Source organism: Streptococcus equinus, from assembly GCF_900104225.1.
Taxonomy (GTDB): Bacteria; Bacillota; Bacilli; order Lactobacillales; family Streptococcaceae; genus Streptococcus; species Streptococcus equinus_D.
In genome coordinates this window covers 57672-173014 of sequence record NZ_FNJK01000001.1, presented here as the reverse complement: position 1 = coordinate 173014, position 115343 = coordinate 57672, and the positions used below count along the sequence as shown (strand labels likewise).

113 protein-coding genes (2 of these 113 cut by a window edge) are annotated in these 115343 nt (G+C 36.6%); 37 read left to right on the top strand and 76 right to left on the bottom strand.

The features are described from left to right. The 4 genes from BLP98_RS00855 to BLP98_RS00840 form a co-directional block, all read left to right on the top strand. Positions 1-1234, top strand: the 3' portion of a protein-coding gene (locus BLP98_RS00855) for an HD domain-containing protein (RefSeq protein ID WP_074481470.1). Its footprint begins 68 nt before the window's first position; 1234 of the gene's 1302 nt are visible here — the last part of the coding sequence; its start codon lies off the left edge, out of view; its stop codon occupies positions 1232-1234. 170 nt (positions 1235-1404) lie between these two features. Further along, positions 1405-2214: a sugar-phosphatase gene (gene yidA, locus BLP98_RS00850; protein ID WP_074481469.1), complete on the top strand. Its 810-nt coding sequence runs from the start codon at positions 1405-1407 to the stop codon at positions 2212-2214. Then, entirely contained in the window at positions 2214-3428 is a 1215-nt protein-coding gene (locus tag BLP98_RS00845) for an aminoacyltransferase (protein ID WP_074481468.1), read from the top strand. The genes yidA and BLP98_RS00845 overlap by 1 nt, the downstream gene beginning before the upstream one ends. Then, entirely contained in the window at positions 3428-4663 is a 1236-nt protein-coding gene (locus BLP98_RS00840) for an aminoacyltransferase (RefSeq protein ID WP_074481467.1), read from the top strand. Before BLP98_RS00845 ends, BLP98_RS00840 begins: the two co-directional genes overlap by 1 nt. Positions 4664-4765: 102 nt before the next feature. Here BLP98_RS00840 and tpiA read toward each other — a convergent pair whose 3' ends face one another. The 6 genes from tpiA to ppc all read right to left on the bottom strand — a co-directional run bounded on the left by tpiA (position 4766) and on the right by ppc (position 12871). Beyond that, the gene (gene tpiA / locus BLP98_RS00835) at positions 4766-5524 is read right to left on the bottom strand and encodes a triose-phosphate isomerase (protein WP_009854602.1); all 759 of its coding nucleotides are present in this window, start codon (positions 5522-5524) and stop codon (positions 4766-4768) included. Positions 5525-5713: 189 nt separating this feature from the next. After that, the gene (gene tuf, locus BLP98_RS00830) at positions 5714-6910 is read right to left on the bottom strand and encodes an elongation factor Tu (protein ID WP_074481466.1); all 1197 of its coding nucleotides are present in this window, start codon (positions 6908-6910) and stop codon (positions 5714-5716) included. 128 nt (positions 6911-7038) lie between these two features. Further along, positions 7039-8013, bottom strand: coding sequence for an anti sigma factor C-terminal domain-containing protein (locus BLP98_RS00825; RefSeq protein ID WP_074481465.1), 975 nt, complete (start codon positions 8011-8013; stop codon positions 7039-7041). After that, positions 7997-8506: an RNA polymerase sigma factor gene (locus BLP98_RS00820; protein ID WP_074481464.1), complete on the bottom strand. Its 510-nt coding sequence runs from the start codon at positions 8504-8506 to the stop codon at positions 7997-7999. The genes BLP98_RS00825 and BLP98_RS00820 overlap by 17 nt, the downstream gene beginning before the upstream one ends. A gap of 144 nt (positions 8507-8650) precedes the next feature. Further along, complete coding sequence (ftsW, locus tag BLP98_RS00815; protein WP_074481463.1) at positions 8651-9934, bottom strand: cell division peptidoglycan polymerase FtsW; 1284 nt, start codon at positions 9932-9934, stop codon at positions 8651-8653. A 114-nt stretch (positions 9935-10048) separates the two neighbouring features. Beyond that, positions 10049-12871 carry a phosphoenolpyruvate carboxylase gene (ppc, locus tag BLP98_RS00810; protein ID WP_074481462.1) on the bottom strand — a complete coding sequence of 941 codons (2823 nt, stop codon included), beginning with the start codon at positions 12869-12871 and terminating at the stop codon, positions 10049-10051. A gap of 313 nt (positions 12872-13184) precedes the next feature. On the opposite strand from ppc, the gene pepF reads away from it, so the two are divergent. The 6 genes from pepF (at position 13185) to BLP98_RS00780 (ending at position 18729) form a co-directional block, all read left to right on the top strand. Further along, the gene (gene pepF, locus BLP98_RS00805) at positions 13185-14984 is read left to right on the top strand and encodes an oligoendopeptidase F (RefSeq protein ID WP_074481461.1); all 1800 of its coding nucleotides are present in this window, start codon (positions 13185-13187) and stop codon (positions 14982-14984) included. After that, positions 14977-15456 (top strand): glutathione peroxidase, encoded by a 480-nt coding sequence (locus tag BLP98_RS00800; RefSeq protein ID WP_074481460.1) that lies wholly within the window; start codon positions 14977-14979, stop codon positions 15454-15456. The genes pepF and BLP98_RS00800 overlap by 8 nt, the downstream gene beginning before the upstream one ends. A 148-nt stretch (positions 15457-15604) precedes the next feature. Continuing rightward, positions 15605-16459 carry a glycoside hydrolase family 25 protein gene (locus BLP98_RS00795; protein ID WP_039696541.1) on the top strand — a complete coding sequence of 285 codons (855 nt, stop codon included), beginning with the start codon at positions 15605-15607 and terminating at the stop codon, positions 16457-16459. A gap of 67 nt (positions 16460-16526) precedes the next feature. After that, positions 16527-17516 carry a peptidoglycan recognition protein family protein gene (locus BLP98_RS00790; protein ID WP_074481459.1) on the top strand — a complete coding sequence of 330 codons (990 nt, stop codon included), beginning with the start codon at positions 16527-16529 and terminating at the stop codon, positions 17514-17516. A gap of 79 nt (positions 17517-17595) precedes the next feature. Beyond that, complete coding sequence (locus BLP98_RS00785) at positions 17596-18081, top strand: aminoacyl-tRNA deacylase (protein WP_074481458.1); 486 nt, start codon at positions 17596-17598, stop codon at positions 18079-18081. Positions 18082-18105: 24 nt separating this feature from the next. Next, positions 18106-18729: a histidine phosphatase family protein gene (locus tag BLP98_RS00780; RefSeq protein WP_039696539.1), complete on the top strand. Its 624-nt coding sequence runs from the start codon at positions 18106-18108 to the stop codon at positions 18727-18729. Positions 18730-18768: 39 nt separating this feature from the next. On the opposite strand, the gene BLP98_RS00775 is transcribed toward BLP98_RS00780, so the two are convergent. Continuing rightward, positions 18769-19680 carry an HAD family hydrolase gene (locus tag BLP98_RS00775; protein ID WP_074481457.1) on the bottom strand — a complete coding sequence of 304 codons (912 nt, stop codon included), beginning with the start codon at positions 19678-19680 and terminating at the stop codon, positions 18769-18771. A 191-nt stretch (positions 19681-19871) separates the two neighbouring features. Between BLP98_RS00775 and lysS the strand changes: the two genes are divergently transcribed. Both lysS and BLP98_RS00765 read left to right on the top strand, forming a co-directional pair. Next, on the top strand, positions 19872-21362 hold the full coding sequence (gene lysS, locus BLP98_RS00770; protein ID WP_074481456.1) for a lysine--tRNA ligase: 1491 nt from the start codon (positions 19872-19874) through the stop codon (positions 21360-21362). A gap of 91 nt (positions 21363-21453) precedes the next feature. Continuing rightward, positions 21454-23241: an AIPR family protein gene (locus BLP98_RS00765; RefSeq protein ID WP_074481455.1), complete on the top strand. Its 1788-nt coding sequence runs from the start codon at positions 21454-21456 to the stop codon at positions 23239-23241. 218 nt (positions 23242-23459) lie between these two features. Here the strand turns inward: BLP98_RS00765 and BLP98_RS00760 are convergent, their stop codons facing one another. Continuing rightward, positions 23460-24800 (bottom strand): hypothetical protein, encoded by a 1341-nt coding sequence (locus tag BLP98_RS00760; protein ID WP_074481454.1) that lies wholly within the window; start codon positions 24798-24800, stop codon positions 23460-23462. Between the two features lie 174 nt (positions 24801-24974). Continuing rightward, positions 24975-26744, bottom strand: coding sequence for an MFS transporter (locus tag BLP98_RS00755; protein ID WP_074481453.1), 1770 nt, complete (start codon positions 26742-26744; stop codon positions 24975-24977). Positions 26745-26901: 157 nt separating this feature from the next. Here BLP98_RS00755 and BLP98_RS00750 point away from each other — a divergent pair, with 157 nt between their 5' ends. After that, entirely contained in the window at positions 26902-27441 is a 540-nt protein-coding gene (locus BLP98_RS00750) for a TetR/AcrR family transcriptional regulator (protein ID WP_074481452.1), read from the top strand. A 120-nt stretch (positions 27442-27561) separates the two neighbouring features. Further along, positions 27562-28755, top strand: coding sequence for an MFS transporter (locus BLP98_RS00745; RefSeq protein WP_074481451.1), 1194 nt, complete (start codon positions 27562-27564; stop codon positions 28753-28755). Between the two features lie 63 nt (positions 28756-28818). On the opposite strand, the gene BLP98_RS00740 is transcribed toward BLP98_RS00745, so the two are convergent. Continuing rightward, positions 28819-29571 carry an HAD family hydrolase gene (locus tag BLP98_RS00740; RefSeq protein WP_074481450.1) on the bottom strand — a complete coding sequence of 251 codons (753 nt, stop codon included), beginning with the start codon at positions 29569-29571 and terminating at the stop codon, positions 28819-28821. Positions 29572-29699: 128 nt separating this feature from the next. Then, positions 29700-29912, bottom strand: coding sequence for a YdbC family protein (locus tag BLP98_RS00735; protein ID WP_014335080.1), 213 nt, complete (start codon positions 29910-29912; stop codon positions 29700-29702). Positions 29913-30023: 111 nt separating this feature from the next. Here BLP98_RS00735 and BLP98_RS00730 point away from each other — a divergent pair, with 111 nt between their 5' ends. After that, the gene (locus BLP98_RS00730; RefSeq protein ID WP_074481797.1) at positions 30024-30353 is read left to right on the top strand and encodes a hypothetical protein; all 330 of its coding nucleotides are present in this window, start codon (positions 30024-30026) and stop codon (positions 30351-30353) included. 56 nt (positions 30354-30409) lie between these two features. Here the strand turns inward: BLP98_RS00730 and BLP98_RS00725 are convergent, their stop codons facing one another. Continuing rightward, positions 30410-31699: a peptidase U32 family protein gene (locus BLP98_RS00725; protein WP_074481449.1), complete on the bottom strand. Its 1290-nt coding sequence runs from the start codon at positions 31697-31699 to the stop codon at positions 30410-30412. A gap of 135 nt (positions 31700-31834) precedes the next feature. Then, positions 31835-32761, bottom strand: coding sequence for a peptidase U32 family protein (locus BLP98_RS00720; protein WP_074481448.1), 927 nt, complete (start codon positions 32759-32761; stop codon positions 31835-31837). Positions 32762-33034: 273 nt separating this feature from the next. Here BLP98_RS00720 and BLP98_RS00715 point away from each other — a divergent pair, with 273 nt between their 5' ends. Next, the gene (locus tag BLP98_RS00715; protein ID WP_014335084.1) at positions 33035-33325 is read left to right on the top strand and encodes a DUF3270 domain-containing protein; all 291 of its coding nucleotides are present in this window, start codon (positions 33035-33037) and stop codon (positions 33323-33325) included. 67 nt (positions 33326-33392) lie between these two features. Here the strand turns inward: BLP98_RS00715 and BLP98_RS00710 are convergent, their stop codons facing one another. The 7 genes from BLP98_RS00710 to BLP98_RS00680 all read right to left on the bottom strand — a co-directional run bounded on the left by BLP98_RS00710 (position 33393) and on the right by BLP98_RS00680 (position 39292). Beyond that, positions 33393-33887: a YtxH domain-containing protein gene (locus tag BLP98_RS00710; protein ID WP_074481447.1), complete on the bottom strand. Its 495-nt coding sequence runs from the start codon at positions 33885-33887 to the stop codon at positions 33393-33395. Then, positions 33880-34299 carry a DUF948 domain-containing protein gene (locus tag BLP98_RS00705; RefSeq protein WP_074481446.1) on the bottom strand — a complete coding sequence of 140 codons (420 nt, stop codon included), beginning with the start codon at positions 34297-34299 and terminating at the stop codon, positions 33880-33882. The genes BLP98_RS00710 and BLP98_RS00705 overlap by 8 nt, the downstream gene beginning before the upstream one ends. Positions 34300-34322: 23 nt before the next feature. Continuing rightward, the gene (gene lgt / locus BLP98_RS00700) at positions 34323-35105 is read right to left on the bottom strand and encodes a prolipoprotein diacylglyceryl transferase (RefSeq protein ID WP_074481445.1); all 783 of its coding nucleotides are present in this window, start codon (positions 35103-35105) and stop codon (positions 34323-34325) included. Beyond that, positions 35105-36034, bottom strand: coding sequence for an HPr(Ser) kinase/phosphatase (hprK, locus tag BLP98_RS00695; RefSeq protein ID WP_327084531.1), 930 nt, complete (start codon positions 36032-36034; stop codon positions 35105-35107). Before hprK ends, lgt begins: the two co-directional genes overlap by 1 nt. A gap of 320 nt (positions 36035-36354) precedes the next feature. Beyond that, the gene (locus BLP98_RS00690) at positions 36355-36633 is read right to left on the bottom strand and encodes a PspC domain-containing protein (RefSeq protein WP_074481443.1); all 279 of its coding nucleotides are present in this window, start codon (positions 36631-36633) and stop codon (positions 36355-36357) included. Between the two features lie 63 nt (positions 36634-36696). After that, positions 36697-37173, bottom strand: a complete 477-nt coding sequence (locus tag BLP98_RS00685; RefSeq protein WP_074481442.1) for a SprT family protein — start codon at positions 37171-37173, stop codon at positions 36697-36699. Beyond that, positions 37160-39292 carry a Tex family protein gene (locus BLP98_RS00680; protein ID WP_074481441.1) on the bottom strand — a complete coding sequence of 711 codons (2133 nt, stop codon included), beginning with the start codon at positions 39290-39292 and terminating at the stop codon, positions 37160-37162. Before BLP98_RS00680 ends, BLP98_RS00685 begins: the two co-directional genes overlap by 14 nt. A gap of 186 nt (positions 39293-39478) precedes the next feature. Between BLP98_RS00680 and BLP98_RS00675 the strand changes: the two genes are divergently transcribed. Genes BLP98_RS00675 through BLP98_RS00665 form a run of 3 tightly spaced genes read left to right on the top strand, consistent with a single transcriptional unit; the run spans position 39479 to position 41333 of the window. Beyond that, entirely contained in the window at positions 39479-39613 is a 135-nt protein-coding gene (locus BLP98_RS00675) for an SPJ_0845 family protein (RefSeq protein ID WP_074481440.1), read from the top strand. Between the two features lie 5 nt (positions 39614-39618). Continuing rightward, entirely contained in the window at positions 39619-40524 is a 906-nt protein-coding gene (locus BLP98_RS00670; RefSeq protein WP_074481439.1) for a permease, read from the top strand. Beyond that, positions 40521-41333, top strand: a complete 813-nt coding sequence (locus BLP98_RS00665) for a TIGR03943 family putative permease subunit (RefSeq protein ID WP_074481438.1) — start codon at positions 40521-40523, stop codon at positions 41331-41333. Before BLP98_RS00670 ends, BLP98_RS00665 begins: the two co-directional genes overlap by 4 nt. A 212-nt stretch (positions 41334-41545) precedes the next feature. Here BLP98_RS00665 and ftsY read toward each other — a convergent pair whose 3' ends face one another. The 3 genes from ftsY to BLP98_RS00645 are packed head-to-tail and all read right to left on the bottom strand — an operon-like array spanning position 41546 to position 44506. Further along, positions 41546-42847, bottom strand: a complete 1302-nt coding sequence (ftsY, locus tag BLP98_RS00655; protein ID WP_074481436.1) for a signal recognition particle-docking protein FtsY — start codon at positions 42845-42847, stop codon at positions 41546-41548. A 40-nt stretch (positions 42848-42887) separates the two neighbouring features. Continuing rightward, positions 42888-43709, bottom strand: a complete 822-nt coding sequence (locus BLP98_RS00650; RefSeq protein WP_074481435.1) for a Cof-type HAD-IIB family hydrolase — start codon at positions 43707-43709, stop codon at positions 42888-42890. Next, on the bottom strand, positions 43709-44506 hold the full coding sequence (locus tag BLP98_RS00645) for a Cof-type HAD-IIB family hydrolase (protein WP_074481434.1): 798 nt from the start codon (positions 44504-44506) through the stop codon (positions 43709-43711). Before BLP98_RS00645 ends, BLP98_RS00650 begins: the two co-directional genes overlap by 1 nt. Positions 44507-44694: 188 nt before the next feature. On the opposite strand from BLP98_RS00645, the gene BLP98_RS00640 reads away from it, so the two are divergent. Then, positions 44695-45528 carry a DUF6287 domain-containing protein gene (locus BLP98_RS00640; RefSeq protein WP_074481433.1) on the top strand — a complete coding sequence of 278 codons (834 nt, stop codon included), beginning with the start codon at positions 44695-44697 and terminating at the stop codon, positions 45526-45528. 64 nt (positions 45529-45592) lie between these two features. Here the strand turns inward: BLP98_RS00640 and BLP98_RS00635 are convergent, their stop codons facing one another. From BLP98_RS00635 to yycF, 6 genes are all read right to left on the bottom strand, one after another. Further along, positions 45593-46003, bottom strand: a complete 411-nt coding sequence (locus tag BLP98_RS00635) for an NUDIX hydrolase (protein ID WP_074481432.1) — start codon at positions 46001-46003, stop codon at positions 45593-45595. 15 nt (positions 46004-46018) lie between these two features. Continuing rightward, the gene (gene smc, locus BLP98_RS00630) at positions 46019-49558 is read right to left on the bottom strand and encodes a chromosome segregation protein SMC (protein ID WP_074481431.1); all 3540 of its coding nucleotides are present in this window, start codon (positions 49556-49558) and stop codon (positions 46019-46021) included. 153 nt (positions 49559-49711) lie between these two features. Next, complete coding sequence (rnc, locus tag BLP98_RS00625) at positions 49712-50398, bottom strand: ribonuclease III (RefSeq protein ID WP_074481430.1); 687 nt, start codon at positions 50396-50398, stop codon at positions 49712-49714. Between the two features lie 265 nt (positions 50399-50663). After that, entirely contained in the window at positions 50664-51473 is an 810-nt protein-coding gene (locus BLP98_RS00620; RefSeq protein ID WP_074481429.1) for an MBL fold metallo-hydrolase, read from the bottom strand. Further along, complete coding sequence (gene vicK, locus BLP98_RS00615) at positions 51474-52826, bottom strand: cell wall metabolism sensor histidine kinase VicK (protein WP_074481428.1); 1353 nt, start codon at positions 52824-52826, stop codon at positions 51474-51476. It abuts the gene before it with no gap. Next, entirely contained in the window at positions 52819-53529 is a 711-nt protein-coding gene (yycF, locus tag BLP98_RS00610; protein ID WP_074481427.1) for a response regulator YycF, read from the bottom strand. The genes vicK and yycF overlap by 8 nt, the downstream gene beginning before the upstream one ends. A 302-nt stretch (positions 53530-53831) precedes the next feature. Between yycF and BLP98_RS00605 the strand changes: the two genes are divergently transcribed. Further along, on the top strand, positions 53832-55430 hold the full coding sequence (locus tag BLP98_RS00605; protein ID WP_074481426.1) for an IS1/IS1595 family N-terminal zinc-binding domain-containing protein: 1599 nt from the start codon (positions 53832-53834) through the stop codon (positions 55428-55430). Here the strand turns inward: BLP98_RS00605 and BLP98_RS00600 are convergent, their stop codons facing one another. The 5 genes from BLP98_RS00600 to BLP98_RS00585 all read right to left on the bottom strand — a co-directional run bounded on the left by BLP98_RS00600 (position 55431) and on the right by BLP98_RS00585 (position 58288). Beyond that, entirely contained in the window at positions 55431-56213 is a 783-nt protein-coding gene (locus BLP98_RS00600; RefSeq protein WP_074481425.1) for a protein NO VEIN domain-containing protein, read from the bottom strand. It abuts the gene before it with no gap. Beyond that, a complete protein-coding gene (locus BLP98_RS00595) occupies positions 56214-57299 on the bottom strand; it encodes a DNA adenine methylase (protein WP_074481424.1) in 1086 nt (361 codons plus the stop codon). Between the two features lie 16 nt (positions 57300-57315). Beyond that, entirely contained in the window at positions 57316-57591 is a 276-nt protein-coding gene (locus BLP98_RS00590) for a helix-turn-helix domain-containing protein (RefSeq protein WP_074481423.1), read from the bottom strand. An 84-nt stretch (positions 57592-57675) separates the two neighbouring features. After that, positions 57676-57852 carry a hypothetical protein gene (locus BLP98_RS09375; protein ID WP_159427422.1) on the bottom strand — a complete coding sequence of 59 codons (177 nt, stop codon included), beginning with the start codon at positions 57850-57852 and terminating at the stop codon, positions 57676-57678. Further along, positions 57845-58288, bottom strand: a complete 444-nt coding sequence (locus tag BLP98_RS00585; RefSeq protein WP_074481422.1) for a GNAT family N-acetyltransferase — start codon at positions 58286-58288, stop codon at positions 57845-57847. Before BLP98_RS00585 ends, BLP98_RS09375 begins: the two co-directional genes overlap by 8 nt. A 442-nt stretch (positions 58289-58730) precedes the next feature. Between BLP98_RS00585 and BLP98_RS00580 the strand changes: the two genes are divergently transcribed. From BLP98_RS00580 to BLP98_RS00565, 4 genes are read left to right on the top strand one after another with little or no spacing between them, the layout of a single operon-like run. Then, complete coding sequence (locus tag BLP98_RS00580; protein WP_074481421.1) at positions 58731-59495, top strand: amino acid ABC transporter ATP-binding protein; 765 nt, start codon at positions 58731-58733, stop codon at positions 59493-59495. A gap of 10 nt (positions 59496-59505) precedes the next feature. Next, positions 59506-60318, top strand: a complete 813-nt coding sequence (locus BLP98_RS00575) for a transporter substrate-binding domain-containing protein (protein WP_074481420.1) — start codon at positions 59506-59508, stop codon at positions 60316-60318. Positions 60319-60333: 15 nt separating this feature from the next. Next, positions 60334-61041, top strand: coding sequence for an amino acid ABC transporter permease (locus tag BLP98_RS00570; RefSeq protein ID WP_074481419.1), 708 nt, complete (start codon positions 60334-60336; stop codon positions 61039-61041). Between the two features lie 12 nt (positions 61042-61053). After that, positions 61054-61701, top strand: a complete 648-nt coding sequence (locus BLP98_RS00565; protein ID WP_074481418.1) for an amino acid ABC transporter permease — start codon at positions 61054-61056, stop codon at positions 61699-61701. A 32-nt stretch (positions 61702-61733) separates the two neighbouring features. Here BLP98_RS00565 and BLP98_RS00560 read toward each other — a convergent pair whose 3' ends face one another. The 4 genes from BLP98_RS00560 to BLP98_RS00545 form a co-directional block, all read right to left on the bottom strand. Beyond that, the gene (locus BLP98_RS00560; protein WP_074481417.1) at positions 61734-62342 is read right to left on the bottom strand and encodes a TVP38/TMEM64 family protein; all 609 of its coding nucleotides are present in this window, start codon (positions 62340-62342) and stop codon (positions 61734-61736) included. A gap of 212 nt (positions 62343-62554) precedes the next feature. After that, on the bottom strand, positions 62555-62857 hold the full coding sequence (locus BLP98_RS00555) for a hypothetical protein (RefSeq protein WP_074481416.1): 303 nt from the start codon (positions 62855-62857) through the stop codon (positions 62555-62557). A gap of 193 nt (positions 62858-63050) precedes the next feature. Beyond that, positions 63051-64559 carry a sensor histidine kinase gene (locus tag BLP98_RS00550; protein WP_074481415.1) on the bottom strand — a complete coding sequence of 503 codons (1509 nt, stop codon included), beginning with the start codon at positions 64557-64559 and terminating at the stop codon, positions 63051-63053. After that, complete coding sequence (locus tag BLP98_RS00545; RefSeq protein WP_074481414.1) at positions 64504-65196, bottom strand: response regulator transcription factor; 693 nt, start codon at positions 65194-65196, stop codon at positions 64504-64506. The genes BLP98_RS00550 and BLP98_RS00545 overlap by 56 nt, the downstream gene beginning before the upstream one ends. A 184-nt stretch (positions 65197-65380) precedes the next feature. Between BLP98_RS00545 and BLP98_RS00540 the strand changes: the two genes are divergently transcribed. Beyond that, on the top strand, positions 65381-67747 hold the full coding sequence (locus BLP98_RS00540) for an HAD-IC family P-type ATPase (RefSeq protein WP_081341147.1): 2367 nt from the start codon (positions 65381-65383) through the stop codon (positions 67745-67747). 9 nt (positions 67748-67756) lie between these two features. Here the strand turns inward: BLP98_RS00540 and BLP98_RS00535 are convergent, their stop codons facing one another. Continuing rightward, positions 67757-68632 (bottom strand): DUF3114 domain-containing protein, encoded by an 876-nt coding sequence (locus BLP98_RS00535; RefSeq protein WP_074481412.1) that lies wholly within the window; start codon positions 68630-68632, stop codon positions 67757-67759. Positions 68633-68713: 81 nt separating this feature from the next. Between BLP98_RS00535 and BLP98_RS00530 the strand changes: the two genes are divergently transcribed. Both BLP98_RS00530 and BLP98_RS00525 read left to right on the top strand, forming a co-directional pair. Further along, positions 68714-69232, top strand: a complete 519-nt coding sequence (locus tag BLP98_RS00530; RefSeq protein WP_074481411.1) for a TetR/AcrR family transcriptional regulator — start codon at positions 68714-68716, stop codon at positions 69230-69232. Positions 69233-69346: 114 nt separating this feature from the next. After that, on the top strand, positions 69347-71116 hold the full coding sequence (locus BLP98_RS00525) for an oleate hydratase (RefSeq protein WP_074481410.1): 1770 nt from the start codon (positions 69347-69349) through the stop codon (positions 71114-71116). A gap of 85 nt (positions 71117-71201) precedes the next feature. Here BLP98_RS00525 and BLP98_RS00520 read toward each other — a convergent pair whose 3' ends face one another. From BLP98_RS00520 to ccpA, 5 genes are all read right to left on the bottom strand, one after another. Further along, positions 71202-73097: a right-handed parallel beta-helix repeat-containing protein gene (locus BLP98_RS00520; protein WP_074481409.1), complete on the bottom strand. Its 1896-nt coding sequence runs from the start codon at positions 73095-73097 to the stop codon at positions 71202-71204. Positions 73098-73251: 154 nt separating this feature from the next. Next, positions 73252-75198, bottom strand: a complete 1947-nt coding sequence (gene thrS, locus BLP98_RS00515; protein WP_074481408.1) for a threonine--tRNA ligase — start codon at positions 75196-75198, stop codon at positions 73252-73254. A 352-nt stretch (positions 75199-75550) separates the two neighbouring features. Next, positions 75551-76885, bottom strand: coding sequence for a glycosyltransferase family 4 protein (locus tag BLP98_RS00510; RefSeq protein WP_074481407.1), 1335 nt, complete (start codon positions 76883-76885; stop codon positions 75551-75553). 1 nt (position 76886) lies between these two features. Further along, on the bottom strand, positions 76887-77885 hold the full coding sequence (locus BLP98_RS00505) for an LTA glycolipid anchor biosynthesis glycosyltransferase, IagA/BgsA family (RefSeq protein WP_074481406.1): 999 nt from the start codon (positions 77883-77885) through the stop codon (positions 76887-76889). A 92-nt stretch (positions 77886-77977) separates the two neighbouring features. Continuing rightward, the gene (ccpA, locus tag BLP98_RS00500; RefSeq protein WP_074481405.1) at positions 77978-78982 is read right to left on the bottom strand and encodes a catabolite control protein A; all 1005 of its coding nucleotides are present in this window, start codon (positions 78980-78982) and stop codon (positions 77978-77980) included. Between the two features lie 340 nt (positions 78983-79322). On the opposite strand from ccpA, the gene BLP98_RS00495 reads away from it, so the two are divergent. Then, positions 79323-80408 (top strand): M24 family metallopeptidase, encoded by a 1086-nt coding sequence (locus tag BLP98_RS00495; protein WP_074481404.1) that lies wholly within the window; start codon positions 79323-79325, stop codon positions 80406-80408. 95 nt (positions 80409-80503) lie between these two features. On the opposite strand, the gene BLP98_RS00490 is transcribed toward BLP98_RS00495, so the two are convergent. After that, positions 80504-81388, bottom strand: a complete 885-nt coding sequence (locus BLP98_RS00490; RefSeq protein WP_074481403.1) for a LysR family transcriptional regulator — start codon at positions 81386-81388, stop codon at positions 80504-80506. A 168-nt stretch (positions 81389-81556) separates the two neighbouring features. On the opposite strand from BLP98_RS00490, the gene BLP98_RS00485 reads away from it, so the two are divergent. The 4 genes from BLP98_RS00485 to BLP98_RS00470 all read left to right on the top strand — a co-directional run bounded on the left by BLP98_RS00485 (position 81557) and on the right by BLP98_RS00470 (position 84260). Next, positions 81557-82285, top strand: a complete 729-nt coding sequence (locus BLP98_RS00485) for a DUF554 domain-containing protein (protein WP_074481402.1) — start codon at positions 81557-81559, stop codon at positions 82283-82285. 184 nt (positions 82286-82469) lie between these two features. Beyond that, on the top strand, positions 82470-82910 hold the full coding sequence (locus tag BLP98_RS00480; RefSeq protein ID WP_074481401.1) for a MarR family winged helix-turn-helix transcriptional regulator: 441 nt from the start codon (positions 82470-82472) through the stop codon (positions 82908-82910). A 143-nt stretch (positions 82911-83053) separates the two neighbouring features. Further along, complete coding sequence (locus BLP98_RS00475; protein ID WP_074481400.1) at positions 83054-83482, top strand: MarR family winged helix-turn-helix transcriptional regulator; 429 nt, start codon at positions 83054-83056, stop codon at positions 83480-83482. A 100-nt stretch (positions 83483-83582) separates the two neighbouring features. Beyond that, positions 83583-84260, top strand: a complete 678-nt coding sequence (locus BLP98_RS00470; protein WP_074481399.1) for an NAD(P)H-dependent oxidoreductase — start codon at positions 83583-83585, stop codon at positions 84258-84260. A 37-nt stretch (positions 84261-84297) separates the two neighbouring features. Here BLP98_RS00470 and BLP98_RS00465 read toward each other — a convergent pair whose 3' ends face one another. Both BLP98_RS00465 and BLP98_RS00460 read right to left on the bottom strand, forming a co-directional pair. Next, a complete protein-coding gene (locus tag BLP98_RS00465) occupies positions 84298-85644 on the bottom strand; it encodes a dihydrolipoyl dehydrogenase family protein (protein ID WP_074481398.1) in 1347 nt (448 codons plus the stop codon). 11 nt (positions 85645-85655) lie between these two features. After that, positions 85656-86105 carry a ferritin-like domain-containing protein gene (locus BLP98_RS00460; RefSeq protein WP_074481397.1) on the bottom strand — a complete coding sequence of 150 codons (450 nt, stop codon included), beginning with the start codon at positions 86103-86105 and terminating at the stop codon, positions 85656-85658. Positions 86106-86238: 133 nt separating this feature from the next. Between BLP98_RS00460 and BLP98_RS00455 the strand changes: the two genes are divergently transcribed. Continuing rightward, positions 86239-86679, top strand: coding sequence for a MarR family winged helix-turn-helix transcriptional regulator (locus tag BLP98_RS00455; RefSeq protein ID WP_074481396.1), 441 nt, complete (start codon positions 86239-86241; stop codon positions 86677-86679). A gap of 37 nt (positions 86680-86716) precedes the next feature. Here BLP98_RS00455 and smpB read toward each other — a convergent pair whose 3' ends face one another. The 21 genes from smpB to rplK form a co-directional block, all read right to left on the bottom strand. Next, complete coding sequence (gene smpB / locus BLP98_RS00450) at positions 86717-87184, bottom strand: SsrA-binding protein SmpB (RefSeq protein ID WP_006532795.1); 468 nt, start codon at positions 87182-87184, stop codon at positions 86717-86719. Between the two features lie 49 nt (positions 87185-87233). Continuing rightward, positions 87234-89579 (bottom strand): ribonuclease R, encoded by a 2346-nt coding sequence (rnr, locus tag BLP98_RS00445; protein ID WP_074481395.1) that lies wholly within the window; start codon positions 89577-89579, stop codon positions 87234-87236. Positions 89580-89821: 242 nt separating this feature from the next. Then, on the bottom strand, positions 89822-90058 hold the full coding sequence (gene secG / locus BLP98_RS00440; protein WP_004232859.1) for a preprotein translocase subunit SecG: 237 nt from the start codon (positions 90056-90058) through the stop codon (positions 89822-89824). A 118-nt stretch (positions 90059-90176) separates the two neighbouring features. Continuing rightward, positions 90177-90323, bottom strand: coding sequence for a 50S ribosomal protein L33 (gene rpmG, locus BLP98_RS00435; RefSeq protein ID WP_074450694.1), 147 nt, complete (start codon positions 90321-90323; stop codon positions 90177-90179). Beyond that, entirely contained in the window at positions 90320-91489 is a 1170-nt protein-coding gene (locus tag BLP98_RS00430) for a multidrug efflux MFS transporter (protein ID WP_074481394.1), read from the bottom strand. The genes rpmG and BLP98_RS00430 overlap by 4 nt, the downstream gene beginning before the upstream one ends. A gap of 172 nt (positions 91490-91661) precedes the next feature. Further along, on the bottom strand, positions 91662-92249 hold the full coding sequence (gene coaE, locus BLP98_RS00425; RefSeq protein ID WP_074481796.1) for a dephospho-CoA kinase: 588 nt from the start codon (positions 92247-92249) through the stop codon (positions 91662-91664). Continuing rightward, the gene (mutM, locus tag BLP98_RS00420; protein ID WP_074481393.1) at positions 92246-93067 is read right to left on the bottom strand and encodes a DNA-formamidopyrimidine glycosylase; all 822 of its coding nucleotides are present in this window, start codon (positions 93065-93067) and stop codon (positions 92246-92248) included. The genes coaE and mutM overlap by 4 nt, the downstream gene beginning before the upstream one ends. Before the next feature lie 236 nt (positions 93068-93303). Then, positions 93304-94200, bottom strand: coding sequence for a GTPase Era (era, locus tag BLP98_RS00415; protein ID WP_024343708.1), 897 nt, complete (start codon positions 94198-94200; stop codon positions 93304-93306). A gap of 57 nt (positions 94201-94257) precedes the next feature. Beyond that, the gene (locus tag BLP98_RS00410) at positions 94258-94668 is read right to left on the bottom strand and encodes a diacylglycerol kinase family protein (RefSeq protein ID WP_074481392.1); all 411 of its coding nucleotides are present in this window, start codon (positions 94666-94668) and stop codon (positions 94258-94260) included. Then, on the bottom strand, positions 94649-95146 hold the full coding sequence (gene ybeY, locus BLP98_RS00405) for an rRNA maturation RNase YbeY (protein WP_039696488.1): 498 nt from the start codon (positions 95144-95146) through the stop codon (positions 94649-94651). Before ybeY ends, BLP98_RS00410 begins: the two co-directional genes overlap by 20 nt. A gap of 184 nt (positions 95147-95330) precedes the next feature. Then, positions 95331-97559, bottom strand: coding sequence for a starch-binding protein (locus tag BLP98_RS00400; protein WP_074481391.1), 2229 nt, complete (start codon positions 97557-97559; stop codon positions 95331-95333). A 293-nt stretch (positions 97560-97852) separates the two neighbouring features. Further along, complete coding sequence (locus tag BLP98_RS00395; protein ID WP_074481390.1) at positions 97853-98398, bottom strand: GNAT family N-acetyltransferase; 546 nt, start codon at positions 98396-98398, stop codon at positions 97853-97855. 45 nt (positions 98399-98443) lie between these two features. Then, on the bottom strand, positions 98444-98668 hold the full coding sequence (locus tag BLP98_RS00390) for a hypothetical protein (RefSeq protein ID WP_074481389.1): 225 nt from the start codon (positions 98666-98668) through the stop codon (positions 98444-98446). 209 nt (positions 98669-98877) lie between these two features. Further along, positions 98878-99945, bottom strand: coding sequence for a PhoH family protein (locus tag BLP98_RS00385; RefSeq protein ID WP_074481388.1), 1068 nt, complete (start codon positions 99943-99945; stop codon positions 98878-98880). A 98-nt stretch (positions 99946-100043) separates the two neighbouring features. Continuing rightward, positions 100044-100259, bottom strand: a complete 216-nt coding sequence (locus tag BLP98_RS00380; protein ID WP_074481387.1) for a YozE family protein — start codon at positions 100257-100259, stop codon at positions 100044-100046. Then, complete coding sequence (gene msrA / locus BLP98_RS00375) at positions 100256-100765, bottom strand: peptide-methionine (S)-S-oxide reductase MsrA (protein ID WP_074481386.1); 510 nt, start codon at positions 100763-100765, stop codon at positions 100256-100258. Before msrA ends, BLP98_RS00380 begins: the two co-directional genes overlap by 4 nt. A gap of 200 nt (positions 100766-100965) precedes the next feature. After that, positions 100966-101832 (bottom strand): CvfB family protein, encoded by an 867-nt coding sequence (locus tag BLP98_RS00370; RefSeq protein WP_074481385.1) that lies wholly within the window; start codon positions 101830-101832, stop codon positions 100966-100968. Between the two features lie 95 nt (positions 101833-101927). Next, positions 101928-102485, bottom strand: a complete 558-nt coding sequence (gene frr, locus BLP98_RS00365; RefSeq protein ID WP_074481384.1) for a ribosome recycling factor — start codon at positions 102483-102485, stop codon at positions 101928-101930. A gap of 53 nt (positions 102486-102538) precedes the next feature. Then, complete coding sequence (gene pyrH / locus BLP98_RS00360; protein WP_074481383.1) at positions 102539-103276, bottom strand: UMP kinase; 738 nt, start codon at positions 103274-103276, stop codon at positions 102539-102541. Positions 103277-103480: 204 nt separating this feature from the next. Further along, positions 103481-104170: a 50S ribosomal protein L1 gene (gene rplA, locus BLP98_RS00355; protein WP_004232886.1), complete on the bottom strand. Its 690-nt coding sequence runs from the start codon at positions 104168-104170 to the stop codon at positions 103481-103483. Between the two features lie 155 nt (positions 104171-104325). Next, positions 104326-104751 (bottom strand): 50S ribosomal protein L11, encoded by a 426-nt coding sequence (rplK, locus tag BLP98_RS00350; RefSeq protein WP_020917264.1) that lies wholly within the window; start codon positions 104749-104751, stop codon positions 104326-104328. A gap of 556 nt (positions 104752-105307) precedes the next feature. Between rplK and BLP98_RS00345 the strand changes: the two genes are divergently transcribed. Next, on the top strand, positions 105308-105661 hold the full coding sequence (locus BLP98_RS00345) for a DUF3397 domain-containing protein (RefSeq protein ID WP_074481382.1): 354 nt from the start codon (positions 105308-105310) through the stop codon (positions 105659-105661). Positions 105662-105695: 34 nt separating this feature from the next. Here the strand turns inward: BLP98_RS00345 and BLP98_RS00340 are convergent, their stop codons facing one another. Beyond that, positions 105696-108101 (bottom strand): DNA translocase FtsK, encoded by a 2406-nt coding sequence (locus BLP98_RS00340; RefSeq protein WP_081341146.1) that lies wholly within the window; start codon positions 108099-108101, stop codon positions 105696-105698. Between the two features lie 142 nt (positions 108102-108243). Here BLP98_RS00340 and BLP98_RS00335 point away from each other — a divergent pair, with 142 nt between their 5' ends. Further along, complete coding sequence (locus BLP98_RS00335; protein ID WP_074481380.1) at positions 108244-109068, top strand: peptidylprolyl isomerase; 825 nt, start codon at positions 108244-108246, stop codon at positions 109066-109068. A 137-nt stretch (positions 109069-109205) separates the two neighbouring features. Then, positions 109206-109856 carry a metal-dependent transcriptional regulator gene (locus BLP98_RS00330; protein WP_074481379.1) on the top strand — a complete coding sequence of 217 codons (651 nt, stop codon included), beginning with the start codon at positions 109206-109208 and terminating at the stop codon, positions 109854-109856. 43 nt (positions 109857-109899) lie between these two features. Here the strand turns inward: BLP98_RS00330 and BLP98_RS00325 are convergent, their stop codons facing one another. The 7 genes from BLP98_RS00325 to BLP98_RS00295 all read right to left on the bottom strand — a co-directional run. Then, a complete protein-coding gene (locus BLP98_RS00325) occupies positions 109900-110592 on the bottom strand; it encodes a 5'-methylthioadenosine/adenosylhomocysteine nucleosidase (RefSeq protein WP_074481378.1) in 693 nt (230 codons plus the stop codon). A gap of 53 nt (positions 110593-110645) precedes the next feature. Then, on the bottom strand, positions 110646-110987 hold the full coding sequence (gene macP, locus BLP98_RS00320) for a cell wall synthase accessory phosphoprotein MacP (protein WP_074481377.1): 342 nt from the start codon (positions 110985-110987) through the stop codon (positions 110646-110648). 3 nt (positions 110988-110990) lie between these two features. After that, positions 110991-111539, bottom strand: coding sequence for an NUDIX hydrolase (locus tag BLP98_RS00315; RefSeq protein ID WP_074481376.1), 549 nt, complete (start codon positions 111537-111539; stop codon positions 110991-110993). A gap of 189 nt (positions 111540-111728) precedes the next feature. Further along, positions 111729-113114 carry a bifunctional UDP-N-acetylglucosamine diphosphorylase/glucosamine-1-phosphate N-acetyltransferase GlmU gene (gene glmU / locus BLP98_RS00310; protein WP_074481375.1) on the bottom strand — a complete coding sequence of 462 codons (1386 nt, stop codon included), beginning with the start codon at positions 113112-113114 and terminating at the stop codon, positions 111729-111731. 122 nt (positions 113115-113236) lie between these two features. Beyond that, entirely contained in the window at positions 113237-114199 is a 963-nt protein-coding gene (locus BLP98_RS00305; RefSeq protein WP_074481374.1) for a Gfo/Idh/MocA family protein, read from the bottom strand. 82 nt (positions 114200-114281) lie between these two features. Beyond that, the gene (locus BLP98_RS00300; protein ID WP_074481373.1) at positions 114282-114725 is read right to left on the bottom strand and encodes an ASCH domain-containing protein; all 444 of its coding nucleotides are present in this window, start codon (positions 114723-114725) and stop codon (positions 114282-114284) included. A 97-nt stretch (positions 114726-114822) separates the two neighbouring features. Then, on the bottom strand, positions 114823-115343 hold the 3' portion of the coding sequence (locus BLP98_RS00295) for a 3-oxoacyl-ACP reductase (protein ID WP_074481372.1). Its footprint extends 178 nt past the window's final position; only the last 521 of its 699 coding nucleotides appear in the window; the start codon falls outside the window, past its right edge — the gene reads right to left on this strand; its stop codon occupies positions 114823-114825.

Below are 115343 nucleotides of genomic sequence, written 5' to 3'. Positions count from 1 at the left end.
CCTTATTAATAGTAAAGAATTTCAACGCCTACGTCGCGTCAAGCAAGTCTCGACAACTGTATTTACCTTCCATGGTGCAGAGCACAGTCGTTTTTCACACTGCTTAGGTGTTTATGAGATTGCTAGACGAGTTACTGAGATTTTTGATGCTAAATTTCCAGATATCTGGGATTCAAATGAAAATCTCTTAACCATGGTAGCAGCCCTCTTACACGATGTGGGGCATGGTGCTTATTCACACACTTTTGAAAAGCTTTTCGATACTGACCACGAAGCTATTACTCAAGAAATTATCACTAGTCCTGACACGGAAGTTAATGCGATTTTACGCCGAGTATCCCCAGTTTTTCCTGAAAAAGTGGCAAGTGTCATCAACCACACTTACCACAACAAGCAAGTGGTGCAACTCATCTCTAGCCAGATTGACTGCGACCGAATGGATTATCTTTTACGTGACTCTTACTATAGTGGCGCTAACTACGGTCAATTTGATTTAACACGTATTCTACGAGTTATTCGACCAACAAAAGATGGTATTGTTTTTGAATACAATGGCATGCACGCTGTTGAAGATTATATTGTCAGCCGATTTCAAATGTACATGCAAGTCTACTTCCATCCAGCTAGCCGAGCAATGGAAGTTCTTCTACAAAATCTTTTAAAACGTGCTAAATATCTTTATCAGATTGATAACCGTTTCTTTGAAAGAACATCACCAAACCTCATGCCATTTTTAGCTAATCATGCCAACTTGCATGATTATCTTTCACTAGATGATGGTGTAATGAACACTTATTTCCAGGCATGGATGACTGCTGAAGATGACATTTTAGCTGATTTAGCCAGCCGTTTTGTTAACCGAAAGGTCTTTAAATCCGTAACTTTCGAAGAAGCATCGCGCCAAGAATTGAGCCACTTAGTCGACTTAGTCAAATCCGTTGGCTTTGAGCCAGAGTATTACACTGGTATTCATGTTAATTTTGATCTTCCTTACGATATTTATCGCCCAGAAAAGAAAGAACCTCGCACTGAGATTAACATGATTCAAAAAGATGGTTCAGTTGTTGAATTATCAACTATCTCACCGATTGTCAAAACTTTAACAGGCACCATTTATGGAGATAGACGTTTTTATTTTCCAAAAGAAATGCTCAGTGATGATGACTTATTTGCACACACCAAAAAGGAATTTATGAGCTATATCGCAAACGATCATTTTATATTTCATGATTAAGAAGACAAGGATAAACTCCGAGACATTTTGTCAAAGGTTTTTCCTTGTCTTTTACATTTTTTAAAATGAAAACGGTACCTATTAGAATTCCTTGTGTCCCCCATGACAAATAGGCCACTTTTTAGTAAGATATATAGGTAGAGATTCTTTAGGAGGGGTAAACTAACCTTATGTCTATTAAATTAGTCGCTGTCGACATCGACGGCACACTTTTAACCAACGACCGTAAAGTCACGCCTGAGGTTTTTGAAGCTGTTCAAGAAGCTAAAAAACAAGGTGTTAAGGTCATTATCGCAACTGGACGTCCAATTCCTGGTGTTCAGCCACTTCTTAACGAATTAAACCTAAGAGAAGAAGGCGATTATGTCATTACCTTCAATGGTGGGCTAGTCCAAGATACGTCAACTGGTGAAAATATTATCACTGAAACCATGACCTATGAAGACTATCTTGATATTGAGTTCCTTAGCCGTAAATTAGATGTTCACATGCACGCTATCACGAAAAAAGGAATTTTCACTGCTAACCGCAACATTGGAAAATACACGGTTCATGAATCAAGTTTGGTTAACATGCCAATTTTTTACCGCACTCCAGAAGAAATGGGCGATAAAGAAATTATTAAAATGATGTTCATCGATGAACCTGAAATCCTCGATGCAGCCATCGAAAAAATTCCACAAGAGTTCTTCGATAAATACACTATCGTTAAATCAACACCATTTTATCTAGAATTCATGAATAAAAACGCAAGTAAAGGAAATGCCATCAAACACCTTGCTGAAAAAATGGGGCTTACTCCTGACCAAACTATGGCAATCGGTGATGCCGAAAATGACCGTGCCATGCTAGAAGCGGTTGGAAACCCAGTTGTTATGGAAAATGGTACACCAGAACTTAAAGAAATCGCTAAATATATTACAAAATCAAACGAAGAAAGTGGCGTTGCACACGCCCTTAGAGAGTGGGTCTTAAAATAATGTATAGCTATAAAATCGGTATCTCAGCTGAAGAACACGATAATTTTGCAAAATCAAGCAATCAAACAAACCTTTTACAATCATCAAATTGGGAAAAAGTTAAAGACAATTGGGACAACGAACGTATTGGTTTTTACAAGGATGACCAATTAGTTGCTTCTGCTTCTATCCTAATCAAAGCATTGCCACTTGGCTTCACTATGCTTTACATCCCACGTGGACCAATTATGGATTACAGTAACAAAGAACTCGTTGCATTTGTCATCAAATCACTTAAAAAATACGGTAAAACAAAACACGCTCTTTTTATCAAAATGGACCCAGCTTTGTTGCTTAAACAATACAAAATCGGTGAAGAAGTTGATGAAAATAAAGACACACTTCTTGCTATCGACAACTTAAAAGCTGCTGGCTGTGAATGGACTGGACGCACAACAACTATTGCTGAAAGCATCCAACCTCGTTTCCAAGCCAATGTCTACACACAAGAAGACATGACATCAACTTTCCCTAAACACACAAAACGTTTGATGAAAGACGCCGTTCACCGTGGTGTTATCACTACGCGTGGTACAATCGATGACGTCAAAGCTTTTGCTGATGTCGTTGCCCTTACAGAAAACCGCAAAGGTGTTGCTCTTCGTAACGAAGATTACTTCCGTAAAATGATGGAAATTTATGGTGATGATGCTTACCTACACTTGGCAAAAGTTAACTTACCAAAACGTTTGGCTGAATACAAAGAACAATTGGCTCAAATCGAGAAAGACTTGTCTGAAACAGCTGAACACCAAAAGAAACGTTTGACAAAACTCACTCAACAAAAAAATTCTGTTACAAAATACATCAAAGAGTTTGAAGAATTCGTTGAAAAATACCCTGATGAATTAATCATTGCTGGTATCTTATCAGTGTCATTCGGTAACGTTATGGAAATGCTTTACGCTGGTATGAACGATGAATTCAAAAAATTCTATCCTCAATACTCACTTTATCCAAAAGTATTTGAAGATGCTTACGCTGATGGCATCATCTGGGCAAATATGGGTGGTGTTGAAGGAACACTCGATGACGGTTTGACTAAATTCAAATCAAACTTCAATCCAACAATTGAAGAATTCATCGGTGAATTTAACATTCCAGTAAATGGTTTGCTTTACAAACTATCAAACTTGGCTTATAACATTCGCAAACAAAGGAGAAATAGCCATTAATGTCTCTTGAGATTATCGATAAAAAAGTTTTTGAGACTTTTTGCAATACCGTCAACTACAAATCATTCATGCAATCTGTCGAAATGGCAGATTTGCTTGAAAAACGTGGCTATCAAGTCACTTTTCTTGGTTTAAAAGAAGCTGATGAACTCCAAGTTGCTGGTGTCCTTTACAGTATACCAGTAGCTGGCGGGCTTCATATGGAGATTAACTCCGGGCCTGCTTCTCGCAATCAATCTTACCTAAAAGACTTTTACCAAGGCCTTCAAAGCTACGCCAAAGAAAATGGTGCCATCGAATTATTGGTTAAACCATTTGATACCTATCAACACTTTGACACCAACGGTGAACCAACTGATGATGAAAGAACCAACTTGATTGAAGATTTCACATCACTTGGCTACCAACACGACGGGCTTTTGACTGGTTACCCTGGAGGAGAACCTGATTGGCATTACGTCAAAGATTTGACTGATTTGGATGAAAAATCTTTACTAAAATCATTTAGCAAAAAAGGTCGTCCACTTGTTAAGAAAGCTAAAACATTTGGAATTACTCTTCGAAAACTTGATCGTAGCGAACTTCCACTCTTCAAAGAAATCACTTCTGCAACTTCTAACCGCAGAGATTATGTCGATAAATCACTAGACTACTATCAAGATTTCTATGATTGCTTTGGAGATGCTTGTGAATTTATGGTAGCAAGCCTTAATTTCCAAGATTACCTCAAACATCTTGAAAGTGACCAAGCTAAACTCGAAAAACGAATCGAGAAACTTCGCACAGCTATTGAAAATAATAATGCTTCTGAAAAGAAACAAAATCAGTTGCGTGAATTATCAAGCCAATCAGCAACCTTTGATACACGTATTACAGAAGCCAAAACATTCATTGAAAAATACGGCTCACAAAACGTTATCTTAGCGGGTAGCCTCTTCGTTTATACCAAACAAGAAGCTGTCTATCTCTTTTCTGGTTCATACCCTGAGTTCAATAAATTCTATGCACCAGCCCTTCTTCAGGAATACGTCATGTTAGAAGCTATTAAACGTGGTATTACCACTTATAACCTCTTAGGTATTACAGGAGAATTCGACGGTTCTGACGGCGTTCTACGCTTTAAACAAAACTATAACGGCTATATTACTCGTAAGATGGGAACATTCCGTTATTACCCACACCCACTCAAATACAAACTTATCCATAATCTCAAAAAAATTCTTAGACGTTATTAAAAGACAAAGGCTTGGAACATAGGTTCTAAGCCTTTTTAGTACAAAAAAACTACCTGTCCTAAGACAAGTAGTTTTTAATATGACTTCAATGATTCTTCTTGATTATTTTACAAAGTCAAGAAGAGCAAGGAAGCTTTCTGGTTGAAGTGATGCACCACCAACAAGGGCACCATCAACGTCTGGGCAAGCCATGTAAGCTGCAACGTTTTCAGGTTTAACTGAACCACCGTATTGAACGCGAACTTTATCAGCTACTGCTTGACCGAAGTCAGCTGCAACTGTGTCACGAACTACTTTACACATTTTTTGTGCGTCATCTTGGCTAGCTGATTTACCAGTACCGATAGCCCAGATTGGTTCGTATGCAATAACGAGTGAAGAAACTTGTTCTTCTGACAATCCAGCAAGTGCAGCAGAAACTTGTCCACCTACGAATTCAGCAGCTTTACCAGCTTCATAAGTTTCAAGAGTTTCACCACAGCAGATGATTGGAAGCATACCGTTAGCAAAGATTGCTTTAGCTTTTTTGTTGATATCTTCGTCAGTTTCGTGGAAGTATTCACGACGTTCTGAGTGACCGATTACAACGTAGTCAGTTCCCATTTCAGACAATACTTTAGGGCTGTTTTCACCAGTGAAAGCACCAGCGTTTTCAAAGTAGCAGTTTTCAGCAGCAACTTTAAGGTTAGAACCTTTAGCTGCAGCAAGAACTGTTGAAAGGTCAAGTGCAGGAGCTGCGATACCAGCTTCAACAAGTTCTGATGAAGGCAATTTAGAAGCTACTGCTTCAACGAATGCTTTAGCTTCTTCTGGATTTTTGTTCATTTTCCAGTTACCAGCGATAAATGGTTTACGTGACATTTCACATACCTCTTCTATTTTTATTTACCCACTTATTTTATCATATTTTCAGCATCTTTTAAAGGTTCGAGGGGATTTTTACACATAATCATGAAAGAAATTGCAAAAAAAGAGCCCCTTACGGGACTCTTTCCACAATTACTATCTGACTAATAATTGTTATCTGGGAACTTAATTAATTAACTAAAATTAAGCTTCGATTTCTGAAACGATACCTGAACCAACAGTACGTCCACCTTCACGGATTGAGAATGTAGTACCTTGTTCAACGGCGATTGGGTGAATCAATTCAACGTCGATAGTAACGTTATCACCAGGCATTACCATTTCAGTACCTGCTGGAAGTTCGATTGAACCAGTAACGTCAGTTGTACGGAAGTAGAATTGAGGACGGTAGTTGTTGAAGAATGGAGTGTGACGTCCACCTTCTTCTTTAGTAAGGATGTAAACTTCACCTTTGAATTTAGTGTGTGGGTGGATTGAACCTGGTTTAGCAAGAACTTGACCACGTTCGATTTCATCACGTTGGATACCACGAAGAAGAACACCAACGTTATCCCCTGCAAGACCTTCATCAAGTTGTTTACGGAACATTTCAACACCAGTAACAACAGCTTTTTGGATGTCGTCACGGATACCAACGATTTCAACTTCGTCGTTGACTTTAACAGTACCACGGTCGATACGTCCTGATGCTACAGTACCACGACCAGTGATTGAGAATACGTCTTCGACTGGAAGAAGCAATGGTTTGTCTGTATCACGTTCTGGTTCTGGAATGTATTCATCTACAGTATCCATCAATTCCATGATGATGTCTTCGTAGTGAGTGTCACCTTCAAGAGCTTTAAGTGCTGAACCTTGGATAACTGGAAGTTCATCACCTGGGAAATCGTATTCTGAAAGAAGGTCACGGATTTCCATTTCAACCAATTCAAGCAATTCTTCGTCATCAACAAGGTCAACTTTGTTCATGAAGACGATAAGGTGTTTAACACCAACTTGACGTGAAAGAAGGATGTGTTCACGAGTTTGTGGCATTGGACCATCTGTTGAAGCTACTACAAGGATAGCACCATCCATTTGGGCAGCACCAGTGATCATGTTTTTAACGTAGTCCGCGTGTCCTGGAGCGTCGATGTGAGCGTAGTGACGTTTAGCAGTTTCGTATTCAACGTGTGCAGTGTTGATTGTGATACCGCGTTCGCGTTCTTCAGGAGCAGCATCGATAGAAGCGTAGTCTTTTGGTGTGTTAACTGCGCTTGGAAGACGACGAGCAAGAACTGTTGTAATTGCAGCTGTCAAAGTAGTTTTACCGTGGTCAACGTGTCCAATTGTACCAATGTTAACGTGTGGTTTACTACGATCGTATTTTTCTTTTGCCATTTGGGTAAAAGCCTCCAATAAAATATATTTTATAGATAGACAGTAGGCAATACAGTCTAACTTTACCTTACTATTTTAACAAATTATGCAAGAATTGCAAGTATTTTACTGCTTAATTTAAGAATTCTTCATTTCGTAAGGGTGTGATATGGCTGAATTATGACACTTTGACCAATATTCGAAGCGTAAATCCAATCTTTATTTTCAAGTTGTGCAAAGCTTTCAGCACGCCCTGTGAGAATAACACCAGAAAATTTGGCACTTCTAAAATCTTTACTGTTACTTAAATAATCTTCGACCTCTTCTTTTGAATCTATTTTTACTGTCTTACCATTTTGATATGTTGTTTCTACCTTATCGCTTATATAACCTTTATTAAGAGCAGTTTTTAAATTTGAACTGAATTGTAAAAAATCTTTTTCTGTTAACTTCCCATCTTCATAACTTTTTAAACCATATTGTGTATCAGGTGTTAGAGTAGCAGTATCCCCTTTACCACTACTTCCAATCCAATACCAATTAATCAATAGATTATCTGGAATCTTATTTTGAATTTCTTGATAAGTATAACCTCTATCAAAAGTAACTGCTACCTCAACAGCTTGCTTGTTCATTTCTTTAATTATACTAATATCTTTAGTTACTTGAAATGTATCTTCACTACTATAATCATGATTAACATTGAAAAACATTGGATTTTTGTAATGATTAATATGGGTATAAGAAGTAGTTTTATTACCAGTTTGCCAAACAGCACTATCCTCTAAATCAGCGATACGCAATGAGTAATTTGCATTCATACTTTCATATGGCACCTCAATCCCATCAATAGTTTTAAAACGATCTGAATGAAACTGTCCAGAATAATTTGATGTCGGTGTAAAATACCAATTAGTATAAGAAATATTTGGATAAGCAATTTCTGACATCAATAAATAATGCTCTTTTACCTTATTACCATTATGGCTAGTCACCTCTGTCATAATTTTCATAATTAGTCCTAAACTTAATAAGGCTACCATAGAACTAATAAAAATTGTTTTTATTCTATTTCGACGTTTACTTTTTCGAGCAATTTTTTCAAAATCACTTAAATTCTTCATAAGTGTATCCCTCTTTTTCCAATATTTTCTTCAATTTTCGACGACCTCTCATCAAATCAATTTTCACTTTACTAATAGAAACTCCTACCACCTGACTAATTTCTTTTACAGAAAAGTTCTGAAAATAAAATAAATCAATTGTTATGCGATACTTTTCTTCTAGTAATAAAATAGCTTGATAGAGTGGCTCATAATCCGGTGAATCGAATACAATAAGTTTCTCTTCTCTAAAAAATTCTTTCTGTAGGATTTCCCAATACTTTTTATCACGTCGATAGCGATCAATATAAAGTCTAACTGCAACACGGTACATCCATGCCCTCATTTTCTCGAAAGGAAGTATAATCTCACTTTCTAGCATCTTTACAAGAACATCTTGAGTAATATCGTGTGCACTTTCAGCACTAGCACCAGATTTTTGTAAATAATACGCAATTTCTTGTGCAAATTTTAATAATTCAACTTCATAACCATCCAGTTTAATCCTATTCACCTTCCTTTCCCTTCAAATCTCATTTTTGATATAACGCTTGAAAATCAAAATACCTAGCTAAATTTTTTCTTTTCACTATTATAACGTTAAAAAAATGGATTGGTTACAAAAAAATCTCCTAATTTCTTAGGAGATTTCTATTTATTAATAAAAGCTATCTAAATCAATAACGTTATCTTCTTGAATTTGGGTAACTTGTTGTTTTGCTCGAAGTTCAGCTTCTGCTTCGCGATAAATTTCTTCACGTTTTTCATTAGCATCGATATTCAGAACGAAGCCGACAGCTACTGAAAGAACCAAGACACTATTTCCTCCCTGTGATAAGAATGGGAAGGTAACACCTGTAGATGGAATTAAACCTGAGATACCACCAATATTAACAAAGGTTTGCATCAAAATCATTCCACCAATTCCAAGGGCAATCATCGAGTTAAATGGATTCTTAGCCTTGATTCCGACATGCATGATTCGCAAAATCAAGAAAAATAGCAAAGCTAAAATAAGACTTGCACCAATCATTCCAAGTTCTTCCATAACAATTGGGAAAACAAAGTCTGTTGTTGCTTCTGGAAGATAACCAGCTTTTTCAATGGAATTTCCAAGACCACGGCCAAACCAACCACCATTACTCATAGCATAGTAAGAATGTGCCAATTGGTGTCCTGAATCGGATAAGTCATTAAATGGATTGAAGAAAGCACTGAAACGTTTAGCAACGTAACCAAAGACTGGAACTTTCCCCATCTTATCAACCCCAACAATAGCAATCATCCCAAGAAAGACTGTCGAAAGAGCTGTTACTGTTGCTAGGATTGCTGAAAACCAACGGTAACCAATACCACTAATAGAATACATAATCAAGCCAGTCAGAACAATGATGGCCGCATTTCCTAAGTCGGGCTGAGCAGCAACCAAAAGAATCATGACTAACGAATACACGCGCCAATCTTTCAAATCACTCATCTTAGTTGGCCACCACTTACGCTTAGTCAAAGCTTGATAATCATACGTTGAAATCAATTCCTGACGTCTAGCAAAAGTAAAGGCCAAAAACCAAACAATAATAATTTTCAAATACTCTGCTGGTTGGAAACTAATCGGACCAATAACAATCCAACCGTGAGCACCATTAACGGTTTTAGTAAAGAAACGTGCAATCAACAAAAGCACTACTTCTACCATCATCGTCATTGTCAAAGTACGGGAATTTTTTAAAAAGTTTAATTTTAACTTATATATAAAGAGAATAGCAACTAGACTAATTATCCAAAAGACTCCTTGGTTCAGCACCGACATAAAGGGATTTACGCCGTATTGAATCAGTGTCGCGCTGGTTGTTGAATAGACAACAATTAATCCAATTACTGAAAGGATTAAATAAGGCACAAGGATAGAATAATTTAGGAGATGCCTTTTATCAATTTTCATAGAGTCACCTATAATATCTTCGAATTTATCATATGACATTATATCATCTTTCTGGACTAAAAAAAAGTCAAAGTCTGAGAACTTAATCCCAGACCTCGACTTTGGTTAAACATATCAGCCAGAATTACGTAATCCTGTGGCAATACCGTTAATTGTAGTGTGAATGAGTTTTTCGTAATCTTCGTCTAACTCATCATGACGCAAGCGTTTAATTAACTCAATTTGAATGTAATTCAAAACGTTAAAGTATGGAATGCGATAATCCAAGCTTGCGCGAAGTGATGGATTTTCTTCCAACAAGTTATCATGTTTTTCAATTGCCAAGATGACATCTTTTGTCAATTGCCATTCATCAAGAATAATATTGAAAACATCACGAACTTCTTCACTTTCTGCCAATCGTGAATATTGTAAAGCAATATTCATATTTGATTTAGACAATACCATGTCAACATTTGAAAGAAGTGAATGGAAGAATGGCCATTTTTCATACATGTGTTGAAGTTTTTCAAGGTTACCTTCTTCAGCATCAATAAAGTGTTTGAAGGCTGAACCAACACCATACCATCCTGGGAACATGATACGACTTTGTGACCATGAGAATACCCAAGGAATCGCACGAAGACCAGAAATTTCTGTGATTGTCTTACGAGCAGCTGGACGTGAACCAATGTTCAAGCTTGATACTTCTTTAATTGGAGTAGCTTCGAAGAAGTAATCGTAGAAATGTGGATTACCAAATACCAAATCACGGTAAACGCCATTTGAGTATGTGACAATACCATCCATTGTTTCACGGAATGTATCAATCTCATCAGGATTAGTAATCATACGAGTTACGATACGGTCAACAGTTGCTGAAAGCAACATTTCAAGATTGTAGTAAGCAACGTCTTTGTTACCGTATTTGTTTTCGATGATTTCACCTTGTTCTGTAAGACGGATACGATCTTTGATAGAACCAAATGGTTGTGATGTGATAGCTTCATATGAAGGACCACCACCACGGCCAACAGTACCACCACGACCATGGATAAATGTCACTTTAATGCCACGTTCTGAACCGATACGAGTCAATTCATTTTGGGCTTTGTAAAGTGTCCATACAGATGATAGGTAACCACCATCTTTGTTACTATCTGAGTAACCAAGCATAATTTCTTGGTAACCTTTGTTAGCTGTAACCCAACGACGAACGATATCATAATCAAGATATTCTTCCATAATACCGCGTGAGTTTTCAAGATCTTCAATTGTTTCAAAAAGTGGAACAATTTGAACTCGTGCTTTTTGGTTATCAAGCAAACCAACTTCTTTAAGCATGATGGCCAACTCAAACATATCAGAAACACTTTCAGTGTGTGAAATGATGTGTTGTTTGATGACTTCATCACCTAATTTATCTTTAAGGTAACGAGCTGTTTGGAAAATAGCCAATTCTTTTTGAAGTTGTTCTGATTTTTCAGCGTTTGTTGATGACAAAGTACGTGGATCTTCTTGCAATTCTTTAAGAAGTACTTTAACTTTTTCTTCTTCAGAAAGAGCACTGTAATCATCAACAATGTTTGCTGATTTCAACAATTCTGCGACACAAGCTTCGTTAACACTTGAATCTTGACGCATATCAATTGTTGCAAGGTAGAATCCAAAGACATCTACAGCTTGAAGCAACTCGCTAAAGTCACCTGTCAAGAGAGCATCATCATCGTTATCAAGCAATGATTGTTTGATGATGAGCAAGTCGTCTTTAAATTCTTGAGCAGTTTTATAACTTGGAATTTCATCTTGAAGTTCTGATGAAACTTTATTAACTTTGTTTTGCAAATATTTAGCAATAACACTTGCGTTGTTAGTGCTTGCGTAAACATCTGAACCAAGTTTACTATTTTCAAGTGCACGACGTGAAATAGTTGGACCAGCTTTCAATTCAATCAATGTTTGAATTAATTTTGATTGGATGTAATTGAAAGCTTTACGGTATGGTTCATTTTCGCGGTAAATTGACTTATCGCTAGAGAGTTCTGCCAAACGTTCAACTTCGGGACTGATTTTTGTCAACGCTGTTGAAAGTGAGAATGTGCGATAAAGGCCTGTCAATTTTTCAATGTAGTAATTGATAATGACTTCACTTTGAACAGTTGCTGACAAACGAAGTGTTTCAGCAGTTACGTATGGGTTACCATCACGGTCACCACCAATCCACATACCCATTGTGATAGGTTTTGGATTTGCAAGGTCGATACCTTTTTCAGCAGCCAAACGTTTGTACTCTGATGTCAATTTAGTAATCGCTTGAATTAAGGATCCATTGTAATATTCCATTACATTGGTAATTTCATTTTTTACCTTAAGTTTTTTCTCACGAATGATGTCCGTTTGCATGATGATTTCAATGTAACGGCGTAAGTCAGTGTACCATTTGTCGCGATTTACAACTCCTGCTTTCACATCACGGTATTTACGCAAAAGGTCGTGAATATGGTTTGTTAATTCAAGAACCGTTTTACGTTGAACTTGTGTTGGGTGAGCAGTCAATACAGGTACAACATTTACATTTTCAAGGATTTCTTTAGAGTTTTCGCTTTCTGAAACCATGTCAACTGTCATAGAGAGCTTGCCAAGATAATCTTGATTTGTATTATTTTGGTAGTTGATTTCATAAGCAAAGTCAACGTCTTCAGAAATGTTGATTAAAAGTGGCAAAATTGAAAAATAACGAGACACAACAACCATCTCTTCGTTGGTTAACTGAGCTACTAATTCTTCAAGTTTGACGTATTCATCACTTGCTGACAATTCAACAATGTTTTGAATTTTAGCAAATACCTCATCACCAACCATCTGATGGGTTGTTTCATCGAGCAAGCTTTTTAAAACTTTGACTTCCTCGGTAATGATCGACTGGGTATCATTGTTCTCCAGTTTTTGGATTGTCACACTCTTCACTCCTTTTTTGTTCGGATTTTAATCCTTTATTACAAGCGTACTACTTAATCATACCACTTTTTACGGAAAATGTAACCCAATTTCTATAAATTGCACATTATTTTATATAATTTTCTGACTTTTTTAAAGAAATAATTTCAAAAACAATCCTAACAAAGCTTGTTAGATAAGCAATGTCACCGCTTTAGCAAAATAATTCTTCTAGCCAAAAAAATTTTTGAAAAAATTTTAACAGTTCTCTTTTTATTTCACTACTTTTTTCTGATATACTGAGTCATAATAAAGTTATAAGAAGAGGTAGAACATGGAATTAAAACAACGTTCAGAATTTCCTGAAAATGAACTTTGGGATCTAAGTGCCCTTTACCAAGACCGCGAAGATTTTTTACGAAGTATTGGAAAAACACTTGAGGATATCACGCTTTTTAAAAAGAATTATCTAGATAATTTGAAAACCGTTGATGATTTCACTCGCGCTCTTTACGAAGTTGAACAAATCTACATCGAAATGAGTCACATCGACAACTACGCCTTTATGCCACAAACAACTGATTTTAGCAACGAAGAATTTGCTCAGATTGCTCAAGCTGGTGCAGATTTCTTTACCAAAGCTAACGTTGAACTCAGTTTCTTTGACACTGCTCTTGCTACTGCAGATTCTGAAATTCTAGATACTTTGGAAGCTAATCCGCATTTTAGCGCAGCCATCCGCCAAGCAAAAATCAAGAAAAGTCACTTCATCTCTCCAGAAGTTGAAAAAACACTGACCAACCTTGGTGAAGTTTTTAGCGCTCCGCAAGATATTTACACAAAAATGCGAGCTGGTGACTTCGCCATGGATGATTTTGAAGTAGAAGGTAAAGTTTACAAAAACTCTTTTGTTACTTATGAAAACTTCTATCAAAATCATGAAAATGCTGAAGTACGTGAAAAAGCCTTTCGTTCTTTCTCTACCGGCCTTCGCAAACACCAAAACGCAGCAGCTAGCGCTTATCTCGCACAGGTTAAATCTGAAAAAATGATTTCTGACATGCGAGGTTATGATTCTGTCTTTGATTATCTCCTGGCTGAACAAGAAGTTGACCGTGACATGTTCAATCGCCAAATCGACCTTATCATGACTGAATTTGCCCCAGTAGCCCAAAAATATTTGAAACATGTTGCTAAAGTCAACGGCATTGAAAAAATGACATTTGCTGACTGGAAACTTGATTTGGACGGCGAACTCAATCCTGAAGTTACCATTGATGACGCTTATGATTTGGTCATGAAATCTGTGGCACCTCTTGGGCAAGAATACGCTAATGAAGTCTCACGTTTCAGAAAAGAACGCTGGGTTGACTTTGCGGCAAATGCCAACAAAGATTCTGGTGGTTACGCTGCCGACCCATACAAAGTTCATCCTTACATCTTAATGAGTTGGACGGGCCGTATGTCTGATGTTTACACACTCATTCACGAAATTGGTCACTCTGGTCAATTTATCTTCTCTGATAATAACCAAAGTTACTTCAACACTCACATGTCCACTTACTACGTTGAAGCACCTTCAACCTTCAACGAACTGCTTTTAAGCGATTATCTGGAAAAACAATTTGATAGTCCACGTCAAAAACGTTTTGCTCTTGCTCACCGTTTGACAGATACTTACTTCCACAATTTCATCACGCACTTATTAGAAGCCGCCTTCCAACGTCGTGTTTACAATTTGATTGAAGAAGGTAAAACATTTGGTGCTGAACAACTAAACAGCATTATGAAAGATGTCTTAAGCCAATTCTGGGGTGATGCTGTTGAAATTGATGATGACGCTGCACTTACTTGGATGCGTCAAAGCCATTACTACATGGGACTTTATAGCTATACTTATTCTGCTGGTATGGTTATTTCAACTACTGGTTACCTTAACTTAAAACATAATCCGAATGGTGACAAAGATTGGCTTAATTTCTTAAAATCTGGTGGTTCACGCACACCGCTTGACACCGCAAAATTAATCGGCGCTGATATCTCAACAGCTCAACCACTGCGCGACACTATCCAATTCTTAAGTGATACTGTCGACCAAATCATCACTTACACAGAGGAGCTCAACCATGACTAATCTCTACGACTTCACCGTCAAAGCTCAAGACGGCACTGATATTTCTCTTTCAAAATACCAAGGCAAGGTTCTTTTAGTAGTTAATACAGCAACTGGATGTGGCTTAACCCCACAATACGAAGGCTTGCAAAAACTCTACGATACTTATCATGACAAAGGCTTTGAAATTTTAGATTTTCCTTGTAACCAGTTTATGAATCAAGCGCCTGGAACTGCTGATGAAATCAACACTTTCTGCACGCTAAATTATCAGACTACGTTCCCACGTTTTGCTAAAATCAAAGTCAATGGTAAAGAAGCCAATCCACTTTATGACTGGCTAAAAAGTCAAGCAAAAGGACCTCTTGGCAAGCGTATTGAATGGAATTTTGCCAAATTCCTCATTGACCAAAATGGAAATGTCGTCAAACGCTTTTCTGCAAAAACAGAACCTGAAACAATTGTTACAGAACTAGAAAGCCTTTTCAAATAACATACCCCAGAAAAGCTTATTGCAAAGGCTTTACTGGCGTTACTGACTTTCGTGATGTCCATAGATAGTTTGTTAAAAAATATGACAAATTGGTTACAAAATGATCATTGTTTTGATTTTTGATTCTTTTTACGCTAAAATATGACTAATGAGAAGACGATTAAAACCAATTGTTGTTGTAGTTTTCTTTGCCCTGTTTGGGCTGCTTCTCGTGATTGGTAAAGCTCACTCTGACGGCTTACGAAAGCAACAACTGGCTTCGGCTAAGGCTTCTATCCCAACTATGAGTAGCTCAAGCACGACCCCTACTACATCAACTTCAGAAACTGATGAAGAATTCGTTCTTAATCCGATTATCGATGTTTCAGGTTGGCAACTACCAAATGAAATTGATTATGACACTTTATCTCAAAATATTTCTGGTGCTATCGTACGTGTCTATGGAGGGTCACAAATCAGTAAAGATAGCAACGCTGCCTATACAACTGGTATCGATAAATCGTTTAAGACACATATTAAAGAATTTCAAAAGCGAAATGTTCCTGTAGCCGTCTACAGTTACGCCCTCGGAAAAAGCGTCAAGGAAATGAAAAATGAAGCAAGGACCTTCTACGAAAATGCTTCACCTTACAAACCTACTTTCTACTGGATTGACGTTGAGGAAGCAACTATGTCAGACATGAATAAAGGTGTACAGGCATTCTTAAGCGAATTAAAACGACTTGGAGCTGAAAAAGTTGGTATCTACATTGGTACTTACTTCATGACTGAGCAAGAAATCTCTGTTGACGGTTTTGATGCCGTATGGATTCCTGCTTATGGTTCTGACTCTGGTTACTATGATGCCGCTCCACAAACAGACTTGAATTACGATCTTCATCAATATACATCACAAGGTTATCTCGGCGGATTTGATTCTGCTCTTGATTTGAACCAAATCGCCGTTACCAAAGATCGAAAAGAAACGTACGAAAAACTTTTCGGAAAAGCTGATAACAAATAAAGGACTAGCATTTTGATTTTGCTAGTCTTTTTATTTTTCTTTAAGCCAATCAAACTATAATTTAGGCATGACAATAAAGAAACATCTCTCTCGGAGGAAACGACATCAAAACTCAGTTTACCTAAACATTTCTGTCTTAGTCATTTCCTTTGCTGCACTTATAATCATTTTTTCTAAACTATTCTTTTCGGGAATTATTACACACGCGCTTGATCAAGGCTTGGATTTGTCATCAGCTAGCAACTACACTACGTCTCAAACAGCCACTGTCTCAAGCACTAAAGCTAATATTTACACAAAGAATGGCTCAAGCACCAGTCTTCCAAAAGACACCGAGTTATCTATCGATGCTTATTATTACAAAGCTAAAATCAATGAAAAAGAAGTTACCCTTGCAGAATTTGACATGAATGGTGAAACTTACTATATCGACACCAAAGATATTTCACTACAGCAAACAAACGCCATCAACCAATATATTGCTGGGACACTTACCTATTCACACAGCGAGATTACAGATAGTATTGAAAAGAGCTTTGAACAAAGCGCTTATAAAACCTCTGATGGTAAACCTCGTGGAATCATTATTCACGATACTGGCGTTGATGATTCAACTATCCAAAGTGAAGTGAACTATATGGTTCAAAATTATGATGCAGAAGGCATTTTTGTCCATTCTTTCATCGACGATGCAACCATTCTTCGTATTGCTGATGAAAATTACGAAGCTCAAGGCGCTGGTGCCAAAGCCAATCCTTACTACATTCAATTTGAATTAACACATGAAACCTCACAAGACAGCTTTGCAAAGCAATTAGCCAATGCTGCTTATTACACGGCGTACATGCTAAAAAAATATGACCTTCCCGTAACACTTGGTCAAGAAAATGGTGACGGTACTATTTGGACACACGAAATGATTAGCCTCTACCTTGGCGGAACTGACCACGTTGACCCAACTGATTATTGGTCAGAAAGTGCTAACGATTATTTTGGTAGTGACTATGACGTTGAAGATTTTGTTGAACTTGTTCAAGCTTATTACAATACGCTATAAAAAGGTAAAACTTGTACCTTTTTATTTTTTTAGTAAAATAGTAGGTGAATAGACTGAAATAGAAAGATTGAGAGGGAATATGGCAAAAAAAGCAAAACTTAAAAAGACTTTGGTCGACCAAATTTTAGATAAAGCCAAAATTGAACACGATAGCTTAGCCATCAACGCATTGAAAGACGAGCTACCTGAAGGCATTGAAAAATCAGATATTTTCAAAACTTTAGCGCTTAGTGGTGATAAAACTGGTCCTCTAATCGGAATCGTACAAATCACCGAACACCTTTCCGAAAAGAAATTGGCCAAAGTTTCTGGAAATAAAAAAGTCAGCATGATTCCACAAAAGAATCTTCAAAAAACAACAGGTTATATTCACGGGGCAAATAATCCTGTCGGCATTCACCAAAAACACAATTTCCCAATCTTTATCGATAACCGTGCTTTAGAAATGGGAACAATGATTGTCTCTGCCGGTGAAGTTGGACGCTCAATCCGCATCGACAGCCAAACCTTGGCTGATTTTGTCGGAGCAAGATTTGCTGACTTACGCGACGACTCACACCAATAATGGTTTAGATTAGAAGGTACAAGAATGAAATTTTATTTTGTACGCCATGGTAAAACACAATGGAATCTCGAAGGGCGTTTTCAAGGAGCAAATGGCGACTCCCCACTACTGGAAGAATCTGTTCGAGATCTTGAAAAATTAGGAGACTACCTCAAAGATATCAAATTCGATGCTGTCTTTTCCAGCGATTTAAAACGTGCCAGTGATACTTGTAAAATCATCATGTCACGTAGCAATTATCCAAAAGCGATTAGTTTTCAACCAGCGCTGCGCGAATGGCATCTTGGAAGACTTGAAGGTAGTAAAATCTCAACAATGACTGACATCTATCCGACACAAATGGATGCCTTCCGTCACAATTTGGCGAAATTTGATAACGATATTTTCAACGCTGAATCACTTTATCAAACCACAAAACGCGTTGAGGGCTTTATCCGTTCAATGAAAGGCCAACCTTACCAACATGTTCTTCTTGTTGGACACGGCGCAAATTTCACAGCTTCAATCAGAAGTTTGCTCGGTTATGAGCCTGCGGTTCTACGCTCTAATGGTGGCTTGGACAACGGTAGTGTTACTGTCATTGAAACCTTTGACTTCGACCAATACTCTTGTATCAAATGGAATGATACTTACTACAAAGAAAAATAGTTTAAGTACAAAAAAGCTCTCCTTATGGAGAGCTTTTCTTTATTTACTGTGTCTTGCGTATTTCATACGAAGAATTTTTTCTTGTTGTTTGTCCAAACGAAGTAGGATAACAACTTTATCAATACTCATGTTACTTTCTAGCAAACGTTCTGCTGCCATCATCAAGCCGTTGTTGATTCCCATTTCAAGAATTGGGTTTTTCTTGTCATTGACGTCAAAGATGAACTTGTTATCTGGAAGGTCAAAGAGAACTTTTACAGCTCCAAATAATTGTTCAAAGTTATCAATAGCCACGTCATAAACTGGTTTGATACCAGGTTTTAAGCTACGACCACGGTGGTTAAACCACATTGAGTGCCAGCCACCATTGAAGGCACCAACAACGTCGTTGTCGTAAGAATCACCAACGTAAAGTGTTGTCGCAGGGTTCATATCAAATTGCTCAGCAGCAAGGTTGAAAATTTCTTTTTCAGGTTTTTGGAACCCAGTTGCTTGGCTGACAAGAACACGTTTTGGGTCAACGTAGTCGTAAAGACCAAGTTTTTTAACTTTTTTCAATTGGTGTTCAGTTGGACCATTTGTGATGATTCCCATTGGAACACCTTTTTCTTTAAGAAAATCAAGCGTCATGCGCATTTCATCAAGCATTGTGATGTTTTCCAATTCTTCTTCGTAGATTTCTTGGAAGTGCACACCAGTCGCTTCATCAATTTCGCGGTAACCAAATTCAAGCAAAGTTTCTTTACAACGCCAGAAGCGGAAATATTCAGTTGTCCATTCACCAGCCATAACACGTGGGAAGCCAACATCTGAATAATGACGGAAACGAATGTAAGCTTGATTGATTTTACTCATATCAAAGTCAGGGAAACATTTCTCAACGGCAATGCGATAAGGCGCCTGTTGGTCATAAATCGTATCGTCAACATCAAAAACAATTGAAGTAATCATGAATCTCTTTTCTCTCTAAGTTATTTTTACCGTCACATATTATACTATTTTTTGCCCTTCTTTTCAATTAAAGTCAATTCTGCGACCAGAAAACACTTTCTTGCCAAAAGCCACCCTAACACAAGCAAAAATAAAGTGAATTCTAGCGTCATTTATGTTACAATAGGAAAGAATATATATTGGAGGAAAACATGTCAAACGAACACATCGAAGAATTAAACGACCAACAAATCGTGCGTCGTGAAAAAATGGCAGCTTTGGCTGAACAAGGCATCGATCCTTTCGGAACTCGATTTGAACGCACAGCTACTTCTGGTCAATTAAAAGAAAAATACTCTGACAAAACCAAAGAAGAATTACATGAAATTAACGAAACAGCTACTATCGCTGGTCGTCTAATGACTAAACGTGGTAAAGGTAAAGTTGGTTTTGCACACATCCAAGACCGCGATGGTCAAATCCAAATCTACGTCCGTAAAGATGCTGTTGGTGACGAAAACTATCAAATTTTCAAAAAAGCAGACCTCGGTGACTTCCTCGGTATCGAAGGTGAAATCATGCGTACAGACATGGGTGAATTGACAATCAAAGCCACTCACATCACTCACTTGTCTAAAGCACTTCGTCCACTTCCAGAAAAATTCCACGGACTTACAGACGTTGAAACAATCTACCGTAAACGTTACCTTGATTTGATTTCAAACCGTGAAAGCTTTGAACGCTTTGTCACACGTTCAAAAATCATCTCAGAAATCCGTCGTTACCTTGATGGACTTGGTTTCCTAGAAGTTGAAACTCCAGTTCTTCACAACGAAGCTGGTGGTGCTGCTGCTCGTCCATTCATCACTCACCACAACGCTCAAGACATGGATATGGTTCTTCGTATCGCTTTGGAACTTCACTTGAAACGTCTTATCGTTGGTGGTATGGAAAAAGTTTATGAAATCGGACGTGTCTTCCGTAACGAAGGTATGGATGCAACTCACAACCCTGAGTTCACTATGATCGAACTTTACGAAGCATACGCTGACTTCAAAGATATCATGGACATCACAGAAGGCATCATCCAAAATGCTTCTGCTGCTGTTAACGGTAACGGACCTATCACTTACCAAGGTACTGAAATTGCTATCGACCAACCATTCAAACGTATCCACATGGTTGATGCTATCAAAGAAGTGACTGGTGTAGACTTCTGGAAAGAAATGACTCTTGAAGAAGCTCAAGAACTTGCTAAAGAGAAAAACGTTCCAGTTGAAAAACACTTCACTTCAGTTGGTCACATCATCAACGCCTTCTTCGAAGAATTTGTTGAAGAAACATTGATCCAACCAACATTCGTATACGGACACCCAGTTGAAGTATCTCCACTTGCTAAGAAAAATGCAGAAGATCCTCGCTTCACTGACCGTTTCGAACTCTTCATCATGACTAAAGAATACGGTAACGCTTATTCAGAGCTTAACGACCCAATCGACCAATTGGCACGTTTCGAAGCACAAGCTAAAGCCAAAGAACTTGGTGATGACGAAGCAACAGGTGTTGACTACGACTACGTCGAAGCCCTTGAATACGGTATGCCACCAACAGGTGGACTTGGTATCGGTATCGACCGTCTTGTCATGCTCCTTACAGATACAACAACAATCCGTGATGCTTTGTTATTCCCTACAATGAAATAATCACCAAATTTAAACTTGTATTCAAAAAGCATCTCTAAGATAGAGATGTTTTTTTGATACAATTGTTACATATAAAATTAGGAGAAAAATTATGTCAGCGATATTAGATAATGAAATTCAAAAAATAATTAAATTGAGTGAACAATTTGGTAATAAATTATCAAAGGAAAAAGCCTTCGATTTTTTAATATGTTCATTATTCTGTTATAACTCAATAGATTACCAAAAAAATTGGTATAACATCATTAATCAAAACATCACTGACGGTGTTTCAGATGGTGGTATAGATTTCATTTACTATGATGATGAAAACTCAAAAGTAATAATTGGTCAAAATAAGTATTCTAATAAAATTTCTGTTAATGATGCAGTTGCTGAAATAGAAAAACTCGACTCTACTATTCAAAATTTTTACAAAATGCAAACATCAAATTACAGTACAAGCTTAAAGCAAAAAGTTTTAGAAGTATTAGATCGATTGACCGATGATAATGAAGGAAATATTGATTATATATTTACATCATTATCTTCTTTCAATACTAGCAAGGTCATTTCAAGAGTTGAGGGAAGAGCTCAGTATTCTGACTTAATTTTCAATGATTTAACCGACATTGAAAAAACTATAAACGACTTAAAAACCGAACTTAAAGTAGTTCCAGAATATAAATTTAAAATCGATACCCCCAAAAATTATCTTCACTATCAGTCGAATTCAACTGAAGGAATCATCGTTAATGTCAGTGCAGGAAGTCTAAAGGAAGCCTTTGACCGTTATGAAAGCAATGGATTATTTAACTTAAACATTAGAAGATATATAAAATCTAAAAATGTGGACGAAGCCATAAAAACAACTATAAAAAAAGATAGAGATGATTTTTGGTTTAAAAACAATGGACTTACAATCGCTTGTAGTGATTATAACCTTGATGGAAATACAGTAAATGTCTACGACTTCTCGATCGTTAACGGAGGTCAAACTACTACTCTAATAGCTAAAAACTATGAGTCTGATGATCTTGATTTTTATGTAATGTGTAAAATCATTAAAAGTAATGAAAAACTGGATGAAAATAATTCTATGAGCTTCTATAATGAAATAGCTGAAGCAACAAACTCACAAAAACCAATTCAACCTAGAGACTTAAAATCAAATTCCCCTGAAATGATAAAATTAAAGCAATTACTTCTGGATCGTGACTTCTTCTTAGAAATTAAAAGAGGAATAACTGCACCACGAAAATATTCAGACAAAAAAATCAAAAATGATGATTTAGCACAATTATACTTTTCTTTTGTTTTACAAAGACCAGGTACTGCTAGATCAAATAAAGCCTCTTTATTTGCTAATAATGCCCATTATAGAAAAGTATTCTTACAAAAATATGATAAAGAACCTAACAGAATTGATTTCTTAGTTGATTTAATCGACTTAAGTAAAAGGGTTGATAAAATAATTCAAAATTTTAAAAACGGTACTGATGATCGAATGACAGCTGATGAAGTTAATATTTTAAGCAATGGTAAACTCGCTATTTTTGCCTTATTTGGCTTTATTTACTCCTTAACAAACAAAGATATTGAAACATCAGCTCATTCAAATATCTCAGATAACTTTGAATTTGGTTCATTTATATCTAATTACCATGAAGATGACATTGATAAATTAATTACAGACTTAGTACTTGAGTTAACTCAAGCTATAACTGACTACTACAAAACTGAATTTGATGCTGGAAAAGTTACAAGTATCAGTAATTTTTTAAAAACCGATAAAAAGTATTCAGAAACAATTTTAGATAGATATGTTGCACACCTGAAACAACGCAAAAATGAGGAAGAACTCATTTCATACTACGGAAATCTTTTCAAGCGAAATTGATCACAAAAAAAGACACTAAAAATATATTAGTGTCTTTTTCTTTTCAGAATAAACCTAAATCAATGTAATTATGTTAGTGAAAACAAAACAATTTTAACTGCTACTTCCACACTTAACGATCCAATATTGTGACCCTATTATTGCATTTCGTACAATAACCTCTATTAAGTTTAAGTTGCTTATCAACTAACAAAACTCAATCCGCAAAGTATTTATTCTTACTGTATATTTTTTTCAACAGTAACAATATAGCCTACTATTAAAAAAATAGAAAAGAAAACTCCTTGTAAAATTATAAATAAGGGATGATTAAAATGTACTTCTTTCCATAGAAAATACAGAAAGTACCAAGTTCCAGCAATGACTAAAAAATAGAGGATTCCTTGTATCCACCCCCAAATAACTCTTTTTTTTATCAGAACAATTTGATAATCCGCTATATCCCTAAGTTTTTTTCTTTCATCAATATTAATACTAATTTGAGAATTATATATGCTAAACACTAAAATAAATGCAAAAACAAGAAAAATAAGAAACAATAGAAATATCACCCGTCTAATTACTAAGTTAATGGTCATGGAATCAATTATCCAAAACAATAAATTCAAAGAAATAATTATTGTAGTTGCCATAATAAATACTGTAAAACCAATAATAATATTTATAATCTTTGAAATTATTTGGGCAATCCCATCTTTTGAATTTGAAAACAAATCACTAAAAAAAGACAATATAATATTTACTTTATCACCGATAGAATTATCTATACATTTATCAATACTTGAACGGGGAAATTCAATTTTTGAATAAATTATATTATCTACATTACCTGATCCATTTTTCCGAAATTTTTCTAAATCATCAAAAGTTTTCACTTCTGTGTTTATATCAAAATCCCAAATAGTAGATAATCTTTTTAATAAAACCAATTTCTGATTTTCATTATTTGTTGAATCAACTTTGAAAATTATATATAGAAAAACAAATAATAAAATCACCGCAAGAAGAATAGAAAATATTAGAATTAAAAATAAAAACTTTTGTTTAGACTCTTCATTATTTATTGCACTTAGTAAACTTTTCGCATTAACCTTATTTAATTGATCATTCACCCAAGAATTTGCACTAATAAATCCGAGAACTGCAATAATTAAGTCTTTAAAACCTAATTTTTGATCATTTTCTTCCAACATAACTATATAATCATCAACAATAGTCTTGGTAACACCTTTTTTTAATAAAATATTCTTTAATTCCAAAATCATTCTGTCAATTTCATATATTGTTACCCTTTTTCTATTCATTGAAGTACAATATAATCGATACCATTTTTTATAATCTCTATCAATCAATTTATTAGACGGAGAGTATCCAAATTTTCTATATCTTCTTTTCATAAGAAAATAGAAAAAAATAAATATTAAAAGAAATAAATTAACAGTAGTAATTTGTGACATACTTAATCCCTCTCCTTTCATCCTTATCAAATAATTTTTGCTATTTTTTATAAAATCATTTAACACTTTTTCAAAAATCTTTTTATTTTCTGTCTTCTGCATAAGATTACTATTTACATTATTAATGTATCTAAAATCTTATTAAATATACTCTCCTCGCTATTCTAATACTTCTAACCCTCTTTTTCAATACTCTAATTATCTAAAAATTAGATTTTTTCATCAAAAACCACCTACTTTTTAGCAGGTGGTTTTCCTATACTCAAATTTTCTCCATCACTTTTTTTCTTTTTTATCAGTGAAGTAAGCGAGTGGGCTTGTGATTAGGACAATCAAAGAACCGATAATAAAGACTTGGTTAAAGGCTTGGCTAAGATTTTTGTTTTTTGAGTCTTTAATTTTTTGGAAGGTATCGGTTAGTTCTTCTTTTTGGGCTAGGAGTTGAATACCTTGTCCTAGTTGTGTTTGTCCTTGGCTTAAAGGTGTTAAGGCTGAGCTGATTTGTTTTGGAAGATTGGCTACGACTTTTTCTGAGCCTACGACTAATTGACTATTGGCATCATAGAGTTTTCGATAATCACTGCCTTTCTTAGGGAGAGGAAGATTATCAGTCTTTTTAGCTGCAGCTTTTACCTTCGTAAACATTTGGCTTTGTTGTTTAGAAGAATCAGTGGTCTTGCTTGTAGATTCAAATACTTCTTTGATTTCTTTTTTAGCAACTATTTTCACTGAATTTGATAACTGATGCTTATCAATTTGAACATAAGCATCATGCCTGATATTATCCTTAGCCGTGTTAATATTAGCATTCAAAATAGTCACAAGTAATGCCATACTAATCGCTTGCCCAATATATCTTGAAGCGTTGACAATCCCAGAACCAATTCCTGCTTTAATAACAGGAAGGTATCTTACAGAAGCAGTCATAGACATCGCCATAAATCCTAAACCAAGACCAATAATCACATTACAACAAATGATAATAGCTTCTGAAGTTTCAAATTGAACTAAGCTTAGCATAAAAAGTCCAGCTGCTGTGATAAACATCCCAATACCAATAAGAAGTTTCGCAGAAAGTTTTTGGTACATTTTGGTTGCTAGAGGCATTCCCACAGCAATCGCTAAAGAGGTTGGCACGATAAGATAAGCTGAATGAAGAGCGCTATAGCCACGAACATTTTGAAGGAAGTAATTCAAAATCAATGACGGTACAATAATTGCAAAACCAAAAATCATGTAAATAATGCTTGAGGCTGTAAAGGTCTTTTCTTTAAACAGTGATAATTCAATAATCGGTGATTTTACTTTTCCTTCTACAAAAATTAACAAGATTAAGCCAACTAAACTAATAGCAAAGCTTGATAAAATGATAGTTGACGTCCAACCATATTCTCTTCCTTCTAGAAGACCAAATGTCAAACCTCCTAAGGCACAAGTCAAAAATACCATACCAAGCCAGTCAATTTCTTTAGCAATACTAAAATCATAAGATTCCTCATTGCCAACTAGAATAAGCACAAAAGAAATCAAAGCAATTGGAATATTAATTCCAAAAATCCAATTGTAGCTTGCCCAATTAATGATAAAGCCACCTATGACTGGACCGCTTGCTGCAGCCAAAGCGCTGAATGCACCTATAACTGCTGTTACCTTACTTGTGTTTGCTTTTCCAAAAAGTGCAATCCCCATTGGTAAAACAATCGGTGTCAAAATTGCCCCACCGATTCCTTGGAAAAATCGGAAAGCAATTAAAAAACTTAGCGAATTTGCCATCATGCAAGCAAATGAAAAGACTCCAAATATAGCAACACCAATCAGCATAACTAATCTACGACCATACAAATCAGCGAGCTTAGAAGCTGTAATAATAAAAGCAGCCATTGCCAAAACATAAATCGTTGAAACCCAGCTCGTATCTGTCAAACTAGAATTGAGATGCTTCATAATGTCTGGTAAGGCAATATTAACGATAGTAGCATCCAAAGCTCCCATAAACATGGCAAGAACTAATCCGACGAACCCAAATACTTTTCTTGTCTTTGACATATTCCTATCCTTTCTTCATAAAAACTCATACCCCATTATGCTTCAAAAAGCTTAATACGATAAGTCAACGCTTTAACATTTTACGAAAAAATAATACAATATTAACAAACCAAAAACCATGACAGATTTTAATAATGTGTTTAATTAAGGGAAAAATATGACGATTAATCGAAAAACAAGCAGCGTTGAAAGCCTAAAAAACGCCCTTATTGAATTGCTTTTTGACAAAACTTATTCAGAAATCACAGTCGCTGACATTGCCAAAAAAGCTGGTGTTAGCCGCGGAACTTTTTACCAGCATTTTCTTGATAAAGATGACCTAGCAACAACCATCAGTGACGAAACCTCCGAAAGATTCTGGAATATTTTATCCAAGGGAAATCTTGATAAACCAGATAAAATCCTCGAAAGTCTAAAGTATATTAAAGATGATGCCAAACACTTCAAAGTCATCTCACAAGCGCCTCATGTACAATTTTCAAAAACCGTTCGTGTACTACTAGAACGATTGGTCACAACAAATGTTAATCTCAAAAATAGAATCAAACAAAAAAGTAAAATAACTGATGATTTGATTATTGAAGCCTTCTGCGCCTCTTTTGAGCGAATCATTTCCGCATGGATTGAAAGTGACTTTAAAAAAAGCCCAGAAGAAATCAGCAATATTATCGTCAAATTGGAAGAATTGTTTTTGTGAGAGAACCCCCATATTTCTCTGGGGATTTTTTTAATTTAACTCAGCAAAAATTATCGAAATATTTTTTATATTGACAAAATATTAAAATCAGCTATAATTATGGCAGCGAAAGGACGATTTATGATATTAAAAAAATATAAAGACTTTAGTCATGTATTTCTGGGACGATTAATTAGCAATTGTGGTGATTCAATTTACACTATTGTTCTATCATGGTATGTCTTAGAAATGACAAATAGCGCTTGGTATGTTGGGCTATTGAATTTTTTAATTTTTATTCCCAATACCTTTTCTTTTGTTTTTGGCAAGAAGATTGACTCTCACCCTAAAAAATTTCTATTAATACTATTAGAGTGGGCACAACTATTAGCCGTACTAGGTATCATTATGGGAATGTGCCTAAAAGGCATAAATGCTAATCTTAGTTTAGCCATTATTTTTACTTGTGTTTTCATCGCCTCAACTGTCGGGCTAAATACTTACACTGTTCAAGATGCGCTGGTTCCAAAGATTGTCGCTTCAAAAGATTTAGCAAAAGCAGAGATGTATATGTCTATAGCTTACAACGGAACAGAATACGTCTTCACTGCTATTAGTGGATTCTTACTTTCTGTTATCAGTTATATTCCTTTACTTTTTATTGATGTCTTTACTTTCTTGGGATCAATCATTTTGTTTAGAAAGATAAGATTTAAAGAAAAAATTGAAAAAAGTGTTGAAGAAACAGACTTCCTTAGCGGACTTCGCTTTATTTTGAAAAATAAAGTCGTATTTTCAATTACACTTGGAGGGGCTATTCTTAACTTTCTCTTTGGTGGATTCAACGTTTATCAACTCCTAATTGCTAAAGAAGTTGGTAACTCTGCCTTTTACGGTCTTTTAGTATCTGCTTGTGCTGTGGGAACTTTGCTCGGAACAACCTTTGTGGCAAATTTTTTATTACAAAAACTAAGTTACGGTAAAGCTTTTTGGCTAGCAACTGTTATTTTTGGAATCGGAATTGGATCCACTGCATTGGCACAAAATCGTTTCGTCATCTTGCTAATTTGGTTTATGTCATGCTTATTTTTAGGAGTAACACATGTTGCTCAAAAGCCAATTTTACAGACTGAGATTCCGAATGAGCACCTTGGAAAAGTATTTAGTGCTTTTTATACAATAACTATTCCAACACTTGCCATTGGTTCTCTGTTCTTTGGATTTATTGCTGATTTCTTATCATGGCGCATTTTTGTTGTACTATTTGCAGGAGCTTTGCTTTTAGTCGCTTTACTTTATTATTCAAACAATAAGTTAAGAAATTATAGCATTTGAAACGTTACTAATCTTTATAACATAAAAAGAGCTTGGAAAATTTCCAAACTCTTTTTCATTCTCTCACCCCACCAACTCACTGATATCATTAATCACTTTGGCATTCATGGTGTTAAGGTTTTGAATGTCTTCTTGGCTGTATGGGAAGGTGTTTAGCAAAATGCCATCCATGCCTGCTGCTTGTGCGATTGCCATGTCGCTGGTGAAGTCATTGCCGACCATGACACTTTCTTTTGGATCAAACTGATTTTCTTTTAGGACAAGGTTCATAAAGTCAACTTGCGGTTTTTTCATTTTGTGGTCAGACGAGATGTAAATCTTATCCAAAAATTCTCTGCATCCTGTCATTTCAATCTCTGCTTGGGTAAATGCACGCTGAGCATTTGAAAGTAAAATGACCGTAGCTCCTGCTTCTTTTAATGTTTTCAAAGTGGCTAGCGTATTTTCGTAAGCTTGCAATTTTTTGCGTGACAGCATTCTAAAGGTCTGAGCAATCAGATTTCCCCAAGTTTCCAAATCAAGAATGATACTATCTGTCGCATGTTTTTGCGGCGCTTCTAACATGAGTTCGATAAAGACATGAACCAAATCAACTTCGACATGTTCTAGTTTTAGTCGCTTACGCAACTGCTCTTCTTGGCGTTTAATCAAAGCATCATAATGTGTCTTTAGAGCTGGTCCAGTATAATCAGCTCCATAAGCACGATAAAGTTCTGCCATTTGCGCCCATAATTGGGGATTTTTCTCATCAGTCTCAATATCAACCAAGGTACCGTAAAAATCAAAAATATAGTTTTTATACTGAAAATTTGCCATTTGTCCTCACCTAAAAATCTTATGATTACGTTTACAATGGCTATTATAGAGGAAAAAGTGGCATTTGACCAGCCTTAATCACAAAAAAACAGCCAACCATTTTGAAAAATGATTAGCTGACTTTTTTATCATGAACGAAAAGCATCCAAAATGATTTTGAATTCATCGTTTGTAAGTGTCACACCTTTGCCCATCTTGCTGTGGTCTGGGCTCCAAGAGCGAATATCAAATTTTGGTTCAGCACCGTTAAAGCTGACACGGTTCAATTCTTTTGTCCATCCTTTATCGCTTTCTGATAGGGTAAGCAAGTGTTCAACGATTTCAAATTTAAATTCTGACATATTTATCTCCTCCTACTTAATATATTCGTAAAAAATTTCTAAACTTTTGATTATTTATTTTTTTTCTTAAAAGGTGTATAATCATTTTATCAATTTTTAGGATAAATGACTATGAAAAATATTATTAAGCAATTTAAAAAACAAGCGCAAGCTTACATTGACTTTCGAGCGCCACAGACAAGTGAGATTAATTTAAAAGCTAATAAAATCATTACCATCATCAAGGAAGCCCAAAACAAGCATCTTGCCCTTCATGCCATTTATGAGGACGATAGTTTTACAGGAGATTTGGTCAAATACGATGCTAAAAACGGCAAGCTCATTTTGAAGAACTTCCAAAAGAACATTTCAACCATTATTCCTATTGATGACATCAAGCGTCTAAGCTTAGTGCCACCGACAGTTAGAAAATCTCAGTTGCAAAATCTCAATAAAAAATGAACGACCTAAACACAAATGTTTATCAGTCGTTCGTTTTTTTATTATTACTGCATTAATTATGCGCGAACAGTTTTGCTGGAACCATCGTTTTTGTAAAGGTTAACGAGCCCTTCTTTACAAGCACGAATCATATCGCCAGGTTGAACCGCTTGTGGGACAGTGATTGTTAGTAATTCCATTGGATTTGGAGCGCGGTCGATTTTGTTTCCATCAGCATCGTGCAAATCTTTGATAGTTGTTTCAAAGTGACGAAGACCTGGACCGTAAAATTCGACCTTATCTCCTTCGAGGATAACGTTACGTTGACGGATTGTTGCTGTCATTGTGCTTTCATCAAAGGCAACAACTTCTCCGACAAATTTATATTGTGGTATTTTACGACGAGCGCCAAAGAGTTGCTCGTTTTCTGTTGGTGTTTTGTAGTAGAAACCAGTTGCCAATTCACGTTGAGCAACTTTCCAAAGCTCATCAAGCAATTCGCCTTTGATGGCTTCGAATTTTGCTGGGCTTTCTAGGTAAGCATCAACAGCTGCGCGGTAGCAGTTTGTAACTGTTGACACGTAGTGAATTGATTTCATACGACCTTCAATCTTGAAGCTATCAACACCATTATCAATCAAATCTGGCAAGTGTTCAATCATACACATGTCAACTGATGACATTGAAAATGGTTCTGGAATTTCACCTTCAAGACTTTTACGTTCCTGACCAAATGGCATATCGTAAAGGTCATATTTCCAACGGCAAGATTGTGAGCATCCACCGCGGTTAGCATCACGGTGACTCATGTGGTTTGAAAGGACACAACGTCCTGAATAACCGATACACATTGCCCCGTGAACGAAGGCTTCAATTTCAAGTGATGTGTGTTTGCGGATTTCTGCAATTTCAGCAACCCCAACTTCACGCGCCAAAACAACACGTGATACACCAACTTCTTCCCAGAAAGCGAATGCTTCATAGTTAGTTGTAGAAGCTTGTGTAGACACATGGACTTCTAAACCTGGTGCTTCTGTTAAACAAATTGTAATCATGGCTGGGTCTGATACGATAACTGCATCTAATCCCATATCACGAAGTTGACGGAACCACTCTCCTGCACCGACTTCGTTTCCTTCGTGAGTAACCATGTTAGCTGCGACGTGCACACGAGCACCGCGAGCATGGGCATAGTTAATCCCTTCTTGCAATTCTTCCATAGAGAAGTTACCAGCACGGCTACGAAGACCGTATTGTTGACCACCTACGAAGACTGCATCTGCTCCGTAATCTACAGCGACTTTTAATTTTTCAAGAGTTCCAGCAGGTGCTAAAACCTCTGGACGTTTAAAATTATTTTTTGACATTATAATCTTCCTATTTTCAAGATAGTAAAAATGATTTTTGATAAACGCTAAGCTTTATCCATTTAACTGTGTAATCCTGCTTATCATGCCCTGAAATAGTAACTCAATCATGATAAACAGATATTTGCGTGAGCCTTATTTGACTTCTTCTGGATCAAATTCGTAGAATCCAGTTCCTAGTGTACGTCCTTTTGGATGCAATTTACGGATTTCTTCATCAAACAAGAAAGCTTGATCTGATGTGAATTCACCAGCTTCCATCAAGGCTTTTGTTTTCACAAAGATTTTTGCAATTTCAACAAAATCATGACCTGGGCAGTAGATACCATCTAATTTCCAGTGTGTGTAGTTGTGTTCAACCAACTCTGTTATTTTTGGCATCATATCAAGGTCATCAGTATCAAAGATGTGTGTACCGTGTTTGTCTTCGTAAATTGAATAATGTGAGTCTTTGTTACTTGGTTCAGCAAGGAAAAGACCACGTTCACGAGTTTTTTCATCGTCAATGTGTGTAAAATTATAGTAATTTTGCAACAACGGACGTTTTGAATGATGAATAACAGTTGCTCCGTAAACAAGTACTTCAGCTGGGTAGCGAAGATTTTCAGACATTTGGAACAACTCTGCTGATGGGATTTCACGCGCAAGAACTGTTTCACTTGCTCCGTGGTCACCCCAGAAGTTTACTTGACGACTTGATGTCACGAAAACTGAAGCATCGTAAATCATCTTGAAGTTGTAACCTTCGTGTTTGTTGATGTGGAAAAGTCCAGCATCACAAGCTACCACGTAATCAGCTTTAATTTCTTTCAAGAAATCAAGGTATGGTCGAACGGCATTGATCATGTCTTGGTGGAGCAATGCATTACATGCAACACTCAATTCTTTACCAGCGGCATGAACCATATCAGCAATCTCACGAAGTTCATCATACGTGAAATTGTGCGGCAAACGCAAACCATAATTTTCTTCACCCACATAAATGCGGTCAACACCTGCATCTAAGAGCTCTTTGACCTGCTCAATAGATTCAGCTGTCGCAGTAATAATTATTTTTTCCATAACGTTTTAATTATACCACTCCTATAACAATTCGTCACTCAGATCTCCTCAGAATCCTTTTGTTATAGCTTTCTAAAGTATTTTTATCTAGCTTCAGAATGAGCAAAACTTTATGAGAGGAGAGACTCAAAAAGAAATCCTCATTTTGAAACAAAAAAGAGGAACAACTATTTTAAACATATTTTTGACAAAGAGTCAAGAGCTTTTTTTAAAAAAAGGTGACAAATATATTAATTTATGGTATGATATCAGTTGAAATAGAGGAGAGGGATTATGCCAACACCGTTAAAGCAACATAAAGACCTTGAAGAACAAGAACAACATCTTCAGGTAGATGATACCCCTAAATTTTACGAATTTCAGGAAATTAATCACAGAAGCGCTAAGCTCAAGGAACTCATGTTCTTTGCCCGTATCGCTTTATTTGCTATTTCCACTGTAGTGGTATCTTTCTTTTTACTTGTCTTGAATCTGGCGCCAATCTGGGCTTTCTTGTTTGCCTCTCTTATCAGCCTAGCCATTACGTCAGCTGTTTCAAGCATTATTTGGTCATTAAGACATTGATAAACAAAACTCCCATTGCTGGGAGTTTTTTAATACGAAAAAAGCGGCCCTTTGGACCGCCTTTTTATTATGCTTTAGTATCTTCTTCTGATTTTTCAGCTTCAGCTTTTGGTTCTTCAGAAGGTGTTTCATCTTCTTTTGCTGTGTAATCAATGATAATATCATCAACTTCAGCTTCCACATCTTCTTTGACATCTTCTGCTTTATCAGCAACATCGTCAACGACATCAGATACTTTTGATGTTAATTCTGATACTTTTTCAGTCGCATAGTCAGCAGCTGCTTGACCTTTTTCTTTAACGATTTCAAGAAATTCATCAGTTGTTAGTTCGCCTGATTCAAATTTTTCTTTGTAATCGTTAAAAGTGTCTACTGCTAAGTCAGTGTATTCTGTTGCCTTATCTTTAGCTTTTTGATGGTATTCAGAAGGATTTTCTTTGTAAGCTTGATATGCTTTACTTGCTTTTTTCTGTAATTCTTTACCTTTTTCAGTAGATAGGAAATAAGCTGCGGCTGCACCTGAGGCAACACCAATAATCACATTTCTCAATAATTTACTCATGCTCTTTCTCCTTTTTTAATAGTTTTGAGGCAACTTTACCGACAGCATAAGCTGCACTAGCTTTACCAACATTTGATGTCGCTTGAGAAGCTTTTTGAGATAAGTGTCGAGCTTGAGCATTCAAGTCAGAGACTGTCTCTGAAAGATCAGCGACCGCCACAAACAAAGGATCAATTGTTGAAACCTTGCCATTGACATCTTCTACTAAAACATTTGCTTTAGCTAAGATTTCATTAGCTTGGTGAAGGGATACGTTAACATCACTTGTCAACACTTTAATCGTTTGTTTTGATTCCTCAATAGTCTCGTTAACAACATCAACTGTTTTATATAGTTTAACACCAATTGGTACAAAAACGCCAACCAAAACTGCAAAAGCAATGGCTAAAATTAATAGAGCTACTTCTAACATCTTATCTCCTATCTACAAAACACCTATTCCTGGTAGTATGGAATGTCTTTTTGTTTTCTTCTCCATACAATCATCACTAAACCAACCAAGATTAAAATCGCTGACAACCATTGTGACACGCGCATGCCAAGAAACATCAAACTGTCAGTTCGCATCCCCTCAATCACAAAACGTCCAAAACCATACCAAATCAAATAAAAGAATGTCACTTCACCTCGTTTTAAGAAGTGTGGACGATGTCTTACGCTCATAATAATGATAAAACCAAGTAAGTTCCACAGCGACTCATATAAGAAAGTCGGAACCCGATAACTACCATCAATGTACATCTGATTCTTAATAAAATCTGGTAAGTAATTGAGGCTTTTAACAGCTTTACCGTAAGCTTCTTGATTGACAAAGTTTCCCCAACGACCAATAGCTTGCGCAATCATAACCCCAGGAGCAGCAATATCCAAAAAGTCAAGCGGGTTAATCGCACGGTAGTAAGAAAAGACAAACAGAACAATCGCTCCAGTAATCAATCCACCATAAATAGCTAAACCACCATGCCATACTGCAAAAATCTCTGTCCAAGGTTGACTAGCATAATAATTCCAATCAAAGATAACATAATACAATCTAGCTCCAATTATAGCTAAAGGAAATGCCACCAAGATAAAATCTAAGATGTCGTCAGGAATAATCTTACGACGCGGTGCTTCTTTCATGGCTAAGTGAACCGCAAGAAGCATCCCCGAAACAATGAACAGTGCATACCAACGAACAGCAAACGGACCAATTTGAATCGCAATCGGATTAATCATCAGCTTTCCTCATTCTTGGTAATCAATTGTGTTAAACGTTCTTCAAACGTCTTAGTGGCATCAAATCCCATTTGTTTAGCACGGTAATTCATGGCAGCTGCTTCGATAACAACAGACATGTTTCGACCAGTTTGAACAGGAATACGAAGACGTGGAATTTTAACACCTGACAATTCAAGTTCTTCGTTACCATTTCCTAAACGGTCAAAGACTTTACCTGATTCATAGTTTTCAAGATAAATGGCCAATTGAACTTGTGAAGAATCTTTAACAGCACTCGCACCATAAAGGCTCATCACATCAATAATCCCTACACCACGGATTTCTAACAAATGGCGTAGAATCTCAGCAGGTTCTCCCCAAAGTGTTTCTTCATCTTTAGCAAAAACATCCACACGGTCATCAGCCACAAGACGGTGGCCACGTTTAACTAATTCAAGACCAGTTTCACTTTTACCAATACCAGAATCACCTTGGATCAAAACACCCATGCCGTAGATATCCATCAAAACACCGTGAACACTAGTACGTTCTGCCAGACAAGAATCCAGATACCATGACATTTCACCAGATAAGCGACTAGTTGGCACATGACTTTGCAAAATAGCAATGCCTTTTTCCTTAGCAGCACTAATCATTTCTTCTGGAATATCCAAATTGCGTGCCACAATAAGGGCTGGTGTTTCTGGCTTAATCATCTCTCTCAAAACATGACGTCGATTATGTGAGGTCATTTTTGTGAGATAAGACCACTCTTTCATTCCCAAAAGTTGCAAACGCTCTGGTGAATAATAATCAAAATAGCCAGTCATTTCAAGACCTGGACGTGAAATATCTGACGTTGTAATCTCTTTTGATAATAAGTCATCATCACCGTAGATAACATCAAGTTTTACCTTGTCTACTAACATTTTTACAGTAACTGACATGTCCCATACCATGAACTTTTTACAAAAAATGTAAATGAATTGAAAACTTTAAAATTAGACAGTCCGTCCATTTTCAAAGAATTAACAATTCTGTTCAATCCTTTTCCTCTTTTTTCATTATTATATCATAATCATGCTAAAAAGTAAGCGCTCACGCAGGGTTTTCAGGATTTATTATGAGAAGGCATTCTCACGTCAGTTAATTAAAAAGGCTTGGGAAAATTCCCAAACCTTTCTCGTTTCTTAAGGCTACGATAAGTTCCTGTTATACTTATCTAGTCTTTTTTGACTGCAACATTAAAAACTTAATTTGTCAGTGATTACCAGAACCAGCCGTCATTGTCATCGTCATCATCGACAACTTCAGCATCCTTTCTTCTACGCGGACCAGTACCATATTGATCACGTGTAATATCTTCTTTGTAAGGAAGAAAAATTGCTAAGAGGATGTAAAGCACAATGCCAAAACCATAAAAGTACATTAGCAATGCTGCTAGGACACGTGTTAACGGTAAATCCCAGCCAAACTTATCAGCAATTCCGGCGCAAACACCACAAACCAGTTTATTCTTTCGCTGTTTATAAAGAGCTGATTTCATCTTTATCCCTTCCTTCTTTTACTATAACTATTATACCTAATCCCTTCTAAAATAAAATCAGCCTTACGACTGATTTTTAGAAGCAGGATTTTTTTCAAAAAAACTTGTCTCTTCTACTTTGATTAATTTTCCGTGACAACGACCACAGCGGTATTTTTGGGTATTGACGCGACGTTTTCTACGATAGTTTTGACCGCAATTTTGGCATTTATAATAATGAAAATGCTCATTTCTAGCCATTGTTGGGGCGTAACGAAGGCCATCCACTTTTTGCAACAATTCTTTAAAATCTGCATCAGCGTGCTTATATCCTTTACCTTCAAAATACAAATGATAGTGGCAAAGTTCATGCCGAACAATTTTTCGAAAAATATCATCTCCAAAGGTCTCAAGTATCTTAGGATTAAAATCAAGATGGCCATCAGCAGGGAAAAAGCGACCGCCTGTTGTCCGCAAACGCTTATTCCAAACTGCTGTATGACGAAATTCTTTGCCAAAATCTTCAATTGAGACACTTTTAACAAAATTAGTTAAGTTCACGCAAATCTACCAACGAAAGATTAATCTTTCCACGTTCTTTGTCAATTTTTGAAACCCAGACTGTCACCACATCTCCAACCGAAACAACTTGGCTAGGGTGTTTGACAAATGATTTACTCATTTGTGAAATATGAATCAAGCCGTCATCATGAAGACCGATATCAACAAAAGCTCCAAAGTCGACGACATTTCGCACAGTTCCTTCAAGTTTTTGACCAATTTCAAGGTCAGAAATATCTAAGACATCTTGACGAAGAACTGGCGCTTCAAAGTCATCACGCAAATCACGGCCGGGTTTTAGAAGGTCAGCGATAATATCTTTCAACGTTTCTTGACCAATGTTAATGTTTTTAGCCATTTCTTCAATAGAAACAGCTTGTAATTTTGTTTTTGCTGAATCATCTAGGTCAGTAATCGCTAATTCTTTCAACAAGCGTTCAACAGCCTTATAAGACTCTGGGTGAACACCCGTATTATCAAGGATATTTTCAGCTCCTGGAATGCGTAAGAAACCAGCGGCTTGTTCAAAAGCTTTAGCTCCCAAACGTGGAACTTTCTTGATTTCTTCGCGAGAAGTGATACAACCATTTTCATCACGGTATTTGACAATATTTTCTGAGATTGTCTTATTAAGTCCTGAAACGTGTGATAGAAGTGCTGGACTTGCTGTGTTGATGTTAACCCCAACTTGGTTAACCACGGTATCAACGACAAAATCAAGATTTTCTGCCAATTTTTTCTGGCTAACATCGTGTTGGTATTGACCAACCCCAATTGATTTTGGATCGATTTTAACCAATTCCGCAAGCGGGTCTTGCAAACGACGTGCGATAGAAATTGCTGAACGTTTTTCAACAGTCAAATCTGGGAACTCATGACGTGCCAACTCAGAAGCTGAATAAACAGAAGCTCCGCTTTCATTGACAATAACGTAAGGAACGTCTGAAAAGTCTTTTAGGACTTCTGCTACAAAAGCTTCGCTTTCACGGCTAGCTGTTCCATTTCCGATAGCAATAATTTCAACACCGTATTTGCGGATTAATTCAGCTAAATCTTTTTTAGACTGTTCAATTTTAGCTTGGCTAGCTGGTGGCACAGGATAGATCACTTGAGTTGTCATCAATTTTCCTGTTTGGTCAACAACCGCTAGCTTGGCACCTGTACGAAAGGCTGGGTCAAATCCCAAGACCATTTTTCCTTTTAGAGGCGAGACCAAAAGAAGGTTACGAAGATTTTCTGAGAAAAGTTCAATAGCACCGTCTTCAGCACTTTCTGTTAATTCACTATGAATGCGACGTTCCATGGCTGGAACAATTTTTTTCTTGATGGTTTTTGCGATGACATCATCGATATAAGCATTTTTGTTTTTGAAACGAGATCCCATAAAACGCACCATCTTATCGATATTGTGTTCAAAACCAACTTTCAAAACTCCCAATTTTTCACCACGATTAAGAGCTAAAATACGGTAGCCTTGAATTTTAGAAACTTTCTCTGTGAAGTCATAATAGATTTGGAAAGTTTTAGTGTCATCAGCCTTTTCGTCTTTAAGGTTTGAGACGATTGAACTATATGACCAGATTTCATTGTAAACCCATGAACGAAGACGATTATCTTCTGAAAATGATTCAATAAGGATTTCACAAGCTCCAGCTAGGACTTTATCAGCTGTTTCAAATCCTTCTGTTAAAAAGGCTTGGGCTTCTGTTCCTAAAGAAGCTTTGTTTTGCAATATTAATCGCGCTAATGGAAACAAACCAGCTTCTCTAGCAATGGTTGCTTTAGTGCGACGTTTTTCTTTGTAGGGAAGATAGAGTTCTTCAACATCAGCTAATTTTTCAGCTGATTCAATAGCTTTTTTAAGCTCAGCTGTTAGTTTGCCCTGCTCTTCAATTTTTGCAAGAACAGTTGCTTTTCGATCAGCTAAAGCTGTCATACTTTTGTCCAAATCAATGATAGCTTTGATTTGAACTTCATCCAGATTACCAGTCATTTCTTTACGATAACGAGCAATAAAAGGAATGGTATTTCCTTCACTTGTTAACTCGAGAACTTTGGTAATTTGGTTCTCTTTAATAGATAAGTCTTGAGCAATTTTTTGTATATTTTCATTTTTCATAGCCTTTCTATTATAACAAAAAAACGGTTAAAACTGTGTTTTTTACTGATTTATTGATAATATTTAACTTATGTTTTACCGAATTTTATCAAATTCATTCTTATAAATATCCGCTTAGCTTTTGCTGATTTTTTTAAATGATAGTATAATAACTGATGACTATATTTAGAAAAGAGGTGCCCAATAATGGCTATCACTCATAAACGTCAGGATGACTTAGAGTCAATGTTTGCAAGTTTTGCAAGTATTCCTAAAGTTTCTAGCGACCCCGAAAAAGAAAAGAAAAGTAAAAATAAAGAAGCGAAGAAAGCGACTCATTAAGTTTTATGGACATTTTTAATCAATTACCAGCTAGTGTCTTACAATGGTTTGCAATTTTTATTTCTATTATCATTGAGGCACTTCCTTTTGTTTTACTTGGAAATATTCTTTCTGGTTTCATTGAGGTCTACGTAACACCAGATTTGGTTCAACGTTTCCTTCCTAAAAATAAATTCCTACGAATTGTTTTTGGAACCTTTGTTGGCTTTGTTTTTCCATCTTGTGAATGTGGAATTGTTCCTATTATCACACGTTTTTTGGAAAAGAAAGTTCCAAGTTATACTGCAATACCTTTCCTAGCAACTGCGCCGATTATTAATCCTATTGTGCTATTTGCGACCTACTCTGCCTTTGGAAATAGCTGGCGCTTTCTAGGATTAAGGCTACTTGGTGCCATCATCGTTGCGATGACACTTGGTATTATGCTTGGTTTTGTTGTTGATGACAATATTTTAAAAGAAAATGCAGCCCCTTGCCATTTTCACAATTACTCAGGAGAGCCGTGGTATAGAAAAATCTTTCTAGCCCTCGGTCATGCTATTGATGAGTTATTTGACACTGGTCGTTATCTAGTCTTTGGCTCTTTGATAGCTTCTGCAATGCAAATCTATCTACCAACACATATCTTAACTAAAATCGGTGGTAACACGCTAACAGCTATTCTTGTCATGATGCTATTAGCCTTTATCCTATCACTTTGTAGTGAAGCAGATGCCTTTATCGGTGCCTCACTTCTTTCATCGTTCGGAACTGCACCGGTTCTTGCCTTTCTTTTGATTGGTCCAATGGTCGATATCAAAAATCTCATGATGATGCTAAAATCATTTAAAGTTCGCTTTATTGTTGAGTTCATTAGTGTATCTGTCATCATGATTGTGATTTACTGTATGCTTGTGGGGGTGATTGGATGATTCGTTTTCTAATTTTAGCTGGTTATTTTGAATTAACCATGTATTTGCAAATCTCAGGAAAATTGAACCAGTACATCAATACCCATTATGCTTATCTTGCTTATATTTCTATGGTTCTGTCATTTCTTTTAGCAATTGTCCAACTGATTGTTTGGGTAAAAGATATAAAAATGCACAGTCATTTACATGGAAAATTTGCTAAGATTACCAGTCCAATGATTCTGGTTATTCCTGTCTTTATCGGACTTCTAGTTCCAACAGTTAATCTTGATTCAACAACAGTCTCAGCAAAAGGATACCATTTCCCACTAGCTGCAGGTTCTGTCGGGACTGTCAGTGAGGACGGGACACGTGTTCAGTATTTAAAACCTGATACTAGCCTTTATTTCACTTCTTCGGCTTACGATAAAGGGATGAGAAAGGAAATGAAGAAATATCAAGGGTCAGGAGATGTGAACATTACCACAGACAACTACATGGAAATTATGGAGCTCATCTATCTCTTCCCAGATGAATTTGCTGGACGTAATATCACCTACACAGGATTTGTCTACAACGAACCAGGACATGATGGCTACCAATTTCTCTTCCGTTTTGGAATCATCCATTGTATTGCTGACTCAGGTGTTTATGGACTTTTAACGACAGGTAATACCTCAAATTATCCGAATAATACTTGGATTACCGCGACAGGAACTATTGGCCTTGAATACGATAAAACCTTGGAGCAAACCTTGCCTGTTTTACACATTTCAAAACTAAAAGAAACTGATGCACCTGATAACCCATACGTTTACCGTGTCTTTTAGAGAATTGAAAACACCTTCCAATTTGGAAGGTGTTTTTTTATGAATGCTTTTTATAAGCAAAAACTAATCTAGCAATGTTAATCAAGGTAAAAGCTCCCCAAATTAACATGATAGTCCACTTAGTTTCTGCTAAATAAATCAGAGTTAAAACCAATGCCGACGAAGTTAAAAGGATTGTCGATAAATGTGCTTTAACAAAATTAAGCATAGCTTTAAATAATCCCTTCTAGAAGGCCTCGAATAAAGTCTTCAGAATCAAATTCACCAATATCATCGATTTTTTCACCAAAACCAATGAATTTAACTGGGATATCAAGTTCTTGACGGATAGCTAGAACGACACCACCTTTAGCAGTTCCATCAATTTTAGTTAAGATAAGACCTGTCAGTGGAGTAATTTTAGAGAATTCTTTAGCCTGGCTAAGTGCATTTTGACCAGTTGAAGCATCTAAGGCAAGAAGTGTTTCATGCGGAGCATCAGGCACCACGCGCTTGATGATACGACCAATTTTTTCAAGCTCTGCCATCAAATTATCTTTGTTTTGCAAACGTCCAGCAGTGTCAATCAACAATACATCAACCTTTTCAGCAACGGCTTTTTCCATGCCATCAAAAACAACTGAGGCTGGGTCAGCTTTTTCTGGACCAGTCACAACTGGAACACCGACACGTCGTCCCCATTCGGCAAGCTGAGCCACCGCACCTGCACGGAAAGTATCAGCAGCAACAAGCATGACTTTTTTACCTTCGTTTTTGTATTTGTAAGCAAGTTTACCGATTGAGGTTGTCTTACCAACACCGTTAACACCGACAAAGAGCATCACTGTCAAATCATCTTGAAAATTGATTTTTTCATTAAAGACGCCATCTTTTTCATAAATTTCAACCAATTTTTCGATAATGACACGCTTTAAATCATCCGCCTTTTTAGCATTTTCTAATTTGGCTTCATAACGAAGGTCTTCTGTTAATTGTGTTGCTACGTTAACACCAACATCTGAAAGGATAAGCATTTCTTCAAGCTCTTCAAAGAAATCTTCATCCACACGACGGAAATTAGCCAAGAAAGCATTCAAACGAGCACTAAAACCAGTACGAGTTTTCTTAAGGCTGCGATTGTATTTTTCTTCTTCTGTTTCAACTGCTTGTGAAGCAACTTCTTCTTTTGGTTCTTCTTGACGAGTATCAACAGCCTCAACCTCAACTGTTTCACCACGATCAATAGCTTCTTTTACAGCTTCTTTTTTAGCATAGTAATCTGCCATAACGCGAGAAGAATCAGCAACTGCTTCCTCTTTGACTTCTTCAGCTTGACTAGCAGCATCTGTGGAAACTTGTTCAGACTCTTCCACAGTTTCTACTGTATCAATAGCTTGTGTATCAACCTCAGTTTCTTCTGCTGCTTCATTTTTCTCATCAGCTACAGTTTCTTCAAGGTTTTGAGCTGTTTCTTGCTCTTCAACAAGCTCTTTTGTATCCTTTTTCTTTCCAAATAAACGATCAAATAATCCCATATTATATTACCAAGAAAACTAGTCAGTTTTCTTTTCCTTTCTACTTCGCATCTAAAATGTATTTTTTAACAGCTTCTGCTACACCTGATTGGTCGTTAGTACGACTTGTTACTGCATCTGCCGTTTCTTTTGCGGTAGATACACCGTTTGCCATGGCGACGCCTAAACCAGCCCACTTCAACATGGACAGGTCGTTTTCTTCATCTCCCATAGCCATAACATTTTCTGATGTTAATCCTAGATGTTCTACTAGCTGATTTAAACCAGCTGCTTTATGAACACCTTTAGGCATCATTTCTACTATAATATCACGTGATTTAAAAATTTCAAAATGTTGATGTAGTTCTTTTGGCAATTTTAAGAGTTGTTGATTCAAAAAGTCTGGATTTGTCACACTGACCACTTTGTTGTAGATCACATTTTCTGGAATTTCAGCAAAGCTATTGACCTTAACAAAATCAAGTGTTGGGTTAGCTAGCGGGTAATGCGATTCATTGCCACGGCAAGCTAAGCTATAAACAATGCCATCACTAAGCACATCAAATGGAAGAGCAAGCGGCTCTAAATGACTATAAAGCACTTGAAGTTGTTGGCGAGTTAACTCACTTTTTGCAAGGATTTTCCCGTTTGTCTTCTGTACCAAGCCACCATTAAAAGTAATCAAGTAATCATCATCAGAAATCAAATCCAACTCTTCAAGGAGCCCACTAATTGCTTTTAAAGGGCGACCGGTCGTGATAACCACTTTAACACCCTTATCACGCGCAGCTCTGAGAGCTAATTTATTTTCTCGTGTTACAACTTTTTGACTATTAAAAAGTGTGCCATCTAGGTCCAAGGCTAATAACTTGATATCTGCCATTAATCAACTAATCCTTCCATGTAAGTCATAACAGATTCTTCATCACAGTGTCCGATGATTTCACTTGAAATTTCTTTAATTTCTTTACGAGCATTTTGGGTTGCTACTGCAGTTCCTGCAAATTCAAGCATTTCAAAGTCATTGAGATTATCTCCGAAAGCTACAATTTCTGATGCTTTCATGTCATAAGCCTCACAAAGTGCTTGAAGGCCTGTTTTTTTATTAACACCACGAAGAACAATATCAACTGATTTGAAACCAGTAGTCACGGCTTGTGCATAATCAATGCGTTGATTAAACCAAGCTTCTCCTTTACGGACCGTGTCTTCAGAGAAATTAGCCGTAACCTTCAAAATATTATCTGTCACATTTGCCAAATCATTAACACGTTGGACATTTTCATAGTAATGACTGATAAACTCAAGGTATTCATCACTAGCATCTGGGTGCAAATAAGCGCCGTTTTCACCTGACAATAGAAAATCGTGTCCAAGCATATAAGGACTTTCAATCAAAGTATCAACAATTTCCAAAAATTGTGGTTTGGTTAACCCAGATTCAAAAACGATGTCTTTTCCAACTTTAACCAAAGTACCATTTTCAGCAATAAAAGCCATTTTATCAGCATGATGCTGAAACATTTTTTCCAAAGCCAATAGAGAACGCCCACTAGCTGCTACAAAAAGCATATTATTTTCTTCAAATTTTTCGAGGACATTATGAAGACGATGACCATCAAAGTAACCTTTACTAGTTAAAAAGGTTCCATCCATATCTGTCGCAACAAGTTTTATCATTTCTATCTCCCTCATGAATTACATAATTCTATTCTAGCAAAAAACGCCAACTTTTTCCTGCTAATAATCCATTCTTTTCGACTTATCACTAGCAAAAATATTTTTTAAATTTTTTTGAAAAAAAGCCAGTTTTTTAAAAATTTTTTCGAATATATTATTAAGAAGAATAATAAAAGGGGTAAACTATAATGAAAAAAAGCAACCACTATTTTTGGATTTCAGGCTTATTAGTCTTAACAGCTTGCGGAATTGCTTTAGCTGTTAACAATCACTCTCACCACAAACAAGCTAAAGCACAAACTAATCACCATCTCACCCATAAAACAAGTTCTAATAAAAAAGCATCTAAATCTGCTAAGAAAAAACAGGTCGATAAACGACTTGATTTATTCCAATTGCCAAATGAAAAAAAGATTACTGATGATTTAGTCAAGGACGGCAAAAATATCGTTAATTCACGCCAAGTTAGCAAACAAGCTAGCCAATTTGATTTTGCAGCGTTAGCTCAAGGTGACTTTTCAAGTCTTGCAGGAACATGGCAAGATGCCAATGGTTATACGTTTGAATTTTCTCCACAAGGATTGGTTTCAAAAGATGGAAGATTAACCTTATCAGCTTTGACTTATGATGATAAAGGAGAAGCTATTTCGCAAGTTACTTCGTTAACTGGCGGATTTATCTTGTACTACTACGCTGCTGGCAATCAAATTCCTAATTGGCATTTCAATATTACAGATACCGATCCATCAGATTATGGTCGCGATCGTCTCTTTGCTGCACAACTTAGCCGCTTCGACTATGAATCAACACAGCAATTCGTAAACAGTGTCTTTTACAAAATTTCTGATAACTATAGCAAAGTCACACAAGATGACAAAAAAGAAGCTGAACAAGAAGAAGACACTGAAAATACGCCAGAACAAGAGACAGAAACAAGAGCTGAACAAGCAAGTGAAAGCCAAGAAAATGCTCAAAATGACGTAACAATAGAATCACAAACAGAAACTGCGGCAACCAACTAAACCATTTGAATATAACTAACCTCCCAACTAGAATTAGTTGGGAGGTTGTCTAATATCACAAAAACTATTTACTTTCCAATATTTCTGCCAAATAAGGAACAATTTTTTCTCCATCCAAATCATTCAAATCACTTATCCAACGATAGTTAGTATGTTCTTCGGGATTCAATGTAACAATTATTTCCTTATTCTTAGGAAGATGAGCATTATAAACTAATCTAGTGTATACAATACCATTATCTAAATTACTATCTTCATGAATAATATCATCTATTTTGATCTGAAGTCCTACTTCTTCAAGACACTCTCTGACAGCAGCAACTTTCGGCAATTCCTCACTCTCTACACTTCCACCAGGAATATCCCAATAAAACGGATAAACATTATTTCTACCATAGCTTGTGGCAACACGCTTTATCACTAAGTATTTTTCGTGATACTTTATTAAACTATGTGCAATTAGTTTATTTACCATTTTTCCCCTTTAATGTCATTCCACAAGATTTTCTGCATCTTTTAATTTAACGGATACGATACGTGAAATTCCTGATTCTTGCATGGTTACTCCATAAATACTGTCAGCGGCAGCCATTGTTCCCTTACGGTGAGTAACTACGATGAACTGACTTGATTTATCAAAGCGATTGAGATAATCCCCGAAACGTTTCACATTTGCTTCATCAAGCGCAGCTTCCACCTCATCCAGAATAACAAATGGAATAGTTTTGACGCGGATAATGGCAAATAGCAGAGCTAAAGCCGAAAGAGCTTTTTCTCCACCAGACATCAAGTTCAATGATTGAATTTTCTTACCTGGAGGTTGAACCGAAATTTCAACTCCTGCTGTTAACAAATCACCTTCTGTTAATGATAAATCAGCAGATCCACCACCAAACATTTGAGTAAAGGTTTGCTTAAATGAATCACGAATCGCATTGAAAGTCACTTGGAAGCGAGACTTCACTTCGTCATCCATGTCATTAATGGTATCAAGCAAGAGATTTTTCGAATGAACCAAATCCTCTTTTTGACTGTTTAAGAAAGTCAAACGATTATTAACTTCATCATACTGGGCAATAGCATCTAAGTTAATTGGACCTAACGCCTTAATACGACGACGTAAGTCTTGAAGACGTTCTCGAGCAGCTGCCATATCTTCAACAACTTGGCTAGCTTCTCTTGCCTCATCAAGAGTCAAATGATAGTCTTCAGTCAAATCATGGTTATAACCACGTAAACGTTCAGAAACTTGAGCCACTTGTGCTTCAACCTGTGCCTGTTTACGAATCAAGTCTTCATTTTTTTGATTTTCTTTAGTAACTTGCTCTTCAAGCTCTTCTAGGTTTGCTTCACAATCTTCCAACTCAAATCGAAGGCTCACTAAACGTTCTTCTTCGCTAGCTTTTCGTTCCACTGCTTCATCATGTTGTTTTTTCAAAAGCGGCAAGTTTTCAACTTCTTGATCACTAGCATGAAATGCGAGTAAATCTTCGCATTTTGCTATCTCAGCTTTATTTTCAACTAAGCTAATGTCAAGTCGTGTCTTATTAGCTGATTCAAACTTACGTTCACTTAACAATTCACGTTCTTGCAATTTAGCTTGTGATAATTGTTGACGAAGATTTTCAACTTTTTGTGTAATAGTATTTTTATTTTCTTTGATTTGTTCAATCTCGCTTGTCAACTCTTGTTTACGGTCAGCCACTTTTGTCAATTCTGCTTCAAAGTGAGCTTTTTGAGATTCTAAATCAGTTGAACTGCTGTCCGTTTCACTTTCTTGAAGTTGTTGACAAAGTTGATTAACATCATTCAAGCGTTCAGCAAGTTGTTGGTATTCCAACTCAGCTTTTTGTTCAGCAAAACGAGCTTCTTCTCCCTGAGCTTTTAAGCTTGCCAATTCTTCTTTGTTAGCTAGAAGAGCCTCGTGAAGGCCTTGGACATGTTTTTCTTGCTCGACTTGTTTTACTTGAAGGTCTTTTAATTCAGCAACAAGGTTATCTAATTCTGGTTTGATAAATGTGGTGTTATTTTGACGATTAGCACCACCAGAGAATGATCCCCCTGGTCGAATTTCAGTACCATCCAAAGTTACTAAGCGGACTTGGTAATGCAGTGCTCGCGCAGCTTTATTGGCATTATCAACCGTATCAAAAACTGCCGTTACACCAAGAAGATTTTGAAAAATGCTTTCTAAACGGTTATCAAATGAAACCAAATCACTAGCCATACCAAGGAAACCTTGACTTGAAGACAAAATGCCATGATTTTGTTGTGACAAATGGCGTGGTTTGATGGTCGTCAGTGGTAAGAAAGTTGCACGTCCTTGACGATTTTTCTTCAAGAAAGCAATTGAGCGTTTAGCTGCTGATTCATCTTCAACAATCACATGTTGACTTGAACCACCTAGCGCAATTTCAAGAGCTGTTTGGTACTTACGATCAAAACTTAAATGTTCACTAACCGCACCAATAATACCGCCAAGCTGCCCCGAAGCTTGTAAGACTGATTTGACACCAGCGTAAAAATTACTGTGATTTTTTAGAATTGATTCAAGACTAGATTTTCGAGCTTGCTTAGATTTAATGACATCTAATTGGTCAAACATCTTAGATTGCTCAGCTTGATAATCTTTTTCAAGCTGACTTGTTTTAGCAAATAGCTTCTGATAGGCATCAAGCAATTCTTTGACTTGTTCACGTGACGATTCAAAGTTTTCAAGAGCTTCTTTAGCACTTGCTTTTAGCTCAGCCAAATTAGCTTGTGTTTGAGCCAATTCTTCAGATTTTGATTCTGACAATTGTTTTTGATTGTCAATATCAGCAATCGTCATGGTCAATTGGTTAGAAAGATCAGCTTCTTTTTGCATCAAGCTAACAAATTCTTCACGTAATTTTTCAATGACTTGATCAGGATCAGTTGAGAAGCGATCTAATTCAGCTTGTAATTTTTGGATAGTTGCTGTTGTTTGCGTCAACTGCTCATCTAATTGAGCTAACTGAGTTTCTTTTTGAGCTAGTTCTTCTCGTAAGCTTTCCTGACTTGCTTTTAGGTCAGCTAATTGGCTACTAGCCGCTTGTTTTTTCTCTTCTTTTTGGCTTGATTCTAACGCAATCAAATCCATTTGGCGTTCAAGATCAGAAATAGCTTTAGTAATATCGACCAAGCCAGCTTGTTTAGTCGCCATTTCTTCAGATAGTTGATGGCGCTTTTCTTTTAAAGATTGATTCTCTTTTTCAAATCGCTGGCGTTGTTCATAGTAAGCTGACAAATCGGATTGAATAGCAGCTAAGTCTTCTTTTAAAGCCTCTAATTGAGTTTTATCCGTTTGGATATCTTCCACTAAGATATTCAAGTGGAGCTGCTTACGCTCAGCTTCTAAGCTTGTAAATTCTTTAGCAACTTGTGCTTGACGTTCTAAAGGCTTCACTTGAGCCTCTAATTCGTAGATAATATCATCCAAACGGTCCAAATTATCTTGGGTTTGATTCAACTTAGTCTGAGTTTCTTTCTTACGTGTCTTATATTTTAAAACCCCTGCGGCCTCTTCAAAAATGGCACGACGCTCTTCAGGTTTACTATTAAAAATTTCTTCAACACGACCTTGCGAAATCACTGAGAAAGAATCACGTCCAAGTCCAGTATCCATGAATAAATCATGAATATCACGCAAACGAACTTTACGCCCATCAATCAGATATTCACTATCACCATTTCGGTAAATGTGACGTTCTACTCGAATCGTCTCTTTAGCATCTTTGATAAAACCATCTGAATTATCCAAACTAACAACAACTTGAGCATAGTTTAGAGGTTTACGATTTTCTGCCCCTGCAAAAATAACGTCTGGCATTTTACCACCACGCAGATTTTTTGCTGAAGATTCACCAAGCGCCCAACGTAAACTTTCGGTAATGTTAGATTTACCAGAACCATTGGGACCTACAACAGCTGTGACACCTTTATCAAATTCAATTGTAGTCTTGTCTGCAAAGGACTTAAATCCCTGCATTTCAATTTCTTTTAAATACATAAAATAAGAGATGAAAAGGCAAAATACCTTCCTGAACTAACAATTAAGAAAATCATAATAGACCTTCTTATTGCCCTCTAGGCTACGTCGAACACGCATCATATGACCTAGGACAGGTTGGACATTTGCCTTTACGAATTCCTTTCAAACGTCTTATTGAAGTAAAGCTAGAGCATTTTTTGCGGCATCTTGCTCAGCCAATTTTTTAGATTTTCCGATTCCTTGACTTTTAGCTTCGTCATTAACATACACAGTTACTTCAAAAACTTTAGCATGCGCAGGTCCAGATTCATTTGAAACACGGTAATCGATAGTGACATCACCATGACCTTGTAACAATTCTTGAAGCGTTGTTTTATAGTCTTTAACACGTTCAAAGTTTCCTTTTTCAACTTGAGGAATCATCACTTGATTTAAGAATTTATTGACCGCCTCAACACCTTGGTCCATCAAAAGAGCACCAAGAAAGGCTTCAAATAAATCTCCTAAAATCGTATCACGATTACGGCCACCAGATTTTTCTTCACCGTTACCAAGTTTGATGAATTCATCAAAACCACAGTAACGTGAAAAACCTGCTAATGATTCTTCACGAACAATGACTGAACGCATCTTAGACAAGTCACCTTCTGGTTTCTTAGGATACTTTTTAAACAAGTACTGAGAAATCAAAAGTTGAAGAACCGCGTCTCCTAAAAATTCCAAGCGTTCATTGTGTGAAATGTTTAGGAGGCGATGTTCATTGGCATAAGATGTGTGAGTAAAAGCTGTTTCTAGCAAGGTTTTATCTTCAAAAACGATTCCAAATTCTCGCTGAAGTTTTGTATCTAAAGCTTGCATGATAAATCTCCCTTCAAAAATTAGTCTATGATTTTATATCAATAAAGCGTTTCCTTTAGAATCAGCCACTTAGCGATTCTAAAATATTTTTTCTACTATAGACTACTTTATTATACCAAAAAGTTTCAAAAAAAGGGGATTCTCTCCAAAATCCCTACAATTATATTTACATGACAAAGTGTCAAGTAAATGATCAATTAAAGCACTAAAAAAGCCACTAACTGCTTTTATCAGCAGCTAATAGCTTTTTTGATTTTATTAGCATTTAAATCCCAGTCAGCGGTGTTGCTTCATCAGGTGATGTATCAAAAACAGTCATGTCATGACCAACAGCAAAATCAGCTTGCATTAAGTTATTTTCCATGGTCATGTGTGCCAATTCTTTGATATTATTTTCTTTACTTAAGTGACCAAGATAGATTTTCTTCGTGCGATTACCAATGGTACGAATCATGGTATCAGCACCATCTTCATTTGACAAATGTCCACGGTCAGATAAGATACGTTGTTTCAAACTCCATGGATAAGACCCTGCACGTAAGATTTCAACATCATGATTTGACTCAATCAAATAACCATCCGCATTCTCAATAACACCTGCCATTCGGTCGCTAACATAGCCAGTATCTGTTAGGACAACAAATGACTTATTGTCTTTCATTAAACGATAGAATTGTGGTTCAACAGCATCATGACTAACCCCAAAACTCTCAATATCAATATCTCCGAAAGTCAATACTTTACCGCGTTCAAAAACATGTTTTTGAGCCACATCAAGCTTTCCAATCATATTTTTATCATCAATCATTTGCCAAGTTTTGGCATTAGCGTAAACATCCAGATTGTATCTACGAGCAAGCACACCAACTCCCTTAATATGGTCAGAGTGTTCGTGTGTAATCAAAATAGCATCCAAATCTTCTGGTTTTCGGTCAATTTCAGCAAGAAGACTGGTAATTTTCTTACCAGTCAAACCTGCATCTATCAAAAGACGTTTCTGTGGTGTTTCCACATAAAATGAATTTCCAGTTGAACCGGAGGCTAAGACACTATATTTAAAAGCATTCTCAGACATCTAGTCCTCGTCATCCTCCCATTCATCATATATATCAGAATCCTTCTCATACGGAAGAACAATTGTAAATGTTGAGCCCTTTCCATAAGTACTTTGAGCCCAAATAAAACCTTTATGTTGTTTGACAATTTCTTTAGCAATTGCAAGACCAAGTCCAGAACCACCTTGAGCACGGCTTCGCGCCTTGTCCACACGATAGAAACGATCGAAGATTAATGGCAAATCTTTCTTAGGAATACCAAGACCTTCATCAGAAATCGAAATAATCAACTGTGTCTCAGTTGTCTTCATGCTAACAGTGATTTTCCCACCATCTGGTGAGTACTTAATTGCATTATTAAGGATATTATCCAAAACTTGCGTCATCTTATCAGGATCGATTTCTACCCAGATTGACTTGATAGGGTAGTCTCTGACAATTTCGTACTGCTTCCCAGCAACCGTATGTTGACTCTTAATTTGATCAAAGCGGTTCAAAATAGATGTCATGAAGGCTGTAAAGTTAGTCATTTCAACTTCTAATTGCACGGTCTGATTATCGATACGAGATAAATTAAGCAAATCAGAAATCATGCGAATCATACGATTGGTTTCATCCAAAGAAACTTTAATGAAACTTGGTGCGATATCTTCTTTCAAAGCCCCTTCATCCAAGGCTTCAAGATAAGACTTAACTGATGTCAATGGCGTACGCAGCTCATGACTAACGTTCGATACAAACAAACGACGTTCACGGTCTTCTTTTTCTTGTTCAGTCGTATCATGTAAGACAGCAATCAAACCAGAGATAAAACCACTGTCACGACGGTTAAGAGCAAAACGAATACGTAAGGTAATAAATTCACCGGTTTCGTCACGACGATTAAGAACAATTTCTGGTGTCTTTGATACCAAATCATGATATGTGTAATCACTATCATCACCTAAAATATCAACAATATTCATTCCAAGTGCTTCTTCACGCTCAAGATTAAGTTGTTTCTGAGCGGTCTGATTAATCATGGTAATGTTTCCAGAGCGGTCAGTTGCCAAGACACCATCAGTCATATAGGACAGAATGCTTGCCAAACGATTTTTTTCTTGGGCAAGATTTTCCTGTGCCAAACGAAAGACAGTCGACAAATCATTCAGTTGACCAGCAAGTTCTGCTAAATCTCTATCTTTCTCAATGATAATATCTTCTGTATATTTCCCAGTAATCAGCTCGCGAACCTTACCACTCAAACGACGAATATTAACTGACGTTCTATAGTCTCTAATGGCCAAATGGATAAAATAAATGGCTACAAAAGCTAACAAAAAAAGAATGGCTTGTTCAAAAAAATATTGATTGTGTATCAAAGTATCATTCATAGGACTTCATGTAATACCCTACACCACGACGTGTCAAAATGTATTCTGGACGACTTGGAGTATCTTCAATTTTTTCACGCAAACGACGAATAGTTACATCGACAGTACGCACATCACCAAAGTAATCATATCCCCAAACAGTTTCCAACAAGTATTCACGAGTCATTACTTGCCCCATGTGAGTTGCTAAGTGATGAAGCAATTCAAATTCACGGTGTGTTAGTTCGATATCTTCGCCACGTTTTTGAGCCACGAAAGCATCAGGTAAAATTTTCAAATCGCCGATGGTAATTTCAGAATTTGATGCAGAAGCATTTTCTTCAGCCACAGCTGATTCAATGTTTTCTGTACGACGAAGGTGTGCTTTTACACGTGCTAACAATTCACGATTTGAGAAAGGTTTTGTCACATAGTCGTCAGCACCGATTTCAAGTCCGATAACTTTATCAAACTCACTATCCTTGGCAGACAACATAATGATAGGAATATGACTTGTTTTACGAACTTCTTTTGCAACTTCAAGTCCATCCAATTCTGGTAACATCAAATCCAAGATGATTAAATCTGGATTTTCTTCTTCAAATTTTTCAATTGCTTCACGACCATCAAAAGCAGTAACAGTTTCATAACCTTCTTTAGTTAAATTAAACTTAATAATATCTGAAATTGGTTTTTCATCATCAACAATAAGAATTTTTTTCATATGTCACCTCTTCAATTCTATGTCAGTAGAATAAAAAATTCTCAAACAACAATTTCTATGTCATTTTATTTACAAAAATGACCACTACCCCTAATTATATCAAATTTCAATACTAATTGGAAACATTGGATACTTTTGTTATATTATCCAACAATGGTGTGATGGGCTAAAGTCCAATAATGACAGTTCTTTTGAAGGTGAAATTCCCAATTTGAAGCCGTTCCTCGCTGTGAAAAGCATTGAATTTGTGGTATAATTATGGTGTAGATAAATGAACTGTATATTGTTTTTAGAGGTGTGCTATGGCTAAGAAAAACCTGATGTTAGAAGATGTTGTCGCCTTTGTTGAGCAGTTGCCTTACGTTAAATTCAAACATATTGTCGAGTGTTATTCTAAGGCTCAAAATAGCGATTTTTCCGATACACTCAATCAACTAACCGTATCGAATTTTGAACAGCGACTGGAGCGTTTAGCAATCAATTCTTTTTGTCCAAGGTGTTCATCTGAAAACATTGTAAGAAATGGTCGTAAAAATAATATCCAACAATTCAAATGCAAAGACTGTAAGAGAAGGTTTACACGTTTTACAGATACCATCTTAGAAAAGACACGCTGGCATTGGGATATTTGGATAAAAGTCCTTGAAATGACTATTAACAACTATTCCATCACAGATATGATGAACGTCTTGATTAAGGACTATGGTTGTGATGGCATAAATTACAAGACTGTTTGGCTTTGGCGAATGAAGCTAATACACGCTTTAGCTGATATGCCTATGCCGAACTTAACTGGAGTTGTCCAAGTAGATGAAACTTTTATCCGAGAAAGTCAGAAAGGCAGCCGAAAGCTATCCTCTATGATTGGAAATCATGTAGAGCGTAAAGCCAGATATGGTCGTCAACCATCTCACTATGGGGTTATGGGAGCTGAGTTCGCAACTGTTGTAACTGCTATAGATAATCGTGGTTATTGTGTGTGCAAGGTGGCTAGTCTTGGTAAATTATCTCCTGAGCTTTTCTTTGATTTGTTTGATGAACACTTTGATAACATTGCTTATTTATGCAGTGATGCCAATAGCGTATATGAAGATTATTGTCAGTTAAGGAACACACCACATTACGTTAGACCCTCTAACTTTTTGAAAATTATTGGGAATCATGGGTATATTATTCAAGCAACGGACGATTTTGAAAAGAAGACTAATAAAAAGGTATTAGAACATCTTTATTATGAGGGGATTACTGATAAGATAAACAATCGCGGTGAGATGCTGTTTGACAAATTCAACGAGATAAAGTACCAAAACGGTTTATCTTTAGGTCGTGTCAATGAACTCCATAATGAGATCAAGCAGTATATCTACCGAGATATGACTAATGTTTCCACTAAGTACCTTCAAGATTACATTGGTTACTTCACCTATATCCATAACTGGAGAATCACAAATGGTCATTACCCTACATCTCTAACAGATGCGGAAGCTATCTTTATTGAAATTTTGAAAGCAAAGAAAAACCTTACTTCAAGCGAAGTAAGGCAAAAAAGATTGGAGCTTCCAAAACCATCATCGCGGTATCTGGAAGTTTTAAAAGTAGAAACAGAAAAGGCGAGACACGCCATTGCGAACCCTTATTTCAAGTTCAACGAGGAAGATGGTGTCTTATCCTTTAATAAACGAGAATACCTCTTAGACCTTCCTAAAACACGTTTATACGCAATTGCCAAGGAGTGTCATATTCCACGGTATAAGAAATTGGCTTTATGGTCATTAGTGTCGCTTATTTTAAAGCAGAAGAATATCCAAGACATCCTTTATCAGCAGCTTGCCAAAGACCGCAATCAACTCATAGACGAAGAAGATTTAGAGGTTATGAGGTCTAGTGGGTATGTGTTATGATTATTTTTTAGTTACTTTATAAGAGATGGGGTCAAAATTATAATCAGTGAACAATTTATCGGCTGGAATTACTTCGATTTTTCCAGTCTTATTAATTTCGTCAAAATTATATACTCGATAAATGAATAGGTCTCCTTCATTTTTATGTAACTCAAAATAGGCTCGCTCATTTTCCGTCATATAGAATGGGGTATCTAAACTGCCTTTTGTAGTTTTTACTTCGATAAAACGTTCAGTTCCGTCCTCGTTTAAAGAAATAACGTCGAATCCAGCACCATCTCCTTGTTCATCACTTAAGTGAACGATGCGGTCAGCGTCCAATTCAGCAAACTCCAACAGTCGATTTGTTTCATAACGAATAACGTAATCTTCACCCAAGCGTCCAAGCTCGGTACGTCTTCCGTTTAAGCTGACCCAATCAATTTTCTTAGGAACAAATCGCTGTCTAAGTTCTTGTCGTTTTTTTATTTCATTCTCAGTGATAGGTCGTAATGTTCCGTTAGATTTTAACCCTGTCAAAATTACCCATTTAGCAGGACGGTGAGACTTATCAATCTGATAAGTGTCATAGTATGTTTTTACAGTTTCACTTTGATGGGAAACTATATTTCCAATCCTTTGAATTATCTTAGGTTCTGAACGTGTTAAACTAGGTTCTCTATCATCTTCATCAAAAGGAAGTACGGTATCTAACAAATGTTTTACTTCTGTTGTATCAAGCGTTCCATATTGATTCAAGAGAACTGATACACCTTTTCTAATATCACTTTCCGAAGTTGCCATTTATATATTCTCCAATCTATAATTTGTTATAACTAAATGCTTCACATCTTGGTCATTTCTATTTTTAAAGTTAACGGAATAACTTTTATCAAAATGGAACTTATACCACCCTTCACGGTCATATAAATCTTCAATAAAATCTGTCGATTTTACTACCATTAACCATTTCGTATTTCTAATATTTATCAGACTATCACGTAGCCTTACTTGTTCTTGAGCATCAAACACATGCAAGTTGTAGGTACTAAATTCAGAATCATAAGGTGGATCTAAGAACATAAATGTATCTTTTTCATCGATTACTGCCTCTGAAAAATCACCTCTCAATATCCTAGTGTTTTTTAATTTAGTAACAACCTGTTTGCTGGTGATTTGTTGGTAACGTTTTAAAAAATCTTTTTTTGCATAAGTATTTCCACCAAATGGAACATTAAACATCCCATCTGCATTATATCTAAACATACCTGAGTAAGCATATTCTCTGATAAAAAAATACAAAGCTGTTTTTAACTGTGGCTCTTGATTGAACGTCGTGTGATTATACAATTCTCTAAGAATAGTATATATCCCAGCCCCCAGTATTCCTAAAGCATTCTCTTCCCAATTTTTTATTGTAGTTGATTTAGAAATTTTAACTAATGATTTTTTTTTCCTAATTATACTTTCTTCGAATAATTGTGTAAGTCGTTCTAAACTAAACTCTATTTCCTCGGTTACATTTATTAATTCACTCGAAATAGTAAACAATTGTTGCCTATCCAATTTGACTTCTTCTTTTAAAATGTTAGTTATATAATTAGCGTATTTGTTTTTATTGCGCCAGATTATCCCAATATCGTTGATGTAATTTAAAAAAAGCTTATCTTCTATTTGAGTAAAATGATAAATAGCGATAAGTTCTTCAGAATAATCATTAATTATCCAACTTTGAGCAGAAGTAGCCCAATACACTGCTCCTCCTCCCAAAAAAGGCTCGACATAAGTATTAAATTTTGGAAAAAATTTTTTCAAGTGTTTGTACTCTGCACCTTTTCCACCAGGATATTTGAATAAAGGTTTTAGATTATTTTCCTTCAATTTTGTCATCAATTCACTTTCCTTGTTAAACGTATTTTTTCAACATCAACTTAAGAATTTTATGCCCTTTTTCAGTTATGACATATTTCCCTCGTTTATTTTGATATGGGCAAACATAACCGCCTTCAATCAAGTCACGAATTAATCTATTTGTTTTCAATTTTGACATGTGATTAATGTCTGCTATTTCTTGTTGTGATAAAGGAATATAAAAATCTCCCTTCACTTTGACCTGATTTTCTTTCAACGATTTTAGTAGTTTGAACGTATCGTTAGCGAAAGGTTCAAGTGTAAATTCCATAGTTTCCCCCACTGTTTCCCTTTTCATAAAAGATTGTGAATAACTGTTAATTCACTCGGTTTACGGACAGTAATACAACTATTATTACAGGATATTTGATAAATCGTCCATCTCTCTTTGTGTGATTTCACGACCTAATCGCTGTCTCAGGCGAACAAGGTGTCCTAGTTGTTCACGTTGTTCACGTTCAACAAGTTCAGGGTCAAGTAAATCGTGCCCTTTACCTTCTCGTTTAAGTCTTTCAAGTAACGTTTCAGTCATGAGGTTCATCTCCTGTCAAATACTTCTGAATCAGGTTGTTAGCAGCTTCCGTATCAAAATAGAGCCTAAAACCATCACTAGTGATGAATTTAGCACCATACTTTTCTATGTAATAATTAGCCAATGCTGTCTTAAATTCAAGCAAAACAAAACCTTCAAAGCCTTGTTCCATATTATCTTTAGCAACATAAGCCAACAATTCACCAGCAACACCTGTTCCTTGGTATTTTTCTGCTACTTCAATCAAATACAAGAAATTCAACAGATTTTCTGGTTGACGTTCAAATTCAACCAACCCTGCAATATCTCCATCATGAAGACAAGTTACTGTTTTTGAGCGACTGCTCGAAAACCTCGTCCAGTCAAATGAATACCCCAGAGGAGCTAAATCATTCAATTCCTTCTTCTGAGAACTAGAAATCGTGATAAATGCCATAGCCTTCACCTTTTATCAGTCAAGTTATTGATGTAGCATAACATTCTATATCCTTATCACTACAAATATTATTATATCACAAACAGCTCATTTAAAATATCACTATCTTACACCATTAACTATTTTAGAAGACATTCTCAACGAGAAACAACAAAAAAACAGTCAATTTTAGGATTTTTACCCAAGATTGACTGTTTTTATGATTGATTTTATTGGGTTTTAATCGAACGGCTACCTATCCCTCTCTAACTGGATAATATAATACTTTTGAAACCATAAAGTAACAATTGACGTCATAATTCAACCTTTTCAATCTTTTAGTTATTTAAATTTTCAGAAATATTTGACACTTGATAAATTAATGTGGTAAGATTAACTAACATGAATTATGTGATGTTAGAAAATCTAACAAGAAAATCTTATCTTTGAAAAGGAGACAAGTGTGGCACTTATTGAATTTAAAAACGTTGAAAAATACTACGGGGACTATCATGCCCTAAGAAATATTAACCTAGAAATCGAGAAAGGACAGGTTGTCGTTCTCCTTGGACCTTCTGGTTCAGGTAAATCTACGCTTATCCGTACGATGAATGCTCTTGAATCAATCGAAACAGGTAGTTTAAAAGTTAACGGTCATGAATTAGCTAACGCTTCTGCTAAAGATTTGGTTCAACTTCGTAAAGAAGTTGGTATGGTTTTCCAACACTTCAACCTCTATCCACATAAAACCGTGTTAGAAAATGTAACCTTAGCACCTATTAAAGTCCTAGGAAAATCAAAAGAAGAGGCTGAGAAAATTGCCGAAAAATTCTTAACTTACGTTAATATGTGGGATCGTAAAGATTCATATCCTGGTATGCTATCAGGTGGTCAAAAGCAACGTGTAGCGATTGCTCGTGGTTTGGCTATGCAACCAGAACTTCTTCTTTTTGATGAACCAACATCAGCTCTTGACCCTGAAACTATCGGTGATGTTCTTGCTGTCATGCAAAACCTTGCTAAAGAAGGGATGAACATGGTAGTCGTTACCCACGAAATGGGCTTTGCTCGTGAAGTTGCTGACCGCATTATCTTCATGGCTGAAGGACAAATTCTTGTCGATACTACTGATGTTCAAGGTTTCTTTGATAATCCTACTGAACCACGTGCTAAACAATTCTTGAGCAAAGTCATTAATCACACAAGTGATAATGTCTCTCAACAATAAGGAGTTGCTCATGAAGAAAAAAATATCTTTAGCTATTTTAGCTACGCTATCACTACTCTTTATCAGCTTTCTGACTGCACCATCTACTTTTGCTGAGACAGTCCCTGAGCAAATTAAAAAAATCCAGAATGCTGGCGTTCTTAAAGTCGGCGTCAAGCAAGATGTTCCAAACTTCGGATACTACTCAGCTGAAACTGGTAAATATGAAGGAATGGAAATTGATTTAGCGAAAAAAATCGCTAAGACACTTGGTGTTAAAGTTGCTTACACAGCTGTTACAACTCAAACTCGTGAAGCCCTTCTTGATAATGGACAAATCGATCTTTTGATTGCCACTTATACAATTACTGATGAGCGTAAAGCTTCCTATGCTATTTCAAATCCTTACTATTATGACGAGATTGGCTTTTTAGTTAATACAGGTAAAGGTTTAAAAACAATCTCTGACCTCAATGGTAAAACTATCGGAGTAGCTCAAGGTTCAACAACTAAACTGACAATTGAAGAATACGGAAAAGCACATAACTTAAAATTCAAATTTGTTCAACTTGGTTCTTTCCCAGAACTCGCTATTTCACTTCACGCGAAACGTATCGATGCTTTCTCAGTTGATAAGTCAATCTTGACTGGTTATGTCAGCAAAAAAACTGCCATTATCGATGAAGGTTTCAATACTCAAGAATACGGTATCGCAGCTAAAAAATCTAACCAAGCAACCATTGATTATGTCAATGACTTGCTAACCAAGTGGAAAGCTGACGGTAGCCTGCAAAAGCTTTATGATAAATATGATTTAAAACCTGCAAAAGCAGAGAATAATTAAGAGAGGAGAATTGACATGCTTTTATTAACAACCGCAGCAGCGAGTCCATTTGCCCTCTCACGTTGGGCAGATTTCTTTGCCAACTTTGGTGAATTTGCTAAGGGCTTTCTATACACTTTAGGAATGTCTTTCTGTGCTTTACTTTTAGCTTTTGTTCTTGGAGTCATTTTTGGTGCCATGTCATCATCTAAAAATAAAGTATTGAAAGCTATCGCACGTGTCTACGTCGAAGTCTTTCAAAATACACCACTTTTGGTACAATTCGTCTTTGTCTACTATGGACTTGCTATTATGACAAACGGATTGATTATGATCTCAACATTCTTTACAGCTGTTCTTTGTGTCGGGATCTATCATGGCGCTTATATCGCTGAAGTTATTCGTTCAGGTATCGAAGCTGTGCCAAAAGGACAAACCGAAGCAGCTCTTTCACAAGGCTTCACTTATAGTCAGACCATGAGTTTGATTATCTTGCCACAGGCTGTACGCACTATCTTGCCACCTTTAACAAACCAAGTGGTTAACTTGATTAAAAATACATCAACTGTTGCCATTATTTCAGGGGCAGATATCATGTTTACTGCCAAAGCTTGGGCTTACGAAACAACAAACTACGTGCCTGCTTTTGCTGGTGCTGCACTTCTTTACTTCATCATGTGTTTCCCTCTTGCAACTTGGGCACGTCACAAAGAAGAAGAAAATAAAAAATCATATTCACTTTAGGAGGAGAATTAAATGTCAGTATTAACACCGACCAACATTAGCTTCATCCTCCAAGGATTATGGCTAACACTTTATATTTCGTTTATTTCAATTGTTCTATCAACACTTATTGGGACAGTGCTTGCTGTCATGCGTAACGGTAAAAATCCAGTTCTTCATTTGATTTCAAGTGTCTATATTGAATTTGTCCGTAATGTGCCAAATTTGCTTTGGATTTTCATTATTTTCCTTGTCTTCCAAATGAAGTCTACACCTGCTGGTATCACTGCATTTACGGTCTTTACTTCTGCTGCTCTTGCTGAAATTATCCGCGGTGGTTTAAATGGTGTGGACCATGGACAAACAGAAGCTGGTCTAGCACAAGGAATGACAAACTTCCAAATTTTTATCTACATCGTCTTTCCACAAGCCTTTCGTAAAATGCTTCCAGCAATCATTTCACAATTTGTTACAGTTATTAAAGATACTTCACTTCTTTATTCTGTTATTGCCATCCAAGAATTATTTGGTAAAAGTCAAATCTTGATGGGGCGCTATTTTGAAGCAAGTCAAGTCTTTACCCTTTATGCTGTAATTGCAGCTATTTACTTTGTGATTAACTTTACCATTTCAACGATTTCACGTCGTTTAGCTAAAAAATGGGAAAAAGCTGCTGAATAACTAAAAACCTCTGAGTAAAACTCAGAGGTTTTTTAATGAAATAGTGATAAAGCGTAACTTAAACCTTTATAACCAATGATTGTATAAAGGTAAAGGGTAGCTGGTTTCGTAATCAGGAAAATTGTAACAAATTTTTTCCATGACATCTTTGAAAGTCCAGAGACCATACAAAGAAAGTCATCTGGAAACCCTGGCAAAGCAAAGGCTGCTCCCAGAATCATGGCATAGGATTTTCCATTATTCTTATCCAAATAGCCAATATACTTATCATAAGTCTCTTGCGAAACAAAGGCTTTAACAAAAGTCTCGCCATATCGTCTTGCTAGAGCAAAAGCTATTAGAGAACCGATAAAAATCCCAATAAAATTATAAACAAAGCCCCAAATAGGACCAAAAGCAATATAACCAATTACGCTTGTCATACCGCCAGGAACAATAGGATAGGTCACCTGAATGATTTGCAAAGCCATAAAAATCAAAGGTGCAAAGAAGCCTAGATTTCCTAAATAACTTTGAAAAAGTCCTCCAACTTGGAAATAAGCCGGATGTTGTTTAAAGAAAACAAATAAAGCAATAGAAATTATAAAACCAATTCCAGTTAAAATCTGAATATATTTTCTCTGTGAGCCTGTTTCTGTCATAACATCCCCTCCCTTAATGATTATGGTCTTATCGTCGCCAGCTGATAATTTTTAAACCAAATAGTTCTAAAAGATAACAAATTAAAGCAAGTGGCAAAACGATTATAAGCAGTGTGTATAAAATCTTTTTTTTCATTTTAATATCTAATTCAATTCAGTAATGATTCTGAACTCCTCTTTCATTTCCATCTAAATCAATATTAAACCAAGGGTTATTTTTTCTTGTAGTGTCGTTCAATGATAGATCCTGAAGTAGCATTGATGACATAGCTATACTTTCTTGTCTTTGTCTCCAACTTAACCTCATAGGTAGCCACTAAACCAAGACGCTTTTTTGAAAATTTTTGTAACTGAACGTTCTTACTTGTAACCCCAGCATTTCGGTAAGCAATCTGACTGACATCATTAATAGTCAGATGATAACCAACTTGATTATAGGCATATGCCCCTAAACATAGCAAAACTGATAAACCAAGCAAGATAAGAGCTAATCGATACTTCTTAAATCTCTTCATCTTTTCCCCGCTTCAATATTGTAATCATATTATAACGAAGATTACTTGAGAAAGCATGGCGAAAGTCTCGAAAAGCTGTGGCAAAAGTGTGGCAAATTTCCCCTAAATTTAGTTTATCGTATTTTCAATTTTTTCCTCTTACAGAATCGTAAGAAAGTAAAAACACTTGTCAGATTTTCTCTGACAAGTATTTTTAGTTCTGACGTAATGGAATCATTATGCTAAAGGTTGTTTTCTCTTCAGTAGAAGTTACTCGAATCGTGCCGTGGTGGCGATCGATGATTTCCTTTGTAATGGCAAGACCAATTCCAAAATGACCACCCTCACCTTTATAAAAACGTTCAAAAAGATGCTCTTGATCCTTTTCAGAAATCGGCTTTCCATCATTTGACAAACAAATTTCAAGAGTTTGATCATCTAATCGTTTACTTGTAACCCATATTGTTGTTTTAGCATAACGGACTGCATTTGATAGGATATTTCCTACTGCACGTTCTATTAATTTTTCATCAGCTTCAATATCTAGGCAATCTGACTCAAATTGATGTTTAAAAACTAAGCCACGCGCATCTGCCTTAGCTTTCAAATGCCAGCTGACATCATAAAGCAAATCAACCATATTGAAGTTTTCTAATTTCAAAGGCTGTTGAGCAGATTCCATTTTTGACAAGGTTAAAATATCATCTACTAACTCTGCCATTTTTCGACTTTCATCCAAAATGACACTGGCAGCTTCCCGATCATCAGCAGCCACTCCCTCCTTAATAGCTTCTGCATAGCCTTGAATAGACATGAGTGGTGTCCGCAATTCGTGAGAAGAATTTTGGAAGAAAAGTTGCTGACTACGTTGGTTCGCATCAATCATATCATTCATTTTATCGACTGTCTGACCAACTTCATTAAACTCTCGATAAGCAAAATTTTCTGGCTGCAAATTGCTTTCACGATTACCAACTCGTAAAATATAAGACTTCAACGCCCCAAAATGCTTATCTAATTTACGTGATGTCAAGAAAATGGTTATGATAGCAATCAAACCAACAATCACCATCAGAGATAGCAAAAGGTAATTGATATAAGTTTCAAAATCAGCAATCGGAGTAACGTTAGCAAAAACAAAAATATAATAATTTTGCGATTGGCTATCATCACTATCTTGTTTGATGTAACTATCTGAAAAAGTACCCGGATATTCTTGCATCTTAACCATATAAGTGGAATCGTAGACCTTTACTTTTCGAAAATACCTTGCATTTCCTTCTAAATCTTCATCAAACCAATCACTGGTACTTTTATTTGAAAAATAATCAACCACCTTCTTAGAAATCTGCTTCTCAGAAAGGTCGTAGGTTGAGGCTGAAATATACTTAATGTCAAATTTATCATCAACGATAGCATAAGTTGTCTCAAAGATATTCCCATCTGAAATCTTAGGTAAATCCTCGCCGACATAAAGAGCATCTAATGTATCATACTGATTTTGAATAGCTGTAAAAGCCTCTTCAGCCAAAAATAGCTTTAGCAAACCATTAAAAACCAATAGGATAATGGCAAACGAAGCAATTAAAATAGTCAAGGGTTGCAAAAATAAGGTTGTCCGAAAACGTGACTGCCACCTTTTTTTCTTCAAAGGCTGACCCGACTGTTTAATCTTTTTTGATGAGTTTGAACCCGTAGCCCCAAACCGTTTCAATAAGGACATGACTCTCAACCCCTCTCAATTTTTTGCGCAAGCGCTTAATGGTATCATCCGTTACACGTGTTTCGACATCACTCTCATAGCCCCACACTTGACGCAAAAGGTCATCGCGAGAAATAGCCTCCTCACTATGCGCCATCAACACTTTCAAAAGTTCAAATTCTGTATTGGTTAGCTTAATATTTTTTCCTTGGTAACTAGCAGAGCGATCTTTATCCGAAAGAACCAAGCCTTCATAAGTTAATTGTTCTGCTTCTTCATTAACCCCATCCTTTGCTGCTGGTTGGCGAGCTAAAATCGCTTTAACACGCAGGCTCAATTTTAAAGGTGAGAATGGTTTGGTAAAGTAATCATCTACTCCAGCTGAAAATCCTTTAACAAAATCCTCATCACTATCGCGAGCTGTTAACAAGATAATCGGTACCTCTGAACGCTTACGTAGCATGGACGCGATATCAATACCACTTGTTCCTGGCATCATGACATCAAGAATGACCACATCAGCTTCTTCCTCCATGAAACGTAAGAGCAGCTGATCACCTGTTTCAAAGACTTCAACTTCTAAGCCTTGATCACGCAAAAATGAGGCAATCAACTCACGAATATTTTTCTCATCATCTGCCACATAAACCCTCGCCATTTCACACCTCCACTAGCTTAATTTCTTACCTTCATCATACCATAATTCTTATAAAAAACGGCAAGCCTAGCTAGACTTGCCACAAAAATCTTACAATTTATCGCCTTGTTTTTCCTTGCTTTCCCTAAAAAAGTAAAGTAGAATGGCCCTAAAAAGAAGCATTAGATTTCAGGAGATATCAAAGATGGATGCAAAAACGATAACGAAAAACATTTCAGGCTTATCTAGTAAAGAAGCTGATGAACGCCTAAAAAATGGTCAAAACAATAAAATGATTGACGAGAATGCTGCAACAACAAGCTCTATCATCCGTCAAAATATTTTCACCTACTTTAATTTAATCTTTGCCATTATCACCTTGTTATTAATTATTGCAGGATCTTTTAATAGTTTAACCTTTTTACCTGTTATTATTATCAACATTATCATTGGAATCATTCAACAACTGCGTTCCAAAAAAGTTCTTGATCAACTTAATGTTATTTCAAAAGCATCTTATCAAGTTATTAGAGATGGCAAATACCAATCGATTGCTATCGATGAATTAGTGCTCGATGATGTTATTTTACTCGATGAAGGTAGGCAAATTCCTGCTGATGCAACCGTTATTGACGGAAAAGTCACTGTCAATGAATCCCTTCTAACAGGTGAAGAAGATGAAATTGAAAAAGTAATCGGCAGCGATTTAAAATCAGGGAGTTCTATCATCTCAGGAAAATGTCTCGCTAAACTAACCGCTGTTGGAAATGACTCTTACGTCGCTAAATTGACGCAAAAAGCTAAAGAAGTTAAACAGAAAAAAACTGATTTGATTCGTGACATCGAAAGAATTATCAAATTTGCTGGGATTATCATCATCCCTATCGGCATCACCTTGTTTATGCAATCATTCTTTTTAAATCACAAGAACTTTAGTGATAGTATAGTTTCGACAGTCGGTGCTTTGATTGGAATGATTCCTGAAGGACTCTATCTCTTAGTAACTGTCGCTCTTGCCATTAGCGCAACGAAACTGGCTAGAAAAAAAGTCTTGTTGCATGACATGAAAAGTATCGAATCTTTAGCTCGTGTTGATATTCTGTGTGTTGATAAAACAGGAACAATCACGGCAAATAAAATGACCGTAACGAATCTTATTTTGCCTCAACAAGCTAGCCAAAAGGATTTAGTAGCAAATCAGGCAATCTTATCCAAATACATCAATACAATTTCAGATTCTAATATTACCATGTTAGCGCTGCGAGAATACTTCAAGTCAAAGGAAAAATTCCAAAACGCAGAAACAACCCCATTCTCATCCAAAGTAAAATACTCTCAAATCAAAACAGAAAATTCAACTTATCGTTTAGGTGCCCCTGATATCTTGCTTGACCAAGTAGCGCTTGAAGCTAACCAAGATCAACTGACTCAGTATGCCTCAGATGGTAAACGTATCTTAGCTTTAGTTGATGTCAACCCAAATAAGGTGACTCCACTTCTCTTTGTCGCCATCAAAAATGATATTCGAGCCAACGCCAAAGAAATTTTCTCTTTCTTTAACGACAACGACGTTGCGATTAAAGTTATCTCTGGTGATAATCCGCTAACTGTTTCAAAAATCGCTAATCAAGCAGGTATTTTAGATTCATCAAACTACATCGATGCTAGTACATTAAAAACTCAAGAAGACATTGAAAAAGCCGCCCTCACCTACACCATTTTTGGACGCGTCACTCCTGAACAAAAGAAAGATTTAGTTCTTGCCTTTAAAAAGAACAACTTTAAAGTGGCAATGACGGGAGACGGTGTCAATGACATCCTAGCCATGAAAGAAGCCGATTGCTCTATTGCAATGGGAAGCGGTAGTGAGGCAGCCCGTCAAGCAGCCCAAGTGGTTTTGCTAGATTCTGATTTTTCAAGAATGAAAGATATCGTGTCTCAAGGTCGCCAAATCATCAATAACATCACGCGCTCAGCAACCTTATTCTTATACAAGAACATCTTTTCAATGCTACTTGCTATCTTTTCAATCATCACCATTTTTACTTACCCACTGGCTCCTACACAAGTATCGCTCATTTCAATGTTTAATATTGGAATTCCAGCTTTCCTATTGTCGTTGGAAACAAATACTGCCAAAAAGAATCAAAACTTTTTAAAAGAAACTATTTTGACTTCTTTGCCTGCTTCGCTGACTTCATTTTCAGCGATTGCTTGTCTGGTTGTCTTTGGTCAACTATTCGATATTCCTCAAGGAGATATTGGGATTGCAAGCACTTATCTTCTAGCTGTTGTTGGATTTTTGATTTTGAAAAACGTTTCAAAACCGCTCAACAAGTATAAAATTTCTATTTTTATCACTTGCTTTATCGGTTTTATCATTTGCTGCCTCAATCCATCGCTACGCTCACTATTCATGCTAAATGAATTTAGTAACGAAAGTATGGTGCTCTGTCTTATTTTTGCTCTTGCAGAGGTGACTGTGATGAGAAGTTTAACCTTCTTATTTGAAAGCATTCCAAACTTGCTTTCTAAATGGCGCTTAGCCATAAAAAAGATGCTCGCTGACTAAAGCGGCATCTTATGAATGTTTGCGCAACTCTTTTCGAAATCTTTGAATCAAACCTTTCACCATCTTATAGCTGCTACGTCCTTGATTAGCGTAGTGGCCTTTTTTATTAAAATAGCTGCGCTCCCAGTCTACGTGACGGCGACGTTTAATCCAGAGTGGAGCACGAAAAGCATTTCCTTGATTAGCTAAAATGTGTTTACGAAAAAGAGGGTCATGACGTTTTATAGCTGCTACGTCAAGCTCATAATGCCTTTTATCATTGTGATTAGCATAATTAAAACTAGCACCATTGATGATACCATTATGAGTCTGACCTTGAGGGTCAATTTCATTAGCAAATCGTCCCTTGCTATCAAGGATAAATTCCGTGTGAAAAGCCATCAAGATTTTAAAATTAACTGGCAATTCAAACCCTAAAATTGCTCGTTTAGGGGCTTTATTATGAAGACGAGCTGATTCCGTCAAATCAAAATCAAATTGTCTTCGCCAAAAACGTCGCTCTTTTTTATCTTTTAAATAAGCTAACATCGATTGCCAATCTGACTTAGCAGGAAATTCTTCTCTGATCCACTGAGCTTGGTAGGCTGAAATCACATAGCGAAATTGATGAACTTGGTGCGCTAATAAATTATCCTCAGCCATGCTCTCTCCTGGGTAAGCTACTTGAACTAGTCTTGCTAACTCACTCCAAAAAAGGTGATTTGGCGAAAGGTTATCCGAAAATTGATTTAAAAGCTTACGAGTCTGGGCAATCTCGCCAGATAATTCTTCTGGCATTTCTAAGATGTCCATTAATTCTTGTAATACAAGTCGTGCTTTGTCACTTGTGCTTGCAGCTTTGCTATTTTCCCAAAAGTAGAAAAAGTCTTTATCTCCGATTTTCATAGGTCAATTATAGCACATTACAGCGCTAAGACCTTTTTTAAAAGCGCTTGTGATAAAATAACTATAGATAGAGGGGAATTTATGAAGACGTTAACAGAACAAGCTTTTGCTCAAGCTTTAAAAGAGATCATGACTGAAAAATCTTTTGATAAGGTCACCGTCACCGAACTCGTCCAACGCTTAAAAGTCAATCGTCAAACTTTTTACTATCACTTTAATGATTTGTATGATCTTTTGGAACAAATCTACATTTCTGATGGTGAACAAATGATTGGTGACAATCGGACTGATGATTCATGGGAAAAAGGCATGCTAGCGATTTTCCATTATATTCAAGACAACAAAGCCTTCGTTTGTAACACTTACTACTCTGTTAATCGCAATTATTTGGAGCATTTTTTGTATGATCGTGCTTATGAATTAATCAAACCAGTCTTAGAAGAAAAAGGACTTGACTTAACCCAAGAAGAGGTCGAGTTTCGAGTACACTTTTATAAATATGGCTTAGTTGGTTTTATTTTAGATTGGATTGATTCAGGCTTACAAGAAAATCCCAAGCAACTAGCACATCGAATTTACCACTTGCTTGAAAAACTTTAACTAGACAATTTGGCAAATGTGTCAAAATTTTAGACAGGGTGTTCACCCTGTCTATTTCATTTTCACCATAAAAGCGTTTTAATGAAGGTGATCATAGAAAAGGAGTTGACAAGTATGTATTATTCTAATGGAAATTACGAAGCTTTTGCTCGTCCTAAAAAACCTGAAAATGTCGATCAAAAATCAGCTTATATTGTCGGTAGTGGTTTAGCAGCTCTTTCAACAGCTGTTTTTCTTGTTCGCGATGCACAAATGCCTGGTGATCACATTCATATCTTAGAAGAATTAAAACTACCTGGTGGTAGTATGGATGGGATTAAAAATGACCGTTTAGGTTATATTATCCGTGGTGGACGTGAAATGGAACCTCATTTTGAAGTCCTTTGGGATTTATTCCGTTCGATTCCTTCGCTTGAAAATCCTGAAAACTCCATCTTAGATGAATTTTATTGGTTAAATAAAGAAGACCCTTGTTATGCTAAAACACGTGTCATCCACGACAGAGGTAAAGCTATTCCAAACGACGGTCAATTAACCCTTTCAGAAAAAGCTATCAAGGAAATTATCTCATTAATCTTAACGCCAGAAAGTAAACTGGCAAATGTACAAATCGACCAAGTTTTTACAGATGAATTTTTCAAATCTAATTTCTGGCTCTACTGGTGCACTATGTTTGCCTTTGAACCATGGTCAAGTGCCATGGAAATGCGCCGTTACCTCATGCGCTTCATTCAACACGTTGGTTGCCTAAAAAATCTTTCTTCTCTTCGCTTTACCAAATACAATCAATACGAATCATTGATTTTACCGATTGTTCATTACTTGACGGAACACGGTGTTGATTTTAGCTATAACACAACAGTAACTAATATTTTGGTCAATCGTAAAGGACAAGATAAAGTTGCCACAAAAATTGAATTTAGTAAAGATGGTCAAGCAAAAGAACTCTTCTTAACACCAGATGACTTAGTCTTTGTTACTAATGGTTCAATCACTGAAAGTACAACATACGGCGATAACGATCACCCTGCTCCGGTTGAACACGATCTAGGAGCTAGCTGGGAACTTTGGAAAAAATTGGCTGCGCAAGATGATAGTTTTGGTCATCCTGAAGTCTTCTGCCAAAATATCCCAGATGCTAACTGGACCATTTCAGCTACTATCACTTTTAAAGATAAACGCATTGCTCCATACATCGAAGCTGTCAACCACAAGGACCCTTATAGTGGTTCCATCGTAACCAGTGGTCCAACAAGTATTAAAGATTCTAATTGGCTCTTAGGCTATTCAATCAGTCGTCAACCACACTTTAAAACTCAAAAAGACAACGAGCTAGTTGTTTGGCTTTACCCTCTTTACACAGACCGCAAGGGTAATTTTGTTGATAAACGTCCTGACCAATGTAGTGGTAAAGAACTCTGCCAAGAATGGCTATACCACATGGGTGTCCCTGAAGCTGATATCAAAGAAATGGCTGAATCTGCTTCGACTATTCCATGTCATATGCCTTATATCACAACATATTTCATGCCGCGTGGCTTAAATGACCGTCCGCTTGTTGTTCCAGAACATAGTAAGAACCTTGCCTTTATTGGTAATTATGCTGAAACTCCAAGAGATACTGTTTTTACAACTGAGTATTCTGTCAGAACTGCCATGGAAGCCGTCTATACCTTGCTAAAAGTTGATCGTGGGGTTCCTGAAGTCTTTGCTTCAGCCTTTGATGTTCGCATGATACTCAATGCCCTCTACTATCTCAATGACCAAAAATCATTGACAGAAATTGATATTCCTTGGACTGAAAAAGCTGTTCTCAAAGAAAGCCTCAAGAAAATTCACGGAACATACATCGAAGAACTCCTCAAAGAATATCATTTATTGTAAAGTTTTATAGCAAAGTTTTTATCATTAAAACAGCCCCTCGATTGAGGAGCTATTTTTTTAGATTTTCACAATTATTTTTCTTAGCTTAATAAACATTAAAAGTAACTTTGCCAGGAATTTTATTAACTTGACAGTTTGAAACAATTGATTTTTTGGTGTTTTCAACTGATTTACGGACTGATGATTGGCTACTTGCTGATGGTGTGCCTACTGAACGTCCATTAGGTAATTTATCGCCACTCTTGCCAGAAAAGCCTTGGACGGCCGTCCATCCCTTAATTGTCAAAGGTTGAATGTAATAGTTATAACCATTATCAAATGCCACACAGTGATCAAAATAACCTGTGACAGAACTATTATTGTTATCAAATCCTTTTTTAGCCTCATCAAAAGCAAGACAATATGATAACTTACGTGTGACACTTGATTTTGAATTTACTGAACCAAGCTTGAAGCCATTCGGATTACCATCAAAAGAATTTCCTGTCCATGCTGAAAGACTAATCGTACCAGCATCAGTTTTTATGAAATTACCAGAAGGCAAAGCAAATTTACCATGAGCAAAATTGGAAGTAAATGAGGCATCTTGAGCTTTAATTAATTGCACTAAATGAAGATTTTCATCCAGAGCATTTTTATGATCAAAATCATATTTCCCAGTAAAGACATCGGGATTACCATTGCTCCAAACGGCACAATTTGTGTAAGTAATATCAGGTGTAACATCCCCTGCTTTGTCAAAAGAATCCCAACCATCATCAGAATTATCCCAAGCATAACAGTAAGTAAAAGTATTACCACTACCTGCGCCCAACTTAGGAGCAAAGCCATCAGCATTGCCACCACGAGTATAAACATCACAATTACGATAGCTATAAACTGCCTCAATTGTGTTTTGATAAGCACCTGCAGTCACTTGCAAGCCTGTATCATTATTGTATCTAACAATACAGTTAGAAATCGTGTTATTGCCTGCAGTTTTTCCTTTAATTTGAATGCCGTTGTCAGGTGCGTGTTCGATAATCACATTTTGAACTGTGTAATTAGAACCCGAAATACGAACACCTACAGCAGCATCTGACGATACTTTCCCTACATATTTAGCCATAAAGTTTGAAAAATCAAGCTCAGGATAAGATCCATCTGCATTTTGTACACCAATGATTTGGACATTAGCATTTGTTTTTGAAAGGGCAATTTGACCATCACAAGCAATTTTTGTCCCTTTCACATAAATCTTACCTCCACCAGCTTTTTCCGCTTTTGAAATAGCAGAGCGAATGTCATTATAAGTTGATACTGTCACTGCATTTGATGCTGCTAATGAAGAGGAGATTAAGCTTTCATCAGCATTTCCTGTATTTGACAGATCAACTTCAGTAGTATCACTTGAATTGCTAGTAACATCACTTGATTGGCTTTCTGAAACGGTATCATCAGATGACGTTGATTCCACCTGAATACTAAATAAATCAAGGTCAGCATCTTTAGCATATAAATAAAGCTCACCAGCTTCACCAGAGTAAGCATAGCTTTCCTCGCTTACTGCTGTGCCCGCAGTCAGAGTGGTTAGTTCTTGACCTTGAGCATTAGCTAAAACAAGGTGACTCTCTTCAATCTCTGAGTCACTTTTCAAAATGACTGTGATAACATCCTTATCAGATACTGAAAATTTAAGCGAAGCCTTTCCTTGATTTTCCTTTGCCTCTAATTGCAAAGCTGAAGAATAATCACTTCCTGAAAAACTCGCATCTTCAGATTTAACCGTCATAGAAGACTCGTTAGCTGCTAAGATAGTCAAACCATCAATCGTTTTTTCAGAAGTCATTTGGCCCAAATCTTTAAATTGTGAATCACTAAAATTCCACGATATGACAGAATCAGCTTTGACAATCACAGGACCTAAATTAGACAATAAAGCCGATAAGGCTAGAAACAAACTAAACACCAGAATTAACGGGTGTTGTTTTAAGTTTCGCATTCTTTAACTCCCCCTTTTTGCGAACGCTTTCTATATTTTATCACCTTATCCTTGACTCCCCCTTTTTTTGCAAATATGGAAACGCTTTTATTTTTAGACAAAAAAGAAGCCCCTAAACGGGACTTCTTTACCGAATTTATTAGAAGCAAAAGAATTATTCAGCGTCTGGACGTGATTTACGATCGATATCAGCTAGGATATTTTCAACGAACTCATCAATTGATTCAGTGTGAGTTTGTTTGCTACCATAGCGACGAACGTTAACAGTCTTATCAGCCATTTCTTTATCACCAACGATTAATTGGTAAGGAATTTTCTTAGTTTGGCTTTGACGAATCTTAAGTTGCATTTTTTCGTTACGTTCATCAACGTCAACACGAACACCTTTATCACGAAGAACTTTAGCTACTTCCCAAGCATAGTCAACGTGAGCTTCGTTAGAAACTGGAATTACAGTTACTTGGTGAGGAGCAAGCCATGTTGGGAATGCACCTTTGTAGTTTTCAATCAAGATAGCTGTGAAGCGTTCCATTGTTGAGATAACACCACGGTGAATCATAACTGGACGGTGTTCTTCACCATCAGCACCAATGTATGTCAAACCAAAGCGTTCTGGAAGAAGAAAGTCAAGTTGGATTGTTGACAATGTTTCTTCGTTACCAAGAGCTGTTTTCACTTGGATATCAAGTTTTGGACCGTAGAAGGCAGCTTCACCTTCAGCTTCAAAGTAGTCAACACCCATTTCATCCAAGGCAGCTTTCAACATTGATTGAGCATTTTCCCACATTTCATCATCATCATAGTATTTGTGAGTATCTTTAGGGTCACGCAATGATAGACGGAAACGGTAGTCAGTCAAGTTGAAGTCTTCGTAAACATCGATAATCAATTGAAGAGCTTTTTGGAATTCATCTTGAATTTGTTCAGGAGTTACAAACAAGTGACCATCGTTAAGTGACATTTCACGAACACGTTGAAGCCCTGACAAAGCACCAGATTTTTCGTAACGGTGCATCATACCGATTTCAGCGATACGGATTGGCAATTCACGGTATGAGTGTACGTGGTGTTTGTAAACTTGAATGTGGTGTGGACAGTTCATTGGACGAAGAACGAATTCTTCACCATCACCCATGTCCATTGTTGGGAACATGTCTTCACGGTAGTGATCCCAGTGACCTGAAGTTTTGTAAAGATCAACTGAAGCCAATGGTGGAGTGTAAACGTGAAGGTATCCTGATTCAACTTCTTTATCAACGATGTAACGTTCCAAAGTACGACGGATTGTAGCACCATCTGGCAACCAGAATGGAAGACCTTGACCAACTTCTTGAGAAATCATGAACAAATCAAGTTCTTTACCAAGTTTACGGTGGTCACGTTCTTTAGCTTCTTGACGTTGTTTAAGGTAAGCTTTAAGGTCTTTTTTGTCAAACCAAGCAGTACCGTAAACACGTTGCATCATAGCGTTATCGCTATTTCCACGCCAGTAAGCACCAGCTACGTTCAATAGATGGAAGACTTGGATACGTCCAGTTGAAGGCACGTGTGGGCCACGGCAAAGGTCAGTAAATTCACCTTGTGTGTAAACAGTAAGACCACCTTCGTCTTCACCGTGTTCTTCGATCAATTCAAGTTTGTAAGGATCGTTTTTGAACAATTCACGCGCTTCATCGATAGAGATTTCTTTACGAACACATGGAAGGTTTTCTTTAACGATTTTTTTCATTTCTTCTTCGATACGAGGAAGGTCTTCATCAGTGATTTGACCTGATTTGTTATCAGTATCGTAGTAGAAACCATTTTCGATAGCAGGACCTACACCAAGGCAAAGGTCTGGGAAAAGACGTTTTGCGGCTTGAGCAAATAGGTGAGCTGCTGAGTGACGCAAGATACCAAGAGCATCTTCATGATCAGGTGTTACGACTTCGATGCTACCATCTTCAGTGATTGCACGAGTAGTATCGATCAATTCTCCGTTAAATTTACCAGCCAAAGCTTTTTTAGCTAGTGAATTACTAATACTTTGAGCAATTTCAAAAGTTGTTACTCCAGATTCGAATTCGCGCACAGCGCCATCTGGGAAAGTAATTTTAACCATACTATTTCTCCTTTAAAAGATTTACATTGTTGAGAATTCCTTTTTGGGAACCGGGCAAAAGGAATGTGATGAGTTTACAAGAATTTTTCCCCGAGATAAAAGAAAAGCGACGTCCAAAAAGGACGTCGCAACGTGGTTCCACCTTCATTTATCTACGACAAAAAAGAGTCGTAAACCTCAAATCGGCTATATCGTAGCCACCGTTTTATGTTTGCATAAAAAGCAAAGGAAGTAGTATTGAATCAGTCAACCCTGCGCCCTTCTCACCAACCGGCACTCGCTCTAAAGGTTGAACCCTGTTCAACTTGTCTTCGATAGATATTATAACACGAATTTTTTATTTTTCAAGAATTTAATTAAGGAAATCTCGAATCGAATTAATCAAGCGTTTTGGAGCCTTGAAAACTTTCGCAGACGTCGCAACCGTTGCTTTGGCTGCTTCTGCTGGTAGTTTAATAGCAGAATGCGCTAATTTAACAGAAGTTTTTTCTTTTTGTCCACGAACTGTCAATGAAAATTTTTCTTTTTTCTTGTTCTTTGCAGAAATCAAAACATCCAAATAAAACGCATAAACTGATTTACCAAAATGTTCAGCAGAGATGGCATACATTTTTGCTTGATAAGCTTTGGTATCCAGAGCAGGTGTATTTTTTATGGCATCCAAGATGGCATTTGCCAAATCTTCTTCCTGGTAAAAGAGAGTACCAAACATCTTTTGATCAATGATATCATCCAAGTAAGGATTTCCGTGTGCGATAACTGGCGTTCCACTAGCAAGACTTTCCGTATAAGTCAAACCTTGTGTTTCACTGGTTGAAGCTGAGATGAAGAAATCAGCTGCTTTGTAATAAATAGCCGTTTCTTCATGTGGCACCATACCAGTAAAAATCACATTGTCTTCAATATCAAGTTCTTGGACCATTTCTTTCAAGTCTGACAAAAATGGTCCGTCACCAACAATCACTAGTTTTACACGCTCATTTTGAGCTAAAACATCTGGAAATTGTTGAACAATTGCTTGAATATTTTTTTCGTAAGAAATACGTGACAAGCTAAGCAGCATTGTCTCATCTTCTGCAATGCCAAGTTGCTTACGAAGATTATTGGCATCTTCCTTGGTGATATCCTTACGTTCATATTCTTCAACACGAATTCCTGTTGGGATCACGCGTTTTGGAATTTTAATATCATATCCATCAAGAAGATTTAGAACAATACGAGATGGGCAAATAACACCATCCAAATCATTCATATAGCCACGCATAACATATTTGACCATGCCTGGTTTAATGATTTTTCCTTTAGCAATATAGCCAACGTAATCTTCATACTGTGTGTGGTAAGTGTGAACAACTGGAATTCTAAGTGCCGCAGCAATCATTTTTCCAAGCATTCCAACACTAAATTCCGTTTGGGTATGAATAATATCTAATTTATATTGTTTAGCAATCTTATACGATGAAATCAATCCACGATAAACAATACGGCGATCTGTAAAAGACACAAAAGGAACGCTAGGAAGTCGGATAATGGTTGGATCTTCATAACGCTTAACCGCTTTATCTGTGGTTGTAAAAATATAAACCTCGTGACCCTCTTTTTCTAACTCTTCCTTAAGGGTGCAAATACTTGTCGCCACCCCAGAAACTTGAGGGAAATAGGTATCCGTAAAAAGACCTATTCTCATTTTACAACTCCATTACTTTGTGATAAACATCAACTAATTCATGAGCAACTTTATCGATACTACGACTCTCAGCAATATGATAACCTGCTTCTTGTTTTTCGCTATTCCCTGATAAAACCTTGCGAAGAGCTTTGACAAAACCATCAACATCATCCGCTAATTCAGCACAGCTATTATCAACCCAGCCATGATAAACCGGGATATCACGTAGAACAACATGTTGGTGACTAGCAAGTGCTTCAAGCACAACAATGCCCTCAGTTTCTTCACGGCTTGGGAAGAAGAAAGCATCCGCTCCGCTCATAGCTCCCTCAAAAACATCCCCTTTAATGTAACCAGCAAAAATCACATTATCAGGGTGTTTACGTGTCACGATGCTTCTAACTTTATGTGGGATAACCCATTTATTGGTTTCACCAAACCAAATAAAACGAACGTCTGGCATTTGCTCAGCAACTTTAACAAAATCATCAATGCCCTTACGCATGAAGTAAAGCCCCGCACAAATCACAACTTTCTCATTCGGTTTAATTCCAAAATGACGTCTAAAGGCCTCTTCTTTTTCCGGTTTTGGAACATAGCGTGACAAATCAATACCATTTGAAACGGCATAAATCGGTTTTTCAACCCCATAGCCACTAATCAATGATTTCGAGTATTCAGTCGGTGTAATAATAGCATCCGCATTATTATAAAAATGACAAAGATACCATCTAAAAATTGGTGATACTAGATTAGAGCCGATAAAAGAGTCGCGAAAATCTTCTTCAGTTGAATGACCATGCATCAACACTTTTTTACCAGCTTTTTTAGATTTTTTCAATAATTTCCAGCTTTTAATACCGTAAGTATTGATGTGAACCAAATCATAATCGTCATTTGGATTAGTTGTATAGTCTTGTCCCACCATTGAAAGAGCACGCTCTTGGTGCTTGATGGCACGACCAATTCCTGATTTTCTTAAATAATTTTCGGCTTCCAAATACAGTAAAACTTTCATAATTTCTATTATAGCTTATTTTGTAATTTTTTTCACTAAGACTAAAAAAAATCAGCCCCAAGGCTGATTTTCTGATACTATCCTGTTTTGGATTATTGACGTGTTGTTCCACGCAATTTAAGACCATGATTAAGAATGATTTCTTTTTCTTCAAGCTCTTCTTTGTTCATGATTTTAGTCAACATACGCATGCTGACAGCTCCAAGGTCATAAACAGGTTGACTAATTGAGCTAAGATTTGGTCGTGTGTATGATGTAATTGGTGAATCGTTACTTGTAAGAATTTCAAAGTCTTCAGGAACTTTTTTACCTGCTGCAAACAAGCCATTCAAAAGACCTGCAGCCAATTCATCTTCAGCCACATAAGCAGCTGTGGCACCAGAATTCATCACACGTTGAGCCAATTCGTAACCATCTTTGTAGTTGTAATTAGCTTCAAAAACAAGTCCTTCTTTGAATGAAAGATTGTTCTTTTCAAGTCCTTCTTTGTAACCAGCAAGGCGAACTTTACCATTAATGTCATCAATAAGTGGTCCTGAAACAAAAGCAATATCTTTGTTATTTTTAGCCAAAATATCAACAACATCAGCTACAGCAGCCTTGTAGTCAATATTAACGCTTGGAAGTTGATGTTCTAAATCAACTGTCCCTGCTAGAACCACTGGTGTGCGTGAGCGAGAGAACTCTGCACGAATCTTTTCAGTCAAATGGTGTCCCATGAAGATAATACCATCTACTTGTTTTGCAAACAAAGTGTTAACAACGTTAACTTCTTTATCGTCATCTTCATCGCTTGACGCAAGAACGATATTGTATTTGTACATTGCTGCAATATCGTCGATACCTTTCGCTAAGATTGAAAAATAGCTATTAGCGATATTTGGAATAACAACACCAACAGTCGTAGTTTTTTTACTTGCCAAACCACGAGCAACTGCATTTGGACGATAGTCTAAACGGTCAATAACTTCAAGGACTTTTTTACGAGTGTTTTCCTTTACATTTTTATTACCATTTACAACACGACTAACTGTTGCCATTGAAACACCTGCTTCTCGTGCAACATCATAAATTGTAATCGTATCATCAGTGTTCATTATTGGACTTCCTTTCTATTTGAAAATTTCGCTTTCACAAATATTTTAACACCTTTTGGAAACACTTTCAAGTGCTAAGTTATAATTTTTGAAAACTTTTCATATTTTGAAAACGTTTAATTCATATTTTTTTCCTAACTTTAAATAAAAATGATAAAATCGATAGCTTTCCTATCAATTTGTGCTATTTTTCTGTCATAAGTCCAACAAAAAAAGTTTTTTTTCAGAGACTTTTAGCCTATTTCTATGAAAATTAAGTATCTTTAATTTTTTTGTATCAAGCTCTTGATTTTTTCGTCTTTTTTTGAAAAAATGGGGATAATTAGAAAGAAGGTTTCTCATGTCAAAATTAGATCAAATTCGTTCATACCTTACTCAGGAAAAAGCAAATATTGCTGTTTTCTCTGATCCAGTTACTGTTAACTACCTAACAGGCTTCTACTGCGATCCACACGAACGTCAAATGTTCCTTTTTGTGTATAGCGATCGTGAACCAGTTCTTTTTGTCCCAGCACTCGAAGTTGCACGCGCTAGCCAAATCGTAAGCTTCCCTGTTTTTGGTTACGTGGATTCAGAAAATCCTTGGGAAAAAATTAAAAACGGACTTCCTTCAACTGATAGTGCCAAAGTACTTGCTGAATTTGACAACCTTAATGTTACAAAATTCCAAGGTTTGCAAACTGTTTTTGCAGGACGTTTTGAAGACCTTACACCATTTGTTCAAAAAATGCGCCTCATCAAATCACAAGATGAAATTGATAAAATGATTGTTGCTGGTGAATTTGCTGATAAAGCTGTTAAAGTTGGTTTTGATAACATTTCTCTTAATAACACTGAAACTGATATCATTGCCATGATTGAATTTGAAATGAAAAAACAAGGTGTTGAAAAAATGAGTTTCGACACTATGGTTCTAACTGGAAACAACGCAGCTAACCCACATGGTATCCCTGGAACAAATAAAATCGAAAACAATGCTTTACTTTTATTTGACCTAGGAACTGACATGCATGGTTACGCTAGTGATATGACTCGTACAGTTGCTGTTGGTAAACCTGACCAATTCAAAAAAGATATTTACAACTTGTGTCTAGAAGCACACATGGCTGCGCTAGACTTCATCAAACCTGGTGTTCTTGCTAGTGAAGTTGACGCTGCAGCACGTAAAGTTATCGAAAAAGCTGGTTATGGTGAATACTTCAACCACCGTCTTGGACACGGTATTGGTATGACTTGCCACGAATTCCCTTCAATCATGGAAGGAAACGATATGGAAATTCAAGAAGGCATGTGCTTCTCTGTTGAACCTGGTATTTATATTCCTGGTAAAGTCGGTGTTCGTATTGAAGACTGTGGTCACGTGACAAAATCAGGCTTTGAAGTCTTTACACACACACCAAAAGAGTTGCTTTACTTCGAAGGATAATCCTTCAAAAAGAGACTGAGACAAAATGCTCAGTCTTTTTTATTACGCTCATCACAATAATATAAAATAAAAAATAGTTCACTTTGCCTCAGTCTTTATCTGATATACTTATCTTGCATTTCTTGCCAAAATTGTTTAACAGCTTCTGATTGATTTTCCTTTAACTTCATCAAAACCATCATCGAATCTTTTTCAATATCAAGTGGTCGCCAAACAATCTTCTTTCTTTCAAAAGGACAAACCATCTTTTCCATCATTAGAGAAATTCCCAAATCATTTTCAATCAAATCAATGATCATATTAATGCGATTTCCCTTGTAAGTAATCTTAGGCTCAAATTGATGCGAATGACAAAGGTCTAAGAAAGGATCTAATAACTGTGTCTGTTCGCTAAGCTGTAGAAAATTCTCTGCTTCTAATTCTTCTACACCTATCCTTTTCTTACTTGAAAGATGATGATGACTTGGCAAAACCACTACCCAACGATCTTGATCAATGGTTATTTTTTCAACGTTATCCGGAAGTTTTTCATTGAACTGTCTTGCAAAAATGATATCGCATTTATACTTTAATAAATTATCAAGCAAAACATCCGCCTCTTCTTCTTCGACGTTTACCTCAAAGGTTGGATGATGCTTTTTAAAATTAGCCATTTCTGAAATAATGGCATAAAAAGGCATGCTTGGAATACCATGCAGCAATAATCTACGGTCTTCTTTTTCTTGTAATTGCCCCACTTCAGCAATCATTTGCTGGTAATTATCCAAAATCTTTTTGGCATATTTTTCAACCACTTCTCCTTCTTTAGTGATTCTGATATGGCGACGATTTCGGTCAAAAAGCAGTACTCCAAGTTCCTTTTCAAGTGCCTTAATTTGCTTTGAAACATTTCCTTGGCTGATATAAAGATGCTCTGCTGTTTCAGTGTAACTCAGGGTTTCACACAAGGTTAAAAAAACTTGTAATTTTTGAAGATTCATCAGCAGCCTCCTTTTTATTCCATTTTAGAATATCTTATCGCCAAAAGCAAATTGATTTTTAGCTAAATCATGTTACACTAGTTAATGAACTTAGGTTTTCATTTAAGTCACTTTATAGAAGTGAGCTTATTTTTTTGTCTTATTTTTAATCATAAAAGGAGGAATTTTATGCCAACTGGTGTTATTATCAATTCTTTTGCCATCATTTTTGGCGGCATTCTAGGTGGAATTTTTGGTCATATCTTATCAGAGGATTTTAAAAATCAATTAAACCTTATTTTTGGGGTTTGTTCAATGGGAATGGGAATCTCATCTATTGGTCTTATGAAATACATGCCTGCTGTCATCTTTGCCATCGTTGTTGGGACAGCTATCGGACTTGCTATTAATCTAGGAGAATGGATTAATAAAGGCGGTTCGTTGATGCAAAAAGCTGTCTCAAAAATTTTGCCTCAAAAGCACAGCAAACTCTCAAATGATGAATTTCTAGCAACTTTATTAACCGTTATCGTACTTTTCTGTGCTAGCGGTACAGGAATTTATGGTAGTCTTGATTCAGGAATGACTGGTGATTCAACAATCCTAATTTCTAAATCAATCCTTGATTTCTTCACTGCTGCTATCTTTGCTTGTAATCTCGGTTTTGTGGTTTCATTGATTGCTATTCCACAATTTGTTATTTTTACTGCACTTTTCTTACTTGCTGGAGTGATTGTTCCACTTACAACACCTGATATGATTGCTGATTTTAAAGCCTGTGGTGGTTTCTTGATGGTAGCAACTGGTTTTCGTATGATTAAGGTTAAAATGTTCCCAACAGCAGATATGATTCCAGCCATGGTGATTGTCATGCCATTATCTTGGTTCTGGGTTAATGTCATCATGCCATTATTATAAATCCTAATAATTTTAGAAAAATTAGAAAATCAACTTGCAAATTTTTTGCTGTTGATTTTTTTATACACTTAGAAAACAGTTTTATATCAATAATTGTTTTATTAGTTTGCCAAGCAAATTATTTGTAATTTTTTTATAAGTTTATTATAATTATGCTGTAAAGTAAAATACATAGGAGAATTATATGCAAAAATCTCTTCAAGAATCTCTTGACTCTTGCCTCTTTATTGCAGTAAAAAAACTTGATCGTTGTCTAGATAGAATCACAGATGAAGCTTTTAAAAAATATGGTCTTTCACAAAGTCACTCAACCATTCTGTTGACCTTATACTATGGCGACGGTTTACTTCAAAAAGAATTAGCCAAAGCATTGTGCATTACTGCACCAACATTGACAAGACTTCTTGAAAAACTCTTAAATAAAGGTTTTATCTCTATTGTTTCCCAAGGACGCACGAAACGTGTTTACCTTACTGATAAAGGAAAAGAATTAATTCCTATCATTCGTCAAGCTAACCTTGATACTCTAGAAAAATTCAATAGATTAATTAAAGACGGTTACTCTGAAACTCTTATTTCAGACCTCAATCAAATCACTAATCGATTAAGCCATGAATTTTATTAATCTCATAAATCATTTAGTACAAAAAATTCCTAAGCCATGAATATCATGGCTTTTTTATATCTTTCAAGAAATGACCGACATTTGTCATCTTAAACCAAGTGTGCTAAGATATTCCTTGTAGATTTATTACTAAGGAGAATATTGTGCCCGATAACATTCAAGAAACGTTAGAGGGGTGCCTGTTTTTTTCTGTCAAGAGACTCGATCGTGCTCTTGATAAGTTCACAGAAGACGCTTTTAGAAAAATTGGAATGTCACATTCCTATGCTTTAGTCCTTTTTATTCTGAATCAAGAAAATGGTAAATGCTATAAAGAACTTGCTAATATTCTTTGTATTGCCCCACCTTCTCTAACAAAAATCATCGATAAACTAGTTCATAGAGGATTTGTTACTATTACTCGTGATGGACGCACAAAACGTGTTTTTATCACCAAGAGAGGAAGAGAACTTACACCTATTATCTGGGAAGTTTTTCATGACACACGACGAGAATTCATGAAAATGACCCAAACTTATGATCTTAGTACTATAATTGATCAAATCAATTGTCTGACGAAAAGAATTAAGTAAATGAAGAGAAGGTTTCTTTGTTTACTTAATTCTTTTTATTTTAAAAGCTAGCGAAATACATGCGAAAATGCTATGATAGAAAGAAAACTAGGGGGCTAGTATGAGTAAAGAAGCTATCAAAAAACAAGTTCTCGATGCCTTTGACCATCGAGTTGCCGTTCGTGTCTACAATGACCAAGAAATCTCACGTGAAGATATGGAGTACATTCTTGACACTGCTTGGTTAAGTCCTTCTTCTATCGGCCTTGAAGCTTGGCGTTTTGTTGTCCTTGATCGTAAACAAATTGCTAAGCTTCGCGATGAGCTTAAAGCAGTGGCCTGGGGAGCACAAAATCAACTTGATACTGCCAGTCATTTTGTTCTTCTTCTTGCTGAAAAGAATGCTCGCTATGACTCTGAATCTGTTAAAGATAGCCTTGTTCGCCGTGGTCTTGGTGAAGGAGATGCTCTTAATAGCCGCTTAGCCACATATGAATCATTCCAAAAAAACGATATGACTTTAGCTGACAACCCACGCGCTCTCTTTGATTGGACCGCTAAGCAAACTTACATTGCACTTGGTAATATGATGACATCAGCAAGCATGATTGGCATCGACTCTTGTCCGATTGAAGGTTTCAACTATGAAAAAGTTAATGCCATTCTTGCGAAAGCTGGTATTATTAATCCAGAAAAAGAAGGAATTGCTAGCATGGTATCATTTGGCTATCGCCTTAAAGAGCCTAAACACCCTCGCTCACGCAAACCACGTAAAGAAGTTATTACTTGGATTGACTAAACTTCAATAACCTTGAACACTAGTTCAAGGTTATTTTTTATAATAAAGCCATTTTTACCGCACTAATTAAGCCACTGCTTGTCCCTGGAAATGCAAAAATCATTTGGCTTAAATCACTTGCTGTTACTTTTTGATTAATCATTAATGTCAAAAGATTAATCATTTCACCTGCTTCATTCCCTAAGAAGCTAGCTCCAACCAATTCTTTTTCTTGATTGATAATCAAAGTCACATGTGCCTCATCTTCTAATTTTGTCTGGAATTTCAATTGTTGTCCAAACGGAACTTCGACAACACGATAAGCATCATTATTACGTGCCTCATCAATAGTCACCCCAACTTGGGCAATACGCGGGAAGGTATAAACAAGATTTGGAATTGCTGGATAAGCAATCGCCTCAGTATTCATGCCTAAAATAAAGGCTGCGATATAATCAGATTCAAAGCTTGCTGTCGGAGTTAAACGTGGAATGTTTTTATCAACGACATCGCCACTTGCAAAAATATTTGGTACTGCAGTTTGTAAATGCTGATTAACAACAATTCCTGAACGATTGTATTCAATCCCTAACTCTTCGAGTCCAAGATTCTCAACATTTGGGATTCGACCAGTAGCATCAAGGACATAATCTGTTTCAAGGATTAACTCTTGAGCCGTTGTCACACGTAATACATCATCGAGACTCTCAACTTTTTGAACCGCTTGATTGAAATGGAAGTGGACACCTTCTGCTGCCATTTTAGTGACGACAGTATCAACGTAATTTTCTGGATAAGCAGCCAAGGCTCTATCGGCATATTCAATCACATGTACTTCTGAACCCAGTTTTGCTGCCATAGTCGCAAATTCCATGGAAATAATCCCTGCACCGATGAATATGATGCGTTTTGGCATAGTATCCAAATCAAGGAAATCACGGCTATCATGAAGAAGTTCTTTGCCTTCAATAGTCAAACGAGCTGAACGTTGGCCAGTTCCTAAGACAATATAATCAGCAGTTACTTGTGTATCATCCACACCAACCGTATGAGCATCAAGTAATTTTCCATATCCTTTAAGCAAGTCAATATTCAATTGCTTAAACATTCCTTCCATAAGAGGCGCATAAGTTGGAATCTCAGACTTTTTAAAAGCCATAAGTTCTTGCCAATTAACATCTGTATTTCCTGTAATGCCAGCTTTTTCATAGCGTGATAAGGCATCAACGAATTCAAATGGACTATCTAGTAAAAACTTTGCGTTACAGCCATAATTCGTACAAGTTCCAGCTGTAACATCCTTTTCAACAATAGCAACTTTTTTTCCAACTTTAGCCAAAGTCACTGCAGCATGCCAGTTGGCATGACCTGAACCAATAAAGACAACGTCATAATCGTAAGTCATTTACTATCTCCTTAAAGTTGTTGTGTTAACCAATTTTGGTAACCAATAGCATCAATCAAATCAAGTTGCTGTTGTGTCCACTGTAAATCATCATCCTCATCTTTGTAGTAGTCTTTGAGCAAATCATAAGTAACTAAATCATTAGATGCTGCACCAACTAGTGGTAGTAATTCTTTCAATCCTTCTTTTGAGATTTCTAAATCATATCTCAACCATTCCAAAGGACTTGTCACAATTTCAACTGTTTCTTGTTTTTGAGAGCAAATTTTTCCACCCAAATCTAAGATACGACTAAAGACTTTTTGTGAGAAGTCACGTTCTTCTGAAGCGTGGCTACGATATTTTTCACCAAGTTTTGTAAAACCTTGTGATTCAAAGTTCAAAGCAACGAGTTCATGAGTATTAGCTTGATTTAAAATTTTATTTCCGATTTTTTGTAATAGTTCGATTGTATTTTCCATAATTTCGACCTCTTTTTTAATTAGTCGCGCGCGATTGATTATAGTTTACTACTCAAAAAGCAAGTTGTCAACTTTTACATTTATTTTTTTCTATGTTATGATAAGAGCAAGTAAACACAAAGAAAGGGACGTTATGCCAGAACAACATCCTACTTTAACTAATCAACTATGTTTTGCGATTTATAATGCCAATAGGATTTTTAATCAATTTTATAAACAAAAACTAGCTAAATTTGATTTAACCTATACACAATATATTGTTCTGCTTGCACTGTGGGAGACTGATAATCTTCCTTTGCGTGAATTAGGAAAACAATTAGATCTCGCTAGTAATACATTGACACCACTTCTTAAACGTTTAGAAGAAAAAGGTTATCTAACACGGATTCGTCCTAAAGAAGACCATCGTCAGCTGATTATTGCCCTTACAGAAGCTGGCAAAGCCCTTCAAGCTGATGTTGAACAAGAATTACACACCTGTGTAGGAGAATTCACTCCTGCTTTACAGGGAAAAATTGAAGAAATGATTGAAGACAATCACATCTTGATTGAAGAATTGAAAAAAATGCTTTAAAAAGAGTTTGGATTAAATCCAAACTCTTTTTGTTTTATTATCTGGCGTTGAAATTTTTCATTTGACGTTTGATGTCACGATCTTGTTCACGTCGCTTAATAGTTTCGCGTTTATCATAGTCGTGCTTACCTTTAGCCACGCCTAGTAAGACTTTTGCAAAACCATTTTTCAAATAAACTTTAAGAGGAATTAGAGTCATCCCTGTTCCTTTTAAGTCATTTGATAGTTTTTCAATTTCACGTTTTTTAAGTAATAGTTTACGTGTACGCTCAGGCTCTTGGTTCCAGATATTCCCTTGTTCGAAAGGAGAAATATGAACATTAATCAACCAAGCTTCGCCATTTTTTATTTGAGCATAACCGTCTTTTAGCTGAATACGTGCCGCACGAACACTCTTAATTTCAGTCCCTGTCAAAACGATTCCAGCTTCGATGGTATCAACAATATTATAGTCATGACGTGCTTTTTTATTTTGAGCAACGACATTTCCTTCACCTTTTGGCATATTAAGCTACCTCTCTTATGTCGAATTTTGGGTTAGCAGTTTCAACCTTTTACTTTTTAGCTTTACGTGATTTTTTCTTAGCTACTTCTTTGTAAAAAGGTTTCTTACCTGATTTTTTAGAAGATGATTTTGAAGATTTATGATTACGTTGTTTGTTTGATTTGTGGTCTTTTTTACGATCTTTGTGATTATCAGATTTTGGATGACGTTTGTCCTTTCCTGAACGATCTTTACGTGATTTTTTAACTTTTTCAATCACATCATAATCACTTGGAATGTATTCAAAGTCAATGTCACCAGTCTCTTTATCAGCACGCGTCAATTTAATCTTAATTTGTTGACCAACTCGGAAGACTTTACCTGATTTCTCACCTTGAAGTGTCAATGTACGCTCGTTGTAGTTGTAGAATTCTGGAAGAGTTGTGATGTGAACCAAACCTTCAATGGTATTTGGTAATTCGATAAACATACCGAATTTCACAACACTAGCTACAACACCATCAAATTCTTGGCCAACATATTCTTCCATGTATTCAGCTTTCTTCATAGCTTCAACCACACGTTCCGCATCGATAGCGCGACGCTCAAGGGTTGATGACGATGTTGCTAATTCTGGAATAACATTTCTAAAATGTTCAATTTTGTCATCTGTGACTTGTGTATATTCACGAATCATACGGTGAACAAGTAAATCAGGGTAACGACGAATTGGACTTGTAAAGTGTGTATAGTATTCAGCCGCCAAACCATAGTGACCATGATTATGTTCAGAATAACGGGCTTGTTGCATTGAGCGAAGCAACATCATATTCAACACTTCAGCACCTGGTTTACCTTCCACTTTAGCCATGAAATCTTGCAGAGCTTGCTGGCTAATTTTATTAGCTGTACCATGAATTTGTACTCCAAAAATACTTGCGTAATCAAGGAATTTCTGTAATTTTTCAGCTTTTGGATCTTCGTGGATACGGTAAATAAATGGTAATTTGCGTTTTGCAAAATGTTCTGCCACTGTTTCGTTAGCTGCTAACATGAATGATTCGATCATGCGTTCTGCAATACCACGTTCACGAAGAACGATATCCACTGGCATTCCTTTGTCGTTGACGATGATTTTAGCTTCACTCGTATCAAAGTTCAAAGCACCGCGACGCACACGCATGGTTTCCAAAATATTATGCAAAGCAGTCATGTGATGAATAGATTCAACGATTGGTTGGTATTTTTCAATCAGCTCTTCATCACCTGCGATAATGTCATTGACATCGCTATAAGTCATGCGGAACGTTGTATTGATGACTGATTGACAGATTTGGTGATTAACCACATGACCATTGCGGTCAATTTCCATCAAACATGATTGCGTCAAACGATCCACATTTGGATTCAATGAACAGATACCATTTGACAAACGTTCTGGTAGCATTGGCACTACACGGTCTGTTACATAAACAGATGTCCCACGCGCTACTGCTTCACGGTTAAGAGCAGAACCTTCTGTAACATAGTATGAAACATCAGCAATGTGAACCCCTAACTCGAAATTACCATTATCCAACAGCTTGATGTGAACAGCGTCATCCAAGTCTTTGGCATCAGCTCCGTCAATAGTAAAGGTAATTTCATTACGTAAATCAACTCGACCAATCAAATCTTTTTCAGATGGTGCATCTGGAACAGCATTAGCTTCAGCCATAACGTCTTCTGGAAATTCTGATTTGATGTCCATTGATTCAAGGACTTCAAGAACATCAATTCCGACATCACCTTGGTGACCAACGATATCACGAACATGACCGACAAAGTAATCGTGACCACGCGTCGGGTATTTATCGATATCAACCTTGATGATTTCAGTTCCATCTAAAACTACAGGTTCTTTTTTGATGTAGATTTTTTGTTGGATTTTTTGGTTTTTAGACTTGATGTAACCTGCGTATTTTGGTTTTTCATCGTCTAGGATAAATTTCCCAACGACAGTTTTTAAACTGCGTTCAACGATTCCGACAATGCGGACTTCAGCGGCTGTTCCTTTAAGACGGTTAGCAGGTTTCTTAATCACAGCTTCAACCGTGTCACCATCAACAGCATGACCAACGTCATTTCGCCCAACAAACATATCGTCTTCGTCTTCATCGACAGACAAGAAACCAAAACCAGCTTTGTTAGCACGAAAGACACCAGTGACCGTAATTTCTTTTTTCTTCTCTACTTTTTTACGAAGAGCAAGGCTACCGCTATCATCAAAACGGAGTTCACCCTGACTTTCTAACTGTGAAATTTCTTTAACAAGCAATGGAAATTTTTCAGCACCAGTCATATCCAAACCAGCTGCCAAATCGTTAATATTAACTTTTCCATGCTCTTTTAAATAAGCAATAATATTTTCATTCATAATTGTGATTATTAGCAAGACCGATTCGCAAAAAAAGCCCTGCTATCTTCTATCCTCTCGTTTTCTAGCTTGATGGAAGTTGTGAAAAGTCACTGAATCTCAAATTCCAATCGGCTATTGGACAGACTCCTCACTACTTAATAATAAAAAATGAGCTGAATGACCAGCCCATGAATTTTCGTACAAAATTCAAGATGCGCAGCCAACGTAAGCTATTAAGCAGCTTTATCGTCAGTTGCTATCTATTTACTTGATAAGATTGCTAGCGCTAAAGCAATTGCTAGCCAAAAGAATACTAGAACTGCTGTAAAACGTTGCATAAACGCTTCGAAGCCACGCGCTTTAGTACGTTCAAATAAAGCTTCTGAACCGCTGTTATCAAATACGTTGCTACTTGGATTTTTCTGTGGTTGCAAAAAGATGGCAATCACGATAATAACAGATAATACCAGCAAAATTGTCAGTAGTACATTGTACATATGTTTCACTAAGAACGCGTCAGAAGGGCTTAAAATCGGGAAATTTTCCGCTATACTAACCTTCTGGGTTCTATTCCTTTCCTACACTATGGTCTTGATTATTCTATCATAATTATCCTTAAGATTCAACATGTAAGGTTACTTTTCGCTCTTTAGGACAATATTTCAAAACCTGAATTTTATCGGGGTGAGTTGCTTTATTTTTGCTTGTCAAATAGTTTTTACTGCCGCAACTACTGCATTTTAAATTAATCTTTACTCTCACACGATTTCCTTAACTTTCAAATATTTTCTAAAATTGATAAAGCTCCATGCGAAGTTTACAAAGACAATAAGACTTGTCACGTAGAAGACCGAACGGTATCCCATTCCTGTTGCTACTGCTGAACCGACAAACGGCCCCAAGACTTGTCCAATATTCATAAACATTTGATTATAGCTGAAAATACGTGAAATACCTTCTCTTGGTGTGATTTTAGTCAACAGCGAATTAACACTTGGCATCAAGGCACCTGTACCAAAACCGTACAAGAAACGAACAATTCCTAATTCAAGTGAATTTTGAGACAAGGCACATAAAACATACATACAGAAGCTATAAAATAGAGCTATCAAAAGTAGTCTATGATTACCTATTTTATCACCAATTTTACCAAGAGTCGAGCTCGATAACATGCTCGAAAATCCAAGAGCAGACACAATCAAACCTGACACAAACATCAAATTCTCAGTTTGTCCGAGATTACGAATATACAACGTCAGGATTGGGGAAATTGATTGTGCAGAGATTTGGATAATCATACTTGTCACAAAAAGGCCAATAAGAATTTGTTTGTCCTTAATTGAAGAAAAGACTTCACGGGTTGACATAGCATTTGATTTGGTTACAGGTTTAAAATCTTCTTTAATAAAGAAGACTGTTAGTAAATTACAAATCAGCAGAATGAACCCGACTAAAAGAAAAACTTGTCGAATTCCTAAAAGTTCTGCAAGCATACCACCTAACAATGGTCCAATCAAACTACCACCAATCATACCAGTCGCTAAGGTTCCAAGCGCATAACCAGAACGATTTTTAGGAGCCTGACTAGCAATCAAAGCTGTCGAATTAGGAATATAACCTGAAAAAAGACCATTTAAAAGTCTCAACGCCAATAACCAAAAAACATTTGGAACAAAAGCCAGACCACCCATGGTGAAGGTCATTACTAGACTAGCCCTTACCATCATCGGTTTTCGTCCATAGCGGTCTGCTAAACGCCCCCAAACTGGGGCAATCAAAGCAGAAGCGAGTGCAGATAAGGATACTGCTAAACCTGCATACCACTCAACTTTGTTTTTAGGAGCGCCAAGTTCTTCCACATATAAAGCCATAAATGGCATGACAAGCGAAAAGCTTGCCCCAGTAAAAAAGTTACCAAGCCAAGCTATTCGTAAATTTTGTTTCCAATTAACTTCGTAACCTATGATTGTTCACCTTCTTTTCAAAAAAACGTCAATTGCTATTATAACACATTCTAATTCAATTGCGAGAATCCTGATTCGCAAAACGTTTTCTTATTAAACAATCATTTTATTCAGAAATTTTATCCTAAAAATAAGATTATAATTCTGCTAAAAAAGCATCGATTTGGTCTTTCAAGGAATCAATATCTCCGCTATTATCAAGCAATTTGTCAGCATAAGGCTTTTTGGCTTCTGTTGACATTTGACTAGCAATTCGTTTTTGAGCCTCTTCTCTTGAAAAATGATTTCGCATCACCAAACGTTCTAATTGCGTTTGTTCATCCAAATGAACAAGCCAAATATCATCAAACCAATCCATATAATCATGCTCAATGAGAAGTGGAATATCCATGAAAAAAACATCCTGTGTCTTAGCCAACTCATCTCGACGATGAGCCAGCTCATCTCGGATAATACCATTTTGAAGCTTAGCAGATTTGGTTAACATCTCCTGACTCGAAAAAATCAACTGCCCTAATTTATTTCGATCGAGTTCACCATTTTCCTGTAAAATGTCACTACCAAGCCAGTCACAGAGTGCTTGATAGAGTTTTCCTCCCTTAGCCTGAAGTTCATGAACCACTTGATCGGCATCAATGACCTGATAACCATGTTTTCTAACTTCAGCAACAACGGTAGACTTCCCAGAAGCAATGCCCCCTGTTATTCCAATAATTTTCGTCATCGTTTTTGACAAGCAGGACATAGATGTGTCCCGCGACCTCCTACTTTAATTTTTTCAATAGGTGTAGCACAACGTGGGCAAGGTTCCCCAGTTTTTCCATACACTTGCAAATACTCTTGCATGCTTCCATTTTCACCTAACGCATTTTGGTAAGTTCGAATCGTTGAGCCACCCTTTTCAATTCCGAGTTGTAAGATTCGAATGGTTTCATCATGTAGTCTTTTTACTTCATCTTCTCGAAGTCTATTAGCCTGACGTTCTGGATGAACCTTTGCTGCCCAAAGAACCTCATCCACGTAAATATTTCCCAATCCAGCAACCAAAGTCTGATCCAAAAGGTAAGCTTTTATCAACTTTTTAGAAGTTGATAATTTCTTAGCAAATGCTATTAAATCAAAATCCTCTTCTGTCGGTTCAGGTCCTAACTTTCTCTGACGAAAATAATCATCGACTTGACTCTTACCCATCAATTCCATTGTTCCAAATTTGCGAACATCTTGATAAACTAAGGTCGAACCATCATCAAGTTCAAAAAATGTATGGAAGTGTTTATTTTCAGGTACCTCATCCTTAAAAAGCAAATACTTTCCTTCCATTCTCAAATGAGAAATAATCACCTGCTCATCTAAATTCAGCAACAGATATTTTCCACGTCTTCCGATAGACTGAAAAGTCTGACCCAAAATTTCTATCTCAAATGCAGACAAATCCGTTTTAATCATCTTAGGCACACGAACGTCAACTGAAACAATTTTCCGACCAACAATTAATTTTTCAAGACCACGTCTAACAGTCTCAACCTCAGGCAATTCCGGCATCTTTCTGATACAAAGGACGTTAAAAGGCAAAGTAAAATTAGAAGGTCATCAGAAATCCTGATTTCTGAAATGAACTATCTATTACACAGCCTTTCGTCCGTGTTCAAAGTAACACGAACTAGTCCCTCTCCTTTCTTTTTTAGTCGTTGGCAGGCTCAGTTCAACCACCAACAGCTTTTCCTTTTTAAAAAATAGGAGAAGGCATCTAGCCATCTCCTTTTAATCATTTCAAAATACTAATACTCTTTCTCGTTGTAACCAAAGTCAGCGAGATCAAGTTTTTTATCACGCCAGTTTTTCTTAACTTTAACCCATGTTTCAAGATAAACTTTATCACCAAGCATGATTTCAATATCACGGCGTGCCATTTTACCAATTTTCTTAAGCATAGCACCTTTTTTACCAATGATAATTCCTTTTTGACTATCACGCTCAACCATGATTGTGGCACGAATGTGAACTTTATCTGTTTCTGGGTCACGTTTCATTGAATCAACTATAACTGCAACAGAGTGAGGCACTTCTTGTTCAGTTAATTTTAGGATTTTTTCGCGAATCATTTCTGACACCAAGAAACGTTCTGGGTGGTCAGTAATTTGATCTTCTGGGAAATATTGGAAACCTTCTTCCAGGTTATCTTTTAAGATATTAAGCAAGGTTTCAACGTTATTTCCTTGAAGAGCTGAAATTGGTACAATTTCTTTGAAATCCATTTGGCTACGGAAATCATCAATTTGTTCCAAAAGTTGGTCTGGATGAACTTTATCAATTTTATTGATAACCAAAATAACTGGAATTTTAGCAGCTTTCAAACGTTCGATGATCATGTCATCACCTTTACCACGTTTTTCGTCAGCTGGGACCATAAAAAGAACTGTCTCAACTTCACGAAGTGTGCTGTATGCTGACTCAACCATGAAATCACCAAGTGCTGTTTTTGGTTTGTGAATTCCTGGTGTGTCGATAAAGACGATTTGTTCGGTATCTGTTGTATAGATACCCATGATTTTGTTACGAGTTGTTTGAGCTTTGTCGCTCATGATAGCAATTTTTTGCCCCATCACGTGGTTCAAGAATGTTGATTTTCCAACGTTTGGGCGACCTAAAATCGCTACAAAACCTGATTTAAACATAAGATATAAAGGACGTTAAACGTCCCTACTCCTTTCAATTTCTCTGTAAATATAGTGTTATCGACTTCCTAAAATCATAGCAATAATCTTAGGTACAAAAATAATTAATCCTGTCACAATGGCATAGGCAGAAACGACCAAAACGGCACCTGCTGCCATATCTTTAGCATTCTTAGCTAGCATTGAAAAGTGATAATCACTAGCAAGGTCAACTACATTTTCAATAGCTGAATTAATCATTTCCAAAGTAATGACCAAAAAGATGGCTAAAAATAAGAATAGCCATTCCATCGCTGATATACGAAAGACAGCACCTGCTGCAGTTGCTAAAATAGCTGAAACCATGTGCTTACGCATATTTCTTTCTTCCTTGAATGCTGTAATAATTCCAGTAATGGCAAATTCCATGCTAGAAACCAAGGTGCGATTTTTCCACTTTTTAGGTGAATTATTGTCTCTTAAGTCCATAGGCAGTCAAAATCTCTTCTTGTAGAGTAAACATTTCTTTTTCTTCTTCAGGGGTATAATGGTCATAACCATTAATGTGGAGGAATCCGTGTACTGCTAAAAATCCCATTTCGCGTTCAAAAGAATGACCATATTCTTCGGCTTGTTCACGCGCTTTATCAACAGAAATAAAGAGCTCACCAATGTAGGCATCAAATTCATCTAACATTTCTGCAAGTTCTGGATTTTCAGCTAAATCTTCTTCTGAGAATGTCAAATCTGATTCAGGTTTATACTCCAAACTGATAACATCTGTTGGACGGTCAGTATCACGATATTCTAAATTCAATTCATGACTACGTTCGTTTGTCACAAAAGTTACAGCCATTTCTTTATTTTCTTTGCCAGTCTTTTCAGCTGCAAATTGCAACAAATCCAAAGTCTGATTTTTAATTTCTTCTGAAACTTGACCAGTTTCATCTATCATTTCAACGTACATATTAATCTTCTTTCAACTCTAATTATACCATTGACATTATACCATATTAACGATAACAGCGCCATTTTAGGCACTAAGAAAGTTTCTGGTCAATCCGTTTTGAAGTAAAAAAGAAGTAGCCAGGGACAGCTACTTCTTTCTGGGAAAAGGAGTCAGAATGTGTAAAAAGTTAGTTAATAAATGACTATTTTAATCCATCTTTATTGTAGTTACCAGATTTCACTAGGTCAAATCCAACGCTGTAAGGGAATTGGTTGCTTGTACCTGGTTGGTTGAAGATGATTTTGGCGTTTGCATCAGCATATTCTTCTGGGAGATCAAGGTAGAAGTTACCAGCATCATCTTTTGTCATTTGTGTTCCAGGCCATGCACCAAGAGGTGTTTGTACTGGATTACCATAGTAAAGGTAAACATTGGCATTATCCCAACCACCAGGGTTGTCAAAGGTTACGCGTGTTTTACCTGCAGGGACATCAGCAACTAAACCTGATTTAGAGTAGACACCTTCAGCTTTAAAGTCAAATCCTTCTTTTTGAGGGAATTGTGATCCTTGATTATTTGTAAAGATCACTTTAACGCCTTCTTCAGCATAAGATGCTGGAACAGAAATTGTATAACGACCTGATGAATCTTTAGTCATTTTAGTTCCAGGCCATGCGCCAAGAAGTTTAGTATCTTTTGCTGAATACATGTAAGCATATACTTCTGACCAGTTATCTGGATTTTGGAAGTAAATATTTGTTTCAGCGCTAGGATCTTTCATTGTGAAAGTATACGTTTTAGTTGTTGCTTGACCATCAGCACCTGTTGCAGTCAATGTAACACTTGTTGATTGTCCTGCTTCAAGCCCTTCACCAACAGTGATTTTATCACCATCTTGGAAAGCTACTTCTTGACCATTGTCAAGTTTGTAAGTAGCAGACTCAGCATTTTTAGCTTTCAACGTTACTTCTGTTGCAGCAGAAATACTGTTATCACCCTCTTTGTAACCATCGATTGAAACTTGTGCAGTACCATCAGGTTTAGCATCATACAAAACAACTGATGAGCGAGATGACACATTACCAGTGATATGACCATTTGAAACGTTAAATTGACGTCCAGAAACTTGGTCTGTATAAGTACCATCTGCCAATTTTGTATCTGAATTCAATTGTTTGTCGCCATTACCAAGGTTAACAATAACAGCACCTTTATTACCACGTTCAATCATAGCCACTTGTTCATCGCCATTAGGGTTGCGAATGTATTCTGATTCGCCAACCATAGCGTTGTGGAATTTGTTAACAGCTTTAACGGTTGGGTCTTTGTAAAGATCACTACCAGCATCACCAATTTGTGATTGACCTGGGAAGCGTGTACCATTACCACCACCTACTGGACGTGAGAAGAACAATGGAGTTCCTTTAGCACGTGCAGTAATCATTGACCAACCAAGACGAATGTCATCATCGCTCATCCAAGTTGACACTTGATCATCATTAGCATAAGTATCATGGGATTCAACCCAAGTGACAAGGTTAGATGGATCAACACCTTGCGCTTGATAATTCATCAAGTTACCAGCAGCAGCACGTTTATCTTTCAAGTCATTACGGATTTGATTACCGTAATTAGAAGCTGTAACACTCATCAATTTAGAGTAATCTGCTTCGTGAGAAATGCTATCTTGAAGAACTTCACCATATTGGAATTCAGATCCATTATTCAAGATAACATTCCAGAAGTTACTACCATATTCGCCTGGTAACTCAATATGTTTAGCAGTATCATAACGGAAACCATCAGCACCGTCAGCAACTGCTGTTTTCAAGAAATTCAAAAGATATTGTTGAATTTGTGGATTTTGAGTATTCAAATCATACAAACCTAGAAGAGCATTTTGTGTCACATCATAACGGTCATTCCAGTTTTTAATTTCTTTGTTACCATGTGTCCAATTTGGAATTTTTTTGATTTCTGGGCTGATTTGATTGTAATCAGATGTTGTGTGATTAAGGACAGCATCAACAATGATTTTAATACCACATTGATCAGCCACACGATTCATTTCTTTAAATTCTTCTTCAGTACCTAATTGGTAGTTACCAATAGTATGTAAGGTTGGTTGGTATTGGTAGTACCAATTTTTCAAGCTCTTATTACCACCATCTCCAACGACAACTTGGTTAATTGGTGAGGTTTGAACACTAGTGTATCCAGCATCCTTAATAGCTTGCATATTATCTTTAATAGTATTGAAAGACCAGCACCATGCGTGAAGTACTGTACCATCTTTCATTGAGACTTGATCATCAGCCTTAACAGAATTAGCTTGTGCAAATACACCTGCACTGACTGCTGTCAAAACCAATAAAGAGCCTAAACCTTTTTTCATTTTCTTTTTCATATTTACTTTATTACGAAGTGACATAAATAATCTCCTATAAAGATAAGTTAAAATACGCAACCGCTTTCAAAAATAAACAAAAAATTAAGCAGATTAATCTAATTAAACCTGTCCCTATTAATCACATATTAATCTGTTATTGTGGAAGTTAACCCATAATTAATGCTATAACCTTATAAGCCTAGTCCTCCTAATTACTTTATTGCAATCGGTTGCATATTTGTCTATATTATATCATATTTTTTTGGAAGCGCAACCAAAAAATGGCAAATTTTTGACAATTTAATCAAAAAATGACAAAAATGCTATGAAACCTTTTATTTTAAATAGTTTACCTTTGTCATTTTAAAATGCTGACTACTTACCCATTGACCATTAAATTGTTTATCATTAGGAATCCGTTCCACTTCTGTCATTCCAATTTTTTCCAACACGCGTGCTGAAGCAGGATTTTGGACAGCACAAAAAGCATGAATTTCTTCAAAACCTAAAATATCAAAACAAAGTTTTAAAATCTCAGCACTCGCTTCAGTTGCAAAGCCACGTCCCCAAAACTTTTTATTAATAATGTAGCCAATTTCTGCTTGTTTTCCATCTGACCAATTCATAAGATCAATTGTGCCAATAAACTCAGAAGTTTCCTTTAACTCAATTCCATAACGCCCCAAGGGGGTTTTTAGATAAACCTCCTTAATCACTTTTTGAGTTTCTTCAATAGTCTGGTTAGCAGGAAAATCCCATTTTGTATTTTCTTCATCAGACGTATAATCAAACATTGCTTTAGCATCAGCCATTGTGACTGGACGCAGTAACAAACGCTCTGTTTCAAGTCTATTATGTGCTCTTAATCGTTCTTCTAACACTTTTTCACCTGACTCCCTATAAAAAAGCGACCTTAAAAGGTCGGCTTATTTTTCTTGCTTATCTTCTGATTCAACCATTTCTTCATCGATATGAATAATCAAGTCATGAAAATCACTCGCTAAATGTCGAGCTTGATTTCCAAGATTTTTTAAAACATCAGATTCAATATCTGAGTCTAACGCTTTTAATTCTCCTTCAAGTCTTTCAGCTTGACTAGTCAACATGTTACTCATTTCAGTCAATTTTTTTAGCGAATCACGATCACACATAAATCTCCTCCTATTAACTATTTCAAACAAAATTTACATTTTCTGAAAAATACTTTGAAACTTCTAACTATACTCTATCATATCTATTTTACCCTAAATCTAAAAATTTTCTAGTGCTTTTAGCAATGAAAAGGTTATTATAAAAAAATAAATAAGTTTTATTCGTCTATAACAAAAAAAGTCACACCCAAAGTGTGACTTACAAGCAATTATTTCTCGCTTTTATCGCTAGCTGGTTGACCAATTGTCTCATAGCTAGCAAAGCCTGATTCTGTAGCTGGTTCAGCGATTTTTTCATTAACTTGATGAACTTGTTTTCTCTCTGCATCTTTCTCATAGGCATTGATAATTTCAGCAACCACAGGGTGTCGAACCACATCGCTAGCTGAAAAATGCACAAAATCAATTTGCTTAATGTGTTTTAATTTTTCAGTCGCATCAATGAGACCTGATTTAACCTTCTTAGGCAAATCAATCTGACTTGTGTCACCATTGATAATCATTTTTGAGTTAAAGCCAAGACGAGTCAAAAACATCTTCATCTGCATAATCGTTGTATTCTGTGCTTCATCAAGAATCACAAAGGCATCATCCAATGTTCGACCACGCATATAAGCCAACGGTGCAATTTCGATAATATCACGCTCCATTAATCGTGTGGTTTGCTCTTTTCCTAAAATTTGATAAAGGGCATCATAAACTGGACGAAGGTATGGATCAACTTTTTCTTTTAAATCACCTGGTAAAAATCCAAGACTTTCACCAGCTTCAACCGCTGGACGTGTTAAAATGATACGTTTGACCTGACCGCGTTTTAAAGCGGTCACGGCTAGCGTAACTGCTAAGAAAGTTTTCCCTGTACCTGCAGGACCAATCCCAAAGACAACGTCATGAGACTTAACACTCTCAGCATAAACCTTTTGTCCAAGTGTTTTAACACGAATAGGTTTTCCAGAATTATCCTTGATAATTTCTTCTTCATAAAGGGCAACAAATTTGTCAATAGAGCCATTTTGTGCCATAGAAAGAGCCGTTACCACATCAGAAGTATTCACTAACATTCCACGAGAAACCAATACTAATAAAGCTTGGATGGTCACACGTGCTAACTCGACACTTTCTTTATCATCTCCTAAAATCTGCACACGCTCTGTGCGGGCATGAATAATAACCCCAAGATTGTCTTCAATCAATTTCAAATGGCGCTCATTTGAACCAAACAGCGCTAGCACATCATCAGGATGATTTAAAGTAATTTCAACAGAATGCTCTTGCAAATAGAGTCCCTCTTTCTTTTGTGTTTGATAAGCCTATTATAGCTTATTTAAAACAAAAAATCACGGCTTACCGTGATTTCATTTTATTTAAAACTAACTTAATGCGCTAGGTAATCTTCCCAAATCTTATCGAATTCACTCAGGTTGAAAGCAAAAACAGCCTCATCTTCAAGATAACGACTAATCGTTTCAAAATCATCTGTGTGCTTTGGAAAAGTAGTATCTTCAAAAACAAGATCAGCTAAAATAGCGACCGGTTCATGACTTTTGGGATTACGCTGTGTCATTAACCAAGTGTAAAATGACTTTCTCATTGCCAATTCTCCTCTAAAAATGCATGTCTGATAGCACTGCTTTGGGCATAGTGTTCAGGATTTTTCTTGTAGAATCCTTGGTGATAATCTTCTGCCAAATAAAATGGTTGTACTGGTTCAATAGCTGTTACAATTGGTTCTTTGAAACGTCCAGAAGCCTGCAAAGCAGCTTTAGATGCTTCAGCAATTTCTTTTTGAGACTCGTTACTATAGAAAATAACCGGACGGTAGTTATCTCCACGATCCTCAAATTGACCAAAAGCATCTGTTGGATCAGTCTGTGCCCAATAAATCTCAACCAAATCAGCGTAAGAGATTTTATTTTCATCAAAAATAATTTCAACAGCTTCTGTATGACCCGTTTCATGTGCCTTAACCTGCTCATAAGTAGGATTTTCGACATGTCCTCCAGTATAACCAGAACGGACTGATAAAATACCATCTTGTTCTTCAAATGGTTGCACCATGCACCAGAAACAACCACCTGCAAAAATCGCACGTTCCATTCTATGACCTCCAAAATATAGTGAGTCTATTATATCAAAAAAAATATCCAGTGGATATTTTTTTCACGAGCCCAAAAACTAAAAAGCGAGTTATATCCAGTGAATACTTTTTTCACGTGACTGGAAATCAAAAAAACTTCAATTTTAACTTAAAAAAAGACCACAGCTTTGCTTAAGGCATCACTGTAATCTTTTTATATTTAATCCTCGTTTTCGATTAATTCTGTACCGAATTGGTCTTGTTTCACTTTGCGAGCTTTCATTAAACCACCAAGAGCTTTTTTAAATTGCCCTTTAGAAATACCAAATGTTGCTTTGATATCTGCTGGAGATGATTTATCGTTTAGTGTCATAAAGCCACCATTTGATTGCAAATAAGTCAAAATCATTTGTGAATCATTTTCAAGCATTTCAAATGAACGTGGTTTTAATGACAAATTAAGCGTACGGTCAACCTCACGGAAGCCAATAACACGTGCTGTCACCTCTTCACCAAGACGAGGTTCTGCATAACGTTCACTAGGGTGAATAAAACCAAGCATGTTATTATCTGGCAAATAAACAAACGTTCCAGATAATTTCAAACGATATACGATTGCACGTAATTTTTCATTTTGCATGTTATTGTATGCTGGGCCAGCCATTTTTTGGAAAATCTCAGGTTGTGCTGGGATTGCCCAAATACGATCTTTTTTATCGACATCAAGATGGACATAAAGTTTGTCGCCTTTTTTAGGCCACAATTCTTTCATATCAGGTAACACATCAAGAGATACAACAAACTGTTTATCCGCAAGACCTGTGTCTAAAAAGACCCCTAAATCACGACGTACTTCAGTGACAACACCCCAACCATAACTAGTACGTGTCGTTGCAACTTCAGTTGTAGTTAAACGTGCTTTCTGGTGCATATCAGTGTAGGCAAAACCTTTTACCATATCACCAATTTTATGCTCACCCTCAGCTTTGTCCAACATAAATGTAACGCCATCTTTTTGCACAAAATAGGCCTTTGCATTTTCATCAATCACAAGACCTGTGATAACAGTGGCAAGTAAATTATTCATGTATTCTTTCCTTTACAAAAGGGGGTGAGACGTCGAAATCAAGTTTCTACGAAACAACTGATTTCTGTCTCACTCCCCCTTACCTTCTTTTTTGATTAGACTTCAAGCAATTCTTTTTCTTTGTTTGCTGTCATAGCATCAATGTGTTTAACAGCTTCGTCAGTTGCTTTTTGAATATCTTTTTCAAGAACTTTCAATTCGTCTTCAGTGATTTCTTTTGCTTTTTCTTGTTTTTTAGCTTCGTCCATAGCATCACGACGGATGTTACGGATAGCAACTTTAGCATTTTCACCAACTTTTTTAACTTCTTTAGCAAGGTCTTTACGAGTTTCTTCAGTAAGAGCAGGAATAACCAAGCGAATTACTGAACCATCGTTAGCTGGGTTGATACCAAGGTCTGAAGCGTTGATAGCATGTTCGATATCTTTCAATGATGATTTATCAAATGGTGAAATCAAAAGAACACGAGCTTCTGGAACTGTGATAGAAGCCAATTGGTTAAGTGGTGTCATTGCTCCATAGTATTCAACTTGGATACGATCCAAAAGTGATGCATTGGCACGACCAGCACGAATTGAAGCAAATTCACGTGCTAATGAGCTGTGTGATTGTTCAAAGCGTTCTTTAGCTTTTTCGATAATAGCATTAGCCATAAGTATTATAAGTCCTCATTTCTTAGTTTTTGGGAAATAGCAGAGCTGATAACTTAGTTATCGTGGTGTTCAGCTTTATTTGAAACAGTTGTACCAATAGCTTCACCAAAGACAACACGTTTAATATTACCAGCTTCATTCATGTTAAAGACAACCAAGTCAATATCGTTGTCCATTGAAAGAGTAGATGCAGTTGCGTCCATGATTTTAAGACCACGTTTAATTACTTCACCGTGAGTCAATTCATCAAATTTAACAGCGTTAGCATCTTTCTTAGGATCGGCATTATAAACACCGTCAACGCCATTTTTAGCCATCAAGATAGCTTCGGCATCGATTTCAGCAGCACGCAAAGCAGCTGTTGTATCAGTTGAGAAGTATGGTGAACCAATACCTGCACCAAAGATAACAATGCGACCTTTTTCAAGGTGACGAAGTGCGCGACCACGAATATAAGGTTCAGCAACGTTTTGCATTGGAATAGATGTTTGAACACGTGTATCAACACCATTTTGTTGAAGGCTATCAGCCATTACAAGAGCGTTCATTACTGTTCCAAGCATACCAGTGTAGTCTGCTTGAACACGATCCATACCAGCTGCAGCAGCTGGTTCTCCACGCCAGAGGTTTCCTCCACCGATAACCAAAGCAATTTGCACGCCTGATTGATGTACTTCAGCAATTTCTTTTGCGATAGTTTTAACAGTTGTAAGGTCGATTCCCACGCCTTTTTCACCAGCTAACGCTTCACCAGATAATTTAATTAAAATACGTTTATACTTAGGTTCCACTTCAAGTTACTCCTTCTTTTATCTTTATTATTTTAACATAAATTGCCTATTTTACCTAGCGAAATTCGTTGAATTTTGAAAGATTACAAACAAGCAAATCACGATTGTAAACAGATAAATTTTTTCCCTTTTTTAATTTTTGAAATAGATCACACAGCCCATAAAAAAATCCGTTTCTTTGAAACGGATTTTTCAATGTATCAATTAGAATGAACTTGGATCTACTTTGATACCTACACCTTGTGTAGTAGTGATTGACAAGTTAGTCATGTAAGTACCTTTAGCAGTAGCTGGTTTTGATTTAACCATAACTTCGTGGATAGCTTTGAAGTTTTCAACCAATTTGTCTGCGTCAAATGATACTTTACCGATGATAGCTTGTACGTTACCTGCTTTATCAGCACGGTAAGTGATTTTACCACCCTTAGATTCTTCAACTGCTTTAGCAACGTCCATAGTTACTGTACCAGTTTTAGGGTTTGGCATAAGGTTACGAGGTCCAAGGACACGTCCAAGACGTCCAACGATAGCCATCATGTCTGGTGTAGCGATAACTACGTCAAAGTCAAGCCAACCGTCGTTGATTTTAGCAACAAGATCGTCTTCACCAACGAAGTCTGCACCAGCAGCTTTAGCTTCTTCAGCTTTAGCACCACGTGCAAAAACAAGAACACGTTGTGTTTTACCAGTACCGTTTGGCAATACCATTGCACCACGGATTTGTTGGTCTGCTTTACGAACGTCAATGTTAAGTTTGTATGCAACTTCTACAGATGCATCAAATTTTGCGAAGTTAGTTTCTTTTGCAAGAGCTACAGCTTCTTCTACGCTGTAAGCTTTAGTGCTGTCGATTTTTTCAAGTGCAGCACGCATTTGTTTGCTTTTTTTAGCCATTTAAAATTCTCCTTGTAATGTGGTCATATCGATTTGATTTAAAATCTCCCACGTCACTCATCAAATTACGATGAAGTCTTGCGGGTCTAGCGTGAATTAATCTCAACGGTACAGTGTGTTTACCTCAATTAATCCACTAATTGGGTTGCTATTGATTAGTCAACAACAGTGAATCCCATAGAACGAGCAGTACCTTCAATCATACGCATTGCAGATTCAACATTTGCAGCGTTTAAGTCTGGCATTTTAGTTTCAGCAATTTCTTGTACTTGTGCACGAGTAACTGTTGCAACTTTAGTTGTGTTAGGTGTTCCTGAACCTTTTTCAACACCTGCAGCTTTTTTCAAAAGAACTGAAGCTGGTGGTGTTTTAGTTACGAAATCAAATGATTTATCTTCATATACTGAGATAACAACTGGGATGATCATACCAGCTTGGTCAGCTGTACGAGCGTTAAATTCTTTAGTGAATCCCATGATGTTGATACCTGCTTGACCAAGAGCTGGTCCAACCGGTGGAGCTGGTGTAGCTTTACCAGCAGGAATTTGAAGTTTAACAACTTTTTCGACTTTTTTAGCCATTTATAAAATCCTCCTGTTGTGGTTTTGGCGGTAATTAAGATTTTTACCTCCCACAGATATGCTCAATAGCATACCTTAACATTATACATTAATTTTGTGAAAAAGCAAGGAATTTGCATCAATAATTTGTTAAAAAAATTGATTTAACCACTTTTTTCTTTCTTTAAGAAATGAAGCACTTCCATTTTTGATTAACTAAGTTATCTCTGTATTTTTCAAGAAAAGCATCAGATTGAAGACAAACCTACTTTTAACCTAAAATGAATTCTAATTCCTCATTTCAGTACTTCAATTTTAGGATTCATTTGCGAGCAAAGCGAGCAAGAAAGCGATACTTTTCGCCGTGGTGAAAGTGGCTGAAACCTAATCATATCAGCCACCCGGGAGTTTTGAGACCTTAGGCTCAAAACTTAGGCATAGAATTCCGCAGGAAGTCGCTGCCGACGGCACCACCTAAGAAAAGTATCAAAAAAGACTTTTTCTTCAGTCTAAGTATTTTTCAAGAAAAGCCTTCTTATTATTTACTTCTTCAAAGTTTCAGTATAAAATATAAGACATGATGATGTACAAATTATTTTCCTTTTCGTTTATCTTTTTAACACCGATTTTCGCATATATTTTAGTTAATTTTTTCAATTTAAAACGTTTTGGCATTCTGTTTACAGATTTGGCCTTTCCACTCTTTGCTTTTGAGATTGCCTTAGTTGTTAATAAATTTTTAGATAGTAGTGTTTTCTTCTACTACATAATCTGCTTGTGCTTGCTATCGTTAGCGATAACTTTTGTCTTTTTGAAACGGAATCATTCTTTTTCTTACCGTCGATTTGGTAAATTCTTCTGGCGTTCTGGTTTCATTTTGACATTCATCTTTTATATTATTGTTTTAGTTTTAATTTTCACGATTGCATAGTAAAAACGTTAACCTTTCGGCTAACGTTTTTTTATTATGCTTCTGGATTTGGATTTGTCATTAAGACTTTACGTGGTTTTGTTCCTTCAGCTGGTCCGATGACTCCTGCTGCTTCAAGTTCATCCATCAAACGAGTCGCACGGTTGAAACCAACAGATAAGCGACGTTGCAACATTGAAGCACTAGCTTTTTGTGTTTCAAGTACTAATGCTTTAGCATCTTCAAAGAGTGGGTCACCTTCTTGAGAACCACCGCCGCCACCAGATTTCAAATCTGACTCAGAAACATCACCAGGGTCAAAACTGTCATCATAATCCGCATCAGCTTGATTCTTAATGAAACCAACAATGCGTTCAACATCATCATCTGAAATGAAAGAACCTTGCAAGCGAACTGGGTGATTTTCGTCGATTGGTTTAAAGAGCATATCTCCTCGTCCGAGAAGTTTTTCAGCTCCATTTTCATCCAAAATCGTACGACTATCAGTTCCTGATGAGACCGCAAAGGCAACACGTGATGGGACGTTTGCTTTAATCAAGCCACTGATGACATCAACAGATGGACGTTGTGTAGCAAGAATCATATGAATCCCAGCCGCACGCGCTTTTTGTCCCAATCGAATAATGGCATCTTCAACTTCTTTGCTAGCAACCATCATCAAGTCAGCCAACTCGTCAACGATAACGACAATTAATGGAAGCGGAATTTGTTTTTGGTCTGATTTGGCATTAAATTCTTCTACCTTAGCATTATAACCAGCAATGTTTCGCACACCAAAATGGCTAAAGAGTTCATAACGATTTTCCATCTCATCAACCACTTTTTGAAGAGCTCTTGCTGCCTTACGTGGATTGGTTACCACTGGGATCAAAAGGTGAGGAATGTCATTATAAACTGATAACTCAACCATCTTAGGATCAATCATCATGAATTTAACCTGATCTGGGCGAGCTTTCATCAAGATACTTGCAATGATACCATTGACCGCAACAGATTTACCTGAACCAGTAGAACCTGCAACGAGCAAGTGAGGCATACGAGCAAGGTCAAAGGTACGAGCTGTTCCGTTGACAGCTTTACCAAGAGGTACTTCTAGCAATTTGTTAGGATCTGTATTGGCTTGTTCCCAGAGTTCACGGAAAGTCACCGTTGCAATCTCTGAGTTTGGCACTTCAATACCAACCAAAGATTTACCCGGAATTGGAGCTTCAATACGGACATCCTTTGCTGCCAAAGCTAGCGCCAAATCATCGGCCAAGTTTGAAATACGGTTAACACGCACCCCTACGGCTGGTTTGACTTCGTATTTTGTGACAGATGGTCCGATTTCAGCGCGTTCAACCTTAACATCAATCCCAAAGCTATTGAAGGTATCCTCCAAAACTTTGATATTTCTGCGAACCAGATTTTTCTCCTTAGATTGATTTTTAGGTTTGTCTGGAGCGAACAAATCAATCGTTGGAAGCTTGTAAAGAAGGTTTGCCTTAGCTGTAAAATCAACTTCTAACGGTTCACCATCATCTTCTTCATCAAGCATAGCTTGTTCGACTTGTTTTTGCTCTGATACCATATTTTCTTCCATTGGAGGCTCTTCTAAGCCATCTAACGAATGGTCATAAGCCAAAATCTCTGGTTCAACATTAGCTTCTTCTGCCGGAATGTTTTCAAACAAGGAAGCTTCATTGTCATCTGGACTATCCAGAATTTCACCTGTTTCTTCATCAACAGTTAGTTGAGCCAAACGCTCTTCTTCCTCTTTTTGAGCTTTTTCTTGACGTTTTTGTTCTGCTAGTGCGCGTTTTTCCTCGCGTTTAACAAAACGTTTTTGTTTTCTAATCTCATTTTTAGCAGCCCATTCTTGTGATTTTTCCTTAAAGAAATCAACCAAATCATAGACTTCCCATGGGCTCATTAAAAAGAGGCCAAGAATAATGAAAAGTCCACCAATCAAAAAAGTTCCAACATTTGAGAAAAGAAAAGCTACCGGTTTGTAAAGAACTGCTCCAAGCATTCCCCCACCTACAAAGGTTGTGACTTTGAATCTAATCAAATCATTGTAAATCAAACCAGCTGTTGTCGAGAAAATCTCCTTATCATGGAACTTAGCTAATGAGAAAAGATAAGCGTGCCATTCTAGTAAGAGACCAATCATGGTTACTACAAATCCGCCAATAAGTCCAGTTTGCTTATGGAACCATTTAAATCCGAGAAAATATATGAGGACTGCAAACATTAACACATAGGCCAAACTACCTACTGCAAATCTCACAATGTTATAAACAGTTATTCCAAAAATCCCCAAACGAACAATCGCAAAGAAAAAAATAACCGCAATAACAATTGCTAAAATAAAACGTTCCAGTGCCTTCTGTCTTTTTATTTCTGCTTTTGTCGGTCGCCGTGTTTTACGACCTTTTCTTCTACTTTTTGATTTTGCCATACACATATTATATCATTTTTTAAGTTTTTGGGTTATTCGCTTAGATTTATGATAAAATGAAGTAACTCATCCGAAAGCGTTTCAATATTGCTATTTTTTCCCTAATTAATTATAGTCGCTTTTAAATTTCAAAGGAGTCATCATGAAAAAAATTTGGTCACTTGGTTTAACAATACTCTGTCTAGCAAGTTTATCTGGTTGTGAAAGCATGACCCGTACCATTCGAGGTGATGAATATGTCGAGGCAAAAACAGCCGCTAGTTCTTCCGCTGCACAAGCTAGTGCCAGTGCAGCATCATCAGAAGCCTATCAAAAAGAAGTAAAAGAAGCTTTAACTGCTGACAAGACTGCTTTCCCACAATTATCAACAGAAGTTGCTCAAAATGAAGCTGAAGTCATCATGCACACTTCTGAAGGTGACATCACTATCAAGTTCTTTCCAAAATATGCGCCACTTGCTGTTGAAAATTTCTTAACTCATGCCAAAAAAGGCTATTATGACGGACTTTTGTTTCACCGTGTTATCTCAGATTTCATGATTCAATCTGGTGATCCTAAAGGAAATGGAACAGGCGGCGAATCAATCTGGAAAGGTAAAGATAAAAAGATTGATTCTGGAAATGGTTTTGCTAATGAAATCACACCTTATCTTTACAATATTCGCGGAGCTCTTGCTATGGCAAATGCTGGCGCTGATACAAATGGTAGTCAATTCTTCATCAACCAAAATCCAGCAGACCAATCAAATCAGCTCTCAAATGATAACTATCCAAAAGCCATTATCGATACCTACACTAAAGGCGGTAATCCAAGTCTAGATGGCAATTATACTGTCTTTGGTCAAGTCATTGATGGCATGGATGTTGTTGATAAGATTTCTAAAGCTGACACCGATAGCAATGATAAACCAACTAGTGATATCACTATTAAAACTATTGACATTGTTAAAGATTACAACTTTAAATAATTCCCTTAAAAATCAAGCTAGGATTTCCTGCCTTGATTTTTTGCTTGTTTTTTTCAAAAATAATCCTATGATAACAAGCTTTCCACCTCACGGTTAAAGGATTTTTGCTATAATAGAAGGACAGAAAGCGAGATAATATGACACCAAATAAAGAAGATTATCTAAAATGTATCCACGAATTGGGAGAAACCCAAACCAAGATAAGCAACAAACGAATTGCTGCCCTAATGCAAGTATCTGCACCAGCTGTTACTGAAATGGTTAAAAAATTGATTGCTGAAGGCCTTATTGTCAAAGACAAAGAAGCCGGCTATTACCTGACTCGAAAAGGCTTGTTATTAGTATCACAGCTTTATCGTAAACATCGCCTGATTGAAGTCTTCTTAACTAACCATCTTCACTACAACCCAGACGAAGTTCACCAAGAAGCTGAGGTGCTTGAACACACTGTTTCAACACTCTTTATTGACCGCTTGGAAGAAAAACTTAACTACCCTGATTTTTGTCCTCATGGGAGTACAATTCCCAAAAAAGGTAACTTGCTAATTGAAATTCACAATCAAGCACTTAGCCAAGTCGAAGAATTAGGAAAATATCAAATCTGTCGAACACATGATGAAGCTCGTTTGCTCAATTATCTTGAAGAACATCAGTTGACTATTAATGACGTGGTAGAACTAGTTAAAATTGATGATTTTGCTAAAACCCATACACTAACTTACCGCTCACAAGAAATTGTGATTCCAGAAAGAATTGCTGAACAAATCTACGTTGAAAAAGTTGATTGAATCACATAAAAATCCTGAGACAATATTATCTCAGGATTTTTTATTAAGCTAATTTTTCAAGAAATGCCATCAAAATCTTAGCTGATTTTTTACCAGCCTCTAAGATGAATTCATCAAAAGTAATGTTGGCATCATGTGCAGCTGTATCTGACATCGCACGCACAACGATAAATGGTTTGTGCAAATTATGAGCTGCTTGTGCAATAGCAGCACCTTCCATTTCAACAGCTTGAACTTCTGGGAAAGCTGCTTTAATCGCATCGATTTTATCTTGACCAGCAATAAATGAATCACCAGTAGCAATCAAACCGATTTTACTAGCAACATTTGCTTCGTTTAATACTTGTTCAAAAGTCTCAACAAATCTTTTATCTGATTCAAAATAAAGTGGTTGACCTGCCATTTGACCATAATCATAACCAAAAGCTGTTACATCAACATCATGGTAAACCAATTTGTCTGCAACTACCACATCGCCAATATTCAACTCATGTGCTACTGCACCAGCTGATCCTGTATTAATGACAGCATCAACTCCAAAGTGATCTGCAAGAATAGCAACTGACATTGCTGACATGACTTTACCAATACCTGATTGAACAAGAACAACTTGATGATTTCCTAGGTCACCTTCGTAGTAAGTATTTCCTAAAACATCATGTTCAGCTTTGTTATCTAGATTTTCAACAAGAAGTTTCAGTTCCTGTTCCATTGCTGCAATAATTCCAATTTTCATCTCAATAATACAGGAGCAATATTTGCTACCGCTCCTGCTTCTCCTTCTAGTTATTATAGATTAAATACTGCGAAAAAGAGGGCAATCAACAAAAGAATCACTACAAACATGATTAAATTTAACTTTCGCTGAAATTTGCTGCGTTTCGCATTTTCAATGCGACGACTTTTATAAACATGCTGATCGTCTTTTTTGCGGTCTCTCCATCTGTCCAATACACCCTCTGATTCTTCACGATTATCATAATCATAAGATTCATAGGTACTCAAGGTATCATAACGGTCAGTTCGGATAACCTTTGTTTCTTCATCATCTTCTAAGTAATTGTCATCATAAAAGATTTCACCACGGTTAGCACGTTCGATAATCTCGTCTGTTAAAAGTGGTCTACCCATTTTTTATCCTCCAAAATGCAGAGCATAATATTGAAGGGCTATGATTGTTTTAGCATCTTCGATTGCTCCAGATTTGACCAAATCCATACATTCTTGGTAGCTTAATTCAAGAATCTCTAAAACTTCATCATCATCTTGTGGTCGTGGATTTGGTACTTTTTGCAAATGAGTCGCTTGATAAAGCTTAATTTTTTCATTGCAAAAACCAATGGCTGTGTAAAACTCATGAATTTGTTTTAAATCGCCAGAATATCCTGTTTCCTCTTCTAATTCACGCGCAGCGGCATCTTCTTCAGAGCCATTTTCGCCAATTTCGAGCTTACCTGCAGGGATTTCATAAGAAACTTTTTCAATCGCCTTACGATATTGTTTAACCAAAATAATTTTATTGTCATCAGTTATAGCTAAAACAGCTACCGCTCCACGGTGAAAAATCAATTCACGTTTCGCTTGTCCAAGATTATTTGGCAATTCAACATCATCGACAACAACTTTAATAACATGCCCATCAAAAATCTCTGTTCGCTTGAGCGTTTTTTCTTCAAAATCCATACTAAGCAATCTCCCTAAAAATATTTCCACATTAAATTTTACTACAAAGTATTCAGAATTGCTATTCCAATACGCTTAAAGTCATGAAATATCTATGAAATCTACTTAATTTTTCTAAAAAATATAAAAAGAGGGTGAACTAAAAATATTTCATCCTCTTTTCATCATGCCTTGATTTAGCACAAAAAATTATTTTTTCTTATTGTTTGGGTGGTGTGGTTTGTTAAGTGCGTAACCTGCTTTGTTAACTTGACGACCACGTCCGATAGCAAGAGCATCTTTTTCAACATCTTGATAAATTGTTGAACCTGCTGCTGTTAAAGCGTTATCACCCAAAGTTACTGGAGAAATGATTGTTGAATTACTTCCAACAAAAACATTATTTCCAATAGTTGTATTGAACTTGTGTTGTCCATCGTAGTTAGCAATGATAGTACCAGCTCCAAAGTTGACATCATGACCAGTTGTTGTATTTCCAATGTAAGTCAAGTGACCAGCTTTTGTACCTTTACCAACAGTTGATGATTTCACTTCAACGAAGTTACCAACATGAACTTTTTCTTCAAGTGTTGAATCTGGACGAACGTGAGCAAATGGACCAATTGTAACACCATCTTTAACTTCTGATTTTTCAATCATTGAGTTTGTAATCACAACATTTTCACCAACTGTTGCATCAACAAGATAGCTACCGTTTGTCAAAACAGAACCAGCTCCGATTTTTGTATTTCCTTTAAGGGTAACGTTAGCTTCAATCAAAACATCTGGAGCAATCTCAACATCAGCATCAATGTAAGTTGCTGATGGATTTTGGAAAGTTACACCGTTAACCATGTGTTTTTTATTGATACGGCGACGCATAATACCTTCAGCAGTTGAAAGTGCCACACGATCATTAACACCAAGGCTTTCATCAAAATCATGAAGAACATATGCTCCAACTTTTTCACCGCTATTACGGAAAATTGAAATCACATCAGTCAAATAGTACTCACCTTGAGCGTTATTAGTATTGATGTTTTTAAGTGCTTCGAAGAGACGTTTGTTATCAAAGACATAAGTTCCTGTGTTGATTTCTTTGACTTGACGTTCAAACTCTGAAGCATCTTTTTGTTCAACAATTTTAAGCACTTCACCATTTTCGTTGCGGATAATACGTCCGTAGCCAAATGGATTTTCAGCAGTTGCTGTTAAAATAGTAGCAACATTTTTGTGGCTAACGTGAAACTCAATCAATTCTTTCAAACTTTCACCTGTAATAAGTGGTGTATCACCAGCAATAACAAGTGTTTGACCTTCAAGACCAGCTAATTCGTCCTCTGCCATCATGACAGCATGACCAGTTCCAAGTTGTTCTGTTTGCATGACAAATTCTGATTTGTCAGCTAAAACCTCACGAACCATTTCGGCTTTATGACCAATAACTGTCACATTTTTTTCTGGATTCAAGGCTGATACAGCACGGAAAACATGTTCTAACATTGTAATTCCTGAAACTTTATGAAGTACCTTTGGAAGGTCAGACTTCATACGTGTTCCTTTACCAGCTGCTAAAATAATTGCATAATTTGACATGACTATAATTCCTTAAAAAAATAGAGTAGATTTGCAAGTTAATCAAAGATAGACTCTTTCATCAACTTACACAAGCTACTCCATTATATCACAATTATAAGTAATAGGCTTATTTTTATAGATTACAAGCTATTGACAGCTTGGTCCAAAACTTCCATCACCAAACGGCTATGATCAAGTGCTAGTTTAGTCGCAGTCATATCTTCATGTTCGATGATTGCTTGGAAAGCTACAAATTCATCATGCATGCGGTGGTTAAGTGAATTTTCATTAATCATTGTCATATTTTGATTATTCAAGGTAAGGGCTAATTCTGGTAAGGTATTTGTCGCACCTAAGACAGCGATTGAGCCTTTATCTCCCTGAATGGTTGATTTAATATCTGCACCACAATCTTTAGCACCAATACAAACTGCTTTAAACTTGCCATAATCCATAACTAAGACACCTGACGTATCCACATCACGTTCTATGTTTGGTAAATAAAATACTTTCTCAGGTTTGCCAAATAAACCAACGACTAAGTGAATGTTATAGATGTTCAAATCACGAAGAGCTCCGCCACCTTTTTTAGGGTCAAAAGCTGGTGCAATTTCTCCTCGTTTGAAGGCATCGTAGCGTGAAGAATATTGAGAATAGTTACACTCAACAATTTTAATATCCCCTAGTTTTGCAAGATTCGCCTTAATCGAAGCAAAATTTCCTAAGTACTGGTTAGTAATTGCTTCTAGCAAAATGCGATTTTTTTGCTCTGCAATTTTTGCCAAATCTTCAAATTCCGCTAATGTCAACGTAAATGGCTTTTCACAGATGACGTGTTTTCCAGCAAGCAAAGCCTTTTTAGCATAGTCATAATGCAAATGATTAGGAAGTGCTACATAAACGGTATCTACTTCTGGATTTGCCAAAATGCTATCATAATCACTACTTGCTTGATTGATAGCATAGACTTCTGCTAATTCTTGAGCCTTTGTAAGGCTACGTGGTGTCGATAAAATAGCGACTAAGTCAATACCATTAATTTCCTTTAAAACAGGCAACACTTCATCAACAATTTTTCCTGTTCCTAAAATAGCTAATTTCATGGAGTTCCTCCTATAGGTCTTCTAAGCAAAGTTTAGCATAACTTCACTTCATTAACTGATACTATAACAAGTAATTCTCATACTATGGTGCGGGATAAACAACTTCAAATTCTTCTAAAACAATTGGACTTTTTCCACTGAAGCTTAAACCGAATTCGTCATAATAAGGTTTGAAAAAATCTTTATGAACAGCTCGCCAATAAGCAAGTGACTTATCGCCTTCTCCTTCTTTAAATGCGTGTTCTGCAGAAACCTCATCAAATGGTACCACAGAAACTTTTTTAATCTGAATAATGCAAACTGCTTGGTCTTTGCTGTCTAATACCACATCATAGGAACCAACTTCAGGTAGCTGATCATTGTCAACTGCATACAACTCATAAGCCGAAGCAGTAGCTGTTTTTGTCCCATCTAAAACCAATTTCGCTAATAAATCTGGCTGTGCTCCAAACTGCCAAGCATCAATGTCATCACCAATTGAGGGATTGATTTGCTTGTATTCATTCCATAGTTCTTGTGCGTTCATGGTTATCTCCTTTTCTGTCTTACTTCTTACAATCCGTTTGACAGAAATTTCCACTATGGTTTTCTCCTCTTCATTTTGAAGCCTCCTTTTTATGCCTCTACTTCAAACTCCAGCCGCCATCAATTTTAACGATTTCGCCTTGCATAGATGTGGCTTTTCCTGAGGCTAAAAATCCTGTCAAGTCAGCGATTTCCTCAGGATTACTCCAACGCCCGATTGGTGTTTCTTGAGCTACCCAATCAGCTAAACCACCTGGTTCAAAATCGCTAGCTGTCATGGCTGTTTTGACTGCTCCCGGTGCAATACCAAAAACTTGAATCTTATCTTTAGCATAGTCAAGAGCAAGCTGGCGCGTGAAACCTGCAAGTGCATGCTTACTAGCTGTGTAAGCTGCTCCGCCCCCACCTGCAATAAATGAAGCAATCGAACACATGTTAATGATAATACCTGATTGTCTTTCAACCATTTTGGCTAGATAATGACGTGTGATTTTAACCGTTGCAAAAAAATTTGTTTGAAAAACACCTTCTAATTCATCATCTGACACTTCAAGCAAAGGTTTGTAAGCATCAAGAATTCCTGCGGTATTGCACAAGATATCCACATCTGATACAAAAT

Bases quoted from the DNA above. Each gene is read 5' to 3' on its own strand.
- yidA (WP_074481469.1), top strand. From the start codon at position 1,405: ATGTCTATTAAATTAGTCGCTGTCGACATCGACGGCACACTTTTAACC.
- BLP98_RS00845 (WP_074481468.1), top strand. From the start codon at position 2,214: ATGTATAGCTATAAAATCGGTATCTCAGCTGAAGAACACGATAATTTT.
- BLP98_RS00840 (WP_074481467.1), top strand. From the start codon at position 3,428: ATGTCTCTTGAGATTATCGATAAAAAAGTTTTTGAGACTTTTTGCAAT.
- tpiA (WP_009854602.1), bottom strand. From the start codon at position 5,524: ATGTCACGTAAACCATTTATCGCTGGTAACTGGAAAATGAACAAAAAT.
- tuf (WP_074481466.1), bottom strand. From the start codon at position 6,910: ATGGCAAAAGAAAAATACGATCGTAGTAAACCACACGTTAACATTGGT.
- BLP98_RS00825 (WP_074481465.1), bottom strand. From the start codon at position 8,013: ATGAAGAATTTAAGTGATTTTGAAAAAATTGCTCGAAAAAGTAAACGT.
- ftsW (WP_074481463.1), bottom strand. From the start codon at position 9,934: ATGAAAATTGATAAAAGGCATCTCCTAAATTATTCTATCCTTGTGCCT.
- pepF (WP_074481461.1), top strand. From the start codon at position 13,185: ATGGAATTAAAACAACGTTCAGAATTTCCTGAAAATGAACTTTGGGAT.
- BLP98_RS00800 (WP_074481460.1), top strand. From the start codon at position 14,977: ATGACTAATCTCTACGACTTCACCGTCAAAGCTCAAGACGGCACTGAT.
- BLP98_RS00795 (WP_039696541.1), top strand. From the start codon at position 15,605: ATGAGAAGACGATTAAAACCAATTGTTGTTGTAGTTTTCTTTGCCCTG.
- BLP98_RS00790 (WP_074481459.1), top strand. From the start codon at position 16,527: ATGACAATAAAGAAACATCTCTCTCGGAGGAAACGACATCAAAACTCA.
- BLP98_RS00785 (WP_074481458.1), top strand. From the start codon at position 17,596: ATGGCAAAAAAAGCAAAACTTAAAAAGACTTTGGTCGACCAAATTTTA.
- BLP98_RS00780 (WP_039696539.1), top strand. From the start codon at position 18,106: ATGAAATTTTATTTTGTACGCCATGGTAAAACACAATGGAATCTCGAA.
- BLP98_RS00775 (WP_074481457.1), bottom strand. From the start codon at position 19,680: ATGATTACTTCAATTGTTTTTGATGTTGACGATACGATTTATGACCAA.
- lysS (WP_074481456.1), top strand. From the start codon at position 19,872: ATGTCAAACGAACACATCGAAGAATTAAACGACCAACAAATCGTGCGT.
- BLP98_RS00765 (WP_074481455.1), top strand. From the start codon at position 21,454: ATGTCAGCGATATTAGATAATGAAATTCAAAAAATAATTAAATTGAGT.
- BLP98_RS00760 (WP_074481454.1), bottom strand. From the start codon at position 24,800: ATGCAGAAGACAGAAAATAAAAAGATTTTTGAAAAAGTGTTAAATGAT.
- BLP98_RS00755 (WP_074481453.1), bottom strand. From the start codon at position 26,744: ATGTCAAAGACAAGAAAAGTATTTGGGTTCGTCGGATTAGTTCTTGCC.
- BLP98_RS00750 (WP_074481452.1), top strand. From the start codon at position 26,902: ATGACGATTAATCGAAAAACAAGCAGCGTTGAAAGCCTAAAAAACGCC.
- BLP98_RS00745 (WP_074481451.1), top strand. From the start codon at position 27,562: ATGATATTAAAAAAATATAAAGACTTTAGTCATGTATTTCTGGGACGA.
- BLP98_RS00740 (WP_074481450.1), bottom strand. From the start codon at position 29,571: ATGGCAAATTTTCAGTATAAAAACTATATTTTTGATTTTTACGGTACC.
- BLP98_RS00735 (WP_014335080.1), bottom strand. From the start codon at position 29,912: ATGTCAGAATTTAAATTTGAAATCGTTGAACACTTGCTTACCCTATCA.
- BLP98_RS00730 (WP_074481797.1), top strand. From the start codon at position 30,024: ATGAAAAATATTATTAAGCAATTTAAAAAACAAGCGCAAGCTTACATT.
- BLP98_RS00725 (WP_074481449.1), bottom strand. From the start codon at position 31,699: ATGTCAAAAAATAATTTTAAACGTCCAGAGGTTTTAGCACCTGCTGGA.
- BLP98_RS00720 (WP_074481448.1), bottom strand. From the start codon at position 32,761: ATGGAAAAAATAATTATTACTGCGACAGCTGAATCTATTGAGCAGGTC.
- BLP98_RS00715 (WP_014335084.1), top strand. From the start codon at position 33,035: ATGCCAACACCGTTAAAGCAACATAAAGACCTTGAAGAACAAGAACAA.
- BLP98_RS00710 (WP_074481447.1), bottom strand. From the start codon at position 33,887: ATGAGTAAATTATTGAGAAATGTGATTATTGGTGTTGCCTCAGGTGCA.
- BLP98_RS00705 (WP_074481446.1), bottom strand. From the start codon at position 34,299: ATGTTAGAAGTAGCTCTATTAATTTTAGCCATTGCTTTTGCAGTTTTG.
- lgt (WP_074481445.1), bottom strand. From the start codon at position 35,105: ATGATTAATCCGATTGCGATTCAAATTGGTCCGTTTGCTGTTCGTTGG.
- hprK (WP_327084531.1), bottom strand. From the start codon at position 36,034: ATGTCAGTTACTGTAAAAATGTTAGTAGACAAGGTAAAACTTGATGTT.
- BLP98_RS00690 (WP_074481443.1), bottom strand. From the start codon at position 36,633: ATGAAATCAGCTCTTTATAAACAGCGAAAGAATAAACTGGTTTGTGGT.
- BLP98_RS00680 (WP_074481441.1), bottom strand. From the start codon at position 39,292: ATGAAAAATGAAAATATACAAAAAATTGCTCAAGACTTATCTATTAAA.
- BLP98_RS00675 (WP_074481440.1), top strand. From the start codon at position 39,479: ATGGCTATCACTCATAAACGTCAGGATGACTTAGAGTCAATGTTTGCA.
- BLP98_RS00670 (WP_074481439.1), top strand. From the start codon at position 39,619: ATGGACATTTTTAATCAATTACCAGCTAGTGTCTTACAATGGTTTGCA.
- BLP98_RS00665 (WP_074481438.1), top strand. From the start codon at position 40,521: ATGATTCGTTTTCTAATTTTAGCTGGTTATTTTGAATTAACCATGTAT.
- ftsY (WP_074481436.1), bottom strand. From the start codon at position 42,847: ATGGGATTATTTGATCGTTTATTTGGAAAGAAAAAGGATACAAAAGAG.
- BLP98_RS00650 (WP_074481435.1), bottom strand. From the start codon at position 43,709: ATGGCAGATATCAAGTTATTAGCCTTGGACCTAGATGGCACACTTTTT.
- BLP98_RS00645 (WP_074481434.1), bottom strand. From the start codon at position 44,506: ATGATAAAACTTGTTGCGACAGATATGGATGGAACCTTTTTAACTAGT.
- BLP98_RS00640 (WP_074481433.1), top strand. From the start codon at position 44,695: ATGAAAAAAAGCAACCACTATTTTTGGATTTCAGGCTTATTAGTCTTA.
- BLP98_RS00635 (WP_074481432.1), bottom strand. From the start codon at position 46,003: ATGGTAAATAAACTAATTGCACATAGTTTAATAAAGTATCACGAAAAA.
- smc (WP_074481431.1), bottom strand. From the start codon at position 49,558: ATGTATTTAAAAGAAATTGAAATGCAGGGATTTAAGTCCTTTGCAGAC.
- rnc (WP_074481430.1), bottom strand. From the start codon at position 50,398: ATGCAAGCTTTAGATACAAAACTTCAGCGAGAATTTGGAATCGTTTTT.
- BLP98_RS00620 (WP_074481429.1), bottom strand. From the start codon at position 51,473: ATGTCTGAGAATGCTTTTAAATATAGTGTCTTAGCCTCCGGTTCAACT.
- vicK (WP_074481428.1), bottom strand. From the start codon at position 52,826: ATGAATGATACTTTGATACACAATCAATATTTTTTTGAACAAGCCATT.
- yycF (WP_074481427.1), bottom strand. From the start codon at position 53,529: ATGAAAAAAATTCTTATTGTTGATGATGAAAAACCAATTTCAGATATT.
- BLP98_RS00605 (WP_074481426.1), top strand. From the start codon at position 53,832: ATGGCTAAGAAAAACCTGATGTTAGAAGATGTTGTCGCCTTTGTTGAG.
- BLP98_RS00600 (WP_074481425.1), bottom strand. From the start codon at position 56,213: ATGGCAACTTCGGAAAGTGATATTAGAAAAGGTGTATCAGTTCTCTTG.
- BLP98_RS00595 (WP_074481424.1), bottom strand. From the start codon at position 57,299: ATGACAAAATTGAAGGAAAATAATCTAAAACCTTTATTCAAATATCCT.
- BLP98_RS00590 (WP_074481423.1), bottom strand. From the start codon at position 57,591: ATGGAATTTACACTTGAACCTTTCGCTAACGATACGTTCAAACTACTA.
- BLP98_RS09375 (WP_159427422.1), bottom strand. From the start codon at position 57,852: ATGACTGAAACGTTACTTGAAAGACTTAAACGAGAAGGTAAAGGGCAC.
- BLP98_RS00585 (WP_074481422.1), bottom strand. From the start codon at position 58,288: ATGGCATTTATCACGATTTCTAGTTCTCAGAAGAAGGAATTGAATGAT.
- BLP98_RS00575 (WP_074481420.1), top strand. From the start codon at position 59,506: ATGAAGAAAAAAATATCTTTAGCTATTTTAGCTACGCTATCACTACTC.
- BLP98_RS00570 (WP_074481419.1), top strand. From the start codon at position 60,334: ATGCTTTTATTAACAACCGCAGCAGCGAGTCCATTTGCCCTCTCACGT.
- BLP98_RS00565 (WP_074481418.1), top strand. From the start codon at position 61,054: ATGTCAGTATTAACACCGACCAACATTAGCTTCATCCTCCAAGGATTA.
- BLP98_RS00560 (WP_074481417.1), bottom strand. From the start codon at position 62,342: ATGACAGAAACAGGCTCACAGAGAAAATATATTCAGATTTTAACTGGA.
- BLP98_RS00555 (WP_074481416.1), bottom strand. From the start codon at position 62,857: ATGAAGAGATTTAAGAAGTATCGATTAGCTCTTATCTTGCTTGGTTTA.
- BLP98_RS00550 (WP_074481415.1), bottom strand. From the start codon at position 64,559: ATGTCCTTATTGAAACGGTTTGGGGCTACGGGTTCAAACTCATCAAAA.
- BLP98_RS00545 (WP_074481414.1), bottom strand. From the start codon at position 65,196: ATGGCGAGGGTTTATGTGGCAGATGATGAGAAAAATATTCGTGAGTTG.
- BLP98_RS00540 (WP_081341147.1), top strand. From the start codon at position 65,381: ATGGATGCAAAAACGATAACGAAAAACATTTCAGGCTTATCTAGTAAA.
- BLP98_RS00535 (WP_074481412.1), bottom strand. From the start codon at position 68,632: ATGAAAATCGGAGATAAAGACTTTTTCTACTTTTGGGAAAATAGCAAA.
- BLP98_RS00530 (WP_074481411.1), top strand. From the start codon at position 68,714: ATGAAGACGTTAACAGAACAAGCTTTTGCTCAAGCTTTAAAAGAGATC.
- BLP98_RS00525 (WP_074481410.1), top strand. From the start codon at position 69,347: ATGTATTATTCTAATGGAAATTACGAAGCTTTTGCTCGTCCTAAAAAA.
- BLP98_RS00520 (WP_074481409.1), bottom strand. From the start codon at position 73,097: ATGCGAAACTTAAAACAACACCCGTTAATTCTGGTGTTTAGTTTGTTT.
- thrS (WP_074481408.1), bottom strand. From the start codon at position 75,198: ATGGTTAAAATTACTTTCCCAGATGGCGCTGTGCGCGAATTCGAATCT.
- BLP98_RS00510 (WP_074481407.1), bottom strand. From the start codon at position 76,885: ATGAGAATAGGTCTTTTTACGGATACCTATTTCCCTCAAGTTTCTGGG.
- BLP98_RS00505 (WP_074481406.1), bottom strand. From the start codon at position 77,885: ATGAAAGTTTTACTGTATTTGGAAGCCGAAAATTATTTAAGAAAATCA.
- ccpA (WP_074481405.1), bottom strand. From the start codon at position 78,982: ATGAACACTGATGATACGATTACAATTTATGATGTTGCACGAGAAGCA.
- BLP98_RS00495 (WP_074481404.1), top strand. From the start codon at position 79,323: ATGTCAAAATTAGATCAAATTCGTTCATACCTTACTCAGGAAAAAGCA.
- BLP98_RS00490 (WP_074481403.1), bottom strand. From the start codon at position 81,388: ATGAATCTTCAAAAATTACAAGTTTTTTTAACCTTGTGTGAAACCCTG.
- BLP98_RS00485 (WP_074481402.1), top strand. From the start codon at position 81,557: ATGCCAACTGGTGTTATTATCAATTCTTTTGCCATCATTTTTGGCGGC.
- BLP98_RS00480 (WP_074481401.1), top strand. From the start codon at position 82,470: ATGCAAAAATCTCTTCAAGAATCTCTTGACTCTTGCCTCTTTATTGCA.
- BLP98_RS00470 (WP_074481399.1), top strand. From the start codon at position 83,583: ATGAGTAAAGAAGCTATCAAAAAACAAGTTCTCGATGCCTTTGACCAT.
- BLP98_RS00465 (WP_074481398.1), bottom strand. From the start codon at position 85,644: ATGACTTACGATTATGACGTTGTCTTTATTGGTTCAGGTCATGCCAAC.
- BLP98_RS00460 (WP_074481397.1), bottom strand. From the start codon at position 86,105: ATGGAAAATACAATCGAACTATTACAAAAAATCGGAAATAAAATTTTA.
- BLP98_RS00455 (WP_074481396.1), top strand. From the start codon at position 86,239: ATGCCAGAACAACATCCTACTTTAACTAATCAACTATGTTTTGCGATT.
- smpB (WP_006532795.1), bottom strand. From the start codon at position 87,184: ATGCCAAAAGGTGAAGGAAATGTCGTTGCTCAAAATAAAAAAGCACGT.
- rnr (WP_074481395.1), bottom strand. From the start codon at position 89,579: ATGAATGAAAATATTATTGCTTATTTAAAAGAGCATGGAAAAGTTAAT.
- secG (WP_004232859.1), bottom strand. From the start codon at position 90,058: ATGTACAATGTACTACTGACAATTTTGCTGGTATTATCTGTTATTATC.
- coaE (WP_074481796.1), bottom strand. From the start codon at position 92,249: ATGACGAAAATTATTGGAATAACAGGGGGCATTGCTTCTGGGAAGTCT.
- mutM (WP_074481393.1), bottom strand. From the start codon at position 93,067: ATGCCGGAATTGCCTGAGGTTGAGACTGTTAGACGTGGTCTTGAAAAA.
- era (WP_024343708.1), bottom strand. From the start codon at position 94,200: ATGTTTAAATCAGGTTTTGTAGCGATTTTAGGTCGCCCAAACGTTGGA.
- BLP98_RS00410 (WP_074481392.1), bottom strand. From the start codon at position 94,668: ATGGACTTAAGAGACAATAATTCACCTAAAAAGTGGAAAAATCGCACC.
- ybeY (WP_039696488.1), bottom strand. From the start codon at position 95,146: ATGTACGTTGAAATGATAGATGAAACTGGTCAAGTTTCAGAAGAAATT.
- BLP98_RS00400 (WP_074481391.1), bottom strand. From the start codon at position 97,559: ATGTCACTTCGTAATAAAGTAAATATGAAAAAGAAAATGAAAAAAGGT.
- BLP98_RS00390 (WP_074481389.1), bottom strand. From the start codon at position 98,668: ATGTGTGATCGTGATTCGCTAAAAAAATTGACTGAAATGAGTAACATG.
- BLP98_RS00380 (WP_074481387.1), bottom strand. From the start codon at position 100,259: ATGAGAAAGTCATTTTACACTTGGTTAATGACACAGCGTAATCCCAAA.
- msrA (WP_074481386.1), bottom strand. From the start codon at position 100,765: ATGGAACGTGCGATTTTTGCAGGTGGTTGTTTCTGGTGCATGGTGCAA.
- BLP98_RS00370 (WP_074481385.1), bottom strand. From the start codon at position 101,832: ATGAATAATTTACTTGCCACTGTTATCACAGGTCTTGTGATTGATGAA.
- frr (WP_074481384.1), bottom strand. From the start codon at position 102,485: ATGGCTAATGCTATTATCGAAAAAGCTAAAGAACGCTTTGAACAATCA.
- rplA (WP_004232886.1), bottom strand. From the start codon at position 104,170: ATGGCTAAAAAAAGCAAACAAATGCGTGCTGCACTTGAAAAAATCGAC.
- rplK (WP_020917264.1), bottom strand. From the start codon at position 104,751: ATGGCTAAAAAAGTCGAAAAAGTTGTTAAACTTCAAATTCCTGCTGGT.
- BLP98_RS00345 (WP_074481382.1), top strand. From the start codon at position 105,308: ATGATGATGTACAAATTATTTTCCTTTTCGTTTATCTTTTTAACACCG.
- BLP98_RS00340 (WP_081341146.1), bottom strand. From the start codon at position 108,101: ATGGCAAAATCAAAAAGTAGAAGAAAAGGTCGTAAAACACGGCGACCG.
- BLP98_RS00335 (WP_074481380.1), top strand. From the start codon at position 108,244: ATGAAAAAAATTTGGTCACTTGGTTTAACAATACTCTGTCTAGCAAGT.
- BLP98_RS00330 (WP_074481379.1), top strand. From the start codon at position 109,206: ATGACACCAAATAAAGAAGATTATCTAAAATGTATCCACGAATTGGGA.
- BLP98_RS00325 (WP_074481378.1), bottom strand. From the start codon at position 110,592: ATGAAAATTGGAATTATTGCAGCAATGGAACAGGAACTGAAACTTCTT.
- macP (WP_074481377.1), bottom strand. From the start codon at position 110,987: ATGGGTAGACCACTTTTAACAGACGAGATTATCGAACGTGCTAACCGT.
- BLP98_RS00315 (WP_074481376.1), bottom strand. From the start codon at position 111,539: ATGGATTTTGAAGAAAAAACGCTCAAGCGAACAGAGATTTTTGATGGG.
- glmU (WP_074481375.1), bottom strand. From the start codon at position 113,114: ATGTCAAATTATGCAATTATTTTAGCAGCTGGTAAAGGAACACGTATG.
- BLP98_RS00305 (WP_074481374.1), bottom strand. From the start codon at position 114,199: ATGAAATTAGCTATTTTAGGAACAGGAAAAATTGTTGATGAAGTGTTG.
- BLP98_RS00300 (WP_074481373.1), bottom strand. From the start codon at position 114,725: ATGAACGCACAAGAACTATGGAATGAATACAAGCAAATCAATCCCTCA.